Source organism: Paenibacillus sp. FSL K6-1566 (genome assembly GCF_038050475.1).
Taxonomy (GTDB): domain Bacteria; phylum Bacillota; class Bacilli; order Paenibacillales; family Paenibacillaceae; genus Paenibacillus_AQ; species Paenibacillus_AQ lactis.
Genome location: NZ_JBBOSR010000001.1, coordinates 1950343 through 2065685, shown reverse-complemented (window position 1 = coordinate 2065685; position 115343 = coordinate 1950343). Strand labels below are relative to the sequence as shown.

The 115343-nt window shown below is 54.5% G+C and carries 90 protein-coding genes, 1 pseudogene and 1 other annotated feature (2 of these 92 only partly in view); of the genes and pseudogenes, 14 read left to right on the top strand and 77 right to left on the bottom strand.

Features of this window, described 5'->3' with window-relative positions:
- From NST08_RS08770 to NST08_RS08750, 5 genes are all read right to left on the bottom strand, one after another.
- Positions 1-139, bottom strand: partial view of an AAA family ATPase gene (locus NST08_RS08770; protein WP_341341694.1) — the 5' portion only. 3314 nt of this gene lie to the left of the window's left edge; only the first 139 of its 3453 coding nucleotides appear in the window; its start codon is at positions 137-139; its stop codon lies off the left edge, out of view.
- Positions 136-1317, bottom strand: a complete 1182-nt coding sequence (locus NST08_RS08765; RefSeq protein ID WP_210095257.1) for an exonuclease SbcCD subunit D — start codon at positions 1315-1317, stop codon at positions 136-138. The genes NST08_RS08770 and NST08_RS08765 overlap by 4 nt, the downstream gene beginning before the upstream one ends.
- A gap of 326 nt (positions 1318-1643) precedes the next feature.
- Positions 1644-5840 carry a helicase-exonuclease AddAB subunit AddA gene (addA, locus tag NST08_RS08760; protein WP_341342621.1) on the bottom strand — a complete coding sequence of 1399 codons (4197 nt, stop codon included), beginning with the start codon at positions 5838-5840 and terminating at the stop codon, positions 1644-1646.
- Positions 5830-9348: a helicase-exonuclease AddAB subunit AddB gene (addB, locus tag NST08_RS08755; RefSeq protein WP_341341693.1), complete on the bottom strand. Its 3519-nt coding sequence runs from the start codon at positions 9346-9348 to the stop codon at positions 5830-5832. The genes addA and addB overlap by 11 nt, the downstream gene beginning before the upstream one ends.
- Positions 9349-9743: 395 nt before the next feature.
- Positions 9744-11117 (bottom strand): methyltransferase domain-containing protein, encoded by a 1374-nt coding sequence (locus tag NST08_RS08750; RefSeq protein WP_144866988.1) that lies wholly within the window; start codon positions 11115-11117, stop codon positions 9744-9746.
- Positions 11118-11236: 119 nt separating this feature from the next.
- Here NST08_RS08750 and NST08_RS08745 point away from each other — a divergent pair, with 119 nt between their 5' ends.
- The gene (locus NST08_RS08745; RefSeq protein ID WP_028404336.1) at positions 11237-12211 is read left to right on the top strand and encodes a Na/Pi cotransporter family protein; all 975 of its coding nucleotides are present in this window, start codon (positions 11237-11239) and stop codon (positions 12209-12211) included.
- Here the strand turns inward: NST08_RS08745 and NST08_RS08740 are convergent.
- The 18 genes from NST08_RS08740 to gpr all read right to left on the bottom strand — a co-directional run bounded on the left by NST08_RS08740 (position 12201) and on the right by gpr (position 31380).
- Positions 12201-12656: an NUDIX hydrolase gene (locus NST08_RS08740; RefSeq protein ID WP_007129397.1), complete on the bottom strand. Its 456-nt coding sequence runs from the start codon at positions 12654-12656 to the stop codon at positions 12201-12203. The two genes, NST08_RS08745 and NST08_RS08740, sit on opposite strands and share 11 nt — an antisense overlap.
- 86 nt (positions 12657-12742) lie before the next feature.
- Positions 12743-14086, bottom strand: coding sequence for a tRNA (N(6)-L-threonylcarbamoyladenosine(37)-C(2))-methylthiotransferase MtaB (gene mtaB / locus NST08_RS08735; protein WP_144866985.1), 1344 nt, complete (start codon positions 14084-14086; stop codon positions 12743-12745).
- A 2-nt stretch (positions 14087-14088) separates the two neighbouring features.
- Positions 14089-14859 (bottom strand): RsmE family RNA methyltransferase, encoded by a 771-nt coding sequence (locus NST08_RS08730; RefSeq protein ID WP_341033995.1) that lies wholly within the window; start codon positions 14857-14859, stop codon positions 14089-14091.
- 83 nt (positions 14860-14942) lie between these two features.
- Positions 14943-15626 carry a site-2 protease family protein gene (locus NST08_RS08725; RefSeq protein ID WP_007129394.1) on the bottom strand — a complete coding sequence of 228 codons (684 nt, stop codon included), beginning with the start codon at positions 15624-15626 and terminating at the stop codon, positions 14943-14945.
- A gap of 2 nt (positions 15627-15628) precedes the next feature.
- Positions 15629-16606: a 50S ribosomal protein L11 methyltransferase gene (gene prmA, locus NST08_RS08720; protein WP_341033997.1), complete on the bottom strand. Its 978-nt coding sequence runs from the start codon at positions 16604-16606 to the stop codon at positions 15629-15631.
- Positions 16607-16868: 262 nt separating this feature from the next.
- On the bottom strand, positions 16869-17054 hold the full coding sequence (locus NST08_RS08715; RefSeq protein WP_007129392.1) for a YfhD family protein: 186 nt from the start codon (positions 17052-17054) through the stop codon (positions 16869-16871).
- A 57-nt stretch (positions 17055-17111) separates the two neighbouring features.
- Entirely contained in the window at positions 17112-17483 is a 372-nt protein-coding gene (locus NST08_RS08710; RefSeq protein WP_007129391.1) for a hypothetical protein, read from the bottom strand.
- A 276-nt stretch (positions 17484-17759) separates the two neighbouring features.
- On the bottom strand, positions 17760-18878 hold the full coding sequence (dnaJ, locus tag NST08_RS08705) for a molecular chaperone DnaJ (RefSeq protein WP_007129390.1): 1119 nt from the start codon (positions 18876-18878) through the stop codon (positions 17760-17762).
- 94 nt (positions 18879-18972) lie between these two features.
- The gene (dnaK, locus tag NST08_RS08700; protein ID WP_341033998.1) at positions 18973-20811 is read right to left on the bottom strand and encodes a molecular chaperone DnaK; all 1839 of its coding nucleotides are present in this window, start codon (positions 20809-20811) and stop codon (positions 18973-18975) included.
- 89 nt (positions 20812-20900) lie between these two features.
- Positions 20901-21476 carry a nucleotide exchange factor GrpE gene (gene grpE / locus NST08_RS08695; protein WP_373872036.1) on the bottom strand — a complete coding sequence of 192 codons (576 nt, stop codon included), beginning with the start codon at positions 21474-21476 and terminating at the stop codon, positions 20901-20903.
- 145 nt (positions 21477-21621) lie between these two features.
- Positions 21622-23157, bottom strand: a complete 1536-nt coding sequence (locus NST08_RS08690) for a TCP-1/cpn60 chaperonin family protein (protein ID WP_341341692.1) — start codon at positions 23155-23157, stop codon at positions 21622-21624.
- Positions 23158-23170: 13 nt separating this feature from the next.
- Positions 23171-24205, bottom strand: coding sequence for a heat-inducible transcriptional repressor HrcA (gene hrcA, locus NST08_RS08685; RefSeq protein ID WP_007129386.1), 1035 nt, complete (start codon positions 24203-24205; stop codon positions 23171-23173).
- 107 nt (positions 24206-24312) lie between these two features.
- Positions 24313-24774, bottom strand: a complete 462-nt coding sequence (locus NST08_RS08680) for an N-acetyltransferase (protein WP_007129385.1) — start codon at positions 24772-24774, stop codon at positions 24313-24315.
- 77 nt (positions 24775-24851) lie between these two features.
- Positions 24852-26015 carry a radical SAM family heme chaperone HemW gene (gene hemW, locus NST08_RS08675; RefSeq protein WP_007129384.1) on the bottom strand — a complete coding sequence of 388 codons (1164 nt, stop codon included), beginning with the start codon at positions 26013-26015 and terminating at the stop codon, positions 24852-24854.
- Between the two features lie 195 nt (positions 26016-26210).
- Positions 26211-28028: a translation elongation factor 4 gene (gene lepA, locus NST08_RS08670; RefSeq protein WP_007129383.1), complete on the bottom strand. Its 1818-nt coding sequence runs from the start codon at positions 28026-28028 to the stop codon at positions 26211-26213.
- A 112-nt stretch (positions 28029-28140) separates the two neighbouring features.
- A complete protein-coding gene (locus NST08_RS08665) occupies positions 28141-28542 on the bottom strand; it encodes a hypothetical protein (protein ID WP_007129382.1) in 402 nt (133 codons plus the stop codon).
- Between the two features lie 21 nt (positions 28543-28563).
- Positions 28564-29961: a stage II sporulation protein P gene (locus tag NST08_RS08660; RefSeq protein ID WP_007129381.1), complete on the bottom strand. Its 1398-nt coding sequence runs from the start codon at positions 29959-29961 to the stop codon at positions 28564-28566.
- Positions 29962-30378: 417 nt separating this feature from the next.
- Positions 30379-31380, bottom strand: a complete 1002-nt coding sequence (gene gpr, locus NST08_RS08655; RefSeq protein ID WP_007129380.1) for a GPR endopeptidase — start codon at positions 31378-31380, stop codon at positions 30379-30381.
- Positions 31381-31542: 162 nt separating this feature from the next.
- On the opposite strand from gpr, the gene rpsT reads away from it, so the two are divergent.
- The gene (gene rpsT / locus NST08_RS08650; RefSeq protein WP_007129379.1) at positions 31543-31815 is read left to right on the top strand and encodes a 30S ribosomal protein S20; all 273 of its coding nucleotides are present in this window, start codon (positions 31543-31545) and stop codon (positions 31813-31815) included.
- A gap of 96 nt (positions 31816-31911) precedes the next feature.
- Here the strand turns inward: rpsT and holA are convergent, their stop codons facing one another.
- The 6 genes from holA to NST08_RS08620 form a co-directional block, all read right to left on the bottom strand.
- Complete coding sequence (gene holA, locus NST08_RS08645) at positions 31912-32931, bottom strand: DNA polymerase III subunit delta (protein WP_007129378.1); 1020 nt, start codon at positions 32929-32931, stop codon at positions 31912-31914.
- 300 nt (positions 32932-33231) lie between these two features.
- Positions 33232-34524, bottom strand: a complete 1293-nt coding sequence (locus tag NST08_RS08640; protein ID WP_007129377.1) for an anti-sigma factor family protein — start codon at positions 34522-34524, stop codon at positions 33232-33234.
- The gene (locus NST08_RS08635) at positions 34521-35069 is read right to left on the bottom strand and encodes an RNA polymerase sigma factor (protein ID WP_007129376.1); all 549 of its coding nucleotides are present in this window, start codon (positions 35067-35069) and stop codon (positions 34521-34523) included. The genes NST08_RS08640 and NST08_RS08635 overlap by 4 nt, the downstream gene beginning before the upstream one ends.
- Positions 35070-35252: 183 nt before the next feature.
- A complete protein-coding gene (locus NST08_RS08630) occupies positions 35253-37982 on the bottom strand; it encodes a ComEC/Rec2 family competence protein (protein ID WP_210095251.1) in 2730 nt (909 codons plus the stop codon).
- 125 nt (positions 37983-38107) lie between these two features.
- On the bottom strand, positions 38108-38626 hold the full coding sequence (locus NST08_RS08625; RefSeq protein ID WP_210095250.1) for a deoxycytidylate deaminase: 519 nt from the start codon (positions 38624-38626) through the stop codon (positions 38108-38110).
- 49 nt (positions 38627-38675) lie between these two features.
- Entirely contained in the window at positions 38676-39311 is a 636-nt protein-coding gene (locus NST08_RS08620; protein WP_341034009.1) for a ComEA family DNA-binding protein, read from the bottom strand.
- A 177-nt stretch (positions 39312-39488) separates the two neighbouring features.
- On the opposite strand from NST08_RS08620, the gene comER reads away from it, so the two are divergent.
- Complete coding sequence (gene comER / locus NST08_RS08615; RefSeq protein ID WP_341034010.1) at positions 39489-40331, top strand: late competence protein ComER; 843 nt, start codon at positions 39489-39491, stop codon at positions 40329-40331.
- Here comER and leuS read toward each other — a convergent pair.
- The 20 genes from leuS to spoVAC form a co-directional block, all read right to left on the bottom strand.
- Complete coding sequence (gene leuS / locus NST08_RS08610; protein ID WP_007129371.1) at positions 40312-42753, bottom strand: leucine--tRNA ligase; 2442 nt, start codon at positions 42751-42753, stop codon at positions 40312-40314. The two genes, comER and leuS, sit on opposite strands and share 20 nt — an antisense overlap.
- A 91-nt stretch (positions 42754-42844) precedes the next feature.
- Positions 42845-43111: a binding site (T-box leader), on the bottom strand.
- A 48-nt stretch (positions 43112-43159) separates the two neighbouring features.
- Positions 43160-44047 carry an AraC family transcriptional regulator gene (locus NST08_RS08605; protein WP_007129370.1) on the bottom strand — a complete coding sequence of 296 codons (888 nt, stop codon included), beginning with the start codon at positions 44045-44047 and terminating at the stop codon, positions 43160-43162.
- Between the two features lie 76 nt (positions 44048-44123).
- A complete protein-coding gene (locus NST08_RS08600) occupies positions 44124-45197 on the bottom strand; it encodes a Gfo/Idh/MocA family protein (protein WP_341034013.1) in 1074 nt (357 codons plus the stop codon).
- A gap of 26 nt (positions 45198-45223) precedes the next feature.
- Positions 45224-46393 carry a Gfo/Idh/MocA family protein gene (locus tag NST08_RS08595; RefSeq protein WP_144866967.1) on the bottom strand — a complete coding sequence of 390 codons (1170 nt, stop codon included), beginning with the start codon at positions 46391-46393 and terminating at the stop codon, positions 45224-45226.
- A 68-nt stretch (positions 46394-46461) separates the two neighbouring features.
- Positions 46462-47328, bottom strand: coding sequence for a sugar phosphate isomerase/epimerase family protein (locus NST08_RS08590; protein ID WP_341341691.1), 867 nt, complete (start codon positions 47326-47328; stop codon positions 46462-46464).
- 457 nt (positions 47329-47785) lie between these two features.
- A complete protein-coding gene (locus NST08_RS08585; RefSeq protein WP_007129366.1) occupies positions 47786-48556 on the bottom strand; it encodes a class I SAM-dependent DNA methyltransferase in 771 nt (256 codons plus the stop codon).
- Between the two features lie 37 nt (positions 48557-48593).
- Positions 48594-49496 (bottom strand): CvfB family protein, encoded by a 903-nt coding sequence (locus NST08_RS08580; RefSeq protein ID WP_007129365.1) that lies wholly within the window; start codon positions 49494-49496, stop codon positions 48594-48596.
- Positions 49493-49840: a ribosome silencing factor gene (rsfS, locus tag NST08_RS08575; protein ID WP_007129364.1), complete on the bottom strand. Its 348-nt coding sequence runs from the start codon at positions 49838-49840 to the stop codon at positions 49493-49495. The genes NST08_RS08580 and rsfS overlap by 4 nt, the downstream gene beginning before the upstream one ends.
- Positions 49837-50415, bottom strand: coding sequence for a bis(5'-nucleosyl)-tetraphosphatase (symmetrical) YqeK (yqeK, locus tag NST08_RS08570; protein WP_007129363.1), 579 nt, complete (start codon positions 50413-50415; stop codon positions 49837-49839). The genes rsfS and yqeK overlap by 4 nt, the downstream gene beginning before the upstream one ends.
- Positions 50399-50989, bottom strand: a complete 591-nt coding sequence (locus NST08_RS08565) for a nicotinate-nucleotide adenylyltransferase (protein WP_007129362.1) — start codon at positions 50987-50989, stop codon at positions 50399-50401. Before NST08_RS08565 ends, yqeK begins: the two co-directional genes overlap by 17 nt.
- 54 nt (positions 50990-51043) lie before the next feature.
- The gene (gene yhbY / locus NST08_RS08560) at positions 51044-51334 is read right to left on the bottom strand and encodes a ribosome assembly RNA-binding protein YhbY (RefSeq protein ID WP_007129361.1); all 291 of its coding nucleotides are present in this window, start codon (positions 51332-51334) and stop codon (positions 51044-51046) included.
- Positions 51335-51441: 107 nt separating this feature from the next.
- A complete protein-coding gene (gene aroE, locus NST08_RS08555; RefSeq protein WP_341341690.1) occupies positions 51442-52296 on the bottom strand; it encodes a shikimate dehydrogenase in 855 nt (284 codons plus the stop codon).
- A 65-nt stretch (positions 52297-52361) separates the two neighbouring features.
- The gene (gene yqeH, locus NST08_RS08550; protein WP_210095245.1) at positions 52362-53486 is read right to left on the bottom strand and encodes a ribosome biogenesis GTPase YqeH; all 1125 of its coding nucleotides are present in this window, start codon (positions 53484-53486) and stop codon (positions 52362-52364) included.
- The gene (locus tag NST08_RS08545) at positions 53483-54013 is read right to left on the bottom strand and encodes a YqeG family HAD IIIA-type phosphatase (RefSeq protein ID WP_007129358.1); all 531 of its coding nucleotides are present in this window, start codon (positions 54011-54013) and stop codon (positions 53483-53485) included. The genes yqeH and NST08_RS08545 overlap by 4 nt, the downstream gene beginning before the upstream one ends.
- A 255-nt stretch (positions 54014-54268) precedes the next feature.
- A complete protein-coding gene (locus NST08_RS08540) occupies positions 54269-56482 on the bottom strand; it encodes a DUF4129 domain-containing transglutaminase family protein (protein ID WP_341341689.1) in 2214 nt (737 codons plus the stop codon).
- Positions 56479-57726 (bottom strand): DUF58 domain-containing protein, encoded by a 1248-nt coding sequence (locus NST08_RS08535; protein ID WP_341341688.1) that lies wholly within the window; start codon positions 57724-57726, stop codon positions 56479-56481. The genes NST08_RS08540 and NST08_RS08535 overlap by 4 nt, the downstream gene beginning before the upstream one ends.
- A gap of 2 nt (positions 57727-57728) precedes the next feature.
- Positions 57729-58685, bottom strand: a complete 957-nt coding sequence (locus NST08_RS08530) for an AAA family ATPase (protein WP_007129355.1) — start codon at positions 58683-58685, stop codon at positions 57729-57731.
- Positions 58686-58864: 179 nt separating this feature from the next.
- Positions 58865-59215: a stage V sporulation protein AE gene (gene spoVAE, locus NST08_RS08525; protein ID WP_007129354.1), complete on the bottom strand. Its 351-nt coding sequence runs from the start codon at positions 59213-59215 to the stop codon at positions 58865-58867.
- The gene (gene spoVAD / locus NST08_RS08520) at positions 59215-60234 is read right to left on the bottom strand and encodes a stage V sporulation protein AD (RefSeq protein ID WP_007129353.1); all 1020 of its coding nucleotides are present in this window, start codon (positions 60232-60234) and stop codon (positions 59215-59217) included. Before spoVAD ends, spoVAE begins: the two co-directional genes overlap by 1 nt.
- Positions 60235-60240: 6 nt before the next feature.
- Positions 60241-60732, bottom strand: coding sequence for a stage V sporulation protein AC (spoVAC, locus tag NST08_RS08515; RefSeq protein ID WP_007129352.1), 492 nt, complete (start codon positions 60730-60732; stop codon positions 60241-60243).
- A 634-nt stretch (positions 60733-61366) separates the two neighbouring features.
- On the opposite strand from spoVAC, the gene NST08_RS08510 reads away from it, so the two are divergent.
- Positions 61367-62440 (top strand): M42 family metallopeptidase, encoded by a 1074-nt coding sequence (locus NST08_RS08510; protein ID WP_028404355.1) that lies wholly within the window; start codon positions 61367-61369, stop codon positions 62438-62440.
- 399 nt (positions 62441-62839) lie between these two features.
- Positions 62840-63214 carry a winged helix-turn-helix transcriptional regulator gene (locus NST08_RS08505; protein ID WP_341341687.1) on the top strand — a complete coding sequence of 125 codons (375 nt, stop codon included), beginning with the start codon at positions 62840-62842 and terminating at the stop codon, positions 63212-63214.
- Between the two features lie 154 nt (positions 63215-63368).
- Here NST08_RS08505 and NST08_RS08500 read toward each other — a convergent pair whose 3' ends face one another.
- Both NST08_RS08500 and NST08_RS08495 read right to left on the bottom strand, forming a co-directional pair.
- Positions 63369-64445, bottom strand: coding sequence for an SDR family oxidoreductase (locus NST08_RS08500; protein WP_341341686.1), 1077 nt, complete (start codon positions 64443-64445; stop codon positions 63369-63371).
- Positions 64446-64598: 153 nt separating this feature from the next.
- Entirely contained in the window at positions 64599-65558 is a 960-nt protein-coding gene (locus NST08_RS08495) for an acetylxylan esterase (protein ID WP_341341685.1), read from the bottom strand.
- A 289-nt stretch (positions 65559-65847) separates the two neighbouring features.
- On the opposite strand from NST08_RS08495, the gene NST08_RS08490 reads away from it, so the two are divergent.
- Entirely contained in the window at positions 65848-66693 is an 846-nt protein-coding gene (locus tag NST08_RS08490; protein WP_341341684.1) for a sugar phosphate isomerase/epimerase family protein, read from the top strand.
- Between the two features lie 177 nt (positions 66694-66870).
- The gene (locus NST08_RS08485; RefSeq protein WP_077564858.1) at positions 66871-67146 is read left to right on the top strand and encodes a hypothetical protein; all 276 of its coding nucleotides are present in this window, start codon (positions 66871-66873) and stop codon (positions 67144-67146) included.
- 70 nt (positions 67147-67216) lie between these two features.
- Here NST08_RS08485 and NST08_RS08480 read toward each other — a convergent pair whose 3' ends face one another.
- From NST08_RS08480 to NST08_RS08445, 8 genes are all read right to left on the bottom strand, one after another.
- A complete protein-coding gene (locus NST08_RS08480) occupies positions 67217-68770 on the bottom strand; it encodes a hydantoinase/oxoprolinase family protein (RefSeq protein ID WP_341034020.1) in 1554 nt (517 codons plus the stop codon).
- Positions 68763-69866, bottom strand: a complete 1104-nt coding sequence (locus tag NST08_RS08475; protein ID WP_028404362.1) for a DUF917 domain-containing protein — start codon at positions 69864-69866, stop codon at positions 68763-68765. The genes NST08_RS08480 and NST08_RS08475 overlap by 8 nt, the downstream gene beginning before the upstream one ends.
- Positions 69866-71131, bottom strand: a complete 1266-nt coding sequence (locus tag NST08_RS08470) for a cytosine permease (protein WP_341034021.1) — start codon at positions 71129-71131, stop codon at positions 69866-69868. Before NST08_RS08470 ends, NST08_RS08475 begins: the two co-directional genes overlap by 1 nt.
- Before the next feature lie 142 nt (positions 71132-71273).
- Positions 71274-72830 carry a PucR family transcriptional regulator gene (locus tag NST08_RS08465; RefSeq protein ID WP_341034023.1) on the bottom strand — a complete coding sequence of 519 codons (1557 nt, stop codon included), beginning with the start codon at positions 72828-72830 and terminating at the stop codon, positions 71274-71276.
- A gap of 214 nt (positions 72831-73044) precedes the next feature.
- A complete protein-coding gene (gene sigK, locus NST08_RS08460) occupies positions 73045-73743 on the bottom strand; it encodes an RNA polymerase sporulation sigma factor SigK (protein WP_007129338.1) in 699 nt (232 codons plus the stop codon).
- A gap of 152 nt (positions 73744-73895) precedes the next feature.
- The gene (locus NST08_RS08455; protein WP_341034024.1) at positions 73896-74936 is read right to left on the bottom strand and encodes a dienelactone hydrolase family protein; all 1041 of its coding nucleotides are present in this window, start codon (positions 74934-74936) and stop codon (positions 73896-73898) included.
- A gap of 308 nt (positions 74937-75244) precedes the next feature.
- Entirely contained in the window at positions 75245-76099 is an 855-nt protein-coding gene (locus NST08_RS08450; RefSeq protein WP_341341683.1) for an anti-sigma factor, read from the bottom strand.
- Entirely contained in the window at positions 76080-76682 is a 603-nt protein-coding gene (locus NST08_RS08445; protein WP_007129335.1) for a sigma-70 family RNA polymerase sigma factor, read from the bottom strand. Before NST08_RS08445 ends, NST08_RS08450 begins: the two co-directional genes overlap by 20 nt.
- A gap of 262 nt (positions 76683-76944) precedes the next feature.
- Here NST08_RS08445 and NST08_RS08440 point away from each other — a divergent pair, with 262 nt between their 5' ends.
- From NST08_RS08440 to NST08_RS08430, 3 genes are read left to right on the top strand one after another with little or no spacing between them, the layout of a single operon-like run.
- On the top strand, positions 76945-78108 hold the full coding sequence (locus NST08_RS08440; protein ID WP_007129334.1) for a COG1470 family protein: 1164 nt from the start codon (positions 76945-76947) through the stop codon (positions 78106-78108).
- 2 nt (positions 78109-78110) lie between these two features.
- On the top strand, positions 78111-79136 hold the full coding sequence (locus NST08_RS08435; protein ID WP_007129333.1) for an ABC transporter ATP-binding protein: 1026 nt from the start codon (positions 78111-78113) through the stop codon (positions 79134-79136).
- Complete coding sequence (locus tag NST08_RS08430) at positions 79102-80208, top strand: ABC transporter permease (RefSeq protein ID WP_007129332.1); 1107 nt, start codon at positions 79102-79104, stop codon at positions 80206-80208. The genes NST08_RS08435 and NST08_RS08430 overlap by 35 nt, the downstream gene beginning before the upstream one ends.
- A 294-nt stretch (positions 80209-80502) precedes the next feature.
- On the opposite strand, the gene NST08_RS08425 is transcribed toward NST08_RS08430, so the two are convergent.
- From NST08_RS08425 to NST08_RS08375, 11 genes are all read right to left on the bottom strand, one after another.
- Complete coding sequence (locus NST08_RS08425; RefSeq protein WP_210095235.1) at positions 80503-81462, bottom strand: ABC transporter substrate-binding protein; 960 nt, start codon at positions 81460-81462, stop codon at positions 80503-80505.
- Positions 81463-81531: 69 nt separating this feature from the next.
- Positions 81532-83151 (bottom strand): helix-turn-helix domain-containing protein, encoded by a 1620-nt coding sequence (locus NST08_RS08420; protein ID WP_210095234.1) that lies wholly within the window; start codon positions 83149-83151, stop codon positions 81532-81534.
- A gap of 386 nt (positions 83152-83537) precedes the next feature.
- The gene (locus NST08_RS08415) at positions 83538-84347 is read right to left on the bottom strand and encodes an alpha/beta hydrolase (RefSeq protein WP_210095233.1); all 810 of its coding nucleotides are present in this window, start codon (positions 84345-84347) and stop codon (positions 83538-83540) included.
- 77 nt (positions 84348-84424) lie between these two features.
- Entirely contained in the window at positions 84425-84760 is a 336-nt protein-coding gene (locus NST08_RS08410; RefSeq protein ID WP_210095232.1) for a cupin domain-containing protein, read from the bottom strand.
- Between the two features lie 369 nt (positions 84761-85129).
- Entirely contained in the window at positions 85130-86398 is a 1269-nt protein-coding gene (locus tag NST08_RS08405) for an MFS transporter (RefSeq protein WP_341341682.1), read from the bottom strand.
- Complete coding sequence (locus NST08_RS08400) at positions 86391-87515, bottom strand: hypothetical protein (RefSeq protein ID WP_007129326.1); 1125 nt, start codon at positions 87513-87515, stop codon at positions 86391-86393. Before NST08_RS08400 ends, NST08_RS08405 begins: the two co-directional genes overlap by 8 nt.
- Positions 87516-87532: 17 nt before the next feature.
- Positions 87533-89092, bottom strand: a complete 1560-nt coding sequence (locus NST08_RS08395) for a family 43 glycosylhydrolase (RefSeq protein ID WP_245256101.1) — start codon at positions 89090-89092, stop codon at positions 87533-87535.
- 16 nt (positions 89093-89108) lie between these two features.
- Positions 89109-89987 carry a carbohydrate ABC transporter permease gene (locus tag NST08_RS08390; protein ID WP_341034035.1) on the bottom strand — a complete coding sequence of 293 codons (879 nt, stop codon included), beginning with the start codon at positions 89985-89987 and terminating at the stop codon, positions 89109-89111.
- A gap of 20 nt (positions 89988-90007) precedes the next feature.
- Positions 90008-90967 carry an ABC transporter permease gene (locus NST08_RS08385; RefSeq protein WP_007129323.1) on the bottom strand — a complete coding sequence of 320 codons (960 nt, stop codon included), beginning with the start codon at positions 90965-90967 and terminating at the stop codon, positions 90008-90010.
- Positions 90968-91052: 85 nt separating this feature from the next.
- Positions 91053-92585, bottom strand: a complete 1533-nt coding sequence (locus tag NST08_RS08380; protein WP_341342620.1) for an extracellular solute-binding protein — start codon at positions 92583-92585, stop codon at positions 91053-91055.
- A gap of 316 nt (positions 92586-92901) precedes the next feature.
- Positions 92902-94413, bottom strand: a complete 1512-nt coding sequence (locus NST08_RS08375; protein ID WP_341342619.1) for an extracellular solute-binding protein — start codon at positions 94411-94413, stop codon at positions 92902-92904.
- Positions 94414-94646: 233 nt separating this feature from the next.
- On the opposite strand from NST08_RS08375, the pseudogene NST08_RS08370 reads away from it, so the two are divergent.
- A pseudogene (locus NST08_RS08370) lies at positions 94647-96960 on the top strand (helix-turn-helix domain-containing protein).
- A gap of 68 nt (positions 96961-97028) precedes the next feature.
- Here the strand turns inward: NST08_RS08370 and NST08_RS08365 are convergent.
- Positions 97029-98075, bottom strand: coding sequence for a pectinesterase family protein (locus tag NST08_RS08365; protein ID WP_341341681.1), 1047 nt, complete (start codon positions 98073-98075; stop codon positions 97029-97031).
- 368 nt (positions 98076-98443) lie between these two features.
- Here NST08_RS08365 and NST08_RS08360 point away from each other — a divergent pair, with 368 nt between their 5' ends.
- A complete protein-coding gene (locus NST08_RS08360; RefSeq protein ID WP_341341680.1) occupies positions 98444-100018 on the top strand; it encodes an FAD-dependent oxidoreductase in 1575 nt (524 codons plus the stop codon).
- Between the two features lie 205 nt (positions 100019-100223).
- Here the strand turns inward: NST08_RS08360 and lepB are convergent, their stop codons facing one another.
- Complete coding sequence (gene lepB, locus NST08_RS08355) at positions 100224-100883, bottom strand: signal peptidase I (protein WP_341341679.1); 660 nt, start codon at positions 100881-100883, stop codon at positions 100224-100226.
- 284 nt (positions 100884-101167) lie between these two features.
- On the opposite strand from lepB, the gene NST08_RS08350 reads away from it, so the two are divergent.
- On the top strand, positions 101168-101947 hold the full coding sequence (locus NST08_RS08350; protein WP_341341678.1) for an aminoglycoside adenylyltransferase domain-containing protein: 780 nt from the start codon (positions 101168-101170) through the stop codon (positions 101945-101947).
- Between the two features lie 550 nt (positions 101948-102497).
- Here the strand turns inward: NST08_RS08350 and NST08_RS08345 are convergent.
- The 4 genes from NST08_RS08345 to NST08_RS08330 form a co-directional block, all read right to left on the bottom strand.
- A complete protein-coding gene (locus NST08_RS08345; protein ID WP_341341677.1) occupies positions 102498-107138 on the bottom strand; it encodes an S-layer homology domain-containing protein in 4641 nt (1546 codons plus the stop codon).
- A 129-nt stretch (positions 107139-107267) separates the two neighbouring features.
- Positions 107268-108806 (bottom strand): extracellular solute-binding protein, encoded by a 1539-nt coding sequence (locus NST08_RS08340; RefSeq protein WP_007129314.1) that lies wholly within the window; start codon positions 108804-108806, stop codon positions 107268-107270.
- Positions 108807-109033: 227 nt separating this feature from the next.
- Positions 109034-109951 carry a carbohydrate ABC transporter permease gene (locus NST08_RS08335; protein ID WP_144873019.1) on the bottom strand — a complete coding sequence of 306 codons (918 nt, stop codon included), beginning with the start codon at positions 109949-109951 and terminating at the stop codon, positions 109034-109036.
- A gap of 17 nt (positions 109952-109968) precedes the next feature.
- A complete protein-coding gene (locus NST08_RS08330; RefSeq protein WP_144873022.1) occupies positions 109969-110955 on the bottom strand; it encodes an ABC transporter permease subunit in 987 nt (328 codons plus the stop codon).
- A gap of 1409 nt (positions 110956-112364) precedes the next feature.
- Here NST08_RS08330 and NST08_RS08325 point away from each other — a divergent pair.
- Positions 112365-112601, top strand: coding sequence for a DUF6953 family protein (locus NST08_RS08325; RefSeq protein ID WP_007129311.1), 237 nt, complete (start codon positions 112365-112367; stop codon positions 112599-112601).
- 1168 nt (positions 112602-113769) lie between these two features.
- Here NST08_RS08325 and NST08_RS08320 read toward each other — a convergent pair.
- A protein-coding gene (locus NST08_RS08320; RefSeq protein ID WP_341341676.1) for a response regulator transcription factor crosses the window boundary here: on the bottom strand, positions 113770-115343 show its 3' portion. It continues 43 nt past the right edge of the window; only the last 1574 of its 1617 coding nucleotides appear in the window; its start codon lies beyond the right edge, outside the window; it ends in the stop codon at positions 113770-113772.

Genomic DNA, 115343 nt, shown 5'->3' with positions numbered 1-115343 from the left:
CATCGAGCAGCGTCGATTTCCCGCTGCCCGTCGGGCCGAATATGCCGAACAGCCCCATTTCGCACAGCGCTTCAAAATTAATCTCCTGCGGGCTGCGGTAGCTCTGCAGACCCGACAGCTTCAACAAAACCGGCTTCATGCGCCGCTCACCTCCGCCGCATCCTGATCTTCCTCTTCGACCAGCTCCAGAAACAGCTGAACCAGTTGATCCTCCGGTTCTGCCCCGCCGGTCTGCCTCTGGTAGAACTTGCGGAACAGATCGGGCAGCGGAATACGCGAGCGCTCGATCTCAAGCTCCAGCGCCTCCATCTCCGGATAGACCGGCCGGATATGTACGATACCGTCCCTGCTTTTGCGCAGACGCTGAATATCCGCAAGCCCCATCGCCTCCGTCAACGTAATTTCCAGATCGATGAAAGCATTGGCGTCCCGGTCCTCATCCAGCCACCGGTACACTTCCTCCAGCCCGCCCTTCGCTTTCCATCTGACTAAAGGCCTGCCGCTCGTAAGGAACACTTCCTCGATGACAGGGCTGCCTCCGGGCGCAACGTCGATCATCGTGACGGACTTCGCCTGCCCGGCTTCCGAGAAGCTGTAGGCCAGCGGTGAGCCGCTGTAGCGGATCACCCCTTCCCCTTTTACAGCCTGGGCCCTGTGAAGATGTCCGAGCGCGGTATAGGACGCTCCCACGGCCAATGCCGACGGATCGACCGTATATGCGCCGCCGACTTGAATCGGACGCTCCGAATCGCATTCCACACCGCCAAGCACATAGATATGGCTCATCGCAAGGTTTACCGTGCCCGGCGTAAACGCATGGGCCAACCGCTTCATGAGCATGCCGACCCGCTCGCTGTATGCGCGGCGCAGCTGATCCTCATCCCCGTCCAAGGCGAGCAGCTCATTGAGCCTCGCTTCCGACGGATAGGGCAGAGCGGCGATTTTGGCGGTTTCCCCTGTTCGTGCAGACACGGTGGTGACAACATCGGAGACGGGCATGCCGATCAGCGTGATCCCCCGGTTCGATACGAGCGGCGTAATCGAAGATACGCGCTCCGGCTGGTCATGATTGCCGGCGATGACGACCATGGGTCGGCCGCCTTCCGTCAATCTCGCCGCCGCATCGTAGAACAGCTGCTCCGCCGCTGCGGGCGGATTGACCGAATCATACACATCGCCGGCCATCAAAATCAGATCGGCCTGTTGATCATCCGCAAGCTGAACCAGCTCCTCCAGAAACCGCTCCTGCTCCGCGAGCCGGCTCCGGCCCTCCAGCGTCTTGCCCAGATGCCAGTCCCCCGTATGCAAAATGCGCATCGCTGCATCTCTCCTCCCCCGATATAAACATTCTTTTTTGGTACCGTCAAAAGGGTTTAAAGCCCTTAAGCAAACCATAAAATCATTGCTTTATAAAATAATAAATAATTCCTTCACCGTGCAAAGCTCGGCTCGATCATACGCAGACCGATACCGCTAGATAAGTCTCGGCGCAGCCCCAGCACCTTCGACATTTTAAAACAAACAATCAGTAATGGCTCAGTATCGCTTTCGTTCGGTCAACCGGTGCATGGACCATGACCATATCCGAAAGGGCTGACGCCGTGTAGACTGAATTTCAGGAAACCGCATAGCCGCCAAAAAGTTTATATCCTAACCGCATGGCCCCCGTCAAAAAAGTACAGCCACTTCTCATGCACAGGCTCGCCCAAAATATCCTCCAGCGCCTTCGCATACAGCTCCAATTGAAAACGGTACTGTTCCGCAAGCGCCTGAAGGCCTCCCCGGTGCTCCAGCACCCGGTCCGTTTTGTAATCAAGCAGCACCAGCCTGCCTTCGCGGCGGAACATGCAGTCGACGACCCCTTGAACCAGCACCGTCTCATCCTGGAGCAGCCGGACATCCGGCCGGCCCGAAGCGCCCTGCGGGGACAGCTCCTCGAGAAAGGCCATCCCCTGATAAGCATCCGCAGCAGGCAGCGCATAGGAAAACGGCATCTCCCGCCATACCTCCTCGGCCGCCAGCAGCTGCTGCCCCACCTCGCTTTCAAACAAGCGGCTGATATCGGATGGTTCCACGGCTGCAGCCTGCTCAGGAGTAATGATCTCCCGCTGAACCAGATCAGCGATCAGAGCTTCGGATTCGTGAAGCCGTCGGCCGGTCGGTTCTTGCGCTTCCACATCCGCAGCTCCGGCCTCTCTTTCTTGGAAATTGCCAAGAGGCAGATGCTGCATCAATGTATGATAGACCGTCCCGCGTTCGGCAGGGGTCAGCTTTTGCGCCTCCATAAATTTCGGGCGGCGAAGGTTCAAAGTAAAGGCGGCCGATGGATAGCCGTTATGGTCTGAATCCGGCGAATACGCTGAAATGCCCGCAAACAGCCCCTCCTGCGCGCCGCGCCTAACCGCCCGCTCCTCAACCAAGTCGAGCGACGGCTCTTCCTGCATCGCCAGCAGCTTTTTCATCTCCGTGACGGACGTCTTCGCCGAGATACCGCTCACGGCTTCATAAGGGTAGACCCAAGACAGCTTTCGATTAACGGCTTCCCGGCTTTCTGCATCTTTGCCGCCTGAATCTGCATCAGCCTCCTCGATCGGCACCGGCTCAAGCCGCTGCACGGCCTTCATCCGTTCAAAACGCTCCTGTCCGCGATCCCCCTCTTCATCGATCACGATGCCCGGCGGCTCCAGCAATGACTCCGGCGTCTCGACGGCGAAGATCCAATCGGATGGATCCTTCGACAGAGCAGCGCCTTCGCTGTTCACCGGCAAACCTGCAAGCTCGCGAAGCTGGCCTGCGGACGGGTGGCGGATGACCGCCGGACCGATCCAATCCAAGTAGCTCCGGCCTCTAGCCAGCAAGTAGTCGGGCAGCAGGAGCTCCGGATGGCTGTCGGCCTGGGCCCATGCCCCTGCCCGTTTCGACAAATCCTTCACCGTGCCGACCAGAATCATTTTCTCCTTCGGACGGGTAAGGGCCACATACAGCACCCGCATCTCTTCGGCCAGCAGCTCCAGCTGGGATCGGCGTCGGATCGCCAGATTCGGCAGGGTCGGATAGGTGACCCGCATGTCTTCGTCCACGAATTTCGGACCAAAGCCCAGCTCCTTGTGCATCAGAAAAGGCGCGTTCAAATCCTGCTGATTGAAATTTTTGGACACCCCGGCAACGAACACGACCGGGAACTCCAGTCCCTTGCTCTTATGGATCGTCATCAGCCGTACCGCATTGCCATGACTCTCTGCCGAGCTCGCTGCCCCCAGATCGCCGCCTCGCTCCCGCAGACGGGAGATAAAGGTCAGAAAGCGGAACAATCCCCTCGAGGAGGTATCCTGCTCATACCGAACCGCCCGGTCATACAATGCCGTTAAATTCCCCTGGCGCTGCTTGCCTCCGGGAAGACCGGAAATCCAGTCCAAATACCCTGTCTCGCTGTATATACGCCAGATGAGGTCGCTTAGCCCGCCCTGACGAGCCTCCTCCCGCCAGCGCTGCAGCCGTCCCATGAACAGGTCCAGCTTAAGGCCGAGCTCCGGAGAAATGTCAGCCGCGGCTTCTGGATCAGCGGATGCATTTAGGGCGCTTACCCCGGTCACGAGCTCATGTCCGGCAGCCGCCTCGGCCAGCCCCTCCAGCTCCTCTCCCAGGCTCCATGCGCCGTCCACCAGCCCCGATGCTGGGGATGCCGCTGCGGACGGTGTTCTGCGGACCGCGCAGGCAGCCTTCAGCGCGTCATAATAAGTTCCTTTGGCGCAGAGGCGGACCTGGGCCAGCTCCTCCTCGGTCAATCCGACCAGCGGCGAGCGCAGCACGGAAGCGAGCGGGATGTCCTGCCTGGGGTTATCGATGACCGCAAGCAGCGAGAGCATGATCTCGACTTCCGTTGCCTGAAAGTATCCTTTATTCTGCTCTCCGACGGCGGGAATGCCCGCCAGACGGAGCTCTTCCATCATTAAAGGCGCCCAGATCATGGCCGAGCGAAGCAGGATGACCATATCACCATACTCCACCGGACGCATCGATTTGAGCGATTTATCATAAATCATGAGCGGCTTGCCGGTTTCCCCGGTCATCTGGCGGATTCTGCCGATGATCGCCCTTGCTTCAAGCTGGGCCGTCTCCATCTCGGCGGCCTCAAGCTCAAGACCTGCGCTTTCGTCGTCATCAGCCGACTCCCCGCTCTCCGGATCGGCGCTGCTTCCGCTTCGGTCAATCAGCAGCAGCTCCGGTTTATAAGGGCTGCCGCCCTCGCCTTCCTGTTCCGGAAACGAGGCGCCGCAAACAAGCTCGGCCCGCGAATCATAGGCGATCTCAGCCACGGACTCGTTCATGATCTGCCTGAACAGCATGTTCACGGCATCCACGACCTCCATGCGGCTGCGGAAGTTGCGGGCCAGATCGATCCGGATTCCCGCGAGGCTTGTTTCCTCGCCGGTATCGCCTGCGCCGTAGCTTTTGTATTTATCCAGGAACAGTCCCGGCTCCGCGAGGCGGAAACGGTAAATGCTCTGCTTGACGTCGCCGACCATAAACCGGTTCCCTGGCGCTTCGCGGGAAATGAGGCGGACGATGTTCTCCTGCACGCTGTTGGTATCCTGGTATTCGTCCAGGAGCACCTCGTCGAATTGCTGCCTGTATTCCATTGCAGCATCCGAAGGCAGCATGCGGCCCGGTTCGGAATCGGGATGCCGCAAGATATGAAGGCAGTAGTGCTCCAGATCATTAAAATCGACCATGCCTTTGGCCGCTTTCGCTTCGCGGTAGCGTTCGCCGAAGAGAATGACCGTCTCGGCAAGCTCCTTCATCAGCGGCGCGGCCGTTTGGAGCTCCCGCAGAAATTCGCGTGCCGGCCGGCCGAATAAGGCGCCCTTTAGCTCATTGACGGTTTTCTTCGCTTGCTCTCTCAGCTCCTTGACCTGCTCCTGGAGCTCGGGAATGATCTCGGCCTTGCGGATCGATTTCAGCTTGCCGAAGGAGGCGTCACGGAAAATTTCATGCAGCGATTCCCACGGAGAGTGTTGAACCGCCTCAAGCAGGGAGCCGACAAGCGCTGCGTCTTCCTCCAAATTGTCGGCGTACGCCGCCGGTCCGCCCGGCTGAAGCGCAATCGCCCGAGCTTGCTCCAGCAGCCCGGCTGCTCCGCTTAACGCGAGCCGGGCATCGGCCAGGATGCTGTGCACCCACGGCGTCCGGCCCAGCTGTTCCGTATCCTTCGCCTCGAAGCTGGCGGCCGTATCCCGCAGCCAGCGCTCCGGCCACGGATGGCTCCGTGAAAAATCGTAAAGCCGCTGAACAAGCCGGTACAGCGCATCATCCGTCCGTTCGCCGCTGAACCAGTCGGCCAGCCGCATGAAGTTGCTTCCGGGCTCACCTTCCGATTCCCCGTACTTTTCTTCGAACAGCTCCTCCAGCAGCTCCTGACGCATCAGATCGGCTTCATGCTCATTCAAAATCCGGAAGCCGGGGTCGAGTGGAATCAGCTGGTAATATCGGCGGATGACCTCCATACAGAAGGAGTGCAGGGTCGTGATGGACGCCCTGCCGAGCAAAGCCAGCTGGCGCCGAATGTGCTCATTCTCGGGATCCAGGTCCAGCTCCCGTTCCAGCGCCTCTCTGATCCGCTGCCGCATTTCAGCCGCGGCGGCTTTGGTGAAGGTCGCGACAAGCAGGCGATCCACGCTGAATCCCGACGACTCGTCCAGGATTTTGCGAATGATCCGTTCGACGAGCACCGCCGTTTTGCCTGAGCCTGCCGCTGCCGCGACCAGAATATCGTCGCCGTAGCGCGCAATGGCTTTCCATTGATCGTCGCTCCACATGCTGCCCTCTGGCTTAGCCATCATGTTTGCCACCGGCTTCCTCTCCTTTCATTTGTCCGAGCAGATCCCATACTTGATCCCGTCCCGGCTTGCCGAGCAGCTGATATTGACTGCCCTCAATCGTATCGTCGAATTGGCACACCGGCCGATAGGCGCAGTATGTGCATGCTGTTTCCTGCTGGATCCGGTACGGCTCGATCGCCACATCTCCCCCGGTAATTCGCGAACCGATGGTCGTCATGTTGCGGCGAACCGCGGCTAACAGCGTCTCCCACTGTTCTGGGGTTGCGACGGCCGCGCTGCTGTAGAAGCTGCCGTCCGCCTTCACGGCAACCGGAAGAATCGCGGAATGGCCCTTTTCCAAATAAGAGTCCATGAGGGATACCGCTTCGCGGTCTGCAAGCAGCAGCCCCTTCATCTTATACCGCTTCAGCAGCTCCTCCGCTGCCGCCTCCGGCGTCATGCCGTTAGCCGACTGCAGCACCGGATCATGGACGTGGAAATACAGCGTGCCTGCCGGCAGCGCCTGTTCCCCGATCCACAGCTCCGCATAGGTCAACAGCACGTCCAGATAAGTCAGCATCTGCAAGGATAGTCCGTAGTACACCTCGTGCAGACGGAGATCCTTCTGGCTCGATTTGTAGTCAATCACCCGAAGCATGACGCCATGCTCGCCCCGGGCCATGTCGACCCGGTCAATCCGTCCTACGACCTCCATTTTCACCCCGTTATCCAGCTCAAAGGTAAGGGGAGGCAGCGGCTTGCCGGGACCGAAATCAAGCTCAAGGCCGACCGGCTCGAACTTGCCGCGGCGCGCCTGCTCGCCCAGAATGACAGAAGCTCGGCCGACAATATTCTTCAGCTTTCGCGAGATGTAGCCGTAGCGTTTGGAGCTCAGCAAAATTTCGCCCTGAAGCATCGGAGCCAGCCGGTCCACGGTCTGTTCCGCTTCGCGCAAACACTCCTCGGCCGTCAGGTCGCCCCAGCTTCGATGCTCCGATTGAAACTTCACCGCCATCTGGCTTAAAGCTGCATGGAACAGCTGGCCGATGTCCGGAGCTTGCAGACGGTAAAGCTGCCGTTCCCGCAGCTTCAATCCGTGGGACGCAAAATGCGAAAACGGGCACGCAACGAAGCGTTCCATCCGGGATACGCTGGTTGCAAGCCTTACGCCGTACAGGCGCCGGCTTGTCTTCTCCGTCAGATTTCGCCCTTCATTGCGATAGGTTAAAGAGGACAGCATTACGCCGAGCCGCGTCTTCCATTCCGGCTGGCCGGCGAACCAATTATAAGCATGCCACCAGAAGTCTGGGAGCTCCTCGCCGTTTCGCCAATCCCGCAGCCGGCCGGTCAAATAAGCGATCGTCTTCCCGGGCCGGGTCACGTATCCCGCCTGCTCCTCAGGGGATTGCCCGGCATGCGGCCGAGATGCGAGCGGCCCCTCGCCGATCTGAAACATCAGCTTCAAATGGCGGATCACCTCGGATGGGAGCAGCGTCTTGCCTTCATCGTCCGCGGCGGGATAGCTGACCCACAGCTGCATGCTGGCCGTAGTCAAAGCATTATAGATCAGGAAGCGTTCGTCCAGAAGCCTCCTCGATATGGTCGGGGCAAGCTCCAATCCGCGCTCCGCCAGGCCGCTGCGCTCCTGTTCCGTCAATATCCCGTCATCCTCAAACTGCGCCGGGAGCACTCCGTCGTTCACCCCGAGCAAAAACGCATATTTCACGCCACCCGTCCGCGTCCGATCCATGCTGCCGATCAGCACCTGATCCAGCGACGGCGGGACGAGGGCCATCTTCAATTCCGTGAGCCCAGTATCCAATATACCGGCGAACAGCTCGGTGCTGAGCTTTTCATCCCCCATCATCTCCACGATCTGATCCAGCAGTCCCAGCACAGCCCCCCATACCTGGCGGTGCTCCCTTGCCTCTTCGGGACGGCCGGCCTCAAGCGCCGCTCTGCTCAGAAGCTCCAGCTTCTCCGGCACATCCGCTTCCTCCAACAGGCGGAAGACGGCCGTACATTGCTCGCGGGCGGTTGCCGCCTTCTTCAGACGCTTCTCAAATGGATGCAGGACTGACGCAACGGCAGCCCTGGCATATTCAATACGCTGCAGCTCTTCCGTACCGCGGGCTTTCGTTTCCCCTTCCTCCAGCGAGAGGCTGGGCGCACCCTTCCATGGGCGGCCATCCGTCCAGCGGGAGCCCTGAATGCCTGAAGCCAGCACGTGATTCTCGAGGCGGTCCATATCTTCCCGGGACAATGAACCGTCCAGCGGGAGCAAAAGATCGGTCTTGACGCAGCGGAAGACGTCCTCGTACCTCCAGCGGCGCAAGCTGACATCCAAAGCCGAGCGGACAAACTCCACCACCGGATGGTGAAGCTCGCTCCGTTTCTGATCAAGGAAATACGGAATGCCATACTCCCGGAACAACGGGCCGATCAGATGCTCATAATCGCCCAGGTTGCGGACGAATACCGCCATATCCCGGTACCGGGCCCCTTCTTCCTGCGCCAGACGGAGCATCTCCCGGATCGCTCCCTCGATCTCGGCGCGGCGATTGGCGGCTGCATAGAGCCGCAAGCCATCCGCTTGCGTGCCCGCCTCTCCCCGCCAGCGCATTCTCCTGTCATAGCCGCGCTCCAGATGGGCCAGCACCGGTCGTTCACTGAAACGGGGAGGGACTTCCGGCGCAAGCATGCGGTGCTCGGTATCCGCGCCCAGCTCGTCCGCGATCCCTTTTAGCTTTATGTACGTGCTCGCCGTAGGATGGAACAGATCCAGCTCATGGGGAATGCCCCCTGTTGGATAAGGCTTGTCCAAGGTAAGCGCAATCGTCACCTGTCTTGCATGGGCCAGCAGCTCGCGGATGACTCGATATTCCTGGGGAGTGAAGCCGTGGAAGCCGTCGATCCAAATATCCGCATGGCGAATATAGCCCGAATCCGCAATGCTTTCGGCCAGCGTCGCAAGCGTGTCCTCCTCGTCCATATAGAGTCTCGATATTTCCAGCTCATAATCCCGAAAGATAAGGGCGATTTCCTTCAGCTTACGCTGAAGCATCGGAGGCCCCCCTGTATGGGAAGTCAGCAGCTCGAGCTGTTCCTCCACGCAAGCGGCGTCGATGCAATACCGCTTCATTTCGGTATACAGCTCGCTGAGCTTGCCGACAAAACCGAGCTGCTCGCCCGAAGGGCCGAATAGCTCCAGCTCCTCCTTGCGGCGGCGAAGGATTTTGTACAGCAGCATCCGCTTGCCTTCCTCGCTGATCGCCACCTTGGCTGCTCCGCCGGTCTCCTGCATGACCCGGTAAGCCAAGCGGCGCAGGCTGAGCACCTGGGCCCTAAATATGCCCTTGATGCCTCCTGTGTTCACCAGCGCATGCTCCGCCTCGAACGATCCCTGTTCGGGAACGATCAATATCATCGGGTTGCCCTGGGGCGATTCCTCCAGTCTCCGGCTCATCTCTTCACGAATGGCCGTGCTTTTTCCGCTGCCCGACCGGCCGATTATAAATTGCATCCTCATCTTCGCCTCAAGCCTCCTTCGCCTTTTCCGACAGTTTACATGCAGGGGAATTCCTATGGTTCTATGAATCTGCCTTCCATCATGAGGATCCGCGCCTGCTATCTATTGAAATTTCGTATACATTTGTTGGAGTTTCCAGTCTTATTGGGAATGATGTAATCCGGTTTTTACAGACTCTTTTCCCCTTACCTTGCATCCTTTCGTTTTCAGTTCATCGCCTCGCAATTTGCGAATCTATCACCAGGATGCTGATTAATAGTATAGCATAAGCGGCGGCGGAAGGAACATACGTTTGGATTGTATTCCCAGTGGAGACGGCAACGACAAAAGAGCCTGTTCCGGCACAGCTCCTCACTGCGCTAAAACAGGCCCTGGTTCCTCTATGTCAAGATCACCTACAGATTCGTCTTGCTCCGCACTTCAAATACCGCAAATTTCAGATAGTGTCCCTCATCGACGCCCAGAATTTGCGGATGATCCTTGCCCGCGGCGCGCCACTCCACCAGCCGCAGCACCTTGCCGGCATCCCTGGCCGCTTCCTGGATCGTCTCCAGGAACAGATCCGGACGCATATGATACGAGCAGCTTGCCGTCACCAGATAACCGCCCTCGTTAACCAGCTTCATGCCGTGCAGGTTAATGTCCTTATAACCCCGGCAGGCTCCCTTGACCGCTGATTTCGTTTTGGCAAAGGCCGGCGGATCGAGAATAACCACATCAAAGGTCCGTCCCCCACCTGCCGTTAGCGGCTTGGACGTGTCCACCTTCTGGTCCGCCTGGGCGCGCTGCTGCCGCTCCTCGACTCCCTTTACCTGATTGCGCAGGTATTGGAAGGCGTCATCCACCACGAATTCCACCCGGTCCTGGAATCCGTTGAGCTCGACGTTTTCCCTCGCGCTCTCAATCGCATGCTCCGAGATATCCAGGCAGGTCACTTTCTTGGCGCCATACTTACAGGCATGAAGGGTGAAACTCCCGGTATGGGAAAAGCACTCCAGCACCGTCGCGCCGTCCCAATACGGGAAGCTGACCGCCTTCCCGCTCTTGTTCACCGGCACGGTCTTGGTCTCTCCGTTCTCCTCGATCGTTTGAAGCGTAATGCCGCTGCGAATGCCCCAGCCGGTCATCAGCGGCTTGATCGAAGCCCGGTTTTCACGCTGGTCGAAGAAATAGCCGGTCTTCTGCCCTTCCCAGGTATCCACCTTGATCTCCAGCCCGTTCTCCGTAACGACGACGTGACGGGGACAGTCTCCATACAGCGGACCCTTGCGCTGCTCCAGCCCCTCAAGCTCGCGGACGGACACATCGCTGCGCTCATAAATTCCTCTCGGCTGCATGACCCGGACAAGCGCGCCGACGATCTCGTCGCGGCGCTTGTCCATGCCCAAGGTTAACAGCTGCACGACCAGCACGTCCGCAAAGCGGTCAACGATCAGCCCAGGGAGAAAGTCGGCTTCGCCATAAACGAGACGGTAGGCATTCTCGCCCTCGATAAACCGTTCCCTGTGTCTTTTGCATTCCTCAAACCGGGCGGCGAAGAAATCCTCGTCCATCCGTTCGATCGGCTGATGCGACACGATCCGCACCGTAATTTGCGATTGCGGGTTATAATAGCCGGCCGCCAAAAACCGCTCCTGATGATTCAGCACCGAAACCAAATCGCCCGGGGCAGGATCGCCCGTGACGGAGGCAATCTCACTCTTGTATACCCAGGGATGTCCCTGCTCCAATCTTTTCTTTCGACTGCGCTCCAAAATAACCGATGGCACTAGTAGTTCACTCCTTATGTGATATCCCTGGCGGCAATTCATTGGCATGCATGTCCGCCCGGGGTCATATACGTATTAACAAAAACCTCGATCCCCAATTCGAAAAAAAGGAGAATCGCATGCTATCCTCACTCTGGTTTCCCATCTGCTACGGCCTCGTTCTGTTCCTGTTCGGCATGAAGGTGATGGAAGCCGCGCTTTCACGCTGGGCCGGGCCGCTGCTGCACAAGTGGCTTCGCATCGCGACCTCTACGCCCGTTAAAGGCATGGCTGCCAGCACAGCCGTCACGGCTCTCCTTCAGAGCAGCACGGCGGTTACGGTGCTTGCGATCGGATTTGCGAATGCCGGATTATTAAGCTACGCCGGAACCCTCGGGATCATACTCGGCACCAATATCGGGACGACGGTGACAACCGAGCTCATCAGCCTTCAAATCGGACGGGCCGCCATGCCGCTGCTCGTGCTGTCGCTCATGCTATGGGTAGGGGCTGTGCTGTTCAGCCAGCGCGTTCCTTCCGGCCATGATAAATTGCAGATGTCGCTTGTCCGGGGCCAATATTTATGCCTTGCCGTGACCGGCTTTGCGCTGGTGCTGCTCGGTATCCAATTCATGCAATCCATCGGGCCTACCCTGCAGGAGCTGGGCCTGTTTCAATGGTTTCTTGACCATGCCTCGCGCAGCGTTTTTTGGGGTATTCTTGCCGGCGCTATTCTGTCTGCGCTCATGCACAGCAGCGCGGCTGTAATCGCAATGGCGATGGGTCTGGCCGTCGGCGGCTCGCTTCCGCCTGAGATCGGCGTTGCCATCGTGCTCGGCGCCAATGTCGGCACCTGCGTCACCGCTTTAATCGCTGCAATGGGCAGCACGCCCGCCGGCCGTTTTGTCGCATGGTCCCATATGGGGCTGAATATCGGCGGGGCGCTTCTGTTCGCGCCGTTCATCGGCTGGCTGACCGCCGTTTCCGGCTGGCTTGCGGTGGACCCTGCCGGACAAATCGCGCATGCCCAGACCTTATTCAACGTCCTCAGCTCGCTTCTTGCACTGCCTTTATGCTACCTGCCGTTCTGGACCAGGCGGCAATCTAAAACGTGATATCCTCCTCCGGTGGAATAGGAACGTTCAGCAGCTTCAGCGCCTTGCGCAGGATAATATCATTATTGTTATACCCGTTGCTGCGCTGTTTCCTCCACGCGGCAAGCGGTTCATACCAATCGACTCCGTTGATTTCCTCGATTTGCGGCTTGAGGCTGCCGCCTTCCGCCTTAACCAGATAATAATGAACCTCTTTATTGACTTGTCCATATACGGGATGATGATATTTATAAGCGATAATGTCCACTGGGGAGGTAATGGAGCCGACAATTCCCGTCTCCTCTCTGATTTCACGGAGAGCGGTCTCTTCGATCGTTTCGCCGGCTTCCATCTTGCCTTTGGGAAGCGAATGTTTCCCGTAGCGATCCAAAATGAGCTGGATTTGCAGCGCTCCCGCATGATAACGGTACACGACGCCGCCTGCAGAAAATTTCGTTCGTGCCATGTCCCTTTCCTCCTTCATGTACAACAAGGATTCCACTTCCCGATAGCTGGAAATGAAATCCTTGTCTGATATAGCGGCTATTGGAATTATTGGGCGGCAGCCTTAAGCTCGCTCTCCATGACGCTGACAAGCTCGCCCTCGCATTCGTTCACGCCGGCCTTCGTCAGCTTCACGCGGCACATTTTCCCTTCGAGGTCAGGCGTTCCATCAAATACAAGCTGCAAGTAGTTGTCGCTGTATCCCTGCATTTTACCGCCATTTGGCGCGCCTTTGTACTCGCGTTCAGGAATCACTTCAAGCACCTGGCCGACGAAACGCTCGGCATAAGCAAGCTGCAGCTGCTCCGAAAGGTCGATCAGATCGTGTACGCGGGCGTTCTTCACCTCTTCGTCCACCTGATCCTCCATCCGCGCTGCCGGCGTGCCCGTTCGCTTGGAATATGGGAACACATGCATTTCCGAGAACTGGATCGCCTTCATCAGGTCGTATCCGTTACGGAACATCTCATCGGTTTCACCAGGGAATCCGACAATGACGTCGGTCGTAATGCCGACATCCGGCATCGCCTGACGGATCAGTCCCATCTTGTTATAGAATTCTTCTGTCGTGTATTTGCGGCGCATGCGCTTCAGCACCGTATCATCGCCCGCCTGAAGCGGAATATGCAGGTGCCGGCACATTTTGCTGGAACGGTTCAGCACATCCAGCATCTTGTCATCAATCTGGCTCGCTTCAATCGAGCTGATCCGGATGCGTTCCAGGCCGTCCACCCGGTCCAGATCCCAGAGCAGGTCGGACAACCGGTAATTCTCCAGATCGTCGCCGTATCCGCCAGTATGAATTCCTGTCAGGACAATCTCCTTGTAGCCTGCATCCACCAGCTGGTGCGCCTGCTTGATAATGCTCTTCGGATCACGGCTGCGGGAAAGCCCGCGGGACCAAGGGATAATGCAGAATGTGCAGAAGTTGTTGCACCCGTCCTGAATCTTCAGAAATGCACGCGTACGCTCGGCAAAATCCGGCACGTCCATTTCTTCAAATACTCTCGTCTTCATAATATTGCGCACGGCATTGATCGGCTGGCGCGTTTTTTCGATATCATGAATGAAATCCATAATTTTGTCACGGTCCTGGTTGCCGATGACAAGATCCACGCCCGGAATATCCAGAATTTCAGCGGGCGAGGTTTGGGCATAACAGCCCGTTACGGCAACAATCGCCTCGGGATTGCGGCGAACCGCACGCCGGATCATTTGCCGGCTCTTCTTATCCCCGGTATTCGTAACATGGCAGGTGTTAATCAAATAAACGTCAGCGGTTTGTTCGAAATCCACCTGCTCGTAGCCTTCGTTTTTGAAGTATTGCCAAATGGCTTCGGTATCGTAAAAATTGACTTTGCAACCCAACGTATAAAACGCTACGGATGGCATATTCAAACTCCCCCCATTTCTCCAGATTCATATAATGCGCAGACAAGCGCAGCCATGCCGGCCGTCTCGCAGCGAAGAATTCTGCGGCCCAATCCGACGGAAACAGCCCCTGCCGCCTCGGCCGCACGGGATTCCTCCTCGGTAAAGCCGCCCTCCGGTCCAACCACCAAAAGCAGGCTAGCCCGGGAAATCGGCTCCTGCAGGGCCCGTTCTACAAAAGACTTTAAGGCATCCCCGATCTGGGAGCCCTCCTCTTTCTCGTAGCAAAAGTATACCGCATCGTAGGCCGTAAACGTTGCAAGCAATTGTTTCCACGAAAGCGGCTGCTCCACGGAAGGAATCCGGTTGCGATGCGCCTGCTCGGCTGCTTCTTTAGCGATCTTGCGCCAACGCGCAAGCCGCTTCCCTTCCTTCTTGGCATCGTATTGAACGATCGTTCTCTCCGATAGGAAGGGGACGAAGGAAGCGGCGCCGATCTCCGTGCACTTTTGGATGACGGTTTCCATTTTGTCGCCTTTGGGAAGACTCTGGGCAATGGTTACGGCCAGACGCGGCTCGTTCTTCATCTCCAGTTCCTCGATAACGGCGGCATGCACACAGGCCCCGTCCATTTCTTCGATCCCGACCAGGGCCTCTCGCGACTCACCGTCGCTGACGATGAACTTGTCGCCAAGCTTGCCCCTCATAACCTTTGTAATATGGCGGGCGTCATCGCCCGTAATTTCCACCCGGTCTCCCGCAAACTGTGCAGGAGTCACAAAATATCGCTGCATCTTCTATCCTCACCTAACTGCAAAATCGCCAAACATCATGATACAACTTTTCACGGCAACTGACCAGAGCATTGTAAGAGGAATTAACCTCCGAACAATGTAATGAATATATTCAGAACGTCGATGGATAAGGCACGAGCCCCGAGATAAAGGGGCGCAATGGTATACTTCTGCAGCATTGGCAGCACGATAATGAGCAGAAATATGAGGATCGACCACTGCTCGAACCGCTGAATCTTGGCGCTGATCCGAGGCGGCAGCACATTCTCGACGATCCGGTATCCGTCAAGCGGAGGCAGCGGAATCAGATTGAACAGGCATAAGAAGAAATTCAGCTGGATGAACACATTGAAAAAAATATGAATCGCCTGATCCGTCCGCGTGATGCCGATCGGATCGATCACGCCGGATATATAAAGCACCGCGTAAATCAGCGCACCGACAATGCCCAGAAGGAGGTTGCTGAGCGGACCGACGGCGGCCACGACGATGCTCATCCGCCGCGGATGGCTGAAGTTCTCCCGGTTGACCGGAACGGGTCTTGCCCAGCCGAATCCGGCAATCAGCAGGAGGACGATGCCCAGAAAATCAAAGTGCACCGCGGGATTCAGCGTTACCCGGCCCAGCAGCTTAGCGGTAGGGTCACCGAATTTATTCGCGAAATAAGCATGAGAAAATTCATGCACGGTAAAGGCGATCATTAACGCAATCAAATAGAACGGGAGTTGCTCCAACGGGAAATACAGCAGCTGATCCAAGAAATCCATAATCAGTTCTTCCTCGCTACGAAAGCAACCCAGTCGTCTTCGCGGTTGATATCCGCGATCTCAAAGCCGGCTTCAACAAGCGCCTTCCCGACGATCTCTTCCTTGTTCTTGAAGATCCCTGAAGCGATATAGATGCCGCCCGGCTTCAAGGCCTTGTAGACATCATCGATAAACAGCAGGATGACCTCAGCCAGAATGTTGGCGACGACCACCTGGACCGGCAGCTCCACACCGAGCTCGTCCTTCGATGAGCTGTCTGTCAGGACAGAGAGCAGATCGCTTTCCTTGATGGTGATCCGGTCCTCCAAGCCATTCAGGCGGACGTTCTCCGTGGCGCTGGATACAGCCACCGGATCCAAATCCAGCGCAAGAATGCGGGAGGCCCCCAAATAAGCAGCCCCGATCGACAAGATCCCGGAGCCGGTGCCGACGTCAATGACCTCTTCGCCGCCTGTAATCACCTTCTCGAGCGTGCGCAGGCACAAGGTTGTCGTCGGATGCGTGCCGGTCCCAAATGCCATGCCCGGGTCCAGCTCGATAATGCGCTCTTCCGGAGATTCGGGAGAATAGGACTCCCATGTCGGTTTAATCGTCAAGCGCTCCGACACCCGGATCGGCTTGAAATACTGCTTCCAGGCGGTAGCCCACTCTTCCTCGTTGACCGTCTTCATCTCATAACGCACATCGCCTGTATCTATTCCGAATTCCTTCAGTTCTTCTACCCGGGGGGCGATAAGCCCTTGGATCTCTTCCAGCATTACGGTCTCGTCAAAATAGCCTTTAATGACGGCGCCCCCTTCCGGAATATCGTTAAAAGGGACGATCTCATCGAACCATTGTCCAAACGAAGTGTCCCGTTTTCTCTTCGTTGCGGCGGATTCCTCAATAGAAACGCCCCCGGCTCCCGCTTCATGCAGGAAGTTGGAAATCATCTCCACGGCTTCCTCCGTGGTATGTATCGTTAATTCACGCCATAGCATATACAGTTGTTCCTCCTCATTCGTACATAACTATCATTGTACTATATTGAGGACGCTCTATACAAAATTTGTGGATAAAATGTTGCCTCGGGAGATAGCGGTCCCTGATCATTCATAAGTCCTTTTGTTGTGATCATGAAAAAAAAGCCCTTCCTGCCGCTCGCTTTGCTAAGCAACGGGAGAGGGCTTTGGCTTTCTTGGCGAATCGGCATCCTCGGCAGCACTTGAAGAAAATATTGTACCCGAGCTGCAAGTTTGCCGATTATTCTTCTTCTAGGATCTTCTTAAGCTGGCGCTCGTCTGCGGCTTCGCTTCGGCGAAGCGCCTCCACATCGTCAAGATCGGCTGCCATCGCCGAAAACTCCACATCCTCATTTTTGGCGGATTGCAGCGCGATCATTTTTTCCGTCTTACTGGCGATTTTGCCCTTCTTCACACGTCTCATCATACGCGCATCTCTCCTTGTCACGTGTTGTTTCTTTCCATAAGCCTTGGATGCTCCGGCTTACACCATCCCGCCGGACTCCTCAATCAGACGCATCGCCTGGTCAAAGATGCCTTCGTCGAGAACGACGGTTAGCAATATATCCCGTCCTTGCGTTCCGTCCTGCCCCCCATCGCTCATCCCGCTGGCGGAAGGATCAGCCGCGCCAAGGATGCCCGCAGACCTGTTCGACAGCGCCGAATTCTGCGTCATCGAGGTCAAGCTCGTAATATCCCCTGTCAAAGGGTGCATCGGGCCATTCAGCTCCCCGCCCGGATAGGCGCTGAAGCGGTCGATCGACATATCGGCAACGCGGAGCGACTGCAGCTTGCGCTGGGCATGCTGAGCTTCCTCCGGGCTTTTGAAATAAGCCAAAATATTTTTTTCAGCCATATGGTTTCACCTGCATTTCGTTTAGATACTATCCGCTGCTTCCGGAACGAACCTTCCCTAGGTTGCTTCGCGCCCGCCCCTTTTATTCCTTTTGAGGACAGCGCATGGTGATGAAGGGAGGAGAGCACAAAAAAACCGCCCTTTTTCGAGCAGGGGCCTCATGCCTCCACTCCAAAAAGGACGGTTTCTTATTACTTGCTCCGCTGCTAGCGTTTCGATACGGTAGTACCGAAGCGAAGAGGATAGTAGCCCTCTAAGCCGGCTCCCTAATGATCATTAGTCGCCGCGAAAGGCTTTTTTTACACGGTCAAAAAAGGATTGCTCCTGCTCATGGGTCTCTTCGCCTTCAAGCGACGCGAATTGACGCAGCAGCTCCTTCTGCTCCTCGCTCAGTTTGCTTGGGGTAACAACGACCACCTTGACGTGCTGGTCGCCCTGTCCCATGCCGCGCAGGCGAGGGACCCCTTTGCCTTTCAGGCGGAAGAAGGTTCCGGTTTGCGTTCCTGCCGGAATCTTCAGCCGCACTTTCTCCGTCAAGGTCGGGATCTCGATCTCATCGCCAAGGGCTGCTTGGGCAAACGTCAGCGGCACTTCGCAATAGATGTCGTCGCCCTCGCGCTCGAAGAAATCATGCGGCTTCACGCGAATGACGATGTACAAGTCGCCCGCCGGGCCGCCGCGCAGACCGCCTTCGCCCTCGCCGGTCATCCGAAGCTGGGCGCCGTCATCCACACCCGCCGGAATGCGGACATGAATTTTGCGCTGCTTCTTGACCTTGCCGCTTCCGGCGCAGGTGCCGCAGCGATCCTTGATGATTTTCCCGGTTCCGTTACAGTTCGAGCAGGCGCGCCGGTTGACCATGCGGCCGAACGGCGTATTCTGCACGACCTCCTGCTGCCCCGTTCCGTGGCAGACGGAGCAGGTATGCGGCTTAGTCCCCGGCTTCGCTCCTGAACCGTGACAGGTATCGCATGTCTCTGTTCTAGGAATCGTAATATCCGTTTCCTTGCCGAATACCGCTTCCTTGAACTCCACCGTCATCGTGTACTGCAAATCGTTCCCCCGCTGAGGCGCATTCGGATCACGGCGTCCATTGCCGCCGAAGAACATATCGAATATATCTCCAAAACCGCCGAAGTCACCGGAGAAACCGCCTCCGCCCATTCCCTGGTTCGGATCAATATGACCATATTGGTCGTATCTCGCACGCTTTTGACTATCGCTCAATACATCGTAAGCCTCTTTCACTTCCTTGAATTTGGCTTCCGCGTCAGCCGCTTTGTTGACATCGGGATGATATTGGCGCGCGAGCTTCCGGTACGCCTTCTTGATCTCATCCTCCGATGCCTGCTTGCCGACACCTAGTACCTCATAATAATCACGCTTATCAGCCACGGTTTCACCCCCATCTCTTCTTGATTCCTAGGGCAAAAGGAAAGTCAAAGTGCGAAGATGCGCAGCTTTGACCTTCCCATGCAATCTATTCAGATTAACCTTTGTTTTTGTCTTCGTCAACAACCTCGTAGTCAGCGTCTACGACGTTATCCTTGTTCGCAGTGCCGGCATCTCCGCCTTCAGCGCCTTGCTGCGCTTGTGCGGCTTGCTCATACAGCTTCACGGACAGCTGCTGCACCACTTGGGTCAGCTCCTCGGTAGCGGCTTTGATCTCCTCCAGATTGTCGGATTCCAGCGCCTTCTTCACCTTGTCTTTCGCTTCGTTCGCCTTCTCCACTTCCGAAGCGTCGACTTTGTCGCCGAGGTCCTTAATGGTCTTCTCGGTTGTGTATACGAGCTGGTCGGCATTGTTGCGAGCCTCAACAAGCTCTTTGCGCTTCCGATCTTCCTCTGCGTGAAGCTCGGCATCCTTCATCATTTTTTCGACTTCCTCATCGCTCAGGCCGCTGGAAGAAGTGATGGTGATTTTCTGGCTCTTGCCAGTTCCCTTGTCGGTTGCCGAAACGTTAACGATACCGTTCGCATCGATATCGAACGTAACTTCGATTTGCGGCACGCCGCGAGGTGCCGGAGGGATATCTCCCAGCATGAAGCGTCCAAGCGTCTTGTTGCCAGCCGCCATTTCGCGCTCGCCCTGTAGGACGTGAATTTCAACGCTAGGCTGGTTGTCGGCATACGTGGAGAAAATTTGGGATTTGCTTGTCGGGATCGTCGTGTTGCGTTCGATCATTTTCGTAAATACGCCGCCAGCCGTTTCGATACCGAGGGACAGCGGAGTTACGTCAAGCAGAACGACGTCTTTCACGTCGCCGGTCAATACGCCTGCTTGGACAGCAGCGCCGAGCGCTACGACCTCGTCCGGGTTAACGCCTTTGTGCGGCTCTTTGCCGGTCAGTCTCTTGATGGCTTCCTGTACGGCCGGAATCCGTGTGGAGCCGCCGACAAGAACGACCTTGTCGATATCGTTCGCCGTCAGGCCGGCATCGCTCAGTGCTTGGCGAGTCGGTCCAAGCGTACGCTCTACGAGATCCGCGGACAATTCCTCGAATTTAGCGCGGGTCAGGTTGATTTCAAGGTGCTGAGGCACGCCTTCAGCAACCGTGATGAACGGCAGGGAGATCGTTGTTGTCAGTACGCCGGACAGTTCCTTTTTCGCTTTTTCCGCAGCGTCCTTCAGACGTTGAACCGCCGCTTTGTCTTTGCTCAGATCGATGCCCTGCTCTTTCTTGAATTCAGCCACCAGATAGTCGATGATGACTTGGTCAAAGTCATCGCCGCCCAGCTGGTTGTCACCGCTGGTTGCCTTTACTTCGAAGAAGCCGTCGCCGAGTTCCAGGATGGAAACGTCGAACGTACCGCCCCCGAGGTCATACACGAGGATCGTTTGATCTTCCGCTTTTTCCATGCCGTACGCCAAAGCTGCAGCTGTCGGCTCGTTAACGATACGAAGCACTTCAAGACCGGCAATCTTGCCTGCGTCCTTGGTGGCTTGACGCTGGCTGTCATTAAAGTATGCAGGAACCGTGATAACCGCTTGGGTTACGGGTTGGCCCAGGTAAGCTTCCGCGTCGGATTTCAGCTTTTGCAGAATGATCGCGGAAATTTCCTGCGGCGTATACTCTTTGCCGTCAATCGTTTCTTTATGGTTGGTACCCATATGACGCTTGATCGAAATGATCGTGCGGTCCGGGTTCGTGATCGCTTGGCGCTTAGCCGTGTCGCCGACAATGCGCTCCCCGTCCTTTTTAAAGCCTACAACCGAAGGGGTCGTACGTCCGCCTTCCGGGTTAGGAATAACGACAGCCTCCCCGCCCTCCATAACAGCGACGCAGGAGTTTGTGGTTCCAAGGTCAATACCAATAACTTTACTCATGAAAAAAATCCTCCCTTATTTATTCACACGAAATCCGTATGAGATTCACAAGCTTGCTATATATGATAAACGGCCAAGCGAGTGGCCGCTTACATGCTCACTTTAACCATAGCAGGTCTAAGCACTTTATCTTTCAGCATGTAGCCCTTCTGCACTTCCTCGACAACGATGCCTTCCTCATGCTCATCGCTCTCCACCTGCATGATGGCCTGATGATACTCGGGATTGAACGGCTCGCCTACGCTGTTCATCGCCTTCAAGCCTTCATTTTCGAGAACGGATTCCAGCTGACGGAAAATCATGCTGATTCCCTTGGAGAACGATTCGAACTCCGGACTGCCCTCGGCAGCCTGAAAGGCGCGCTCGAAGTTGTCGATAACAGGCAGCAGCTCGACAATGAGCTTCGACGAAGCATACTTCGCCAGCTCCTCCTTCTCCTTCTGCGTACGTCTGCGGAAGTTATCAAAATCGGCTTGTGCACGCAGCGCACGCTGCTGATGCTCGGCAACTTCAGCCTGAAGCTTCGCAATCTCGGCCGCATGGGCATCGCTCTCGCCTTCCTCTGGCTGATCCGCAGGAGCGCCCTCCTGCTCGGCGCCGGCAACGGCCTCCTCGTTAACAACCTCTTCCTCCGTGCTCGGGGTTTCCTCCATATTGTGTTCCATCTCTTCAGTTACTGTATCTTGAACGGCATCCTTCTGCTCTTTATTCAAGACGCGTCCACCTCCTTCATATTGTAAGCCTGCTGTTGTATGCCCGCTGGCTGTGTTCCCATCGTATCTGGTCATCCGGTCCCTGATTCTAAGATGCCTATTCGTTGATTTCTTTCATTTTGATCACATGATGAATCCGGAGGACGGCCGCCGCCACTTCTCCCGCAGCCCACAGGCCGTGAAGCTTCACCGGCGCGGGATCCAGCACCCCCAGCTCCTCATAGTCGACGACGGTGCCGGTGTCACAGTCAAGCCCCATGGAATCGGAGCCCGAACGGATTTGCGCGGCACGCACCTCCTCCATCTTCTCCAGCGGGTTGTAGCCCGCATTCAGCAGGATCTGCGACATCGGCTTGCGCAGCGCCGCAGACACGGCTTCGAATCCGAACGTTTCCATCCCCTTCTGCGCCTCGCGGATCCGCTCGAGCGCATAAGAAACGGCAAGCTCGCTCGTTCCGCCGCCCGGAAGCACGCCGCCGGTAATGGCGGCCTGCAGGGCGGAAGCCGCATCACCTGCTATTCTGGCGGACTCGCCGACCACTTCGGAGGTGCTCGCGCCTACGATCACCGTCACGATCCGTTCCCTGCGGCCGCTGGCCAGCCTGATTTTGCCGATCGTTTCATCATAAGAGACGCGCGGGCTGTCACCGAGAAGAGCAGCAAGCTGCTCCGAATCTTTATGTAACGCCTTTCGGCGTATAGGTGTCGCCCCCGTCATGTCACAGACTCGCTTCAAATCCGCGCGGGATACGCGCGGTACGACCATGATTCCGTGATCGAGGCAGAACTGCTCCGCATCAGGATGAATGCCTTTCTCCAGCAGGATCAACTTCACCGACAATGCGGACAAGCGCTCCAGATCGGCAGCGAACCGATTCCGCAGATCCATATACTGCGCGAAGCCCGCTTCGGTTGTCAGCACTTCTTCATCCAGCTCGTCAGGCTCAAGCGCATCCAGCAGCACGAGCACCTTCGCATCGCTGTACTGAAGGTAGTCGCGGGTAAAGATCGGCTTCTGCCGAAGCAAGACACCTTCGAACACCTCATTGTCGGCATTCTCCAGCGCAATTATACTGTCCGCAAGCGAATAAGAAGGATCATGAAGGCGCTGCATGCCGGCCTTGCGGGCCGCTTCCATAACGAGCGCAACGATATCCTTTCGCTCACGCCCGGCTACATAGACCGTGCGTTCCAGAAGCGGGTCGTCCAACCCTTCAATGACACGGACGCGGCCGGACAGCAGTTCAAGCGCCCGATCGATCCCCTGGCGCATTCCTTCCACAACCTTGGAAGCCGGCACGCCGCGGATAATGCGCGAGACGCCTTCCTGAACCAGTGCCCCTGCAAGAATGGTAGCCGTCGTGGTGCCGTCCCCGATCTTCTCCTGCTGCGCGCGGGCCACCTGGATCAACAGGCGGGCCGCCGGGTGGCTTACGTCCATTTTGTCCAATATCGTCACGCCGTCGTTCGTAATGACCACTTCGCCGCGCGGGCCGACAAGCATTACATCGAGCCCCTTGGGCCCGAGCGTCCCTTCCACAGCGGATGTGACGGCCCGGACGGCATTGCTGTTGTTCAGCAGCGTTGAATAGCGTTCATCGCCGTCCACATGGCTGTGTTGTCCTTGGCTCATAAGGCTCGCTCCTTTATTTATACCAGTGTGACAGCAGCTTCGTCAGGTCATGGGACAACACGTTCAAGATGCCGATCACCCTTGCGTATTCCATTCGCGTTGGCCCCAGTATGCCGATGGAGCCGACGGCCTTGCCATCTATAGAATAAGTAGCCGTAATCAGGCTACAGTTGGATATCGCTTCATGCGTATTCTCCGTGCCGATTCGTACTTGCACACCGTGCTCTCCCGGTGCCGGTGCCATCAGCTTCATCAGTGCCGGCGTCTGCTCGAGAAGCTCGAAGATGTCCCGAACCTTGTCGACATCCTTGAATTCCGGCTGATTCAGCATATTGGTCGTACCGCTGAGATACACGTCGCGGTGGTCGGGCTCGTTCTCGAGCGCAATGTCCAGCACCTTCATAAGCTCTTCGTAATGCGCGATGTGGCGCTGCATCTCTGCCCCGAGCTCCGTGTAGAGCCGGGTCTTGAGCTTATACAAAGGAACGTTGACCAGCTTCTCGTTAAGGAGATTTACCACCTGCTCCAATTCCGAAACGGAAACCCCTTGCGGAATCGACACGATCTTATTCTCCACTTGGCCCGTGCTGGTCACGATGATGGCAACCGCCTGGCCTTCATTTAGAGGCAGAAGCTGGAAGTGGCGTAAGGACGTATGAAAAACTTCCGGTCCCAGCAGGATGGAAGTGTAATTGGTCATCTGCGACAAAATACCTGCAGCATGCTGAATCATCTGCTCCATGACGTTCAGTTTTTCCGCAAAAAACGATTTCATCATATGCAGTTCCTCAGGATTCAAGGAAAACGACGAGGTGAGATGATCGACATAATAACGGTATCCCTTATGAGACGGAATTCGCCCTGCCGACGTATGGGGCTGCTCAAGAAACCCGAGCTCCTCCAAATCAGCCATTTCATTGCGAATGGTTGCCGGGCTGTAGCCAACATCCCCGCGTTTAGAAATGCTTCTTGAACCAACCGGCTCCGCCGAACGGATGTAGTCATCCACAATAGCGTTCAAAATCAAGCGCTGACGATCAGTTAACATGTCGCTCCCCTCCTTATAGACTGCCTATCTTACAATCGTTAGCACTCATCGCCATCGAGTGCTAACCGATATAACAAAAATACCAAACCGACCTGAGGATTGTCAAGTCAGTTCAGTACTTTAAGCACAGCTATTTCGTCACAGGCGTGCTGCTTTTTGCAATGGATGCAATCGGTCCACACCTTCTCGGGAAAAATCTCCTTCTCGACGACGGCAAAGCCGTTTTTCATGAAAAAGGATACTTCGTACGTCAAGGCCATTACTTTCGGGATTTCCCGGCGCTTGGCTTCCTCCAGCAGCGAATCCACCAGCATGGAGCCGATGCCCTGCCCCTTGTAGCCTTCCGAGATCCCCAGCGAACGGATTTCTACGAGATCGTTCCCAAGCTGGCACAGTGAACCGCAGCCGATGACTTTCCCTTCCGCTTCAGCCACGACGAATTCCCCAATCTGCTTCTCGAGCACCGCTCTGGATCTTGGAAGCATAATTCCTTTCTCGGCGTAGCCTTGAATCATCTGATACAGCGGCTCAACATCCTCTAATCTGGCCTTTCTGCATACCGCCGGCATAATCCTCGTCTCCCCTTTGCACGCTCCGTCATATGTCTTGGATAAATATACAACAGAGCGCATAAAAGTTCAATAGATTAATTTGCCGACAGGGTGCCGATAAATTCGGCGAACACTTCATTGCCGAACAGGATGCCTTTAGAGCTCAGCCTGTACCCATCCTCCGTCGTTTCAAGCAAGCCCGCGCTCACCATTTTGCTCAGGGGACGCTTGAATACCTCGTCCAACGAAGCATCGAACTGCTGTTCGAATCGGGTCCGGGAAATACCGTCCAGGACGCGGAGTCCGACCATCAAGAAATCCTCCATCGCTTCCTCTCTTGATACCTCGAAGCTTTCCAGCCGCGGCAGCCCGGTTCTTGCCGCTTCATTATAAGGGTTCACTCCCTTAATATTTACGTGGCGCTGACGGTTGATATAACCGTGAGCTCCGGCGCCAAGCCCGTAGTAATCCTCATTGCGCCAGTACGTCATATTGTGGCGGCTCTCGTAACCAGGCTTCGCAAAGTTACTGATCTCATACTGCTTATAGCCTGCCGCCTTCATGCGCTCCATTAATAGAAGATACATGTTCAGCTCATCCTCTTCATCTGGAAGCGGGAGCTGATTTTTCTGGTACATGGTATGGAACAACGTATTCTCCTCCACCTTCAGGCTGTAGATGGAGTAATGGGGAAGCCTGAGCTCCAGCGCCTTATCCACGCTTTCCGCCAGCATCTCCAAGGTTTGATTCGGCAGGCCGAACATCAGGTCGATGGACATGTTGTCAAAACCTGCGGCTCTCGCGTTATCCAGGCTGCGGTACACATCATCCGTATCATGGATGCGACCGATTCCGGACAACAGGCTGTTCTGGAAGGCCTGAACGCCGAAGCTGATCCGGTTCACTCCGCCTTCGCGCATAACCTTAAGCTTCTCCAGATCCGTTGTCCCGGGATTCGCCTCCATCGAGAACTCGATATCGTCCGACCACACCGGAAAATGCCGCTTGACGCTATGCAGAAAGTACTCCATTTCATCCGGCTTTAGAACCGTCGGTGTTCCCCCGCCGACAAAGATGCTCTTGATTGCTCCCGGAGGATGGGCTTTGACCGTCAATTCCATTTCGTGATCCAGTGCCCGCAGATAGTCCATAACCGGCTGATCCTTCAAAACGTAGGAATTAAAATCGCAGTAAAAGCATTTATTCGTGCAGAACGGAATATGGATATACACCGCTTCCGTTCGTTGATTATTCGTCATTTCGTATTCGCCCCTTCTTTGCTTGCCCGACTGGAGACTTCTTCTACTATATCCCCTGGCACCTGTTCAATGAAAGAAAAGGAAAGCCATAAAACCGGCTTTCCCATCATTTGACTCCCAAAACAGGCATTATGAGGTTGAATGGCAGGCTGCAGCTTGGTCGTTCATGGCCTGCCGCCTCGCTTGTTCAAATCATTACTTGTCGTCGATTTTCAGCACCGCCATGAAGGCTTCCTGTGGCACCTCGACGTTGCCGACCTGCTTCATCCGCTTCTTCCCTTCCTTCTGCTTCTCCAGAAGCTTCCGTTTACGGGAAATATCGCCGCCGTAGCATTTCGCCAGGACGTTCTTGCGCATCGCCTTGACGGTTTCGCGGGCAACAACCTTCGTTCCGACCGATGCCTGGATTGGCACCTCGAACATCTGGCGCGGAATGAGCTCGCGCAGCTTCTCGCAGATCGCACGGCCCCGGTGGTAAGCGCGGTCCTTATGCACGATAAAGGACAAGGCGTCAACCTGCTCGCCGTTCAGCAGAATATCCATCTTAACAAGATTGGATCTGCGGTATCCGGAGATTTCGTAGTCAAACGAAGCATAGCCCTTCGTACTGGACTTCAGTTGATCGAAGAAATCATACACGATCTCGGACAGCGGAATTTCATACGTAATTGTGACGCGCGTCGTATCCAGATACTCCATGTTGATGAATTCCCCGCGTTTCGCCTGGCACAGCTCCATAATCGCTCCGACATAATCATTCGGGACGATAATGCCCGCCTTGACATACGGCTCTTCCACATAATCGATCTTGCCGATCTCCGGATAGTGGGACGGGTTATCGATCTGCATCTGATCGCCGTTGGTCAGCGTCACGCGGTAGATAACGCTCGGCGCCGTCGTAATCAGCGGAATGTTGAATTCCCGCTCGATCCGCTCCTGGATGACATCCATATGAAGCAGGCCTAAAAATCCGCATCGGAAGCCGAAGCCGAGCGCGCTCGAGGTTTCAGGCTCGAAGCTCAAGGACGCATCGTTAAGCTGCAGCTTCTCCAGCGCTTCGCGCAAATCGTTGTAATCCGACGTTTCGATCGGATACAGGCCGCAGAATACCATCGGGTTGATCTTCCGGTAGCCCGGAAGAGGCTCGGCCGTCGGACGCTTTGCATCGGTTACCGTATCGCCGACGCGGGTGTCTCCCACGCTCTTGATGCCGGCCACGATGAAGCCTACGTCGCCGACGTTGAGCTCGTCCACGATGCTCATGCGCGGCTTGAACGCGCCGACCTCGATGACCTCGAAGGTCTTGCCTGTCGCCATCATTTTGATCATCGAACCGGCCTTGATGCTGCCGTCGATGACGCGGACATACACGATGACGCCCCGATAAGGGTCGTAATGCGAGTCAAAGATCAACGCCTTCAGCGGCTCCTCGGGACTGCCCGTAGGTGCAGGAACCTTCTGCACGACCTGCTCCAAAATCTCTTTGATTCCGATGCCGGCCTTGGCGGAAGCATGCACCGCTTCGCTCGCGTCCAGACCGATCACGTCCTCGATCTCCTGCTTGACCCGGTCCGGGTCGGCGCTAGGCAGATCGATTTTGTTGATAACCGGCAAAATTTCAAGATCGTTATCCAGCGCCAAATATACGTTGGCCAGTGTCTGCGCTTCAATTCCTTGAGCAGCGTCGACGACGAGCAGCGCGCCTTCGCAGGCAGCCAGGCTTCGGGAGACCTCATACGTGAAGTCGACGTGTCCTGGAGTATCAATCAGGTTCAAGATGTACTCCTCGCCGTCGTCGGCCTTATAAGTAAGGCGTACAGCCTGCAGCTTGATGGTGATGCCGCGCTCTCTCTCCAGATCCATCTGATCAAGGACCTGCTCCTGCATTTCGCGCGAGGTCAGCGCGCCCGTAAACTCCAGAATGCGGTCCGCAAGCGTCGATTTACCATGGTCTATATGTGCAATAATACAAAAGTTACGAATTTTTTGTTGTCTTACTTGTACGTCCGTCATGCTAACCCCCAACAACCACCAGATGTTTGAATCAATTTATTATACCAGTTGAGGGGATGCACAGCAATGGCTAAGGCGCGGCTGCCCGAGATTCGGCTGCCGAAATGGCGCATCATTCCACGATGGATCCGAACATCGATACGACCCAGCGGATGCTCTGGTCCGACAGCTCTTGGAGCAGACCTGCCGTTTTGTCCGCCAGCACATCGGCCGGCGGGCTTGAGCGTTCAGGAAGGAGGATGTCCCGCGGCAGCGGTTCGAACTCGGGCCGGATCTCCGTCTCCTCGTTCGGGCCGGAAGCCGGAGGCGACTTCCGTACGCCGCCCCAGCCGCTGCCTTCAGCCGCCGTTCCTGCTTCGGACTGCCCGGCAGCAGGCTCCTGCTGCACTTGCTGCACCGTTTGAACGCCGCCAGCCGGGGGCGATGCTTTTTCCCCGCCGAGCTGCATGCCGATCAATATGCCGATGCCTGTCCATATGAGCAGAGCCACGAATCGTTTCCCCGTTCTTGACATCAGAGTCCCCTCCTCCAGTATTTACCCGGCTTTCCGTTCGTCGTTCCGGGAAGCTTCCGTACCGTCCTTCCGGCCTGCCGAGGCCGACAGCTTATCGGCCTTGGCGTCCTTCTTCACGCTGGCTTTCTTCGCTTCCTGCTCTTGCCAGTACACTTCGGCAATAATATCGGCCAGCACCTCGGCCGTTCGCTGCAGCTCTTCCTTCGTATTGTCGATTCCGCCGATCTCGATCAGGATGCTGTTTGGCGACAGGGACTGATTATATTCCCCGTTCCCCTGGTCGGCCGATTTGCCCCACACGCCGCGTGAAATGCCCGGGTACGACGCTTCCAGCTTCGCATTGATTTTGCTGGCGAACGCCTCGTTTTTTCTCCAGTTCTCGTTGGCATGTCCAATAATGAAGTACACCTTGGCGTAATTGACCCCGTTTACGGTAGCGGTCGTTTTGCTGTAGCGCTGGGAATCCCGGTGGATATCGATCAGATAGGTCAAATCATCGTGACGGCCCATCGCTTCGAGCACCGTCTGCCTGGAATATTTATAGGAATAATTATAGTTATAGCCTTCTACGGTCGATTGATAGTCGCTTTTGTCGTGCAGGGTCCCGATCCCGTTGGCCTCGAGGCGTTTTGCCATGAAGCTGCCGACCAGCATGACATTTTTGCTCGGCGACACGGCGCCGGGATTGTCCGAAGGATGGGTGAGGAGCGGATTGTAGGCTTCCTGCGGATGGGAATGATAGATCAGCACCGCCTTCTTGCCGTCGGTCGTTTGTCCGTTCTTGGATGTGCCTCCGGGCTCGTTCTTGCTGTCCGTTCCTTGGCCCTCGCCTTCGCCCGGTCCGTCTTCGCCGTTCTGCTGCTCCTGCCCGTTATCCTCGCCCGCCTCTGGCGGCTGCTCGCCGTTATCCGGATTCTCGCCCGGATTTCCTACGGGGTTCTCTCCCGGGTCCGCCGCCCCCTCGGCGGTGTCCGGCCGATAATCCGCGGGCGCTTCCCCGTCTTCATTGCCGGAGCCGCTATGCAGCTGAACCGGCTGATTGGCTCTCATCCCCGGCAGCTCTCCGGCGAGCAGACTCTTCGGATCTCTCGGATTCACGCTCGTCAACAGCTGAAACACGAAGGTCGACATCTTCTCCCCGGAGAAGCTGGAATCTTCCTTGGAAGCGGCCATATGCGGCATCTCCATCCCGATCATATCAATAAAAAAGTGACTTGATAGGGAAGCGGCCAGCCCCTTCATCGAAGACACAGGCGAGCTGTTCAGCCGCTGCTCGGCCATCCCCCCAAGCCCCAGCAAAATAAAAAAGATGAGAGAGCCCAGCATCAGAACGATCAGCGTTTTGCCCATGCTCAAACCTTCCATCACATTTCGTCTCAGTCTGGCAATATTCCAGATGCGAAACTTACGGTTGTTCATATCGGAGTCCTCCTCGGCTTCAGCGGGGAAGCGGCACACTCGAAGCTCATGTCCCCGCTCTCTGTGATCTCTTATACTCCCAATCTATGAACCGGATGGAATCGATAGAACTAGAAAAGTTGAATCATTGAAAAGATGGTAGGGCAAGTATGTAAAATGTTCCTATAATCGCTGTTGGTTTCAGACTTCATGATTTATAGAACCTGGCACAGTAGAAATCCGAAGCCAAAGGCGGCCTCAAGCGTATGCTTTCGATGCAGCTTTTTCCTTCAGAAAGCTTTCGATTTTTTCGAATCTTTCACTTCCTTGCCAGCATCGTATACTTAATTCAACTTATACAAATAAAAGAATAGGGGAGAAATATAAAAGCTCCGATAGATTCGGAGCTTAGGAGCTTTATTCGGTATAACCCGCTTGCTAGTGGGTGTACGCGCCCGTATTGCCGGGATCCACCGCCTCGTGCAGCGCTGCGTTCAAACCTGACGCTACGATATTAGCGATGTCTTCGATAAATTCATCGATCTCTTTCGGGGTGACAATCAAATCATGCCCCAAAGGCTCGAGCACTTCCTTAACGAGGGCAAGCCGCTCGCCTTCGGACAAATTTTGCAGCATCCCCATGATCTTGCCCGTCTCCGGCGCCTTCTCGCCGAAATGGGATTTCATGAGCTCAATGGCATTGTTGACGATCGTCGACGCATAGCAAACGGTTGGCACTCCAATCGCAATGCAGGGCACCCCGAGCACTTCCTTGGTCAAGCCTTTCCGTTTATTGCCGATGCCCGAGCCGGGATGAATGCCGATATCCGCAATTTGGATCGTCGTATTCACCCGCTCCAGCGATCGGGATGCCAGCGCATCGATCGCGATGATGAAATCCGGACGGGTTCGCTCCACGATCCCTTGAACCGTCTCGCTGGATTCTATTCCCGTAAGGCCGAGGACGCCCGGCGCTATGGCGCTCACTTGGCGGTAGCCGGGGGCTACACGGTCCGGCATCAGTTCAAAGTATTGGCGCGTAACCATGACATTTTCCACCACCAGCGGCCCCAGGGAATCCGGAGTCACATTCCAGTTGCCGAGCCCGACGATGAGCGCGCTCGCTTTCGGACCTATGCCGATCCGCTCCATGAACGCTTCGAACTCACGCGCGAATACGACGGATACCTGTTCCTGAAGCCCGGTATCCCCCTTCCGAAGATCGGGAACCTCGAGCGTGACGTAGTGCCCCTTCACTCTTCCGATTTGCTGGGAGGCCGCGTCGTTCTCCACATCGAGCCTTGTAATTTTAATACCGTCCTCCTGAACGACATCCTCCATCAAGCCCGGAATGGGCGGGCTGCCGGCCCCTCCGGCAAGCTCCCTTGATTCCACGGCAAGGTCGGTTCGGACGGAATATTTCTGAAGATCCAGATCCATCTAAATTCACACTCCTCCTCATATTGCTACTAGTGTGTGAGAGGAGGGAAGAGATTATGCAGAAGTCTTGTTTAGTATTGCTTTTTGTCTACCTCCATGCTAAAATATTTTAAGTTGTGAACCATTTCGCTCTATTGAAATGCCTTACAGGAGGTGAATGTAATGCCAAACATCAAATCCGCGATTAAACGTGTTAAGACTAACGACAAACGCCATGCGCTTAACATTTCTCAAAAATCCGCGCTTCGCACAGCAGTTAAAAATGCTGACGTCGCGTTGAACGGTACAGAAATCGAGGCTGCTAAAGCTGCTTTCCAAGCCGCTTCCAAGAAGCTCGATAAAGCTGTTACAAAGGGCCTGATCCATAAGAATGCAGCTGCCCGCAAGAAATCCCGTCTGGCGAAAAGACTGAACGCTCTTACGTCCCAAGCGTAATCGTTTGTTGAATAAGACATTGGAAAAAGCCCTGACCTTCGGTTTATACCGGGTCAGGGCTTTTTGAATTGTTGCCTGGTCGCCACAGCTATGTGATCAAGCGCCCAGTCTCAGCAAAAACAGCTCGATCCCCAGCACCTTGTCCACCGCTCCGGTCTTCATCTGATAATCCAGATTCGCCAGATGGTTCAAAATGCCTTCAAGCCGGGCCGATTCGAATTTACGCGCCTGCTCTCCCGCGATTTTCACCGCATAGGGATGCAGCCCAAGCTGGGAAGCGATCTGCTGCTGCGAATAGCTCTGCGCCGACAACGTCTTCACCTGCAAAATAATCCGGAACTGCCTGGTGATCAGGGCCGCGATTTTGATCGGCTCCTCCCGCTGCTTCAGCAGCTCATAGTAGATGCCGAGCGCCTTATCCAGCCTCAGGTTGGCAATATCCTCCACCAAGGCAAATACATTCTGCTCCGTACTGCGGGCTACCAGCATATCGACCGTGGAGGTATCGATCGTTCCCCCATCGCCTGCATACAGGCACAGCTTCTCGATCTCGCCGGCCAATGTCTGAAGGCTCGTCCCGGCATTGCGGACGATGGCCTCAGCCGCTCCCTCGCGCAGGGAGCATCCCCTATTACGCACCTGCTTGTCCACCCAGCGAAGCAGATCCTCGCCGCCGAGCGGAGCAAAGGAAAGCGAGACTCCTGCTTTTTTAACCGCTTTGACCACCTTTTTGCGTTCATCGAGCTTCTCCGCTCCCACCATAAACACAATGACGCTGTAATCGGCTGGATTGTTCAAATATTCAAGCAAGGCCTCCGGTTTGTGCTCTACCTTCCCATTGTCCTTGGCCGCAGTAAAAAACGATGTATCTCGTACGAAAACAAGCTTTTTCTGAACCATAAAAGGAACGGTCTCGGCTTCTTCGACCACGGCCTGAATCGGAGTCTCCCCCAAATCCATATGGACGATGGCAAAGTCGCGATCTTCCTTGGGAATCAGCTGGGTCTCCAGAAATTCGGCAAACTCCCTCATCTGAAACTTTTCGCTGCCGTACAGCAAATATACGGAAGACACATCCCCCTGCTTGACCGCCTTGGCCGCCGCTTTGGCATCCATCGGCGTCCCCCCCTTTCTCTCTGTACACTATACCAAAAAAGACGACCCGAAAGCGATAGCGAATGAAGAGCCGCTGCAAAAACAAAGAGACCTCGGCTATGACAGCGGCAAGGTCCCTTCGTCCCAACACATCTATATAAACGCCGGACAGGATGCTCTAGAAACATCCCGCCGCCGGTCATACGACGGTGGTTGGTATAATGCTCTCTCTAATTTATCTTATTCATATCTCCTGGTAATTGTGCGAGCAATACGCTCTTTTCTATAAGTTCACATCGGAAAATATGCGGGTGCCCCGGCTTATGGCTTAGCCGGCGGTTCCTTGGAAGACGGCTGCCCGGACTGCGGCGGGGCCGTTTCTTCCACGGTGTAAACCGATTCGATCAGTTCAGCGTTGACTTTGACTTTGTACTTGAAGGTCAAGCTGTCTGGGGACCATTGTCCGGACACCAAGCTTCCACCCAGTGGAAGCCTTCCGATCTCTTCCATCGACTGCTGCTGTTCAGCTTCGCTGTTTGCAGCCGGAACCCGATAGATCACAAGCTGATCTCCCTCCGAGGAAGCCATGTATCGCGCATTCGGCGATGTCCATTGTTCCGGAGCTCTCATGATGCCCATCATCTGATCCGCCGGCTCTGTCGATTCCAGCGCTGCCGCGCTGCCGCCCTCATCCGCTGCCGGATCCTGGGCCGGCGGCTGCGTATCCGCATTCGGAGTGGCAGGTTCCTGCGGCGGAGACACGGCGTCCGAGCTGCCGCCGTTGGCTGGCTCGCTTTGATCGGATGGCGGTTCTGCCGATCCGGGATTATACGAATTGGCGTTGGCCGAATGGGTTGAGGTTTTATCATTCGATTCGACCGGGGCTCTCATGCCAGCCGCCGGATTCGATTCGCTCGCGTTCGGGTCACCGGAGTCCTTCGGCTGTCCGTTTCCTTCACCCGACGCGTTTGGCGGATCCGATTGTTCCTTGGCCGTCTCATCGCTTCCGGTTTCCTTCGAAGGCTCGTCTTCGGAAGGAGTGGCCTCGTTCATCGGAGCGTAGCCTTCGGCCGAGCCCGAACCGGCATCCTTGTTCATGATTCTCGGCTCCTCGGATGGATGCTCCGCTTCAGGTGCGGCATCCGGCAGCCCTGCACTTGTCGTGCTTGCTTCCTCGTTATAAGGAAGCTCGGCATCCGACAGCATTTTCGGCTGATAGTTGAATATCGCCACTCCCAAGATAACGGCCGCGGCGGCAGCGCCGATTGCGGTTCTGCCTGCGATGGTGCCCCACCAGCTGCCGGCTCGCTTCGTCCGGCCAAGCTCCGGCGTCATCTCGGAAGACTTCTCATTTTTCGCTGCCTGCTCATCCATGAGGCTGCCGCGTTCAAGGTCGATGGCAACCAGTTTGGGCATAATCGCATCCACCAAACTGACAGGCGGAGACACGGCCGGCAGATCCTCAAGCTCACGATTCAATGCTTTCAATATTTGAAAGGTTTCCGCACACTCCTTGCAAACAGCCACATGCTGAAACATCTCAGCCGTCTCCTCCGGAGTCAGATCCCGGTCCAAATACCGGTGCATGCGTTCCACCACCTCTTGGCAATTCATCCTGATACACCACCTTTCTGATGCTCATGCAGCATGTTCTGCAGCTGCTGCCTGGCCCTGAACAAATACGATTTGACCGTGTTCAGCGGCAAATTCAGGCAGTCTGCGATTTCGTTGTAGGATAAGTCCTGCAAATACCTAAGGACGATGACCGTACGGTGATGATCCGGCAGCTGATTGATGGCCTGCTGAATATCCTGGGCAATGTAGCCCGACATGACTTCTCTTTCGACATCCTGGCTGTCCTGAAACACCAGATCATGCTCGTCAATGGACACCGTCGGCTTGTTCCTGCGGAATTTATCGATGCAAATGTTGGTTACGATCCGCTGAACCCAGGTCTTGAACTGCGCTTTCTCTTCATAGGAATTGATCTTGGTGTACACGCGGATCAATGCCTCCTGAGCAGCATCCATCGCATCCTGTTCATTGTTCAGAATATAATAGGCCGTTCGGTAAACATGTTGCTCGATTTCTCGCAATAGGGTGATTAGAGCGTCGCGATCGCCCGATTGAGCGGCTCTGATGAGTCCCTGCTCCACCACAGTGGATCCCCCTCTCCCTGCATACATACAGACGGAAATGATGACAAAAATGTTGCAGTATGTAACCTATGAATTTTTAAGAAACTTCATCTAACTATACCAAATATATAGAGCAACGTCATCCGCCTGTTATTTCATACCACATCGATCATACTACGATTCAGGCTATTCAGGACAGACCCTCTAAGGATTTAGTCTGGATCGCACTTTTATGGCTCCGTCCTTTACGATCATTTGAATTTCGCCATGCCGATTGGTCTGGTATATCACCGATCGGTACTGCTCCAATCGGGCGACCACATCCGGGTGGGGATGCCCGTACCTATTGTTAACGCCGGCGGAGATGACTGCAGCCCTCGGCTGCCAGGCGTCCATCCACCGGACTGACGTGGAGGTTTTGCTCCCGTGGTGGGCAACCTTCATCACATCGATCGGTTCATTTAATAACGGCAGGCCGCCTCCATCCGTACGCTCTTCCATATGAAGCAATATTTTTTGCTCTGCCGCTTCGTCCGTATCGCCGGTGAATAAAAACCGGCATCCGTTCATGTGAAGCACGAATACGAGCGAGGCATGATTTTGCTCCTTGACCAGGGATAATGCCTGGCCGCTCTCGCCGGACGGTGACGTGACCGGGGACAAAAACCGGATTTCCGTGTCCTTGCCAAGCTTCCATTCCATAAGATCCGCTCCGGCGCGATATACGGGAATATTCTTCCGAAGGGCGATCGCCATGCTTTGGCGAAAGGCGTCCGAATCGGTCAAGCTGCCATTAAAGACGATGGAATCCACAGGAATTTCACGGAGCACGGCTTGGAGTCCGCCGATATGATCCTGGTCTCCATGGGACATGATTACAGCGTCCAGCCGGTGCACGCCCCTTTTTTTCAACAAGGGAACGACGACCTTCTCCCCGACTTCGTATGGAGACTTTCGCTCCTTCCATGCATCCGAAGGCTTTCGGAAGCTGAGTGTCCCGCCGCCGTCAATAAGGATATGCTTGCCTTCCGGCGTTGTGACCAGGATCGAATCGCCCTGTCCCACATCCAAAAACTGCACCAAGCCCGCCCCGTGCAGGGACGAGGGGCGATAGCCATCGAACAGAAGCAGGCACAGCGCAAACGCTAATACCGCAGCAGCTGTCCTTCCCCCGAATCGAACGATATAATCGCTCATCCGCCAATAACCTCTCCACCGAAGCGCGCCGGACAACCGGTCCAGCAGGGGAAATATCCCCGCCGCCTCAACATGATTCAGGCGGTCTCTTATCAAGGCTTCCTTCCGTGCGCCATCCAGGGGCACCGTATCATCGGTTGGCTGTTCCCTGAACTGGCGGATCGCCTCGGCTCTCTTGCTTAATATATGCAGCAGGCCGTACAAGAGCGCAAAATATACAATGATCCACAGCAAGTCCGGCGAAGGCCAGATCGTCATCAATGCCGAGCCGTTCATCCAGCCGACCAGCCGGAACGTCAAATCGTTCAACCATTCGGTCAGACCGGCGATCCAGCCTGCTCCCCGCATCCAGACCCAGCTTAACAGCAGAGACGTCATCCCCAAAGGGAGCACGATCAAGCTGATAACTGGCACCAACAACAAGTTCGCGGCGACGGATACGAGCGAGAATTGATTGAAGTAATAGATGGTCAGCGGAAAGGATACCCACTGGGCAACGAGGGTAACGCCGGCCGTCCCCGCCAGCCAGCGGGGCATAAAGGACAACAGCGGCATTATCTTTGGCACAAAGATCATGAGCCCGGCCGTGACGATAAAGGATAACTGAAAGCTGACGTCGACCAGAAAATATGGATTGTACATCAGCATCGCCAAGGCGGCAGCGCTTAATATATGCAAGCCGTCCTTAAGGAGCCCCCGCCTTGCCGCATACAGTCCGATCATTCCCATAATGCCCGCCCGGACAATCGATGGACTGGCCCCTGTCAAGAGGACGTACGCAGGCAGTAGGCACATCACCACCGTAAGCGAGGCTTCGCGCGTCAGCCGGAGCGTAGAGCAAATAAACAGCAGGCATCCTACAATAACGGCTACATGCATGCCGGAGATCGCGAGGATATGCGTCAGACCGAGCCTTGAAAATTCCGAGAATGTATCAGGATCCAAATCATCCCGATTGCCGATGACAAGTCCCTTCATATACCCTGCATGAACACCGCCGTACAATTGTTCCAGCCGATCCCCGAGCGCTCCGCGCAAGGAATCATTCCATCGCAGGATATGGGAGGCGCGCCATCCGTCCGGTGCCGAAGCCTTTACCTGGTCAGCCCCTTTTACCTTCACGATCCAATGAATCTTCTGCGTGCGCAAATAGCGGCGATAATCGAAGCCGTCAAAATTACGCGCGATCCCCGGCTGCTGCAGCTCGCCTGACACATGAACGGAATCTCCGCGCTTCCAGCCTGCCGCGATATTCTGTTCCGCCTGCTCCAGCAGCCGGACCTGAACCATGACGGTGTCTGCCGTCTCCATCGAATTGCCCGGCAGCTTAGCTGGATCCCGATTCACTGCATCCGGCGGCAGTATTCCTTCGATCTCCGCATGGCGCAGCGATACCGTAAAATCCGCGCGATCCCCGTCAATCGCCACCTCCGAAGAGATAACACCGACTCCTGAAATCGGAATCGACTCGGCTTCCCCGCGTTCTAGGGCCGGGACATGCAAATCGGACACGTTCATCGCGTCATGCCACTCCCAGTAAGCAGCGGAACAACACAAGGAGAATATCATGCATATCGTATAGATTTTTCCGACCCGCTCCCATTGACAAACCACAAGCAGCAGAAGCAGAATACCGGCCGCAGCCAGCGCCATCCTCCATCCGGAGGTCAGGCAGGCGATACTGCTTCCGATCACCCATAGCACCGTAAAGACTAGCAGCGGCCTACGCCTCATCATTCCGACCTTCCTTTCCCGAATGCATCATCCCGTTAATTACAATAGAAAAAGAACCCCTGCCTGCAATCCACTGCAAACAAAGGTTCTTCCCCGCATCGCGATTATTCGTTTGTTCAAGAACGTCTCTATTCCTTCACCGCCATCATCGTCTCCCGCGGCGGCTCATACCCCGATAGCTGCCGGAACAGGATCCCCTTCTGCTTCATCATGTTCGATACTTTCTCCGTATCCTTCGGATACGGGCGGTGGAATACCACCTCGACGATTCCGCTGTTGGCCAGCATGTTGGCACAGGTCCAGCAAGGCTCGTCGGTTACGTATACCGTGCTTCCTTCCCTGTCGATCCGGTCGGTAAACAGCAGCAAATTTTGTTCTGCATGAATGGTTCGAATGCACCGCTGCTTCTTCACTACCGTTTCCTTCCCGTCCTGAACAACAAGCTCATAGTCCTCGGCGATCATGCAGCCCGCCTCCGAGCAATCCGGAACCCCCATCGGAGCTCCGTTATAAGCGGTTCCGAGAAGCTTCTTGCCCTGCACGAGCACGGCCCCGACATGGCGCCGCGAGCATTGGGATCGGGTGGATACCATATAAGCAATATCCATGAAGTATGTGTCCCAATCTTTCCGTCGATCCGTATTCATCCGTCATTCACCTGTTCCTTATCAATGTCTCCTTTATTGTAGCACACAGCTAAAGTTCAACGTAAGGCTTCATCTTCTCCAGCATTTTGGGACCGATGCCCTTCACGTTCATTAAATCGGCCACGCTGCGAAACGCCCCGTGCTGGTTCCGGTAATCGATAATGGCCTTTGCTTTAGCCTGCCCGATGCCGGGCAGCTCCATCAGCCCGGCGGCATCCGCCGTATTCACGTTAATGAGGCCGGACCTCGCGCCGGCCGCAGGCAGCGAAGATGAGCTTTCTGTAGGAGTTGCCGCCTCGGTGCCCAAGCCTGCCGGAGGCGCACCGGAGGAAGCTGCAGCGGGGGGCGTCGCCGCGTCCGCATCTGCTTGCGCAGGAGCTTCTCCTTCGGAATGAGCTTCATTCTTGCTGGACTGGGCGGCGACAGGCGCACCCTCCGTTGCCGCCTTCGTCTCAAGGGCTTGCCCGCCGGACCCTGCTTCACCTCGGCTCGCCTCAGTACGGGTTCCAGCACCTCCGGCCGGCGGGGCTTCCCCTTCCGGATGATTCGCGGCAATCGCCTGCTCAAGCTGATCATTTAGAGGCTGCCAGCCCTGAATTCCTTTCTCCGGGCCGCCGGCAAATAGGATCAGTACGCAGCCCAAGGCCGCGGCCGATACACTCCATCCCACTGGAATACGCCTCATCTCTTAAATCCTCCTTTTCATGATAAACATGATTTGCTCATCCAGACTTTGAAGATTTTTCGATCTCAAACCGCAAATTCGTATCCGAACCCGTCATGAATCGCCATCCTTGCCGCATACATTAAACGTAGTAACGGTACATTTCTGCCGTAAAGCGCGAAAGGAGGGGACGTACACATGAAGGTTGGTTTTATCGGTACGGGCAGTATGGGCAGTCTATTGATCGATGCCTTCATTCGATCGGGCGCACTCCTGCCCGAGCAAATTCGGGTCAGCAACCGTACCCCCGAGAAAGCCCAGCAGCTGTCCAAGAGACATCCCGGTCTTACCGTGTGCAGCTGCAATAAGGAAACGGCTTCGGAAAGCGATCTGTTCTTCATCTGTGTCAAGCCGCTCGAATTCAAATCCGTCAGCAGTGAAATCAGGGACCGGCTTTCGGAGCATCAAATTGCGGTATCGATTACAAGCCCTGTCCAGCTGATTCACCTGGAATCGGCGCTGCCGTGCAAGGTGGCAAAAATCATACCCAGCATTACCAATATCACCGGAGGCGGAGCTTCGTTATGTATGTATGGTTCCCGAATAAAAGAAGAAGACAGGCAGCTTATAGAAAGCCTCCTGTCTTATATCAGCAGGCCCGTTGAGATTCTGGAATCGCACACGCGAATCACTTCCGATTTCTCCAGCTGCGGGCCTGCTTTTTTAAGTTTATTCTTGGAAAAATGGATTGACGCTGCCGTCGAAATGACCGGGATCGACCGCGGCACGCTCAATGCCCTGGCCGGCGAAATGCTGGTCGGCACAGGGAAGCTGCTAACGGAGGAGGGCTTCTCCCCCGAACAGCTTCAGGAAAGGGTCGCGGTACCCGGCGGCATCACCGCTCAGGCGCTCATTTTACTGAACTCGCACCTGAACGGCTTGTTCTACCAATTGATCGAAACCACACACGACAAGTATGAGGAGGATCTGGCAAAACTGGACGCCGCATTCGGCTTCTCGGTTAACCGGCCACGATATTGACCAGTTTTCCCGGAACGGCAATGACTTTGCGAATGCTCTTGCCTTCCAGCGCCTGCTTGACATTTGGAAGGGAGAGGCTATGCTGCTGCATGGCTTCTTGATCGAAGTCTTTAGCAATTTTGGTGCGGTCCACGATTTTTCCGTTCACCTGGACGACGATTTCCACCTCGGCTTCTACGGTCCAAGCCTCATCGTATTCCGGCCAAGGAACATACGTGATGCTCTCGGTGTGTCCCAGACGGCTCCACAGCTCTTCAGCCAGATGAGGCGCGAGCGGGGACAGCATTTGAACGAAATTCTCCATCGCCTTCCGCGGGAGCTCATCCGCCTTGTAGCCCTCGTTGATGAAGATCATCAACTGGCTGATTGCGGTGTTGAAGCGCATATGCTCGATATCCTCGGTAACCTTCTTAATCGTTTTGTGCAGGATACGTTTCCATTCGTCGGAACCTTCCCCGTCCACGATTTTTGGATTCAGCTGGCCGTCATCGCCGATGAACAGACGCCATACGCGGGAGAGGAAACGATGCGTGCCTTCAACACCGTTCGTGTTCCATGGCTTGGTCGCTTCCAGCGGCCCCATGAACATCTCGTATACCCGAAGCGTATCGGCTCCGTATTCGTTCACGATATCATCAGGGTTGATGACATTGCCGCGGGATTTGCTCATTTTCTCATTATTGTTGCCGAGAATCATGCCTTGGTTCACGAGCTTCTGGAACGGCTCCTTCGTATCGACGACTCCGAGATCATAGAGCACCTTATGCCAGAATCTTGCGTACAGCAGGTGTAGCACCGCATGCTCGACGCCGCCGATATACAGGTCTACCGGGAGCCATTCCTTCTGCTTCTCCTTCGAGCACAGCTCATCCGGGTTATGCGGATCGATGTAACGGAGATAGTACCAGCAGCTGCCTGCCCATTGCGGCATCGTGTTGGTCTCGCGGCGGGCTTTCATGCCCGTCTCGGGATCAACCGTCTCCACCCATTCCGTCACATTCGCCAGCGGAGATTCGCCGGTGCCGGACGGTCTGATCTGATCCACGTCCGGCAGCAGCAGCGGCAGCTGGTCTTCCGGAACGGTCTTCATCGTTCCGTCCTCCAGGTGGAGAATCGGGATCGGCTCGCCCCAGTAGCGCTGACGGCTGAACAGCCAGTCGCGCAGCCGGTACGTGACCTTCTTCTTACCCTTGCCTTCTTTCTCAAGCCACTCGTTCATGGCCTGAATAGCAGCCTCATTGTCCATTCCGTTGAGGAAGCCGGAATTGACGTGCTCGCCGCTTCCGGTGTAAGCTTCTTCCTCCACGTTGCCGCCCTTCACCACTTCAATGATCGGAAGCCCGAATTGCTTCGCAAACTCCCAGTCGCGGGTATCGTGGCCCGGAACGGCCATGATCGCGCCGGTTCCGTAGCCGGCGAGGACGTAATCGGCGATCCAGATCGGCAGCTTGGCGCCGCTGGCAGGGTTGATGGCATAAGCCCCGGTAAATACCCCGGTCTTGTCTTTTGCCAGATCCGTACGCTCCAGGTCGCTCTTGCGGGCTGCCTGATCCTGATAAGCCTTCACCGCTTCCCGCTGCTCTGGGGTCGTAATTTTGTCCACCAGCTCATGCTCCGGTGCCAGCACGCAGTAGCTTGCGCCGAAGAGGGTGTCCGGACGGGTCGTGAACACTTCCAGCTTGGCGTCATGCCCATCGATATCAAACCGCACCTCGGCGCCGACCGATTTGCCGATCCAGTTGCGCTGCATGTCCTTCAGGCTTTCGCTCCAATCCAGCTCATCCAGATCCTCAAGCAGCCGGTCCGCATACTCGGTAATTTTCAGAATCCACTGCCGCATCGGCTTGCGGACGACCGGGTGGCCGCCGCGCTCGCTCTTGCCGTCAATGACTTCCTCGTTCGCAAGAACCGTACCCAGCGCTTCGCACCAGTTCACCGGCACCTCGGCTACATAAGCAAGGCCCCGTTTGTACAGCTGGATGAAGATCCATTGCGTCCATTTATAATAGTCCGGATCCGTCGTACTGATCTCCCGGTCCCAATCGTAAGAAAATCCGAGCGACTTGATCTGGCGGCGGAAGTTATTGATGTTCTGGATGGTGAATTCGCGTGGATGCTTGCCTGTATCCATCGCATATTGCTCTGCCGGAAGGCCAAACGCGTCCCAGCCCATCGGATGAAGCACGTTGTACCCGCGCATCCGCTTATAGCGAGAAATGATGTCGGTGGCCGTGTAGCCCTCCGGGTGCCCGACGTGAAGACCCGCTCCGGAAGGATACGGGAACATGTCGAGTGCATAAAATTTCGGTTTGGACGAGTTGTCCTCGGTTTTAAAGGTTTTGTTCTCTTCCCAATACTTCTGCCATTTCGGTTCAATGACCTGCGGCTTATAGCCGTGGCCGGCTGATTGTTGATCCGTCATACTACATAGCTCCTCCTTCACTGTCGAACGGACAAGGCAGTTAATGCCGCTGTCCTGAAAACAAAAAAACCTCATCATCCATAGCGCTGACGCTAGGGACGAGAGGTTTGATTCCCGTGGTACCACCCTAGTTAGTGCAAGGCATGCTTTGCCTTTCACTCCCTTTGCATCCTTATCGCGGATGAGACGGCGACGTTTCATCGACCGACGGATAAATAAGCATTCTTAAGATCCGAAAGCCGGGTTCGCGCCGCTGCTCAGAGGCGAGTTCATCCCTTGCGTCAACCGGCTTCCACCAAATGCACCGGCTCTCTGCATGATCGCATGCGGAACTACTAGTCCCCATCATTGCATTACTATGATTTCCATTTTAATGTGGCTATTATACCCAAAAAACCGCGCCAAGTCAACGGAGTTCGCCCTGGGACTTGCGGTAATGCTCCGGCGCCGTTCCGACCATCGTCTTGAACATCCGGCTGAAATGGGCCAAATGCTTGAAGCCGGCCGCCCGGCTGACATCCGTAATGCTCATATGGGGGTGCAGTCTCAGCAGGATTTTGGCCTGGTTAATTCTTCGGTGGTACACATATTTGAATACGGTCGTTCCGGTGACCTCCTTGAACAAAGAGGACAAGTAATGCTTCGTAAGATGCATGTCCCTGGCAATTCGGTCCAGCGTCAAATCCTCCATGTAATGCTCTTCCACAAACGAGACGACGTGCTGTACATGACGCTCCTTATCGGAGATCGAATCCTGCTGCTGCACTTCGCTTTGACACCAGCCCGCAATGACGTACAGCATTTCCTGAAGCCGAAGCTTCAATCGCTCCTGCTTGAAAGCAGCTTCCGCCCCCCGCAGCCGGTTCATATCCTCCAGCAGCCGCTCAAACTCTTCCCTCCTCTGCCCAGTCAGCGTCATCCGGTGATTGCGCAGCGTTTCGAAGGGATCCAGCAGGACCGATCTTGCCGATTCGGGCAGCTCCCTGCACACCCAGGCGGGATCGAAATGGATAATGCTCCGGACATAGCGCGAACCCGGCTCCACATTCGGGCAATGCAGCGTCAACCCGTTCATCAGGAGCAGGTCCCCGGGCTTCAGCGCAAAAACGGAGTCTCCGATCAGATACGTGCAGCGTCCTTCATGAAAATAATAAATTTCGTAAAAAGCGTGGGAGTGGAAAGTCCCGCCGGATAAAGGCCGGTCATTATAGCAGCCGAGTTCAATCGGTTCCCTCAGCAGCATCCGGTCAAAGCCCGGCATCCAGGATGGTGGAGTCGTCAACCGCGAAGACATGTGGGAATCCCCCTTATCGAGGTTATGAATCAATTCCCCGGGAATTTTGGCGGGGTCTCCCTTTATTATAATGGATTTATCCGATCCGCACGGCTAAGTTTTGGGCCTTGACGCACAGCTCTCCCGCTTTGAAGGCATGCTCCTGGGTCATGGCGCGCTCCGTCCGCTCCAGGCAATCGAGAATCAGCTCACCGAAGAACGGATAGCCGACCTTCCCCTTCAGCTCCATATGGAACTCCCCGTCCTTGTTCACCAAGTACAGATGATCGCCATGCGGGTGTCTGGCAATGTCGATATACTTGCGAAGCTCAATATATCCGTCCGTTCCCAGGATGAAGGTTCTGCCGTCGCCCCATGTCCCGAGTCCCTCCGGCGTCAGCCAGTCGACCCTGAAATAATTCGTCGCCCCGTTGTCGCCAAGCAGCGTGGCATCCCCGAAATCCTCGAGCTCCGGATACATCGGATTCGCATAATTGCCGACCTTGCTGCTCAGCACCTGGGCATCCCTGCAGCCTGCATAAAATAAAAACTGCTCGATCTGGTGGGAGCCGATATCGCATAAAATGCCCCCGTACTGCTCATGGCGGAAAAACCAATCGGGACGCGATGCCGCATTCAACCGATGCGGGCCTGTGCCGAGCACCTGAACCACCCTGCCGATCGCTCCATCCTGAATCAAGCGGCCGGCATGAACCGCGCTCTCCACATGAAGTCGTTCGCTGTAGTAAACCATGTATTTTCTGCCGGTTTCCGCCGCTTTCGCCCTGGCGGCCTCTACCTGCTCCAGCGTCGTAAACGGCGTTTTGTCGGTAAAATAATCCTTGCCATGCGACATCACCTTGAGCCCGAGCCCGCAGCGTTCCGAAGGGATCGCCGCAGCCGCGACCAGCTTTACCTCCGGAGCCTCCAATATTTGCGCTTCGGAGGAAGCCGGCCGTACGCCGGGGTATGCCTCGCAGAATGCTTTTACCTTCCCAGGGTCCGGGTCGTACACCCATTTCAGCGTGGCCCCCGCTTCGATAAGACCGTTGCACATGCCGTAAATATGTCCATGCTCCAATGACATGGCCGCGATCGTGAATTCCCCGGGCTTGCAGACCGGCTGGGCTTTGCCTACCGGCGCATATCGCATTCCATCACTCCGGTTCATATTGCTGCCTCCCCTATTTCTTGTATTTAGTAGGTTCCGAATGTTTTGCTCATATCGACGGGGCCGATCTCCCGCACCGTCTTCTCTCCGGTCGAGGCGGCGATCCGCTCCTGCAGAAGGTTATAGTACAGATCCTCATCCAGCGGCAGATCCACCCAGTTGTCCGTCCACGTGGACAGATGCATTGCATTCGACAAGGTAAGTCCATGGATTCCCTCTTCGCCCGGAGCGATTAACGGGGTGCCGTGCAGAATGGCATCCGTAAAATTTTGAATAATGCCGTTATGCTGCGGATTGTCTCCCACAATCGGAACGTCGCACTTCCAGCATTCCGGTTCGCCGAAGCCGCCGGTATACTGACGGTTGAATTCCGGCTCCGGCACCCGAAGTCTCCAAAAAGTAAGATTGCCGTTTTCGATGACGATTTTCCCGCGGTCTCCCGTCACTTCAAACCGGTTCGTGCCCGGCGCTTCGCCGGTGGTCGTGATGAATACGGCGGTTGCGCCGTTTTCGTATTCCGCGTAAGCGGTCACGTCGTCCTCGACCTCGATGTTGCGATACTTGCCGAACGCGCAGAATGCCCGAATTCTCTTCGGCATCATGCCTGTCGTCCATTGCCATAAATCGAGCTGGTGCGGAGATTGATTGATCAACACCCCGCCGCCTTCGCCGGACCAGGTCGCACGCCAGCCTCCCGAATCGTAATAGCTCTGGGAACGGTACCAGTTCGTCACGATCCAGTTCATGCGCCGGATTTCGCCGAGCTCTCCATCCGCAATCAGCTCCCGCAGCTTCTTATAAAGCGGATTGCAGCGCTGATTGTACATGATGGAGAACACTTTGCCGCTTGCAGCCGCTGCGTTATTCATCTCGCGGACCTGCTTGGTATAGACGCCGGCCGGTTTCTCGATCAGCACATGCAGCCCCCGGTTCAGCGCTTGAATCGCTTCCTGCGGATGCCCGTAATGCGGAGTTGCAATAATGACCGCGTCCACCTCTCCTGAAGCCATCATCGCATCCACGTCGCTAAAGATCCGCACATCCGAAGGCAGCGTCTCTTTGGCCATCTCCTGCTTGGCCGGATTAAAATCGCATACGGCGCTAAGACGTGCTCCCGCGATCCGTCCAGCCGCGAGCGACTTGGCATGCGAGAAGCCCATTCCGAGACCGATTACACCTATACGAACTTGTTCCATACTGCAATCCTCCCTCATACATTTCATATCTTCCGTTACGCATCTATAAAAATAAAGCGAATTATTCGTTACGCGAATTGTTTATCTTCGCTCCACTGCTTCATCTGCTCGGCAAAGCGAAGCAGCATCTCGGTCGAACCGTACGTGCCGCTAAAATCCTCGATGCCGAAATAGCCGTCATAACCAACCGACTTCAAATCCTGGATAACCTGACGCCACGGAACGGCGCCTTGAGCAAGCGGCGTCCATTCCCCGGTCCACGTTGCCTCGCTCCCGTCCTCCGACGGATGCTTGCGATAACCGCCATTTTTCACATGAACATGGGCCAAGTAAGGACCGAGCAGCTCCAGTCCCATGCGATAATTTTCGTAGCCTTCATGAACCATATTTCCCGGATCGTACAATACGCCGACATGCTGAGGAGAGCAATGGGATACGAGCCGGTATGTAAGCCCGGCGCTCGGCGCAATGGTGTTATGGTGCGTCTCGACCAATGCCTTCACATCATAAGCGGCTGCCAAATCCTCCACCTCCAGCAGGTATTTTACAGCTTGCTCGTACAGCTCATTGTAGTTGACGCTGCGATTGTAAGCCGGAATGCCGGCGCGGATGAAAGAGGCTCCTACCAGCTTGGCTGCCCTCATCACTTTCTCCGTTTCCTCCAGATCGCCGCAGGTTAGATACGGAACGACCGCAATGCTCTGTCTGCCGTGCAGCTCCGCCGCCTGCTTGAATCGCAGCCAATCCTGCTCCGTCCCGCCGGGATCCATGGAGCATTGATTATGCCTCCAAAAGGAAGGCTGCTCCTCCTCGGCGCCGGGCGGGATTTCCTTAAAACGCCATTCAATCCCTTCGATACCGGCATCGGCTGCGGCCTTGGCCAGCTGTTCAGGCTGCAAGTCGGGGGTTGCAACCGTAAATACAGACATTTTCATGGTACGCTCATCCTCTCATGTCCCCTATCATCACCGGGGGAATTTAACTATCATTAGACTCTCGAAATCCCGCCTTCCAGAGGTTACAATCTTAGATACATCTATGTAGACAGCGCTGTCATTATTGCAATGGCCGGATATGACCCATCGTAGCATAGTCCGATCTGCAAACCTATAGCTCCGTCTGTGTACCTTAACCACAATCAAATAATTAGCCTAAAAAGCGTTTCAGATTATAATAGGTGCGCCGACCGCCTGTCAGTGGTCCCTGCAGCAATTCGACTTGTCGTCCGAGCGTCGCTGATCATCGTGCAGCAGCCATCATTACACCGCGTGCTGGGAGAGGCAAGTCGGATGCCTTTGCAAACGCAAAAAAGTCCTTCATGCATAAAGAGACTGCCCCAAAGTCAAATGACCTTGAGGCAGTCTCAACATGATATAAGGTTTTCCCGTAATCTTATTTTATGGCTACAAAGAACAGACGGGCAGCGTCGTCGCCGGCTTCAACCCATTCGAAATCGGCGTAGCATTTGACATCACGGAAGCCTGCTTTGATAAGCTCTACCTTCATCCATTCCGGATCATATCCTCGCTGGATATGCGTTTCTTCAAAGCGGCGGTAGACGGCAGGGTCCTGATGATCCCGTGCAAAAATGGTCAAATGATGCTCGATTTCACATCGGGGCTCATCCAGATCGCAGGTCCATATGTAGGAGACCTCCCGCTCATCCAACACGAATGGCTGCTCCGCATCATACCGGATCAACGTGTTCGGATGGTGCACGTCAAACAAAAACGTTCCGCCTTCCTTGAGCCCTTGGTACGTGCGGACAAAGGCGGAACGAATATCCTTCTCCTCCAGCAAATAGTTGAAGCAATCGCAAAACGAGATCACGGAATCAACGGGCTCCGGCAACTCCCAGGAACGCATGTCCTGCTGAACCCAGCGGACGCTCCCTTCGCGGAACAGCCGGCTGCCCTGCGGCGATCCTTCCAGCTTCCGCCTGGCAACAGACAGCATATCGGCCGACAAATCAATGCCCGTCACCTCAAAACCGGAGTTGACCAGCGGTATCGTAATGCTTCCGGTTCCGCAGCCGAGCTCCGCGATGCTTCTCGGCATGCCATGCTTGTCCCAAGCCGTTCTCGCAAAGCGGATCCAGTCGGGGTATGGCATATCTTCCATAAGCTGATCATATACGTAAGCAAACTTTCGGTAAGACAACATGCTGACACCACTTTCCCAGAAGCTTCTTCTTCGGTCGCTATTCAGCCGAACCGGAATTCTCCTCTTTTTTCACCAAATACGTCCAGCTTTCCTTCTGTGTGACAAGGCCATCCTTCATCAATTTCCCGAGCGCACGCTTAAATGCAGATTTGCTGATGCCAAAGCGCTGCTTGATAATGTCGGGCGGTGTTTCATCGGAATAGGGCATTGCGCCGCCCGGCCGTTCCTTCAGGAACGCCAGCAGCCGGTCTGCATCATCGTTTCGTCCGATTTCTTTGCGCGGAACCATCGACAGATTCACCCGGCCGTCCTCGCGAATATGGCTCACCCGTACGCGCACCTCTTCACCCAGGCGAAGAAGCCGCGTCCGCTCCGAGGAGTGGATCATGCCGATCGCTCCAAAGCCGACCACGCCTCCGTCGACGATCACGAAGGTTCCCATCTGCAGCGGCTTGTATACCAGCGCCGTAAACCATTCGCCCATCCACGATTTCGGCGCGTGGAAGGCGAGCGGAGCGAGCTCCTGCTCACCCGCCAGCTTGGCGCGCAGCCTGCCTTGCTTATCATGCTCCATCGTTACGAATACATGATCACCCACCTGAGGATGCAGCTCTTTCATTTCGGGCAGCTCCCGGATCGGTAGCAGCAGCTGCCTTCCGAGTCCCATTTCCAGAAAACAGCCGAGCCGAGGATGAACGTCCGCCACCTCCAGCTTTGCCGTTTCACCAAGGGTAAGCAGCGGCTTTTTCATCGTTGCTGCCAAACGGTCTTCGGTATCGAAGAAGATGAATACCTCGACGGTATCCCCAGGAGCAATGCTCCCGGTCACTTCCGAATAGTGCAGCAGGACATCCCGGTCGCCGCCATCAAGAAAGTAGCCGTAAGGCGAAACCTCCCTGGAAACCGTAAGCTGGACGATCGTGCCCGCGATCAAGCTCATACGTTCTCCACCACTTTGGCATCCGACCACAAGCGCTCAATGTTGTAATACTCGCGCTCGTCCCGGTGGAAGATATGGACGACAACATCCCCGATGTCCATCAGCACCCAGCGGGCAGCATCCATGCCTTCCAGTCCCCGAAGAGCTACGCCTTTATCATGGATCCGTTTGCGGATTTCCGTTGCAATTGCCTGAACCTGCGTATCCGAATTCCCGTGGCAAATAACAAAATAATCCGCCACAAGCGAGATGCCTCTCAGGTCCAGAACGACCAAATCGTTCGCTTTCTTATCCTCTGCGGCCTCTACAGCTATATTTAACAATTCTTCCGGTTTTATCGTCATGAATTCGCCTCCAATTGCTTAATGAGATCGTTGCGGGCTAGCACCGTCAACGGAAAAATAATCTGTCTGCGTGACAGCAGATGTCCAATCGTCGAATCAAACCCGGCTGCGAGCGCCTCTTCAAGGCTATGGTTGGCCAGTTCCCGAATATTATTCACACCGGGGAAATCCCTCCCCGGCTCCATATAATCGGCCAGGCACACCACCTTGTCCAGCAGGCTCATCCCGACACGGCCCGACGTGTGATAGCGGATAGCATCCAGCACCTCGGTGTCCGTTACCCCATAATCCCGCTCTGCGACGATCGCGCCCACTTCGGCATGCCACAGCTGCTTGTCATATTGGAGCAGCTCCGAGGACTCTCCCTGCTCCTCGAGCACCTCCCGAAGCTTCTCAACCGGCCAGTATTTGGCTACATCATGTAAAATCGCGGCCAAATCCGCTTTCTGGGGATCGGCCCCGAACCGGTTCGCCAAAATAACGGCCGTCTCCATAACGCCCTTCGTATGCTCCCAGCGCTTGGCCGGCATTTGGGAGGAGACGGCTTCGATCAAATCTTCACGGCTGTACACCATATATACCGCTCCTAACAATATAATCGTACACGCGATCCGGCACCATGTAGCGGATGGATCCGCCGGCGGCCGCCCGCTCCCGGATCATCGTGGATGAAATCTCGATCAACGGCATTTCCGCGATCCTTACCACCCGTCTAAGAAAATCCGGCAGCGACTCTACGTTCAGCTTCGTCCCCGGACGGTTGACCCCGATGAACGTCAGCATTCCCGCTAGCTCCTCGATCCGGTTCCACTTCGGGAGATACTCCACCATATCCGCTCCGATGATAAACGAAAAATCGTGCTCGGGATACATCTCGCGAAGGGCCTTGATCGTATCGACCGTATAGGAAATGCCGCCGCGCTTGATTTCAAGGTCCAGCGTGCGGAAGGACGGGTGGCCGGCAACCGCCTCGGCTGTCATCTCCAGCCGCATCATCCCGGTTACGCCCGCATCCTCCTTATGCGGAGGAATATGGCTCGGCATGAACCACACTTCCTCCAGGCCATAAGCGACGCGCGCCGCCTCAGCCGCCAGCATATGTCCGATATGAACAGGGTCGAAGGTTCCCCCCATGATCCCCACTTTCATTCGGCTCACCTCCCCTAGTCAGAGGACTATGATACTCTGAACACCGATCTTGCTTTAAGGCAGTTCGATCGTCTTATGATCCTTCGATTCCTTATAGAGAACAATCGTCTTTCCGATGACTTGGACCAATTCGGCCCCGGCACCTTCGGCCAGCTCCTCGGCGATGTCGCGAGGATCCTCCAGGCAATTGTTGAGCACCGAGATTTTCAGCAGCTCCCGCTTCTCAATCGCTTCTTCGATGTGGCGGATCAAATGCTCATTGCTGCCGCCTTTGCCTACCTGGAACAGCGGGTCCAAATGATGGGCAAGCGAACGTAAGTGTCGTTTTTGCTTTCCTGTTAACATGCTTGGTCATTACCCCTTAATCATCATCTATACAAGCCTATCGCTTGTTTAAAAACTATATTGTAGCTTTAGCTTACCCATTAATCAATAAACAAAAGAATGAATCCTTATAGCAAGCTTGCGAGTACCGCTTCCTTCATCGCCTCCACCGGCGCCTTGAGGCCGGTCCAATATTCCAGGGCATAAGCCCCCTGATTAATGAACATGCCCAGTCCCCCGTGCACGGTGCAATTCCTCTGCTCGCTCTGCAGCAGCAGCTCGGTCTTCAGCGGATTATAGATCAGGTCGCTGACGACCGCCCCCTCAGGAATCCATTCCGGATGAACCGGCATTTCTGAAATTCGGGGGTGCATGCCGACTGAGGTCGTATTAATGACCACCTCCGCTCGCGAAAGCACTTCCTTCGCATGCTCTTCGCCGCAGCCGTGAAGCTCGGCCATCGTTCCCCATTCCTGCGCAAGCGCCTTGGCCTTGTCTTCGGTCCGGTTAATGATGGAGATCGATTCCGGCTGTTCGCCGATCAAGGCATAAATGATGCCTCGGGCAGCGCCGCCGGCGCCGAGCACCGCGATGCGCTTGCCCTTAAGATCCGGGCAAGCCTCCTCCTTCAGGGAGCGCACATACCCGATTCCGTCTGTATTGTAACCCGTCAGCCTGCCGTTATCGTTCACGATCGTGTTTACGGCACCGATCCGGGCCGCGCCCTCGTCGATGGCATCCAAATACCGCATGACTTCCACCTTATGGGGAATCGTTACGTTCACTCCGCGAAATCCGAGCGTCTTGACCGACTCGATCGCATCCCCCAATCTTTCAGGCCGAATATGGAGAGGAATGTACGCCCCTTGGAGGTTTAATGCGGCAAGCGCCGCATTATGCATGGCCGGCGATTTGGAATGGCCGATGGGATCCCCCATGACGCCGAGCTTCAAATAATCGGTGCCGGCTTGAGTTTCCTTCATTGTATTTCCCCCGTCTCTCCCGTGAGTAAACCGTCTTCAGTCATGAAGACGCGTTGACGACGCAATTAAATCAGCGAAGGACGAGCCAGCACCTTGACTCCCTTCGGCGCATGAACGGCCACCAGCGCTCCCTGGTCGCCATTGACCTTGATCCAGCCAAGGCCGGAAATGAACACATCGGTCCGGGAGCCTTTCGGGATCCGGATTTCATGCCTTGTCCATTCCGGCAGCTCGGCCAGCCTCTCGCGGGTCGGCGGAGAGAGCAGCTCGCCCGCATGCTCTTCGAACAACGTGTCCGCCCGTTCAAGCTTCGTCCGGTGAATGTTGAGCCTTCCGCTGATAAAACACGTGAACGATTGATGGACTCCCTGCACGAAATCAAAGCGGGCAAAGCCGCCGAAGAACAGGGTTTGGCCTTCATTCAGCTGGTAAACGGCCGGCTTCAGCGGATTTTCCGGCATGACCTCGCGCAGATCCTCCCGGCTCACGATTTCACTGTAACGCCAAGGGTACACGATGCCCGGAGTATCGATAATATCTCGTCCGTCATCCAGCGGAATATGGACCATATCCAGCGTGGTCCCCGGGTAGCGGGAGGTTGTCAGCTCCTGCTCCAAGTCGCTGTAGTCGCGTATTAAGCGGTTGATCAGACTGGACTTTCCGACATTGGTGGCACCGACGACATATACGTCCCGGTCTCCTCTGTGATAGGCAACCGTTTCAAGCAGCCGTTCAAAGCCCTGATTTTTCTTTGCGCTGCACAGAACGATGTCCTCCGTCTTTAACCCATGTTCCTTACATTGCTTCTGGACCCAATTCAGAACCTTATTCCAGTTGGTCACCTTCGGTAAAAGATCGGTTTTATTGACAGCCAGTATAACCGGATTATTTCCGACAAAACGCTGCAGTCCCGAAATCAGGCTCCCTTCGAAATCAAAAAGGTCCACAATATGAATGACAAGGGCATTCTTTCCGCCGATCTGCCCCAGCAAACGTAAAAATTCGTCCTGATCGACGGCAACCGAGGACGCTTCATTATAATTTTTGATTCGGAAGCAGCGCTGGCAGATGACCGGATCGCGCTCCCATGCCTTCTCCGGCAAATACCCCGGCTGATCCTGGGCCTCGCTTTGAAGCCGGATTCCGCAGCCGCTGCATTTCTTGATGTCTTCGCCTGTTGGCAAGGTCATGATTTCGGTTCCTCCTCAAGCCATAGTCCTTTTTTGCGCAGCCGGGTTAACGCGATCCGCTCCACCCGGCGGTTCACCATACGCGTAAACCAGCCCTCGTCGTTAATGGCGATGGGCATCACCAGAACCGTATATAGACCGAGCCGGTTTCCGCCGTATACGTCGGTCAGCATTTGATCGCCGACGACAATCGTTTTGTCCGCGGTCAGCTCCATCATCTTCATCGCCTTGCGGAACGGGGCATTGCTCGGCTTCCGGGCTTCATGCACATATTGGATATCGAGCGGTGTTGCGAATTTCGACACCCGTTCGAGCTGGTTGTTTGAAACGATGATCAGCTGGAAGCCGATCTCCTTCACTTTCTTAAACCAGTCCACGAGCTCCGGCGTGGCGAGCGGCGCTTTCGCACCGACGAGCGTATTGTCGAGATCCGTAATGATTCCGCGATATCCTTGCTCGTACAGCTCTTCCAGATCAATATCGAAAACCGTATTGACACGGAGCTTCGGAATTAGCATTTCAAACAATTTCGTCACCTCAATTTCATACGAAAAACTATACCATAATCCGGTTCCGTAGTAAAAATAATCACGAACAAAAGCACTTGAATCGCTGATGCCGAAATGTTCAGCAAAAGACCACCGTCATCCCACTAAAAAGGACTCGGGCGGCCTATGCATTTACCGTTGCCGGTTAAGATCAGAATAAGACCGTCTTCCGGGATCAAGCCCGTTGAAGGCAGGCATCCCTCTTCACATGGATAAGAACTGCCGAGCTCCTCTTTAAGCCAGACGAACCTTCCGAATCATTTTCTTGAGGACTTCCGCATCGGCTTGGACAAGACGCCACTGCTCCTCCGATACCTCTGCCGGACTATAGCGGGCTGTTTCGAACTGCTGCAGCAGCGGCTTCAGCTGCGGCTCCAGCAATGGATTGGCCTCGCTCCAGCGGCGAACCGACTCGCGCAGCGTCTCGCTGTCCTGACGGACCAATCCTTTCCGCTGCACCGACCGCAGCCATCGCTCGGTCTCCGCAATGACCTTGTCCGCAGCGGACAGCGGCTTCCCTGCACGGAGCCGCGCCCCGGCAAAGCGCAGATTAATGCGCATTCTCCACAGAATGTAAAAGATCCACAGCGCAATCACAACAGCTGCCGCAATGCCGATGCCTTTCCACCATCCGGAAGATTGATCATCCGATGCAGCGGCAGGTGGCGTCTCCGCCTCTTCCTGTTCCTCTTCTTCAACCTCTTCTTGAACCACTGGCTCAGCTTCAGGCTGACCTGTAAGGAGCGGCATACTAAAGCCAGGTGTCGCCTCAATCGGAATCCAGCCGTACTCGCCGAAGTAGACCTCGACCCATGAGTGCGCGTCGGCATTCGTTACCGTATAGGTCCCGCTGCTGACCGGACTCTGCCCGTCCATCGGGATGTATTCGCTGACTGAGCTGCTTCCGGGCGCATAGCCTTTTACCCAGCGTGCAGGGATATCCAGCGATCGGGTCATCATCACCATTGCGGTGGAGAAGTAATCGCAATAGCCCTCCCGGACTTCAAACAGGAAGCTGTCCACAAAATCCTCGCTTTGCTTGCGCGACAGATCAGGCGTATTGGTATATGAGTAGTTGCTCTGTAAGTATTGTTGCAGCAAAATGACCTTATCATACGGCGTTTCTGCCGATTCCGTGATTTGCTTGGCCAAATCGGTTACGCGGTCGGGAAAGTTTCTTGGGATCTGGAGATAGGCATCATCCACGGAACCGTTGTACAGTTGACTGTAGGTTTTGCCCCTAAGCTCTTCAAGTGGAATGACGGGAACCTCCGATACCAGCGTATAGCTTTTCGGGTAATCGCCGTTTCGTCCCCCCTGCAGATGCAGCTCAGCCCCTTCAGATACCCAGCTTAGACGCTCCGGATCGATAACCTCATCCAGCATTTGAACCTCATGGATCTTATAAGCTCCGAATAGGACCGGATACTCGGTATCGTTCAGCATCGTGACCGTTTGCTTCACGGTCTTGGTCGGCATGGAGCTTGCCTCCTCATCGGGAAGGCTCTCCCCGATCCCTACATCGGCCCCCGAGCGTCTTCCGCTCCGGTCGGCCCAGCCTGTTCCGGAGTAAACGGCCCTTGTCTCCCCGCGCCAATAACTGCGCTCCTCCGAGCTAACCGACATCACCGGGGAGTAATCAAAGTTGAAGCCGCTGCCCAGATCGTTATCGCCTCTTCCGTATCCGGACGAGCTCTCTACCGGAGTTTCGATCAAGGTACCGGTACCGCTCGTGCTGACGCCGGACAATGGCACTCCGCTCCATTCCCTCCATGCCGTATAAGGGTCGGTCAGCGTCGGATTGATGTGCGGCATATTGACACCGGCAACGATAATGAGCGAGAAGATGACGAGAATGTTGGCAATGATTTTAAACGGAGATCTGGATAAGTTAACCCATCCTTGCGGGAACCGTCTCCGAAAGCGGTTGAAGTGGTTCGTCACGAGCCAGCCCATGCCTGCTCCGGCTACCCATGCCGTCTCATCCCATAGAGTGACCTTCGTGAACGAATCCAGAACCGCAAGGCCGATCACGTTCAGTCCGACAACAAACAGAATGCGCCGTTTGGTCTTCGCCCAGAGAAATATAAAGACGAAAATTGCCCACGCTGCAACAGCGAACCATAAATACGGGAATAAATACATCAATTCATCGGATAATACCGTATCCGGTCCGAATGAAGGCACCGGCATGCCGCCGGCTTCCAGCAGCTTAAACACGCTGTATAGAATCAATAGGAATTGCAATACAAGCCTAAACACCATCTTAAGCGGTATCAGCGCTTCAATCACCGCCGTAATGGTGATGGCGGCGATTACGATCGCCGTCGTCTCCGACAGCCAGATGGATTCCGTGAAGGATACCCATTGCATGCCGATGATCCAAATCCACAGCACCGTCAGCGTATTAAAAAATGTCGTTGACAGCTTATCAAGCCACAGCTTCAAGCGACTCCACCTCCCAACGCAGCAGGCAGCTCCTCAAGCGATGAGACGGAGTAACATGAAATCCCCCGCGACCTCAGGATCGAGATCGATTCATCGCGAAGCGGCTTGCCGCCGGGATTCATGATTTGCAGAAAGCATGGATTCATGCCTCTGGCTTCCACCCAGCGTAGGACTTCGGACGCCTCCCTGCCGCTCATCGGACTGATGAGCAGGAGCACGGCTCCCTGCGGGAAATGGCGGTAGGAGCGTTCTAGCTCTGCAATCAGGCTGCCCTTGCGGTTGTAATCCACATCGACCAAATGCTGAATCATGCGCATACGTTCCCCTGCCTGCTCCGTCGGAGGAAACAGCTTGCCTTCCTCTGTGGCCGTAAACAAGCCCGTTCCCGCATGCTCCTTCGCACCATATTCAATCAGCGAAGCGGCAGCAGATACGGCAACCTCGAATTGCTGAGCGCTCACATAAGCATTCTGGGCGCCATCCAGGACGATCAGCGTCTTGGGAAAGGATTCATGCTCGAACTCCTTGGATTTCCACGAACCGGTCTTCGCCGTCGCGTTCCAGTGAATCCGCGAAATCCGATCGCCATAAACATAATCGCGCACTCCATTAATTTGAGTCGTCTCCCGCCTTGAGGCAGATACTGTTGTATGCGTACCGCCGAGCCGGGATCTATGGATATTCCGGTTCCATTTCGGAATATAAACCGTCCTTGGGAGGACCCTAAATTCCGTGTTCACTTCGATCCGTCCCCGATGCTCCATGATGCCGAAGATATCCTCGCTGATACATTCCGTCCCGGCGAACGCATACCGCCCCCGCTCGAGAGGCGGAGTCTGGAATACGAGCACCCCGGCACCGCGCATGTTCGGGATAATGCTGTCTTCGAATGACCATGAATCGCCGTTATGTCTTTGCAGCACTTCCTTGACGACCAAATACGGCATCGGCAATAACCCGGGGACGTTCACATCGAGCCGAACGCGCACCTGCTCCCCGGCATGAAGCTGATCGCGGCGATCCCGGTCACCGAGAATGTTGCGCTTCGCCTTTACGCGCCTCACCCCGCCAAAGCCCGCTCCGATGACATATACGGATAAGAGGCTGACCATGGAAAAGAGCATGAGAGAGGTTTTCCCTCCTTGAAACAACACGTACAAAAGACATAAGCACCAAACCGTCAATACCGCTGCCAGTCTGGACGGCTGCATGCCATTTAGAAATACGGAAACGGCGCGCCGCATGCTTATCTCCCCATTTGAACAGGCACTTTAACCTGTCGCAAAATAAAGTCCAGCACCGATTCGGGCGTTGCATTATCGAGCCGTGCTTCCGGACGCAGCATAATCCGGTGTGAGAGGACGTAAGGGGCAAGCGTCTTCACATCATCAGGCAGCACGTAGTCACGCTGCTGAAGGAAGGCAAAGGCTTTGGCCGCATTCATGAAGGACAGCGTTGCCCGCGGGCTTGCGCCCAGCATGACGGAAGGGTGCTCCCGCGTTGAGCGGGTGATGTTCAACAAGTAATCGGCAACCGGTTCGCCGATAAATATGTCGCGAATCTCGCGCTGAATTGCGGAGACGGTATCCATATGCGTCACAGGCTTCAGCCTATCCGACAGCTGTCCGTCCTTCGAGGCATACATGAGCTGCTTCTCGGTTGCCGCATCGGGATATCCCAGGCTTAGCTTCAGCATGAAACGGTCAAGCTGCGCCTCCGGAAGCATATAGGTTCCCTCGAAATCAATCGGGTTCTGGGTGGCGCACAGCATGAACGGATGCGGAAGCTCATGCGTCTCCCCGTCCACGGTCACGCTGCGCTCTTCCATGACTTCAAGCAGAGCGGACTGCGTCTTCGTCGTGGCCCGGTTAATCTCATCTGCGAGCAAAATATTGGTCATGACAGGTCCCGGCCGGAAATAAAACATTTCATCTCGGGGGTGAAATACGGATACCCCTGTTATATCACTCGGAAGAATGTCCGGATTGCATTGAATACGCCGGTAATCTCCCTGCATGGATTTAGCCAGTGCTTTGATCAATTGCGTTTTTCCCGTTCCCGGTACGTCCTCGATCAGAACATGTCCACCAGCGAGCAGCGCCGTAAGGAGCAATTGGATCTCGAATTCTTTGCCTAGCAGGCACGACTCCAGATTGGATCGCACCGAGGAAATGATTTTCATGGATTCTTGGCTTACGGGCATGTATGACTAACCTCCTGTAAGGGAATAAATACTTAATTTAGTACTATTGTACATGATCGAGGTCGCAGAGTACATTCGCAGCCATATTTTGTTCCTTAACCAACGCCAGACTTGCTTTAAACAGCAAAAAACCCTGGTTGTTTAACCAGGGCAGCATAGATGTCTGAACAGCTATAACATTAGCCTTTTGGCCTCACCAAAAGCGCAGCAAGAAAAGAGAATATGATCGCCGAGGATATCCCTGCACTCGTTACTTCGAATATCCCCGTCACGACCCCGATCCAGCCGTCCCGCTCCAGCTCTGTCAAAGCTCCGTGAACCAGAGAGTTGCCGAAGCTGGTGATCGGAACCGAGGCTCCGGCCCCGGCAAATTTGACAAGCGGTTCATACAGGCCGAACCCGTCGGCAATTGCGCCGGCCACGACGAGGGTGCTCATCGTATGCGCAGGGGTCAGCTTTATAACGTCCATCATGATTTGTCCGATAACGCAGATCAAACCGCCAATGATAAAAGCCCATAAAAACTGCATCAGTTGCTTCCTCCCGTCTCTATAGCTACTGCATGAGCAATGCACGGGATGCTCTCGCCTTGTTGGTATGACAGCGGCGACAACAGGGCACCCGTAGCAACGACCAGCACCTTGTTCAGTTCTCCTTTACGCATCCGGTTCAAGATATGGCCGTAAGTCACAACGGCTGAGCAGCCGCAGCCGCTGCCGCCGGCATTCACGTACTTCTGTTTTTCCAGATCGTAAATCATCAGACCGCAATCGGCAAAAACCGTGCCGTCCATGATGACATCGTTCTGCTTCAGAAGATCCTTGGCAATCGGCAGGCCGACGGATGCCAGGTCGCCGGTCACGATCAAATCATAATCTTTGGCTTGTCTGCCGGTATCTTTAAAATGCTTCGTAATCGTATCGGCCGCAGCGGGGGCCATGGCGGCTCCCATATTGAAGGGATCCTTGATGCCCAGGTCGACGACCTTCCCGATCGTGGCGTATGTGACGCGCGGTCCGTCCCCCTCGCTGGAGACGACGGAGCAGCCTGCTCCCGTTATGGTGTACTGGGCGTACGGAGGCTTTTGCGAGCCGTATTCCGTCGGATAACGGAACTGCTTCTCCACCGTACAGTTATGGCTCGCCGTGCCTGCCATCACATATTTCGCGGAGCCCGAATCCACGATCATCGAAGCGACCGCAAGGCTCTCCATGGAGGTGGAGCAGGCGCCGAAAACGCCGAGATACGGAACGCCAAGCTGCCTTGCTGCGAAGGAGCTGCTGATAATTTGGTTCATTAGGTCTCCGCCTACAAAGAACTGAAGCTGATCCTCCTTAATCCCGGCCTTCTCCGCAGCTTTCCGTGAAGCGTCCTCCAGCAGCTTACGTTCCGCCTTCTCCCATGTTTTCTCATTGATCTCGATGTTGTCGTATATATAATCGAAGTCTTCCGCCAGCGGCCCCTCTCCCTCTTCAGGTCCGACAATCGTACCGGTGCCGATAATGACCGGTTTGTTCTCGAACTGCCACGTTTGACCGATGATCTTCATCTCGCGTTACCTCCCCCCGATGCCGAGCACGGCGTATATGATGCCGATAATAAACGCCGCAACGGTACCGAACACGATCACGGAGCCGGCAAGCTTAAACATGCTAGCTCCCACTCCAAGGACCAGTCCCTCTGCCCGGTGCTCCAAAGCGGCCGAACACATGGAGTTGGCAAAACCCGTAACCGGCACCGCGCTTCCCGCACCGGCCCATTGGGCAATTTTGTCGTATACGCCAAAGCTGGTCAAAATGACGGAAATGATAATAAGAACGGCCACCGTCGGGTTGCTCGCTTCCTTCGTGCTCATATCGAACACGGTCATGAAAAAGCGCTGAATGCATTGACCGATCAAACAGATGAGGCCTCCGACCAAAAAGGCGCGTATACAGTTTTTAAATACGGCGCGGGGAGGCTCATGCTTCTTCGCAATCGCCTGATATTCGGCCGAGCTCATGGTACTGATATCAGACTTGGGCTTTTGGTTGTTGGAACCGGACATTTGGTTACACCTCCGCTGAATATTTAAGTATGGATTCTTCAACCAGCCTCGGAAAGCCATTATGGATATCACTCGATAATCATTATGCTTTGAACGAACTTCCTTTATGTTTGGAAAATCATCCTTAATGCAAAAGCCGCGCGGTGTCATGCTGTTTTGAACGATTCCGTCATCAGGGCGCAAACGGCCGCCACGGTGGTACGGCTCTCATGGGCAAGCATAAATGCAAAAAGACAGCCTTCCGTAACCGGAAAGCTGCCGATCGTAGTTGCTTGATTGAATTTAGCATAAATGTACCGTAACCATTTCGCCATTAAATCAAAAAGTAATTCAGCAATATGACGAGCAGTATGAAAAGAATGATAATGAGCAGAAACTCGCCGAATTCAGCTTGCCGGCAGTACGATCCCACCCCGTATTCGCCCATATTTCTTCGCCCTTCCCCTGTCCATGACTCATTGACATGTTTTATTCCAGCGTATTCTTCGGGAATCATTTGGTGCTTGGACGATCTATTTTTCCTGAGCAAGCCGCGATTGTTTCATAGCTTGTAATGTAGACTTTTGCGGTATATAGGGGCATACTAAATAGGATGAACTCATACATACCTTTTTTCCAAAGGAGCGAATAGCCTATGAATGAATCTACACGCGAATTGTTTCGGACGCTTACTGAATTTCCGGCTGCGCCGGGCTTTGAAAGAGAGCTGCGCGCTTGGGTAAAAAATGCACTCTCCCCATATACCGAAGAATTTGTACAGGATCGGCTCGGCAGCCTGTTTGCTGTACTGCGCGGGAACGACGAAGGTCCGAGAGTCATGGTCGCCGGGCATATGGATGAGGTCGGCTTCATGGTAACCGGCATTACGGAAGCGGGCATGGTGCGCTTTCAGCCGCTGGGCGGCTGGTGGAGCCAGGCCGTTCTGGCTCAGCGCCTGCAGATTATTACCGACAACGGGCCGATTATCGGGGTCGTCGGCTCCATCCCGACCCACCTGCTGGACGAAGCACAGCGCAGCAAGCCGGTCGATATCAAATCCATGTATATCGACATCGGCGCGGACAACAAAGCGGAGGCGGAATCGTTCGGCATCCGTCCGGGGCAGCAGATCGTGCCGATCTGCGAATTTACTCCGCTGGCCAATCCGAAAAAAATCATGGCTAAGGCATGGGATAACCGATACGGCGTCGGCCTGGCCATCGAGCTCGTTCAAGCTCTTCACGGAGAGAAGCTTCCGAATACGGTTTATGCCGGAGCCACCGTTCAAGAAGAGCTCGGACTTCGCGGGGCGCGGACTGCAGCCAACTTGATCCAGCCCGACATTTTCTTCGGCCTTGATGCAAGCGCGGCAAACGATATGATGGGCGACAAGAGCCAATTCGGCCAGCTCGGACAAGGGGCCTTGCTCCGCATCTTCGATCCGACGATGCTGACGCATCGGGGCATGGTGGAATACGTGCAGGATACGGCAGAGACGAATAAGATCAAATATCAGTACTTCGTATCGCCGGGCGGAACGGATGCCGGGCAAGTTCACTTAAGCGGCATCGGGGTTCCATCTACGATCATCGGCATTTGCTCCCGGTATATCCATACCTCGTCGTCCATCATCCACACGGATGACTACGAAGCAGCCAAGGAGCTTCTGATCAAGCTGGTTAAAGGGCTTGACCGGACGACGCTCCAGACGATTCTGGACCGGGCTTAACGGTAGGCGGCATCCTATATAAAAGGGAGATCAAGCCAGTCTCCATAGACGGGACTGACCCACAGCTTGAGACAAATTTAAAACACCTTCAAGAGAATGAGCCGTGTCGAAAGATATGGAGACAACCTTGGAGGTGTTTTTGCGTTGGCAACAAAAGTCAGCTAATCGGTAGAAGTGAAGAAGAAAGCCATGTCTCATAAATGGGGGTCCGTCCCGTGTCCGGCAGCTGTTTTTTCCGTCCGATTACCGGATGCGGGAAAAGTTCATACGTATCGGCATTTCCAGAGCAAGGTCGGATCAGATGGATGAAGGAGTTCATGTTATAGTGGAGGAAGTAAAGCGGGAGGTCGGAAATCGCTGGTAAATATCATATCGTGGTACGAAGGAGCGAGGCTTATCATGGAGCATAAGGAAAAAGTGTACAACACCGCGGTAGAAGCGACGCTGGAGGTCATCGGCGGAAAGTGGAAACCGGTCATTCTCTTTCATCTTACTTTCGGGAAAAGACGTAATAGCGAGTTGTTAAGCCTGATTCCCCAAATTACCCAGAAAATGCTGACACAGCATCTGCGTGAGCTGGAAGAGGAGGGCGTTATCGTACGCAAAATTTATAATCAGGTTCCGCCCAAGGTGGAGTATGAACTTAGCGAGTATGGCTGGAGCTTAAAGGAAATTCTTCATCTGATGTGCCGATGGGGAGATGCTCATATCGAGCGAAAATACGGCGAGTCCGCAACCGTTCTGGAAAAGCCACTGCTTGAGGAATCGCATTAACAAGCAGAGCAGAGCCGGCTAACAGTATAGCCGGCTCTCTTGTGCTTGTGCTTTCCGGCAACAGATATACCGGTCATGTTTTGGTTTTAACGGGATGAACGAAAGAAGCGCTCCCGGCTGCCTTGTTGCGAAAGCTTCAGTCACTGCCCGGTATTTATGGAATGACTTTGCGCCGCCGGAGCTCGTCAAAGATATTCAGGAACATGGCTTCCGTATCGACATACTCATGAAAACCGAAGCGACGCGCCTTCGAGCCGTCCGCAAAGAAATCATAGTCCCAGGAGAACACGAAATCGCCGAACTTCCAGGATGAGACCTCTTGGTAAGAATGCTTCGCAAGTCCATGCTGCTCAACCATACGATTCCAAACCGGCTCTTTATCTGCCATGACCGTTTCCAGATTCATCTGCAGAGGCGGTGCGGTTTCCATCTCGAAATACTGCGCAATCTTCGGCCATAACTCGTTCCAGCGGAACAGGTCCCCGTTCGCAATATTGAAGGCTTGATTGGCGCAGCGTTCATCGGTTGCCGCCCAAACGGTCGCCTTGGCAAGCAGACCGGCATCGGTCATCTCCAGCAGGCTGTGATAGGCTCCCGGCTTACCTGGAAAACGCAGGGGAATGCCAAGCTCTTTCGAAATCGAGGCATAAACGGCAATGACCATGGCCAGATTCATCGGGTTTCCAAGAGCGAAACCGCTGACAACGGAGGGACGCAGCGCTGACCAGGTCCAAGCCTTGCCTTTCTGCCGTTCCTCGAGGAAGTTCTGCTGATCGATATTGAATTCCGGCGGCATATGGTACGCATCCGTCTCCCGGGCCGGCGTCTTGAATGGACCGAGATGAGCTCCGTACACCTTGTAGCCCTGCATCAGGCTTACATGCTGCAGGTTAGCGGCAACGGGCTCGATCGCTTCCACGACATGGACGAGCATGGCCAAATTCGGCGCGACGAGTTCGGCCCACGTTGGCCGATCCTGGTATGCCGCATAGAAAATATGCGTCACTTCGGTCAAGCCGCTTAATTTGGCGGCCGTATCCTCCCGGTCCAGCAGGTCGGCCGATACATAACGAACGCGGTTCGTGGACTCCCCGCCTCGGCGCGATACGCCGATGATATCCCAGTCGGGAAGCGTCGCAAGGTACTCGATGAGGTTGCGGCCAATCACCCCGTTGGCCCCTACAACCAAAGCCGTTTTTAGCGAATGATGTGAACGTTGATCCTTATTCATATAAGCGCATCTCCTAACGTCATGTTTTGATTAATGTCATTTTGCACGTTAGGGTTTGGCTTGAGAAGTACGCACTTTGAAGTGATGTAATTACTTTTTGGTAACGTTTGAGCAGTACCAGCCCTTTTTGTTCAGGAAATTTGTTGAACTACTTTAATGAACCAAGACCCGTTCCAGAAAGAGCACCGCTTCCCTCTTCTGATACTCATTCACCTCATGTCCTGAGAAAGGATAATCCCGTATTTCCTTGGGTGCCTGTATCCGGTTATAAGCTGCGTATATTGTCTCCGGCATGCATACCGTATCCTTCCAGCCGACAGAAACCATGACCGGCGCTTTGATTCTTGGTGCAAGATTCAGGATGTCGAAATGAGCCAGATGATACAGAATAGGATCCAGCAGTTCCGGATAACGCTTGATATACTGGGCGATTTCCGTCAATGAGCTGGCCGAGTGCAGCACGCCGTAATCCATTCTGCACAGATTCGGAATGTCTGCCACGATTGCAGCCACCTTCGGATGCAATGCCCCGGCAAGGAGCGCAAGGCCGCCTCCCTGGCTTCCCCCGACGACTGCGATTTTGGCAGGATCTACCCCAGGCTGTGCCAAGGCAGCATCGACGGCTCTTACGGTATCGATGGCCATCGCCATATAGTAGGATCGATGAATGTCGGTAATGCCCTGGGACACCCAGCCTTTCACGACGCCTCCATCCAAGGGCAGCAGATTTCCCGTCTCTCCGCTCTGGCCCCGGACATCAGCTGCCAGAACGGAATAGCCGAGCATCAGCCAATGGGCATATCGTTCCGGCAGCCCTCGGTCTCCGGAATATCCAGGAAAGGTAATGACGCAAGGCCGTTTGGACGATTCATTGGAATCCGCAGGCGTTATGTACCAGGCATGGATCGGTGTCTCGTCAAAGCCGCGGTACGTCACCTTGGACACCTTCATATGGGGATACGGTGTTTCTTCCGGCTCACTTTCGACTTGAAGCGGCGAGCCTGCGTATACATGGAGATAATGATCCCAGAATCGATTCAGCTCGTCCTCGTTCATCGTCGGTTCCGGACGGCAGTTGTTCAGTTCCCTCTTGCGAATCTGTATGGTATTCATTGGTTTGGTTGTTCGTCTCCTTTACCGTCGCTTGTTTCACGATTCATCGTTTACTGTACGATCATCCCGATTGATTTGTGCCCCAACGAAATAAGCAAAAAAATAGCACCCTCGGGAGTCTCTATAACAAGAATATTTCGGCGTCTTGGTTTGCATTCCCTCTCTACCCGATATAATATCCTATGTCTTTAACTCAACTTTAAATCTCGTAATAAAAAGGTTTCATAGATTTAAAGGCGAAAACATAACTATAATAGAGATGAACTTTAAGAGATTGGAGACGATAGAAATGCTTCAAGGATTAACAGCTGCAGGAATCGGAAAACTTGAAAGCGATTTACAGCTTATCGAACTTGCTTCCCGCTACGGTTTTGACTGCGTGGATTTAGATGCGAAGAGCTTGGTGGACCGTTTGGGAAAAGAAGAAGCGGCAGCGCTGCTGCAATCGAGCAACATTCAAATTGGCGCCATCGGATTGCCTGTGGAGTGGAGAGGAACGGATGAGCAGTTCCTGGAAGGGCTGGAGAAGCTTCCGTCCGCAGCGGCCGCGGCTGCTGCCTTGGGCTGCACTCGCTGCTGTACATACATTCTTCCTTCCACGGATGCGCCGGCTGCGCATTTCATGGCTGTGGCTACCAAGCGCCTTCGCAGCTGCGCGAACATTCTGGGCGCTTACGGCATTCGGCTGGGGCTGGAATTCGTCGGGCCGCATCATCTGCGCACGCAGTGGAAGCATCCGTTCATCTGGACCGTTCAGGAAACGCTGGATTGGATCGATGCCATCGGCGAACCGAATGTCGGGCTTCTGTATGATGCTTACCACTGGTACACCAATGAAATGAGCGTGTCGGACATCCGCCAGCTGCGTGCGGACCAGATTGTTCATGTTCATATTAATGACGCCAAGGATATTCCGGTGCAGGACGTCCTCGATAATGATCGGCAGTATCCAGGTGAGGGAGTCATCGATTTGGCAGGCTTCCTTCGCGCGCTGAACGATATCGGGTATGCAGGGCCAGTCAGCCAAGAGATATTGACCGCTGCCCAGCCGACGGCTTCGCCTGAAGAGCTTGTCATCAGATCACGCGCTGCGTTTGATCGGGTGTTTCAGGCTGCAGGGTTGATACAGCAATAAAGCACCGGATGCCCGAGCGTCACTATATAAGTGAACAATGAATGGATGTTAGGGCAAGTACGTAAAATGATCCTACAATCGCTGTTGGTTTCAGATTGGCCGCGGTTTTTCCGCATGATTTCCGGGATCACAGGGGACACTGAGGGTATATCAGGTACCCGACAGGAGGGCTTCACGATGAACCGGTTTAAGAAGGAAGAACGGGATGAGTATACGGATTTGTCAACCGTAGAGTCCCAGCGCAACGATCTGACTGCGGAAGAGTTTCCCGAAGGTCCTTTCGGCTCAAGCCTAATGACGGAATCGCTGGGCAAGAGCAGCCCATGGAGAGCCGATCAGCGGCCCCCGAACCGCTTCGACTATGAAAATCGGGAGCTTCATCAGGAGCTGAAACGCGACTATCCGTCCGAGGATCAAATCATCCAGACCGAATTCGATCAGGAAGAATCCTGATCAGCTTCTAAAAAGCCAAACAGCCGGACCCCTTGACGCAACTCTCAAGGGGTCCGGCTGTTTCACGTTCCTATTTCATTTTCCCTACGACTTTCACTCTTAATCTTGTCGCATTCTCCGGATGATAAGCCAGCGGGGTTTCTTCCACTTCAACCAATTCGATCGTAACCGCATCCGCTCCGGCCAATACCGCCTGCTTGACCGCTTTTGCCTCCGCATCCTTCAGACAAGCCTCGCGCGGTTCCCGTGCATAAATATAAATCTGTTCATATTGCCCGCTGATTTGAGCAATGGACGCCCCGATGGCGTTGGCTACACTTCCGTTCTCCACTTTCATCATGCTGGCTACTCCCCGAATCGAATCCGGGATAATAATGCTGCCTCCACCGACAAGAACGAGCTGAACGTCCTCCGAGGAGGTTTTCATTTTATCGATCGCTTGCTCGACGATTGCAGAAATTTCGGCCTGCACCGCTTTCGCAAACGCCTCCTCTATATGGGACACTAATCGCTTGTCGCCTACATCGGCCAGTCCCAGCCGGACGGCGATATCGGTGGTTGTCAGCGTGCTGCCGCCAAAGACAAGCGCTTCTTCGCCGATCCTGTACCCGACACTGTCGGGTCCGACCGAGATCTTGCCGCTTTCGTCCACGCGGACAATACTGCCTCCGCCCAGTCCAACGGAGATAATGTCCGGCATTCGGAAATTGGTACGGATATCGCCGACTTCCACGGCAACCGACGACTCTCTCGGGAATCCATCCTGCAGAACGCCGATATCCGAAGTCGTACCCCCAACGTCCAGCACCATCGTATCTTTGATCTTCGCCAAATAAGAAGCTCCGCGAATGCTGTTCGTCGGGCCGCAGGCGATTGTGAGGATCGGGAACTGTTTGGCGTAATCAATAGACATTAATGTGCCGTCATTTTGACATAAATACACAGCCGCATCCGTAATTCCTTCCTCCTCCAGGGCGTTTACGAACCCTTGGGTGGTCGTCTCGATCACCTTGCACAGCGCCGCATTTAAGATGGTCGCATTCTCACGTTCAATGAGTCCGACGGAGCCGATCAGGGAAGAGCAGGAAACCGGATAATCTTCTCCATATACCTCGTGAATAAGATCGCGGACGCTTAGCTCCTGGTCATTCTTGATGGAGGAAAATACGCCGATGACCGCGATGGACTCGACTTTTCCCCGCCATGCTGCCAATAGCTCGCGAATTTCATTCTCATCGACTTCGCCGAGCACTTGACCATCGTATTCATATCCCCCATGAACTAGAGCGTAGTTTCCCGACAGCTTCTCAACCATATCGTCCGGCCAAGCCGTATACGGAGGAACGGAAGCCGTTGCAGGATAGCCTAGGCGAATGACGCCGACCGTGGCCAGCTTTTTACGTTCCACAATCGCGTTGGTGCATTGCGTCGTGCCAAGCATGGCATGCGTAATTTGGGTTTTATCGATGCTCGATTCCTGCAGCAATTTCCTAAGCGATGCTTCGATCCCTGTCTGGATGTCCAGACTGGTTGGTGATTTTACGGAGTGAACCAACTGATGAAGCTCGTCCAAAATAATGGCGTCCGTATTCGTTCCGCCCACATCGATTCCGATTCTATACATGATCAGCCACCGCCTTTTTCACCAGTTCTTCAATCGGAACATAATCGTAATCATATCCAAAGTACCTTGGTCCGGCCGTTTGGATTCCTTTATCCGTTCTCCATTTTTCATGCGCCGGAAGTCCGATTACCCGCACGCGCTTGCCATACTTCAGACTCTCGGTCGTGACGGGCGTTAACGTTTCATAATCCACCAGACAGAGCAAGTCCGGGGTCATGCCGACAACCTGTCCGTCCCTTTCGGCAACGAGATTCTCATTTTGAAAATGAACCTTCATATTGCCGCCTTTATGGGCTTCGATGCCTTCCAGATTCATTTTGCCGAGATTAAAGCCTCCCTTGGTTTCCCGGATCACATCGACGATTTTTCCTTGGAACAGCTCGAAGCCGGACACCAACGTTAAAAGCTCATGCAGCTTTTCTTTCGCATCTCTATGGTTCGAGGAAATAATCTGCCCGATTTGCTCAGATAACGTAACCACATGATGGACCCCGCTTCTCTTCATTTGAGCCCCGGTCGTCGGGTACAGGCTCACCAAAGCGCTGGCCCCCATTTCGACCGTAGCTGCCCGGGCCAAGCGTTCTGTCCATTTGTTATCGATCGTTTCAAAAATGCCGATATTTCCTTTCTCGTCCGTAATCGCCATGGGCGTTGCCGAGATTCCATCCAGGTTAAATGTCACCATCTGCAGCTCGGGAAAGGCTCTGCCCATTCCGTCGCAATCGATCAGCGGCAGACCGAGCTGCGCCGCAACGACGATCGGGATCATGGAATTGACGCCGCCCGCTTCCATGGGATACGTGCCTGCGATTTTGTCCTCTCCCAAATACCGGGCCAGCTTCTGAAAGACCTTCACAAACTCGCTTCCGTTCGGAAATTTCTCGGATGATACGGAAGGGGCTCCCATCATGGCTGCCGGAATAAAAAAGTCTTCATCGCCGATTTCATCGACCGAATACAATTTGACGGGCCCGTTCTTCTCAACAGCCGAAATCGCCATCAATTTTCCGATATACGGGTCTCCGCCACCGCCTGTTCCCAGGAAAGCAGCGCCAATCGCAATATTTTCAATCGAGGCTTTATCTAAATATCTCATCAGTGTTCCTCCAATATGACAGACTTTGTAACGGTAAAGCGATATCCTACCACATAAATGACAAATGAAATGACAATGCCGATCAACGGCTGATTAGATACCTGCGGTAAACTGGGGAAGAACGACACCACGACGGGTAGGCAGGCAATGACCGAACCGATCAGCCACGATAAAACGCCCAGTCGATTAACGCCCTCCGTTTCCTTCCAGCGGCTTTTATCCCCTTTGTTCATCACCCAATAAGCGGCAATCATGACGCCCGCTACGGGAGGCACCATGGCCGACAACACGGACATGACCGGCGTAAAGTAATCCAGAATGCCCACGACGGCAAGCACCGTCCCGATCAGTCCGGCGGCGCCTACCGCCCATTTTTCTTTTTCCTTGGAAACGTTAAAGACATTGATCAACGCGAACCCGCCCGAGATCGCATTCACCATATTGGTCTTCCAAGCCGCCAGGATCAGCACGATGCCGCCGATCAACGGAGTGGCGATGTTCAAAAAGACGGCCGTAACATCATTCGTTTGGTAAGCCAGCGTCAAGACGGCCCCTACGCTAATCATCAGAACGCCTGCCGGGATAATCCCGAAGAGGGCGGCTTTCCACACATCGGAACGCTTCGCGGAAAATTGCGAATAATCCCCGGCAATAACCGCTCCGAGCGCAAAGGAGCCCATCGTTACCGCCAGCCCGTCCATGAAGCTCATGTCCTGCTCAGGTCTGTAGTTCGAAATAAGCTGCAGCGTCTCTCCATTCAGCGCCTTGACCAAACCATACACGCAGAGCACGACCAGCAATGGTACCGCAATATAACTGAGCACGCGCAGTACTTTGATTCCGTACATTGCAGAAACGACCATCACCAAACCGCTGATCAGCGAGGCTATTGGGACCGGAATCGCAATATCAAACTCGGCCAACAAATTTGCCAGCGCCGCGCCGCACACATTGGCCTGAATCCCAAACCAACCGAGGCAGGCAATCGTCAAAATAATCGAAAGAATCGTGCGGGATCCCTTGCTGCCAAACACCTGGCTCGCAACCTGAACGGTCGACTTGCCCAGCTCCGTGCTTTGAATTCCCTGTAAAATCATGATGGCTACGATAATGGCGTACCCGACCAAAGTAACCACTAAGGTTTGGGATAAGCTCATACCGGTGATGAGCGTATTCCCTACCAGGAGACCCGGTATGCTGATCATCGCGCCGGCCCAAACGATCCCCAGCGTGAACCAAGACTGCGTTTTTTCTGTATTGCTCATCCTATCCCGCTCCCTCCACTTGATCGAGTGACCAAAAACTATTTTTCTTATTGTAAAAGAAGAGGGACAACGCGTCTTTTTCCGAAATAAAAATAAAAATCCGAATTTTTGTCATTTTCGACAAACCCTCGGATTCTTGGACTTAGTTATGGATTAACCGGTAGATCATGCAGGCCAGATACACATCGTAAAATTCGGAATTCATCGTGATATCGTAGCCCAGCAGCTCGCTGATTTTCTTGATGCGGTACTTTACGGTGTTTTTGTGGACAAAGAGGAGCTTGGCACAGACATCAAAATTCCCCTTCGCATCCAGAAGAAATATCGTTAATGTTCTAACCGATTCAGGGTCATCCAGAATAGGAGCGATCACCGCCATCCATTCCTCAATGACTTCTTCTCCTTGCACGCTCAAGTCGATCGCCCGCTTCATGGAGCGAATTTCTGCAGCCGTAAACATTTTCCGTTCTTGATATATAAGATGCACTTTCTTCCCGACTTGGTTCACGAGCTGATACATCCTGCGTACATCCGTCGTATTCCTCATTCTCGGCGCGTACACCATTTCCGATATGGATGGCAGGAAGCTTGTCGTATCGATATATTCTTCAGCCACCTCAATCTCATTGTATTTATAGGAGCAGTTGCCCAGAAGGACGATGATGCAATGATCGATCGTTTGAATGACCGCCGTTTTATAGGATTTGGAGAGATGCTCCGACAGTTCCTCCCTGATGCGTTTTTCCTCCGATAAATCCTGAATGTAGACGAGCCACATCATTTGGATCGACGCGACATCGATATGCAGCAGATGGGCAAGTCTCCGCATCTTTTCGCTTTCATCATTGATAATCGCCTTGACCAAGGCATATTCGCTGACCTCGTTATGCTTGTCTCCCCATAAATTGATAGCCACCTGCACGACCTCGCTGATTTTATCGATGGTCTTCCCCGGCAGCTTCGAATTTTCCTTGATTAAAAAAAGATTCAGCGCCTCCCCGTTCTTTTGGCGGAGAACCTTATGATCAACAAAACAGGAGATGTCGGAGCTGATCGCTCCGGCACTGCCGTTCGCCATTTGAGGCGCGTGCTCCTGAATGATTTTCACCACATCCAACGTAGAGTTGCGCGGCCACATGACTTGATTCACGATCTCAAGCTTCGTATTGGTCAGTACAATGTTGGCTTTCAGCCGGTCGGCTAACAATTTCAGCATTATCTCCACGCTGCGCGAATGCTCCGGAAGGTACGACACCTTCTCCAGCGATTCATTGACAAAATTATCATTGATCGTCTGATTGTCCAGCACGATCGCTTCCATCACTTCATAAATCACTTCATTGTAACGCAAGGAGGAATCGTTCTCGGGCATGCAGATGATAATAAAATTTTGGGACTCGGCTAATTGCAGCACTTCCTCCGGCACCTTCGGAATGACAATTCCGACATAATATAAAATCAGTCCCACTTCACCGAGATTAATCAAGTATTGAATCGCTTCGCACTGCTTGTCCACACTGTCCTTGATGGAGTATAACGAGCTGATCACAATTTCCTCCGCATACCACTCCTCTTGGACGGAACGGACGATTTTAGAAGAAAAATCAGCGTTGGAAACCTCCAATACGGATAATGAGGAGACCGTACGATGAAGGCTGTTCAGTCCGGTCAGCACCTTGGCGCCCCGGAATGAAGGCAATTGCAGTATATCTTTAACGGTTACCCCATATGTTTCACCACTTCTTCTTGTTTTTGTTCCAATGATCAAAGTTATAATCCCGTCATTAAGGGATGCTTATACTTGGCTGCGTGTCTTACATTTTAAAGTGATTTCTGCTGGATTGCTACCAGGAAAAAAAGCGCCGCATGAAACTTAAAGTCAAAAAAAGACCGGGCATGGCCCGATCCTCAAATCACTTTTTCTTATAAAACTCATGATACAGCTTCATTAGCGCCCGCTTCTCAATCCGGGACACATAGCTCCGGGAAATCCCGAGCTCCTTGGCGATTTCGCGCTGGGTACGCTCCTCTCCCCCCGCTTCGAGCCCAAACCGTCCGATCACGACTTCCTTCTCCCGGTCATCCAAAATATCAAGATTGCGGTAAATCTTGCTCTTCTCAATCTTCAGCTGCACCGCATCAACGATATCATCCGCTTCGCTTCCGAGAATATCTATCAATGTGATTTCATTTCCCTCTTTGTCAGTTCCTATCGGGTCATGCAATGATACGTCTTTTCGCGTCTTCTTCAAGGAACGAAGATGCATCAGAATTTCATTTTCTATGCAACGGGCAGCAAATGTCGCCAGCTTCGTGCCTTTATTCGGCCGGAAGCTTTCAATCGCCTTGATGAGTCCAATCGTCCCGATGGAAATCAAGTCTTCCAAATCCTCGCCGGTGTTGTCGAATTTTTTGACGATATGCGCGACCAGCCGGAGGTTATGCTCAATCAGTTTGTTGCGCGATTGAGGGTCGCCTTCGGCCATTCGCTGCAGATGCTTTGCTTCCTCATCCTCTGTTAGGGGCTGGGGAAACGCATTGTTTTTCACGTACGAAACGAGCAGGGTCAACTCTTTAATGAACAAAGCAATTGCGGTAAACAATCCAGGCACTGTAGGACACCTCCTGCGAAAAATACAATGCAACCGGCCCTATACGCGCTCGGTTCTCGGTCTTCTCATTGTATGTAGGCTGAGGCCCAGAAGTGCCTGTACGTTTGGAAATGCGTCCAATAAAATCGATCAAAATGCGGAGGCTTCCCCGCTCATCCAGCCGCTCCCGGCTTGCTCAGCTGATCGAACAGCCAATCGTACGAGTACCTGCCGCTGATTTGGTGCCTTCCCGGGAACAGATCGGCCATCAGTCGATCCTCCGCCCCTTCGCGCCGGTAGATGTCCCGGAGCTGATCAGCAGCGGCACGAAAGCCCTGCTCGGGAAATATCCGATCCTCGCTGCCCGATTCCACAAACAAGGGTCTCGGCGAGATCAGCCCCAGCCACTCCGGAAGCTCGGCATGGGCCAGCATGCCGGGGATGTAATTGCATACGCAGTGCTGCACCGCCAAGATGCTGTCCTTAAACGTATTCGGATACCCGGCAATGACGGCAGCCCGAATCCGCGGGTCCAGCACCGCGGTCAAAAACGAGATCATCCCCCCGCCGGAGAAACCCATGATGCCGATTCGGTCGCTGCGTACCTCTGCCCGGCCAGCGGCATAATCGACCGTCTTTAACGTTTCCGTCACGCGCAGACCTGCCAGCGTCTTGCCATGCATCATCAGCAGGGTGGATAAGCGAAGGCAGGAGTGGTTCACGTCCGGGTTAGCTGCCACATCCGCCTGAAGCCGCCGCTCTCCGAAGCCGGCAACGTCCGGGGCGATGACAATCATCCCCCGCTTCGCCAATTGAATGGCAAAATGCCCGTGGGCTCCAGGCGGCTCCATGTCCGGAGAGCCGTCCGGCTTCAATCCGACAATTTCCCTGCTTCCGTATCCGTGGCCGTGAAGCGCTACGACAGCAGGCAGCGGGTCGCGGCTGTAGCTGTCCGGAACGAGCACGTACGCTGCAAACGACAATCCGGGTATCGCCGACAGCTGAACCCGTTCCCGAATATAACCGTCACAGACCGTTCGTTCAAGCAGTACGGGCTCCTGACCCTTGCTTGCATCAAAATCGCCGAGCAGCTCACGCAGCTTATGCTTCAAGTACTGCTTTCTCTCCTCTGCCGTACGGGACGCCTTCGCCGTCTCTATACGCTTCATGCTGCTGTCGTACAGCTTCTCCAAATATTCGTCCGCATGCCACATCCGCTATTACACCGCCCTTTTAGTAAATTTCAGATTGGATCACATGACTCGTATATGATCCGTGTTTCGATTGCTCTATTTTCTGTAGACAGACGCTAGACATCCGGCATAAGCATGGTCGCTCCCCATACCGGCTTCCCTGGCCAGACGGAATCCTTAAGGGAACCGGTGTGTAACGGTCATTGGTCTTGCTCTCACCAAGACAGCGGATCTTGCCGTTGCGGCACCGGGCGATACGGTTGATTGCTAACGGCAATCCGCTGTTTCGCCGGTCGGCCGTCTCCCGCAGCTGCGGATTTGCGCTCGCGTTATTCCTGCTCGAAATCGACAAGCACAGCCTCGGGGCCGGTCGGGCGCAAGCTTCCTCCTTTAGGTTCCATGCTGACGACGATCCGCTTGGCTTTTTTAGCGCCAAAGCCGTAATAATAGCTTCGGCCCTGCGTCCCTTGAACGAGCATAAAGCCTGCGCTCGACAGCTGATCCTCATCCTGCAGCCATACCTGGTAATCCTTCTCCTTCAAAGAGTACAATCCGTTAACGACAATCAGCATTTCCCCGGATCCCCGCTTTAACCAGACCGATCCGCTGCCATAGAAAGGCTCCACCGGCTGGATGGCATACCGTTCGGTATCGGCGCTCTGCATATGCGCGATCCGCTGATTCACCGCATGATCAAAGGTTTCTTCCTTGCCCGCGGCCCCCTTCGAGGCAAACAGCCCGACGAACAGGGCGAGGAGGGCCGCCCCTGCGATCGCCTGCAGCGCATAACGGCGATTGGCGGCTGCACGTTTGCGCAGGGATCGCGCATAAGCCGCGCGCATAAGTCTCTTTCGCAGCCGCTGGGAAGGCTCGGGCTTGGGCTCGGTCCGATCGGATGCCTTCCCGGTGCTGAATGCAGGCTCCGCATCGAAACCGCCGGGGATCTCCCTCTCGCTGACTTCCTGAACCGAACAGTTGCCGAAGCCGCCGGCTTCGCCTAAAATCACCTGCCACTCGGCGGCCGTCCGGGCGCAGGCTTCGCAATGCCGCAAATGGCGTTCCACTGCAGAGCGGTCCGCTTCAGACAGCCGATTCATCGCGTAATCGGCCAGCTTCTCCTCCGAGTACAACGGACAGCTTACGACAGCATCATCTTCGTGATGACTATGCTTTGTATGCATCATGCTTCGGCTCTCCCCCTTCCTTCGGATCGGCGGCGTCAAGGCGCCGCCTCACGTTGTGAATTCCGTAGCGGATCAGCGATTTGATCGTCCCGACAGGGCGCTTCATCATTTCTGCCATTTCTCTGTGGGACAGCTGTTCGACGTAGCTGCCATATACGGCCATGCGCTGGAGCGGCGGAATGGCCCGCAGCGCCTCCTTCACTTGATCCAGCTCCACGCGGCGCAGAGCGGCCATCTCGACGGATTCCCGTTCGCTGAACAGAATTGGCTCCGGCAGCTCCTCCTCATTCCAATCACACACCGTCATGCGCTGCTTGCGGCGGAGCCGGTCCATCGCCCGGCTGCGCGTTCGTACGGCAAGCCATGCCTCCACGCTCCCCCGGTCGGGATCGTACTGATCCGCCTTATGCAGCACTTCCATAAAGATATCCTGACATAAATCCTCCGCATCGGCCGGATCCTTGGTCATCGTCAGCGCAAGCCGATATACCATCTGGGCGTAGTTGTCATAGAACCGCCCGAATGCCGCAGCCGATCCGTCCGCAATCTCTGCAAGCCATTCCGCAGGATGCTCGCCCACCATCTTCTCCCCCTAACATGACTTTATCGTCTTCGCCCGAACCAGGCGATTGTCCATGAAGGAACCCGAAGCTGACCATAAACGCGCTATGACAGCTATTTTCGATTCATTATTGTAGCAAAGCGGATTTCGGTTTTGAACGGAGCATTCGCTTTTTAAGCTTCCTTTAATGAATTTTTTATGTGTTTTTAAGCTTCCGCGTAAATCCAATCCCCGCCTTTACTTCGTACTAAGGATGAATGAAATCACTAGGAGGGGTTTTGTCATGAGAATCGCTGGAAAGTCAATAAAATCGTTGAGCTTGCTGCTCCTCATTATGCTGGGCGCAAGCTTGCTGACGGGAGGCAGGCCGGTGTTTGCAGCCGGGGAAGTTACGCTGTATACACCCTATACCTCCATATCCGCTCCGCCGGGAGAGACGATAAATTATCCGGTTGAGGTCAAGAACAATACCGGCGGCGTTGTTACGGCGCCGCTTCAATTAAACAACCTTCCCGACGGCTGGACAGCCAAGCTGAGCGGGGGTGGATGGCAGCTGAAGGAGGTATCGGTCAAGCCGGGAGAAGCTGAATCCGTAACGCTTGAGGTGACCGTTCCGCTCAAGGTGAACAAGGGCTCCTACAGCTTCCAGTTATCGGCCGGCTCCATGGGCAGCCTTCCGCTCACCGTCGATATTACAGAGCAGGGAACGTATCAGACGGAGCTGACCACCGACCAGGCGAATTTGGAAGGCCATGCCGATTCCACCTTCACCTACACAGTGAATCTGCAGAACCGTACGGCCAGTAAACAAAATTACGCGCTGCAAGCCGATGCCCAGGCAGGCTGGGACGTTAAATTCACCTCAGGGGGGAACCAGGTGTCTTCCGTAGAGATCGAACCGGGCGCGAACCAATCGATCACGGTTGATGTCAAACCGCCGGCTGAGGTTACGGAAGGAACCTTCAAGATTCCGATCCGGGCCTCCAACCAATCCACCTCGTCCGAGTTGACGCTGGAAGCCGTCATTACCGGTTCCTATGGGCTTGAGCTGACGACGCCGACCGGCCTCCTGAGCACGAGCGTGAGCGCCGGTGGCAGCAAGACGGTCGAGCTGCAGGTAAAGAATACGGGAACCGCCGATCTGTCGGACATCAATTTGAGCTCCGAAGCACCGGTGGATTGGGAGGTGACCTTCAATCCGAAGACGATCGAGAACCTGCCGGCCGGCCAGTCCACGACCGTGGAGGCGAAGCTGACCGCAAGCGATAAAGCGATCGCCGGCGATTATGTAACCAACATGAAGGCTTCCGCGGCTGAGGCCAGCTCGGATGCCCAATTCCGCGTTTCGGTGAAAGGCTCCATGCTGTGGGGCTGGATCGGCGTCCTGATCATCTTGGCCATTATTGGCGGCATCTACTATCTGATTCGCAAATACGGGAGGAGATAACCGTGACGGAAACGGTCATAGACATTCACGAGCTGACGAAGAGCTACGGCAAGGCGAAAGCCGTCGACCGCCTCTCCCTGCGAATATCGCGCGGCGAAATCTTCGGCCTGCTCGGTCCGAACGGGGCAGGGAAGTCGACCACGATCTTGATGCTGCTCGGACTGAGCGAGCCCGATTCCGGAACGATTAACGTGCTCGGCATGAATCCGACCCGAGAGCCGATTCCGGTTAAGCAGCGGGTCGGCTACCTCCCTGATGACGTCGGTTTCTATGAGGACCGCACGGGACTGGAGAACTTGATGCTTACCGCCAGGCTGAACGGCATCCCGGAGGATGCCGCGCGCGAGAGGGCAAAGCTGCTGCTGGAGCAGGTCGGGCTGGATAACGCCGCCCATAAGAAGACTGGCGCTTATTCCCGAGGCATGCGCCAGCGCCTGGGGCTTGCCGATGTGCTCGTCAAGTCCCCGGAAATCATCATTCTTGACGAGCCGACCTTGGGCATCGACCCGACCGGGATGGAGGAGCTGCTCAGCCTGATTCGCAAGCTAAGCCGTGAGCAGAATCTGACGGTGCTCCTGTCCTCGCATCAGCTCCATCAGGTTCAGCAGATTTGCGACAGAGTCGGCCTGTTCGTCCGGGGACGGCTGCTCGCCGAAGGCGATGTCCCCAGCCTGTCGAGGACGCTGTTCGCCGACGATCCGCTGCTGATTACAGCGGACATCGAAGGTCTATCGCCTGCCCTGGAGGAGAGCATCCGCGGGATTGATGGCGTGCATCGCCTGGAAATCGAGACTGTAGGACAAGGGGCTGCGGGTCAACAGGGCGCCCTGTCCGCGGATGGCCGCTGCAGGCTGCAGATCCGGTGCGATTCTGACTGCAGTCCCGACATTGCGGGCGCCATAGTCGGTTCCGGTGCGCGCCTGTTTGCTTTGCACCGCCAGGAATACGGTCTTGATGAAATTTACCATCGTTATTTTGCAGGAGGTGAGCCTCATGGCAAAGGAGACGACGCCAAACGCAGCGGCTAAACTGAACGGCTACGCCAGCAAAGCGAAGGCATGGCTTCATAGCCGCCGAGACATGCTGAGAAAGCCGGTGCGCGCCTCCGGCGAAGGCGCGGCGCACGGCGGACGCAGATCCCGCTCCATACCCGGTGCCTTCGGCGTCCTTGTACGCAAGGAGGTATCCGACCATATCCGAAGCTGGCGCTTTATTCTGCTTCTGGGCATTATTGCTCTTACCTGCGTAGCCTCTCTATATACGGCGTTGAACAGCATCCGGGATGCCCTCGGTTCGGAGGACGGCGTGCAGGAATTCGTCCTGCTGAAGCTGTTTACCATCTCCGACGGAACCCTGCCGACGTTCATCGGCTTTGTCGGGTTTCTTGGGCCGCTGCTCGGAATCGGCATGGGCTTTGATGCGGTAAACAGCGAGCGGAACAAAGGCACGCTCAGCCGGATCATGGCTCAGCCGATTCACCGTGACGACCTGCTGAACGCTAAATTCGTCGCATCCCTGATCGTCATCAGCATCATGTTCCTGACCCTCGGGTTCCTGACCATGGCGCTGGGAACCCTGATCATCGGCATTCCGCCGACCTTCGAGGAATTTCTGCGAATCATCAGCTTTTTGCTTGTGACGATCTTCTATGTCGGCTTCTGGCTGAACCTGTCCATTATGTTCTCGGTCCGCTTCCGCCAGCCGGCGACATCGGCGCTGTCCTGTATTGCGGTATGGCTGTTCTTCAGCTTTTTCTACGATATGATCCTGCAGCTGATCGCAAAGGGAATCGCGCCGAGCGCCCCTACGACCACGGTTCAGGACGTGCTCAACTACCAAAATCTGATGATGTGGCTGAACCGCATCTCGCCTTACACCCTATTCAATGAAGCGACCACCACGCTGCTTGTCCCGTCGGTCCGAAATCTCGGACCGCTGACGAACGAGCAGGTGATCGGAGCCATCGCGAGCCCCTTGCCATTCGGGCAAAGCTTGCTGCTCGTATGGCCGCAAATTACGGGGCTCACGGCGCTTACCTTGATCTGCTTCGCCCTGTCCTACGTCCTCTTCCTCCGTCAAGAGATTCGAGGACGCTCATAATCGGAAGGCCGGCTAGTCCAAGCCGACCGAGCATGGAGGCCGTAGCCGCAGGCAGCAGGCAAATGGCCGCCGTCTCCTTATGATCAAATAGGAGGAGACGGCACCCCCATCCTCACTGCCTATCATGGGGATCCGCATACGTCGGTTGCATAAGGTTAACTAACCTCCAACTAAAGAGAAAGCAAGCTTTTCAGCCCTTTCGCTTCCAAGCAGGAAGTCGGAAGGGCGTTCTTCATGTTTCGGGACATTTCCGATAGTCCCATGAATATCCAATTGACACTTTGCCGCTATGCATTACTTCCCATTGCCAAGCAGCAGATTCGTCTGAATCTCCAATTGCTTCTCCAGCGAGATGAGATCGCCTGCCGAGAACTGATTGATATCCAATGTAAAAATGCGATTGTTTTTGTAAGCCGGAAGTGACTTCCAAATGGCACTCTCCATAATCTCCTTGGCACGTTCTCCTCCTCCGTCCGCATCGTAAACCGTCACGAACATATAATCCGCGGCCATTTCCGGCAGTGCTTCCAGGGAAATGTCCCGGCCGGCTCCTCCGTTGACGATATGCTCTTTCACGGCTTCCGGCGGCTGATAGCCAAGCCCCGAATAGAGGTTGCGGGTACCTCGCCCAAAGCTCTCACCTACGACCCAAAAATTTTTCGCCCAAATCTCATAGACGCCAACCGTTTCTCCTTCCTTCACAACGCCGGTAAGCTTCGCCCTAGCCTCTTCAAGCTTCTCCTCATAACGCCGAATGGCTTCCTCCGCTTCCTCCGATTTCCCGAGGATTTCTCCGAATTCACGCAGCTCGGCATATATATCTTTAGCTCCCCAGGGAATTACAATCGTTGGTGCGATTTTAGCGAACTCCTCATAGTTTTTATCGGAAGGTCTAATGATGAGATCGGGATCAAGGGATACGATTTTCTCAAGTGCCGCTTTATCGTCACCGATATCCTCGATTCCGTCGGTCAGATCCTGCAAAAAATACTGATTCAGGCTGGCCGTACCTGCGCCTACAGGCTTAACTCCCAAGGTTAGCAGATGGCCGAGATATTGCGTCGCGACAATTCGCTTCGGATCCTTCGGAATCTCGATCTCGCCCATGACCGTTTCATATTTACGTGTTTCCGCTGCTTGAGGGTCGCCATTGGCTTCGACAATTTCGCTTTGCTGCTGCGTGCTTCCGCAGGCTCCCAGCACAATGACCATACTTCCGACCAGAGACAACATCAATCCTTTAAGCAACCGCATCTTTAAACCCTCCACCTTATTGATAATGATTATCATTATTATCATGATAAAGGCAAGGATTGCACGAGTCTATTGCGTTCCGTAAGCGGTTCTATGGACATTTGTTAGAAGTTCCGTGAGTATTGTCAATTGCTGCTCCAAAGCAAGCGGATCATTATATTTAAACAGCTCCAAATCGAGAAAGAACACCCTCCCGTTTCGAACGGCAGGCAATCTTCTCCATTCTTTGCTGTTCATGACTCGTTCCGCATAGCCTGTACCGCCTCCACTCTCCCAGATGGTTACGAACATATAATCGGCGGCATACGCTGCCAGCATGTCCGGCGTTAGCTCCAAGCCGACCCCCTCACCTAATACATGTTCTGCGAGCGGCCCCGGTGGCCGAAACGAAAACGTCCGGTATAAATTGCGCAGTCCTCTGCCGTACGCCATATTAACCGCCCATATCCGATCCGCCCAAAACTCAAACACGGCTGCCGTAACATGTGAACCGATCATTTTGGCTACCTGAGCAGCAGCTAGTTCTTCCTTCTCTCTAAATCCATCAATCCAGCTCTTCGCTTCGCGTTCGCGATTGAGTGCTCTGCCTAATCGAAGCAGTTCGTCCAAGGTATCTTCCCGCCCCCAAGGAAGTAAAATAGTTGGAGCCAGCTGTGATAAGGGCTCGCTGTTCGGTCCGGATGTGACGATCAGATCGGGCTGCAACGATGATATCCTCTGGAGCGATCGAGCATCTCCGACGTCAGCTACATCCCCCAGCCTTCCGGCATAGGGGCGGGCACGCAGCAGATTGGTCGAAGTTCCTGCGGGCGTAAGTCCAAGCGCCAGCAAATGGCCCACATATTGCAGGGCCACGATACGTTTCGGACGCTGAATATAATCGCGAGGAGAGTAACCGAAATATTGCTTGAATTTCCGGCTTAAATATAAGCCGTCCTGATAGCCGATTTCCCTCGCGATTCGATCGAGATTACGATCTTCGCCGTTAAGTAATTCCTCCCTGGCTTTCTCCAGGCGGAGCCGTGTCAGGTACTCCGTGAAACCGGATCCTGTTGCTCTTTTGAACGATACGGAGAAGTGTTCCGGCGTTAGTCCTACCCTCTTTGCCATGTCGTTACGCGTAATCATCTCGGCGAAATGTTTCTCCACATAATCCACCGCAAGTTTCATGCGCTCCAGCCAATCCTGCTCGCGCTCCTCATCGTCGGTTGACTGCAGCAGTGTGCCCATCAGTTGTTTAAATACCGCATCTTTGCGAAGGTTGGCAGCTAGTCTCCCGCTGAGTCCGGGACTTTGCTTGAATTGGTATAGTTCTTGAGCAAGGACAAGAGCCTCGTGAGTAGCGGCGACGGGAAGCTTACCGGTGTCCATCAGTGCAGAGATTCGCTTACTGTATATGATACGGCTTGTTGTCTGCTCCTTGGACTCCCATACATCGTATTGCAATTCATAAAGCTCGAGCGGAACCGACGAGTTTGGCGTCCGGCGTATGTCGGCAATCGTCCCCGGCGGACAATAACAGATCGCCTTCGCTTTCAATCGATGCCTGACTCCATTCAAATACAAATCACCGGAACCTTTACTTACCAATAGCATGGTATGTGCTTCCATGAATCCGCCGGCAGCTTCTTCGGTATGACCAAGCTTAATATAGCGTACTCCAAACAGCGAATATTGCGTTTCTTCCATGCTGAGGGCCCCCCTTCTGACGGTAACAATGTTTTATCCTATTATAGTCGGGGTGATAACCATTCTCAATTACAGTCCGGCATCTGAGTTATGAATTGCTCTTCCTTATTGAAGAATCGAGTAAGAGGGTTGGCTCCCCCCCGTCCTCTCACACCATATGTACATACGGGGCCGCACCACCTCGCGATGGACACCCTTGCCCTTGGCTAACGGTAATGGCGGGCGCTCGCCAGCCCCCGCTCGGGACATTCCCCCAAAAGATGACGCCCATGCTGGGCATACATTCAAAAGCTCACCCGAGCCAAGCAATCGGGTGAGCTTTTTGTTGGATAAAAGTCCGGCCTCTGGCTAAGAAGACAAGCCTAGCAAATAAGCCTTTAGCCGCCTTACCTTCCCGTAACAGCCGCTTGCGCCATGAATCCGATGCTGCGCAGCCAACCCTCGCACAGCTCCGTCCAGCGCGAAGCATCCGGCTCCTCCTCGGCTAATCCGAGGCCATGGCGACCGTGAGGGAAAACGTGCAGCTCAAACGGAATTTGATGCTTGCTTAGGGCCCCGGCATACAACAGGCTGTTCTCCACCGGGACCGCACCGTCATCCGACGTATGCCACAGAAATGCAGGGGGTGTTCCCGGCTTCACTGCGTGCTGCATGGACAGGGTTCGTCTCATCGCTTCGGACGGATGCTCGCCCAGCAGGTTATGTACGGAGCCCTCATGGCTAAACTCGTTAAACGAAATAACCGGGTAGCACAGGATGGACGCATTTGGACGGCTGCTCTGCCGCTCAACGGGATCCAGGGCCTCCGGATCTCCGGAATCGTGGTCATTGCTCGCCCAAGCCGCCAGATGCCCTCCGGCAGAAAACCCCAAAATTCCAATCCGTTCCGGGTCGATGCTCCACTCCTGGGCATGGTGCCTCACCAGCCGGATCGCCCGCTGTGCATCGAGCAGCGGATATGGATGCCGGTATGGAGCAACCCGGTATTGAACGACAAAAGCGGATAAGCCGATCGAATTCAGCCACAAAGCGACAGGCTCCCCTTCATGATCGGCCCGTCCCTGATAGCCTCCGCCCGGCAGGACAATCACGGCTCCTCCAGGATTATTCCTTTCCAGCAAGTATGGCTTCATATAAGGTTCAAACCGTTCCTCTGCCGACTCGTAACCCGGTGTTTCCTCTTCCCACAGCTTCATGATGGATGTCCCCTTTCAGCCTTCCATGTTTGTTATGCAAATCGTTTAACTGCATGCATGCAATGCTTGGACCGACTTCACACCCGAGGAGCTGTTGATTTCCCGAGAAGATCGGTTCGCAGCGGGGTGAACGTGTCTAGCAGCGCCGACGGCTCCAGCGCGATAACGCCATGCTCGACGCCGCCTGGAATAACGATGGTCTCTCCCTGACTGATGATGAAAGACTCCCCGCCGATGCGAAATTCCATCCGTCCTTCCAGACAATAGCTCATCTGCTCATGCGGATGGCTGTGCAGGGCTCCTTCGGCTCCCTTCTCAAAATGAACCTCCATCATCATCAGCTCCTTCCCGGGCTGAAACACTTTCCGTTTCACGCCGGGCTCGGCCTGCTCCCAGCTGCCGATGACTGCCATGGATCATTCCTCCTTTCGGGTCGTGATGGATACAATTTCAATGCGCTGAGGAGATGAGCAGCCTTGTCACCATAAACAACACTAGACTGCACAACATTTATCCGCCATCACGTCTTCCTGTTGTCGAACGCTCGCCGTTTCGGACCGCTCATTTCACTGCATGCAGCATCGTACCTACTTCGGCGGGGAAAGCCTGAATTCCTATGAAGAAAACCAATTTTTACGGATCGGATCCCATCTCGAACGTCCGCTCCTAAGGCCTCTCCTCTTGCCAGTCTCCTGCCCTTATATCCCCTCACTGCCCCGCAGCCGCTGCACCCCCAATCCCCCTCTGAAAACCGAACACTTCAACATCCATCGCCTTGCCCGTCACAGATCTCGATTGCGCTGGCCGGATAGGGTGATCCGCATCGCTGGAAATACCGGCGACGCAAGCCAGCCGATGAGAAGCTGCAGCAGCGCGATAGCCATCAGCATCCAGGCAATCGGGCTGTCCGTCAGGGAACCGGGAATCAGCATGTATATGGCGACTCCGGTTCCGCGTCCGGCGTTGGTGAATATTTCACGCAGCACCACCGACTCCACCTTAAAATGCTCCTTCAGCGGGAGCTCTCCGCTTAGCTTGTAATAATGCGAGGTATAGGCGTTGTTTTGCAGCGGCTTTACGAGCGAGAACACCGCCATGAATAAGATGACCGTCCACAGCTGCACGCCCAAGAACAAGGGGATGACGCCTGCGATGAACCCGATCGCAGCTGCGGCCAGGTATAAATCGTTCCACTCGGCCCTGCCCCATCTGGCGAGCACCAGACCGGACAGCATCGTCACCCCCAGAAAAGCCACGTTCAAATAGTTGACGAAGGATTCTCTAGGAACGGCTTGAAACAGCAGAATCGCCGGAATATAGCCAAGAATGCCCTGCGGAAGGCCGAACAGAAACCAGCCCGCCAGTGACCGGCCGAAATCCGGATATTTGCGCATCATCCTGAAGGCGTATTTGAGGTAATAGGCTTTATGATGGGTCGCTTGCTTCTTCATTCTAAGGCTGTTTACCGATGCATAGACAAACATAGCGAATGCAAGCAAATACACGTAGGTGTACCCCTGCATTCCCCCGGACCATTCCACCAGCGCGCCGGCTGCGGCAGGACCAGCGAGCATGGACAGGTTGGTAATGGTCAGGTTGACCCCGAGGTAGCGGTGGCGGTTGTCATGATCGGTTACATCATTGATCAGCGTAAAATGGCCCAGCCAGTAAAACGCAGTCGATATGCCTTTCAGAAGGGCAAACCCGACATAATAATCCGCCATCCGTTCGACGGCGATCAGAATACCAAGATAGAACAAGGCCGTCAAGCCGATTCCGAGCCGGTATGCCAGCAGCCGATCTTTCAGCTTGGCCAGCTTGCCAATAAATACGGAAGCTACCGGGGCGGCAGCGAGCGTAATCAGATTAAACATGCCGTTTACCCATAGATCATTCGTGAGCCGCCACAAATACAGGTTGACGAGAATCGCGGCAAGGGCATTGCCGAATTGATAAATGCCGTGATTGAATAGAGTAACGCCCGCTTCGCTCGAAAGACGTCTTCTTTCGCTGTCTCGCCGAGCGCTCCCCTGCTGCAGAGTCCTATTCATCCGCGGCAATTTGACGGAGTCGGGGACTGAATTTCGCGGCCTGAAGCCCTGAGGCAGGAAGCCCGCTTAGCTCCCGGAGCGTGTAGCGGATCAGGATGGCCTGGGTTCCCGCATTCATGTCTCCTTCGACCTCCCCCCGGCCGAGGGGGACCGGAGGCGGCATGTCCGGATAGCTCTCCCCCGGCTTGACCTGGGCGACGTTCGGCGCCGGCGGCGAGCGATGCAGCTCTCGAGAGAAGCCGCCGTCCGCACGCTTGAGCCTCGCCATATTCCACAGCGTAATTTCCGCGATTTCGACCATTTCATCCTCAGCAATATCCATGTTCATCGATGACAGAAGACTGATCGGATTCCGGATATAGCACATATCCTCCGCCCTCTCGGTTCTCAGGATTTGCAGAAGCGAGCGGTAAATTTCGGGGACGCGCGGCAGCGGGATCCCAAACCGGTTATAAAACGTCAGCAGCTTAAACGTACCGGATATGCGGACATAGGGGGCGCCTTCGCCCCATAAGCCTGTGTCCGGATCCTGAATTTCGGCAAAATAGGATAACGCCACTTGGAGATACGTCTCCCTCTTCTCCATAGGCATTTGCAGCAGGTATGGCGCCGAGTTGCACAGCCTGTCGCATCCGCGCCAGCTGTTCACCAGACTGATTGAGCGCAGCCAATCGTGATATGCCGCAGGGCTGCGGCAATAATCCGGTGCCGCCTCTTCGGAGCCCCCGGCTCCCGGCAGCGGATATAACGGGGCTGCCCCGAGCTTCCGGAGGGAACCGGCGCTGTAGCCGAGTGCACGTCCCACCATAACCTCATCTCGTCTCATATCCGGATTCGCATCATAGAAATAGCCCGTAACGGGATCCTGCTTCGACTGAAAGAAGCGGATCATGCGCCCCTTCACTTCCTCTGTCAGACCCGCTGCAAGGCCGCAGCGCTCGATAATGCCCAGCGCTTGAGCCGTCGATTCGATATCCGGGGTGAGCCGGGGCGAGTTCCGGGAGCTCCGAGCATAATAGAAGCCGCCCGACTCGGGATCATATTGTCCCTCAAGCCATTCGAAGAAGCCTTCGAAGAGCCCGTCCCCGCTCTCTAAAATGTCCTGTAACCGCTGCATGCCGCCACCTCCTCCCCTCATTGTCCGGCTGTCCATGCTTCTGCTTCATACGAAAAGTTTCGAAAGATTGCCTTGCCGGCCCCGGCGACATCCAGCCCGATGCGCAGGCTTTGGAAGCCGCCGAGCGTATTATGATGCATGCCCGACACTTCTACCGTCTTGTCGTATCGGAACCATTCCGCACCATCAGAGCTAAAGTAGAAAGACACGATATGCTCGTCATTGACGATGCGCAGAAATGCACGTCCTCCTCCGGTCGGGATGACCGCATAGCTCTTGAACGACCGGAAATGCCGAACCCCCTTGGCGCTGATCCCGATGCCCAGATAGGCCGATTCGTTGTAATGTAGCAGCAGCCGGCCCTCGGCATCCCCTTCCACGGCAATTTCCACCTGAGCCGTATACCGCTCATGTCCCGGCATGAAGAAGAGCGGCGACCGTTCCGCTCCCTCAGCCGTTCCTTCTGCCGTCAGGCCATTAGGTCCGGTGTGAAATCTGGACGATGGCGCGCAGCCCTCGCACTGCCAGTGCAGTGCGAGCTCCGCCTCGTTCAGCGAATCGAGAAGCACCTCTTGCGGCGGCGAGTTGACGCCTTTGCCCCTGCCAGCCGCCCAAAACCAGCCGTCAGCGGACCATTCGACGCGCTCCAGCAGGGTCTGGCGGCCCAGCGTATGGTAGCCGTTCCTGTACGCATGATAGACCATCCACCATTCACCGTCCGGCGTATCAATCAAAGAGGCGTGCCCCTTGGACCACCACGGCTCTTCCTTCGACCACGTGCGGATAATTGGATTATAAGGGGAATGCTCCCATGGTCCCCATGGCGTTCTCGATCTCGACGAAACGGCCATATGGCTGGTCGGCGGTCCTGCCGTTCCGCCAACCGCCACCGTCAAGTAATAATAGCCGTTATGGCGGGTCACCTTCGGCCCTTCCAGGCTGTACGCCTCCACCACCCAATCCTGCGGATACCTCCAGCCGTCATACACTTGCTTGACCTCGCCGATGACCGACAGCCCGTCGTCCGACAATGCCGCGAACGCTCCGCCGGACATGTGCAAATACCTTTTGCCGTCCGGTGCCACCGTATGTCCGGGATCGATCCCGCGAATCCCGAGGCTTACCGGCTCGCTCCAAGGCCCGGCCGGGTTAGAGGCGGTAACGACCCAATTGGTTCCGCCTGCAGGATAATAGATATAGAATCTATCATTATGCATCACGAAATCCGGCGCCCATACATCCCCCGCATACCGGGTGAGGGCCGCACCGGCGCGGCGCCAATTCCGCAGATCCCGCGAGTGCCAGATGATGAGCCCCGGCGTCAGCTTATATGATGAATGGGTCATGTAGTAATCATCGCCGACCCGGATGATCGACGGGTCGGCATAGTTGCCCGCGATGATCGGAGCATAAAGCCCGGCATCCGAGTCCTGAAGCACGGCATCCTCGTGAACGGGATCTTGAGGTACAGAGTCCTGGAGCACGGCACCCTGACCGGATGCATCGCCCGGCTCCGAACCAGTCGGCCTGTTAAGGCCATACGTCTCACCGCGTGATTCTGCTTCTGCATGCGTCATGCTTCTACACCTCTTCTTATCCCTTGATGGAACCAAGCAGCGCCCCTTTGGCAAAATGCTTCTGCAGGAACGGATATACGCATAAAATCGGCAGCGTTGCCACAACGATGACCGCCATCTTCACCGTTTGCTCCGGCGGACGAACGATGTCCTCCATGCCGGAGGTGTCCGCGGCCAAGCCGCTGGCCAGGATGACGATTTGCCGCAGGATGACCTGCACCGGCCATTTGGCCGCATCGTTTAAATACAAAATCGCCTGCATATACGTATTCCAATACGTAACGGCATAAAACAACGAGATGGTTGCAATGGCCGGCATCGATAATGGAATGACGATCCGGACCAGAATCCCCCAATCGCCCGCCCCGTCAATCTTCGCGGATTCCTCCAGCCCCTCCGGCAAATTTTGAAAGAAATTCCGCATAATGATCAGGTTAAAGGCATTGATGGCGGACGGGACGATCAGCGCGGCATACGAATCGATCAACCCCATCTCCTTAACGACAAGAAACGTCGGAATCATGCCGCCGCTGAACAGCATCGTGAACAGCACCATGAACATGATGAAGTTGCGGCCGTCCAGATCCTTGCGGGATAAACCGTAAGCCATGAGGCAGGTCAGCAGCATGCTGAACAGCGTGCCGAAGAATGTGACGCCCACGGATACGCCAAGCGATTTGAAGACCGTATTGGTTGAAAAAATATATTTGTAGGCATCAAGCGACCATACGGTTGGAAAAAGGACGAACTGCTTCTGCGCCAGCTCCGTCACCGTCGTGAACGAACCGGCGATGACGTGAAGGAAAGGCAAAATCGTAACCAGCCCGATGATCAGCAGCAGCGTATAGTTGACGAAATCGAAGATACGGCTCGAGATCGTTTTATCTTGGACCATAGCGATCAACCTTTCTCGTATTAGTAGATTCCTTCTTCTCCGGCCTTTTTGGCCAGCCAATTCGCCAGCATGACCAGGATCAGGCCGATCAGCGATTTAAAAAATCCGACCGCCGTGCTGAAGCTGAATTGTCCCTGCTTAAGACCGGCCGTATACACATACGTATCGAATATCTCCGCCACATCCCGATTCATCGAGTTCAGGAGGAGATAGATATGTTCGAACCCAAGCTCCAGTACGTCCCCGATTTTCAGGATCAGCAGGACGACGATCACGCTGCGGATCGAAGGGAGCGTAATATGCCACATTTGCCGGAAACGGCTGGCACCGTCTATCCGGGAAGCCTCGTACAATCCGGGATCGATCGCGGCCATGGCAGCCAGATAGATGATCGTCCCCCATCCGGCCTCCCGCCATATCACCTGGACGATATACATCGGCCTGAACCAATCGCTGCTCATCAAGAAGTTAATTTTGTCGAAGCCGGCCATGACCAGCAGCTCGTTAATGATCCCGCGGTCCATGGACAGCATAACGAACGATATGGATACGATAATGACCCAGGACATGAAATGGGGAATGTAGACCAAGGTTTGGATAAACCGTTTAAACACCTCGCGCCGCACTTCATTCAGCATGAGGGCAAGAATGATCGGCACCGGGAAATAGAACAGCAGGTTCATAAAAAACAGCAGTAACGTATTGCGCAAAATCGTAAAGAACATCGGCTCGGTAAACAGCCGCTCGAAATGCTTGAGCCCGACCCACGGGCTGTCCATCACGCCGAGATAGGCCTGATAATCCTGAAATGCGATAATCAATCCCGACATCGGAATATACTTGAAGATCAAAAAGTATAAAAATCCGGGAACAATCATGAGATAGATCGCCCGGTTCTTCCATATCCTTCTCATTCGTCCGGAATCCGGCTTCGTCTTGGCGCCTTTGCCCATTCCGGCCTGCACGGCGGTTTCGCTCATGACTTCGACTTCCTTTCTGTCCCCGGTTTAACGGGAGACTGCATCATCTGCAGTCTCCCTGCTTCCGGGATGGTGGCATGTTTCGTTATTTGGATGCTTCATACGATGCGTTATATTCGTCGATAATTTGCTGTCCGCCGCTCTTTAGCCAATTATCGATAACGGCCTGGAAGCCCGCTTCATCAATATCACCCAGCATGAATTGGTAAGTTCCGTCTTTAATCATCTCCTGCAGCTGCACGCCCTTCTCATTAAACGTTTTGGAATCCAGCGCAGCTGACGGATCCTCGATCAAGTAATCGTTATTCTCAACGATCAATTCCTCCGATTTCGCCTTGACCGGGAGGATGTGCTTCGCTTCCAGGAAGCCTTCAACCGTTAACGGTCCTCCAACCTGCATCGCCTGGTAAGGCTTGACTTCACGGTCGGTCAGCTTCGTGTCCTCCGAAGGAATGACCTTGCCGTCTTCGATCTTATGATGCTCGCCCTCTATGCCCCAATAGATGAGATTTCCGAGCTCCGTGCTCATCAGCTGATCCATGAATGCAAGCACGTCTTTCAGCTCCTCTTCGGATTTAATCGCGGTTTTCGGGAAGAGGATAACGGAGCCGTATCCCGGAACGGACCAGATGCCGAAGCCGTTAGGACCGCCCTCGATCTTGTTCTGCACGTCCAGCTCGGCATTCGGATTAACCTCCACCACTTTCGGATGCAGGCTGGATACATCGCCCATCGCACCGATGTATACCCCGGCCTTGCCGGTAATCAGCAGATTCTGCTGGTCCGTCTTGCTCGTCACCGGGAAGTCCTGATTGATCAATCCTTCCTGATGAAGCTTCTTGAAAAATTTCATCGTTTCCATATACTCCGGAAACATGAATTCAGGTGCGAGCTTGCCGTCCTTCTCTCCCCAGTTGTTCGGCGTGCCGAACCAGGAGCTGATCGTTTTGAAGGCGCCGTAGATGAGGTCGTTCCGATCCGTCAGCGGAATCGTATCGTCCTTGCCGTTGCCGTCCGGATCATTCTCTTTGAACTGCTTCAGCATATTGTAAAATTCGTCGATCGTCGTTGGTGTCCCGAGCCCGAGCTTATCAGCCCAGTCCTTGCGGTAGATAATGCCCTGCCGGGAGAGCGGAACCTCGCGGTACAGCGCGTATATTTTGCCGTCCACGGCCGTATTCTTCAAGACATCCGGTTTCAGCCTGCTGAGATTCGGGTATTGGTCCAACAGTGGTCCGATTTCCCAGAATTGGCCGTTCCGGATTGCATCCCGCATATTGACGAGGGAAGCCGCATTCTTTAGATAGGTAACCTGAGGCAGCGTTCCTGTCGCCAGAGAAGCATTTACTTTTTCGTCATACGTTCCGTCCGGCACCCACTGGATCTCCAGGTTCGTGTTCGTTTTTTCCTCAATGATTTTTTCAATCTTGTCCGAAGGAACTTCCGGCGTGTGGAGGTTTGCCATGATGGAGATGGATACCGGACCCTTCGCTTGTTCGCCGCCTGCAGGCGCTTCGCCGTTCTGACTGCCCGTTGCTGTTGAGCCGCCGCCGCAGCCTGCCAATACCGATAAAGCGGTTACAATTGCCAGTATGGTACTGGCTTGTTTCTTTTTCATCATTCTGACCTCCATTTTTAAAATTTCAATTGGGGCTGGCATGAACAGCTTAACGGAGGGATGGCGGGTACGCATATAATCCCGGGATTGGGTGTGCGGCTCTCACGGCTGGGACGGTGCTTCAGAATCGTCATCAAATCTAATGATTATGCTGTCAACGCCTGCATCGATTGAGACGGAGCGAATGCCCGAAGAGCAAGGCTATGCAAGGGGCTCACAGGTAAGCAGTGATTACTTCCGCATTTGCACATCATGTCTGGACGCTCCTACTAGAAAAACGCAAAAAAAAACGCCAGGGAATCTACTCTCCCTAGCGCTAATTCTCCTGATTATATCGCGGAATCGAGTTATACAGCGAAGTCGAGCTCCGGTACGATTCGTTAAACTCCTTGATGATCTGCGCCCCTCCCTCTTCCAGCCAGCGCTCGACCTGCGCTTCATACCCCGCCTCATCAATCATCCCAAGAATGAATTGATAGGTCGCATCACGCATGTTCTCTTCCAGCCTAACCCCGATCTCATTATATCGGGCGGATTCGAGCGGAACGGTCGGATCGTTGATTAGGAAGTTCTCATTGTCGAGAATGAGGCGCTCCGCCTTGTCTTTAGCCTCGTTCCTGGTTACCGGTTGAAGCATGCCGTCGATGGTGCTTGGTCCCCCGATCATGAGCGCTTGATACGGCTTTACGTCCTTTTCCCTTAGATTGTACGAATCCACGGCCATGGCTTTACCGTCCTTAACCGTATAATGCTCGCCTTCGATTCCCCAATACATGTAATTGGCCAGCTCGGCGCTCATTAATTCATTGTAGAAGGCCAGCACTTCCTTCATTTCCGTCTCGGTCGGAATCGCGGACTTGGGAAACAGGACAACCGTGCCGTATCCCTGCGTAGCCCAAACACCATACCCGTTCGGCCCCCGCACCCGGTTATGGACATCCAGCACCGCGTCCGGGTCATTGGCCTTCAGCTTCGCTTCCAGAGACAGCACGTCGCTCATCGCCCCTACATACACGCCCGCCTTACCGGTAATGAAGAGCTCCTGCTGGTCCTTCTTGCTCGTTATCGGAAAATCGCGATTGATCAGCCCCTCTTTATGCAGCTTACGGAAAAACTTCATCGTCTCCATATATTTCGGGAAACGGAATTCAGGCTGCAGGGAATCCTGATACCAGCCCCAATTGTTCGGCGTTCCAAAATAAGAGCTGATGGTCTTGAATGCACCGTAAATCAGGTCATTGCGGTCCGTGAGCCCGATCGTATCATCGAGCCCGTTGCCGTCCGGGTCGTCAAATGTAAACCTTTTCAACATCTCGTACAGCTCTTCCAGTGAATCCGGCGCGGAGAGCCCCAGTCGGTCCGCCCAGTCCTTCCGATAAATGATCCCCTGCCTTGACAGTGCGCGTTCTTGATAGAGGCTGTATAATTTGCCGTCAATCGATGTGTTCTTGAGCACCTCCGGCTTCAATGCGCTCAAATTCGGATAGCTGTCCAGATAAGGCCCAATCTCCCAAAACAAACCGCTGCGGATCTCATCCTTAAAATAGGACAAAGAGGCCGCATTCTTCAAATACAGCACCTTCGGCAATGTCCCTGTCGCAATCGAGGCATACACTTTTTCATCATAGCTGCCGTCCGGTACCCATTGAATGCTCAGCTGCGTCCCCGTCTTCTCCTCGATGATCTTCTCGATCGTATCCGATGGAACTTCAGCCGTATGCAGATTGGCCATAATCGAAATATGGGGCTGCTGGTTCTCCGAAGCATTGGTCGACCCGCTTGTCCAAACCCTTGATATGCCGACGCAGGCAGCCATCAGTGCCAGCATGATCAGGGGAAGCAAAACATAACGCTTGGTACGGATACTCACAGCACGACAACCTCCGTTTCCCGACTTCCTTATAGACAGATTACCGAATCCGATTCTTTTATGCAGTCGTATTCAGACGTGAAGCTTCCAATATCAAATGCAAGGATTATTCCCTAGGAAATGATTATTGAACGCAATCCATAGAACCCATACAATGATTATACACTTTGTTAAACAGGAGAGTGTACCTATTGCATCCAAAAAATAGTCTTTATTCTAAAATGGTCCTGTTCGGCTGCATCATCAGTATCATTCCGCTCCTGGCCCTTGGGTTCTTCTCGTTTATGAAATCGTCCGGATCGGTACAGAATCATGTCAATACGAGCAATATCCAGCTCATGAATCAGACGAACAGCAATCTGGAACAGGTGCTGAGGACCGTGGACTATACCCTGAATTACGTCATCAACTCCAATATTTTGCAGGGTGCCCTTTACCGTCCCCTGTCCTATTACGACTTTCAGCTGTATAACAAGCTAAAGGAAGAGCTCAGCCTCCTCCAATCCCCGGAGACGAGAGTCACCGATGTCATCCTGGCTAATACGACCACGAACTGGCTGATCAATAACCGGGGAATGTACGAATTTAATGAATACGCTTCCAAAGATACGCTGCTGTCTCTCATGGATATGCAGGGCAGCTCCAACTGGGTCATGCTGGACACCGAATCGCTCGGCTCAAGCGATACCCTCAGCTATGCCTGCCCGTACACGATTGCTCTCGTCAAAAAAATGCCCATGTCTACCTCGTCCGCCCGGGGAATCGCCCTAGCCACAATCCCGAGTTGCAGTCTTGCCGCTATGATGGACAGCCCCTCTCCTTCCAGAGAGGTCATGGTGCTTGATCACAACTACCGAATCGTCGTGCATCCCGATCAGGGAAAGGTCGGCCAATCCTTGACCGAGACCGGATATAACAAGGATGAGCTTGATCGCTTCGACAGCAAAAGCGGGCAATTCGAGACCCGAATTGATAACAAGCCGATCTCCGTTACCTATGTGAAATCGGATTTCAACGGCTGGCTGTACGCTTCTTTTACCGAAATGTCGGCGGTGACCAAGGAATCCCGCTCCATCGGCTGGTTCACGCTGTATATTTGCCTGCTGATGATCGGGCTCAGCATTCTGCTGGTGTGGCTCGGTACCCGCAGAGTATACTCGCCGATCCGCCGCATCCTGCAGGGCATCGCCGAGCGCCTCCCGGATCTCCAGGCTAATAAAAAGAACGAGCTGCAAATTATCGATGAGCATATCCGGGATATTCAATTCGAACACCCAGCTTCGGAACGAGCTGCGCCAGAACAGCCGGCAGGTGCGAACCTTCTTTCTGCACAAGCTGTTTCTCGGCAGAATCAGCCCGCCTGAAGCAGAGGAGCAGATCGCGCTGTTCGGCTTCCAGGAGCAGGTGGCGCAGTGGGAGCATCTCGCGGTCTTCACGCTCCAGATCGATACGCTCGACGATACCCGGTACGAGCGCAAGGATTCGGATTTGCTTCTGTTTGCCATCAATAACATGATGGAAGAGATGATTCCATCGATGTTTCGGTTTCCGCCTGTCATTATTGACCAGACCCAGGTGACGCTGATCGGGCGGGGCGGAATCCCGCTGGAGGAATTCAACGATTATATCTACAAGCTGTCGGAGGAGATTCAGAGGACGACCCGCAGCTTCCTCGATCTGGAGGTCAGCATCGGCATCAGCCTTCCGTATAAGACGTTGACGAAGACGTCCCGCGCTTACCAGGAAGGAATGGAAGCCTTAAAGCACCGGATCAAGCTCGGTACCGGCGTCATCATCCCTTATTTCAGCGTGAATTCAGGCAAGCATACCCGGGTCTATTTCTATCCGATGCAGGTGGAGAACGAGCTGATCGACGCGATCAAGCTGGCGGAGGAAGAGCGTGCGCTTGAGCTCCTCAAGCAGTGGCTCGCCGAGGTATTTCAGAAGGACCGCACGCCGCACGAGTACCAAATCTCATTGATCCGCCTGCTGAATGACCTGATGATCGTGATGCAGGAGAACGGCATCGTGCTGGAGCAGCCCGACTTTGGTAACAGCTCCCTGGTTGAGGAGCTGCTGTCGCTGTATACCGGTCCGGAAATCGAAGGCTGGTTCAAGACCCGCGTCATTCGCCCGATGGTGAAGGTGTTCCGGGACCGTCAAGATTCCCAGTATCAAAATCTGTCCGAGCAGATCATCGAGATCATCCGCAATGAATTCGACCGCAACATTACGCTGGAGGAATGCGCCTCCCGCTTGCATTACAACAATTTTTACTTAAGCAGCGTGTTCAAGAAAGAAACGAATATGTCGTTTAGCGAATATCTGTCGCAGTACCGGTTCAAGATGTCCAAGAAATGGCTGGTGGAGACCGACATGCCGATCAAGGACATCGCTGAAAAGCTCAGCTACAACAATTCGCAGAACTTTATCCGCTCCTTCCGCAAGCTGGAAGGGATGACCCCTGGTCAATACCGGGCCAAATATAAGGGAAGTGAGGGATGAACGGAACAGCCTTCGGGCTGGCTTCATCCCTGCTTCTTTATTCCAGCTTCTTCCCTTCGATCCCGGTCTTACGAGCCTGAAAACGGACTCCAAGGAACCTCCCCTTCGAAGATGCAGCCAAGCGAATATTGATCGGCTTGTTCATCCGTCAGCGTGCCGGACCAGGATACCCGGTGCTGCCGATCTGCTCCGGGACCGGCGCAACGGTATTCCACATAGGTCACGGTTGCTTCGCTCTCCGGCTTGTCCCAGTTGTCCCAGCCTTCGGCTCGAATATGCGCTCCCATCCAGCAATCGATCCATGCCACCTTTGCGTGGTTACGCCATGGCCGGCCTAAATACACGGAGCCCTCGGGCGCATCGCCCGTCAGCCTGCAGCGGACAAACACATAGCCGTACGGGCTGCTTTCCGGCGTGGACGCGGCCGTAATCCAGCCGTTAATCTCCCGATGCCGCTCTACATGAGGAAGGTTTTCCGCGGTCAGACGGTTTCGGGAGAAGATTTCGCAGTCCGTAAAAACGGCTGTCGCCGAACCGAAGATAAAATCGACGTCCCCCTCGATATAACAGCTGTCGTACCACTGGCGTCCGGCTATCTTATGCAGGCCGTCCCGGGGTCCTCCAAAGCTGCCCCGCTTCAGCGGTTTATCCGGCAGCGGACCGGTGAACAGCGTATCCTGATGCCCGATAAAGCGGCAATTTCGGAAGCAGATGCGGTCGCCGTCCACATAGGCGGCCAGCGCCTGTCCGACAAGCTCCCCCCGGCCGGCATCATTTCTTATCGTCAGGTTCTCGACCGTCAAATCGTCCGCACCAAACAAAGCGGTGTAAGAGTTAAAAGTATGGTACGGACTGCCGTCGGGGAACGTTTTTCTGGCGTAGTCGTCATATGCAATGATGGTTCCTTCGGCACTTTCCCCAACGAGATGAAGAAAGGGCTTCTCAATATGGAGCTTCTCGTTATATACGCCATCGCGGATATGGATGACGGTTCGTTGCTCAGCCGTTCCGCCCGGCGCATGGTCCACCGCTTCCTGAATGCTGCGATAATCCCCGCTTCCATCGAGCGCTACCGTAATCAGGCGCTGCTTCTCTTGTTCCGGCAATATCCTCATGCTCTTGCCCTCCCCTGACATATTCACTCACCGTATCCCTCCGTCGCAAACCGTTATTCCCTTCCCTGTATGGTTTCTCGGGGGAAAATCTCGATATCGTTATCATCGATATTCTAATTATTTCGATATCCATATCATAGTAGAGATTCGTGCATTCCGCATACAATCCCTGGATAAGCCCATGTCCTGACACTCAAATGAACCCCTGTGCCGCGGAGCCCAAATCTAATGATTATTCCTAAAAACACATCAGATTACCAAAAAAGGTCACCTCCGTCCGGTACTTTTCAGCCGCCTGTGCTTCTACAATGAAAATAGTATTCTTTAAAAGCTGGACGATGTCCATCCAACCAAAGGAGATCTATGCCATGAACCGAGAAATGCAGGCCGATATCGTTATTCTCGGGGGCGGAACAGGCGGTACAGCCGCCGCCCTCGCCGCTGCCAAATCCGGAAAAACCGTCATCATGACCGAGGAAACCACTTGGATCGGCGGGCAGCTGACTAGCCAGGCCGTCCCCCCGGACGAACATCCGTGGATCGAGTCATTCGGATGCACCCGAAGCTATAGACAGTTTCGTGAGGGTGTCCGGCAGTACTACCGGGATCATTTCCCTATGACCCCCAAGGCAAGGGCAACGGTGAATCTCAATCCGGGCAGCGGCATCGTCAGCCGGCTGTGCCACGAGCCCCGGACCGCCCTGGCCGTGCTGCACCAAATGCTGGCGCCTTACGTTCACAGCGGCAAAATAAAGATTCTGTACAAATCGGTAGTCGAACAGGCGGAGGTTGACGGCGACCAGGTGAAGAGCGTAACGGTCAAGCTGCTTGAGACCGGAGATCGCATCATCCTTCAAGCCCCTTATTTCATCGATGCAACAGAGCTCGGGGACCTGCTTCCGCTAGCCGGAATCGAGTATGTGACCGGAGCCGAATCCGTGGAGCAAACCGGCGAGCCCCATGCGGTGAGCGGAGAACCGCTGCCGCAGGATATGCAAGGCTTCACCTATTGCTTTGCCGTGGATTACTTGGAGGGTGAAGACCACACGATCGATAAACCGCAAATGTATGATTTCTGGCGCCAGTACAAGCCGGATTTCTGGCCGGACCGCCTGCTCAGCCTGACGGCAGTAAAGCCCTCCACGAACGAGCCGTTCGATTATGAAATATTTCCTGGCCACGGCAAGTTCCCGCTGTATCAATACCGTCAGATCCTGGATCCGAGGCACTTTGCGGAAGGAACCTTCGACACCTCGGTATCGCTTGTCAACTGGCCGCAGAATGACTACTGGCTTGGTTCCATTATCGATGTTCCCGAAGAAGAGGCTGCGCGCCATCTGAACGAAGCAAAGCAGCTGAGTCTGTCCCTTCTGTACTGGCTTCAGACGGAGGCACCGCGTCCGGACGGAGGTCAAGGCTATCCCGGGCTGCGTCTACGTCCGGATGTTGTCGGAACGGAGGATGGCATGGCGATGTATCCGTATATCCGGGAATCCAGACGCATTCAGGCTGAATTTACCGTCCTGGAGCAGCATGTGGCCACCGATTCCAGGCCAAGCGGAACGGCGGAAGAGTTCTATGATTCCATTGGCATCGGCTGCTACCGGATTGACCTTCATCCAAGCACGGGCAATCGCCCGTATATCGACATCTCGTCCTTACCGTTTCAAATTCCGCTCGGCAGCCTGATCCCGAAACGGGTAACCAATGTGCTAGCCGCCAGCAAGAACATCGGCGTCACCCACATCACGAACGGGTGCTACCGCCTTCATCCTGTGGAATGGAACATCGGCGAAGCTGCCGGCTACTGCGTCAGCTATTGCCTGGATCACGGCATCCTCCCTACGAACGTACGCAACAACGAGGAAACGCTGGCCGACTTCCAGCAAAGGCTCACGAGTGAAGGAATCGAGCTGAAATGGCCGGCGCTGCGCCCGGTATAAGGTATTCTGTAGTGAAAATACAGGAATCCAAGCTGCACAGATTTGAATAGACAGTTGCCGGTTATGAACCGGCGACTGGTTGTTTAGTCCTTTGAATGCGAATTGAGTTGATGTGGAGTTTTCAGCGTAAACAAAAACGGCAAACTAAGATACGACGTAGAGTCTTAGTCTGCCGCTTTTTTCATGGATTAACGTTTCTCTTTGCTTACGGGCTGCCGACTACCCCCGCCACTTTCCCCTCAATTTTGTCTGTGGGTAATGGCCCGAACAATCTGCTATCATTACTGCGGGACCAATCATCTCCTACAAGATAAACATGGTCTTCGGGGATCTCGATTTCCTCCATGCTCATTTGTTGAAAATATTCCACATTGTTTTCAATGTTTTTTCGTATATGAGTTTCTATGTTATCGCGCTCTAAAGCTTTTTTCAAACTTTCGAGATCATCCCCCAGTCGATGTGCCCTTCCGTAAAAAGCATCCAGCAATTTGTCGTTAATATAGATCTGTCCTTTTTCAATCTTTACTTTTTCGCCGGGCAGCCCGATAACTCTGGAAATGCTGTACTCACCAAGATTCTTTTTAGTCTCAGGATTCCTGAAGTATACGATATCACCACGGCTAATCGAGTGATCATTGTAATACTTCAAATCAATCACAACCTGTCCTTCTAAATCATGATTCCCACGATCCATGTTGTCATAGTTATGATTATAGATGATCTGCCCGGAATCCAACTCATGATTGGTTAATGTAATAATCGTTGGTTTGGTTATGGAATCCGTGATGATTTTACTTGTTTCATCTGGACTGCAGCCTGCAAATATTAGTACAAATACAAAAAGGACAATGACGACTCTCATCATCTTCCCCCCTTCGACTTCTTACCCTTTATAACGAAATCTCAAGGGTAATTGTTCCCGACATATTCAGGATTGGTTGAACTTTTCCACCCGTTAGCTTAATGACCACCATAATGGTTTGTAAAATTTCCGAATAGCGTTTGCCGGATCGGAGGCGGCCGGAGGAGCTTGCTTGCCGGGCCCCGAGTTATTCAAGGCGCACAGAATTCTTATAAGCTTTCATTCCATTGACGGGGGGATATCCCACAAAATAATATACAACTATATACCCGAAGGTGGGATCACGTATGGATATGACAGTCGTATTGGAGCAAGCCGTCGAATTATTTGTCCATGAGCTGGGCGACAATCTGGCCGGGGTTTATTTGCATGGATCCTTGGCCATGGGCTGCTTCAACCCGGCAAAAAGCGATGTGGACCTGCTGCTCGTGGTGCATCAAACATGTTCAAAGGAGCAATGGAAGCGGCTGGCCAAACGAATCATCGCTTTTCAAGACAATCTTCTGAGCGGGCGGGGGCTTGAGCTGAGCGCCGTGCTTGCATCGAGCATCCGGAACTTCGTCTATCCGCCGCCATTTGAATTTCATTACTCGGACTTTCACCGCGAGCAATATATCGCCGACGAGAATTACTTCTGCGGCGGATTCGGCGACCCCGATCTGGCAGCTCATTACACGGTGATATACCATCGGGGACGCACCTTGTACGGCACGCCGGTTCGCGAGATGTTCAGGCCGATCGACCGGACATACGTTGTACAAGCGCTCCTCCATGATGTTCGCGAAGCCGTACAGGAAATTAACAAATCTCCGCTGTACTATACGCTCAATCTGTGCCGGGTGCTGTACTACCTCCAAGAGGGCGTCGTCTCGTCCAAACAGGAAGGCGGTGAATGGGGCTTGCACACGCTTCCCCCGGAGTACCGCCCCATCCTGGAGCATGCGCTCCGCGAATACGCTGGTGCAAACGACGCTTCTGTGATCGAAAGTGCCGGGCTTGTCCGCTTCGCCGAGTACATGCTCGGCGAAATTACCCTCGCCGTCGAAGGCGGATCTCCACAGGGTTAGAGCGCTGAGACTGCAGGTACACCACTGTGACGGCCTGTGACGCTATCGATAGAGAGGGAGAATTTTAACGGTTTGTTCCAGAGATCGCGTTACGGGTACCATGCAGTGAATGTAACTCCGCAGGGTAACACGAAGCAACCACACGATGTACTTGGGATGTTGTGTGTTGGCACACCATTGTGCGTTTGGCTCTTTGTGCGTTGGCACATTGCGCGTTGCCTCGTTGCGCGTTGACACTTGCGAGTTGGCACATTGTGTGTTGACACGTTCTGCGTTGGCACACTCGTTGTGCGTTGGCACGAAAAATACACCCCCAGGTTATCAAAACCTGGGGGTGTATTTTCTTTACCGGATGCATTCGCTTCGATCTCATGAATTGCCGCATCTAAGCCAACGCCTCCGTATTAAATCAGCACTGGGGTTGCCGCAGACTGCCACTTGGACTATTGCACTGTCCTACTGTTCCAGCTTGCCTTTCGTACCCATTACTATGGAGAAGCTGGCGAAGGCAACCTTTTTTTCGTTCACCTTCGCAGACTCCTGAAGAAAATTAGCGGTTCATATAACCTGCCATTTCCAGCATTCTGGCCAAGACGGCAGCGCCCTCTGCACGGGTAGACTGGGCATCCGGTGCAAAGCGTTCGGACCCGCGACCTTTCATAATGCCCGAATGCACGATGGCCGACACCGCCTCCTCGGACCAGCCCGCAATGCTGTCCCGGTCCTTGAAGCCCTCCAGCACCGAGCCCGGATCAACGGCCTCCAGTTCGGTTCCGGCAAGCTTCATTGCCCGGACGAGCAGCACGCTCATCTGCTCCCTCGTAATTCGGTCATTCGGTCTGAACTCGCCGCTGCTGAAGCCTTCAATCAATCCATGCTCTACGGCCGTCGCTACAGCTGAAGCATACCAAGCGTCCGCCCCGACGTCCCGGAAGCTGGCGTCGCCCGCCTGCTCCTTCAGCCCGAGCGCCCGCACGAGCATTGCCGTAAATTGGGCCCGCGTTACCTGCTCATTCGGACCGAACCGGTTCTCGCTTAGCCCTTCAATGACGTGCTTGGAGGCAAGCAGCGATACGTCCTCATTGGACCAATGATCCTTCACATCCGCAAACGTCTTTTCATATGCGGCCGCCGTATAAATGCCGCCTTCCCGGAATCTGAACTCTGCTTGAGCCGCCCGGATGATCGCCGGTACGAAATACAATTTACCGGCAGCCGCATCCCATCTCAGCACCGATGTAGAAGATGCGTTGACACTTCCCGGCAGCGGCTTGGTGAATTTGGCCGGTGCACCCTTCCAAGCGGTGATCGGCTTCAGCGTATCCCCCTGTTTCCAGGCAAAGGATAGCTCAAGGGATGCACCAAGCTTGGAAGCTCCCTGCCGCAAGGCTTTGCTGATCGCGTCTTCTTCCGCTTTCGCGGCGCTGCCGACCCGAATCTGAAGCGTATCGGCATTCCCCTGCTGCAGCATCTCTCGCAGCACCTGAATTGGAAGCTCCAGCTTGCCGAAGGCCGATTCCACTGTGATAGAGCCGCCTTGCAGCTCTGCTGCAGCTGTGCTTATGCCTTTAGCCGGCAAGTTTAGCACGATGGAATCCGCCGCTTCGTCGAATGCATATCCAAGCACACGAGACGGTGCTGGCTGCTTGCGCAGCTGTTCGATATCCGCCAGCATCCGCTTCTCATTCGCATCGGCTGTCACCACGGTCCGTCCATCCGCGCCCGTCTCTTTCTTAATGTTTAGGCGAGGCTCTTCCGGCTTAGGCGGGATCGGAGGCTCACCACCGGATCCGCCTCCCGGATTTCCAGGGTTGCCAGGGTTCGAGCCCCCGTCTCCTGTTGACGTCCGAATCACCTCGAATGTTTTGCTATTGGTTTTATAGTTGTCAACGTACACGTCGACCGTAACCGAGTTGACGCCGGTTGCCAGCGGAACTGCAGCCGTAAATTTTCCGTTCGTGGCCACCGACGCTTCGCCGCCGTTTACGTTTACGGTAGCCTTGCCGGGTCCAAGAACTTCAACCTGCCCCTCGAGCTGAAGCTGGCTGTCCCGCGTCTCTTTCCCCTCATCATCCATCAGTTCGCTTAATACCGCGGAACGCACCTGATCGCCCGTATTGTAGGCGTTCGCCACGAGCTGACGCAGCGTTCTCGTGCCGGACGGGTCCAGCGTGGAAATGACGAAGCCGCCCTGAGGGATGACGCTGTTATTCTCCTCCGGTGATCCCCAGCTCCATTTGATGGCCTGATTGCGGTTTACGACTTTCGTAACCTGACCGGTGTTATCGACAACGACCTCGACGCCAAAGCGGTTGGTGCCCGTGGAGTAGCCGAAGGCCTCCGTCATGACGTTGATGTTCCCTTCGATGCGGTTGACATTATAATAATTGCCTTCCAGGAACGTATCCGGGCTATTCGGCAAGCTCATCCCGAGCTGGTAGTCCTTCACCCATTCCCGGTCCTGAAGCGCTGCCTTGGCGATCGGCCAGTTGACCTGGGAGGCGTCGAACAGCATCAGGCCGTTCGTATTTTTCAATCCGGCTTGGAACACTTCCCGCTGCACCGCCGGGGCCTGCACGTTGTTCATTGCGATCCCTGCATACAGCGGAATCTCCCCGTTCGTCACGATGTTACCGAGCGTAATGTACTTCTGAATCTCCTGACTAGTCGTTTGATAAGCCCCGATCATGAGAAAATCCAAATACTCAATGTATCCCGTCTCATAATAATCCGGCGTATACACCGATTCGTCCGGCATGCCGAGCGCTGGATGGTACCTGAAGTTTTTGCTGCCCCAGTTCACGCCGTTTAAGTAATAGGTCTCATACCAGGAGCCGACGTAAGAGGACACCTGGATCGTCTTGCCCTTGGTAGCCTCATAGGAATCCGCCAGCTCTTTTACCTCCCGGAAAAAGCTTTGAATCGTCCCGGAGCGGAATTCCCACCATTCTTGAATCAGCGGACCATATACCCGCACATTGTTCTCATAGTAAAAAATATCGTTCGGCCAATTGGTCAACTGCTTGTTTTGGGCCTGGAGAAACTGCTCGAATTTCACGCGAGTTTCCTCGCTGAAATCCGCCCCCTCGTTATCGTAACGGCTGCGGTCATGAACGATGCCGTCCACGTCATAGTTTTTGATGATTTCCTCAAACGTCTTCAGCTGATAATCGCGAACCTCGTCATTGGCCGGATTGACAAAAGCGACGAGCCCCTGCTTGTTGCTTTCCCGAAGACGCTTGATCTCCCCGTTGTTCTCCGCGAAGTAGACGCGCTCCTCCCAGTCCAGATGATCGTTGAGCACGGCATATTCGTTATGGGCGATCGAGCCCTCAGCAAATACGTTAATCGCCGCATGGATCTTCAAGCCCAGCGCTTGGCCGTGATCGATGAATTCCTGCAGCAGATCGAGATCCGGGCTTGCTCCGGCCTTCTCCGGCGCCTTGATCTCGCTGACGTAAGGCCTTCCCGTCAGGTCGTTCTTTTTGTACGATACAAAGCCCTCCACGCCCTTCACGTCCAAAGCGATGGAAGTAACGCCCGTATCCTTGGCTCTCTCCAGGAATTCACGGACTTGCTCGCTGCTTTGGAATTTCCGCACATTCGATGCCTGGTCAACCCAGAGAATGACTTCTTTCTCAGACGAAAAGCCCGGTCTTGCGAACACCGCAACCTCCTGCTTATCCTGCTCGATCCCGTTCTTCTGCACCATAACCTCGATATAATTGATGCCGGCGGTGAGCGAATAGTTGTAAGTAAACGTGCCGTCCGCACCAAAAGGAACCTCGGTCCCGTTCACGAGCAGCTTGATCGCGTTGATGTCGTCTATGTTTTCGATCTTGCCCGATATGACCGTACTGCCCTCCGTCACGGTATACATCTGTGCGTTATCGAGCTTAAGCCGGGCAATGGCGCCGTTGCCGCTCATCAGATCCCGCACCTGAACGACCTCGCCGTTCTTGCGCAGCTTGATAACGTCTCCGGCTTTGAAATTTTCGGCCAAATAACGCTTGATGTTGTTGCCGGTGTAGCTGTTGTCCTGTGCCATCAGCACGTAGCCGCCTTCGGGAATTTCAAGCTCCGTCGGCCCCGTCCACACCGGCGGCTTGCCGTTTATGGAAGGGTTGATGACCTGCAGCACCCGGTTGTTGGCATCCACCTGAACCGCGACATTCGTCTGCGGAACCGTGATGGACGTGCCGAAATCTCTCGTAAACAAAGCTACGATGTTCGGGATGCCGGTAACATCTTTATCGATATAGTCCAGTTTCTTGCGCGGACCCTCAATGTCGATCGTGATATCTTTCGGGGCCGCTTCGACCTCGATATAATCTTGATTTTCGACTGGCTCGTAAACCACGTTTATCGTCGTGGAAGCCATTTCATTCCCATTGATGATCAGCTTTACGGTGATCGGGTTGGCCCCAGGCTCCAGATACACGTTCATCCGGAACATCCCTTCCGCCGACAGCTCGGCTTCCTCGCCGTCCACGGTTACGACGGCATCCTGATCTGCCGCCAGGTTAGCCACAAAGCCCGCAACCTCCACGACAGGGATATCGACGAGCTTACCGTCCTCCGTAATCAGATGCAGCTCCGGAGGCAAAGGATCTGGATCCGGTCCTGGCTGATCCGGAAGGAAATCTCCGGCATTGACCTCAGTTTCCCCGCGCATGAGCTTCACCTGCTCGCCTTTCCGGAAATGCTGGAACAGCGTTTTTTGGTACGTGGACGTATCCCAGTCTGCCGTCTTCCCCGTCAAGACCACATATCCGCCTTCGGGTACCGGCAGACGCATATCCGGGTCCCATCCAGTGGGAGGATCGTTATCCGGACCTACGACCTGCTGTACCGTTCCGTTTGCATCCACAGCGACGGCGACATGCAGCGACGGCACCCAGATTTCCTTGTCATATACCGCGTTGGTGACCCCGGAGCCGCTGGTATACAGCGCCAAATAATCGCTTTTACCTTCCAATGAAGCACCGGTGACATTAATATCGGTCAACTCCAATTCGGTTCCGGATCCATCTCCGGCCACAAACGTGACGGGCTCAGGATTCGCCCCGCTCCCTCCCTGATCGGTCGGTACGGTGTCGGCGTATAACGGCATCGCCGCAGGAGCCAGCAAGGAGAAGATCAGCGAAAGGCCGAGCAGCAAAGACAGCCTCCTCCGAAACATACGATTCATTAACAGTTACCACCTTTCATCGCATATTAGGATTTCCAGCTAGTTCAAGCACCACTTTTTTAGCAACACCTCCTTTCTAAAAGTTGTGAAAAAGCAGCCGCGCATGCAACTGCTTTTTCACTCCATCATTTACTTCGTCGATTGAAACCATTCATTGGCTGCGGCCACCATATCGGCTCCGCCTTCCGCTCTCCACTGCGCGAGGAATTGATCGTAGGCATCAATCGGCTTCGCTCCCGAAATGAATTGCAGCACATTGTCATCCAGCAGCGTCGTCAGCTTCAGCAGGTTTTTCGATACCGCCTCGATCGGCGGCGCCGTCGACATCGGATCCACAACGATCAAGCCCTCGGCGTTTTTCTGGAAGGTTTCGAAATGCGCTTGAAGGATCGGATCTTTGCGGACGCGCGCCTGCCAATAGATTGGGTATTTCTCTTCGTCCACCCCGGTCAGGAAGGCGCTGGCATTGTTCAGCTCGTCATTGAATTTAGGCAGGATCGGGAAATATTTGTCGTCCTTCACTTCATGGTGCACGCCTTCCTCGCCGATCGCGATGCCCTTGAACGTCTCCGGCTCCAGCTTGGCATTCAGGAAATCCATCGCAGCTTCTTTATTCTTCGACGATTTCAGAATCGCGATATACCAGGTTGTATTGGCTTTCGCGCCGACAACCGCTTTACCGTCCTTCCCTTTCAAGTAAGGGATGATGGTCGTTTTCGCCTCTGGGAAGTTTTTCTCCAGCGCGGCAATCGTCGTTCCGGCATTCCACCAGGCAAGCTTATACATCGCCGCATTGCCACCGGAAAACTTCTCGATCGATTTCTGAGCTGTATTAATCGGCGTTTCAGTATCCAGCAGACCTTCTTTATACAATTTGTTCATGTAGGTAATGTATTCCTTCATTTCAGGAAGCTCGGCACGGTGCATCAGCTTGCCGTCCACTTCCTTCCAATCGGTCAATATCCCGAAGGTCGTGGCGATATCGCCGTAGATCGAGTCTTTGCTCATCGTGAGCGGAATAACATTTTTCTTCTCTTTAATCGTCTTTAGTACCGTATAGAGCTCATCGGTGTTGGTCGGAACGGACAGTCCCAGCTCATCCAGCCAATCCTGACGCACGACGAGCTCCTCTCCAATGCTTACCCCTGAGCCTGTTTCAGGAATACCAAAGATCTTCCCATCGATGGTTGCGCTTCCAAAAGACTCTGGTTTGATCGATTGCTTAATATAATTGCCGTGGGACTCCAGCAGCTCGTCAATCGGCTCCAATGCTCCGGCAGATGCCAGGTTATAGAACTGGGCAGCGTTCAGCTTCACCAGATCGTAATTGTCTTTGCTCGATACGAGCAGGTTCAGCTTCTCATCCGCGTTCTCGGCCGGAAGCAGCTCATACTCCACCTTGTAGCCGGTTCGCTCCTCGATATATTTCGCTACATACTCGGTCTTCGGGTCAAACAGTCCGTACTGCATGATCATGCGCAGTCCCGGCTTATCGCCCCCTTGAGTTCCTTTATCGCCGCCGTTCTCCGCAGGAGTCGTGGCCGGCGGATCGGACGGTGTCGCCGACGGCGTGTTCGTCCCCGTACCGCCTCCCCCACCGCAGGCGGACAATGCTAGCGTAAAGCCGAGAATCGCGGTAAGCACAGCGGATTTTTTCTTCTTAATCATGGATAACCCTCCTTGTAATTGAGTACTCAACAGGTCCAGCACCAGAGCAAGTTGAAGCATCACCACCTTTACGGTCCTAGGAATCGGCCTCTTCCTGAAGGCGTTCTTTTCCTGACATGGCTTGTCGTCCGAGCGTCGACGCCGATCATCGTGCAGCAATCATCCATTCCCCGGAGTAACTCTTTTTTGATGACATTCTTTTCTGAAATCACCCTTTTACCCTGAAATCACCCTTTTACCGAACCGACCAGCACACCCTTCACGAAGTACTTTTGCAGGAAAGGATATACGAGCAAAATCGGAATCGTCGCGAGCAGAATCGAAGAGGCTTGAATGGACTGCGGGGTCGTATTTATCGCCGCATCCACGTTATCCTTCAGAAAATCCCCGCTGGAGGATACCAGCAGTTCCTTCAAATACAGCTGCATCGGCTTCAGTCCCGGATCGGTGATATAAATCATCGCCGCGAAGTAATCGTTCCAGAAGGCGACCGCGAAGAACAATCCAATCGTTGCCATAACCGGCAGGGACAGCGGCAGGATGACGGAGACCAATATCCGGATATTGCCCGCGCCGTCCAGTTTGGCCGATTCCTCCAGCGAGTCCGGCAGCCCTTCGAAATAGTTTTTGATAATCAACATGTTGTACACATTCACCATCGCTGGCAGGAACAAGACCGGGAACGTATTGACCAGGTTCAAGTTCTGCATCAAGAGGTACGTCGGAATGAGACCGCCGCTGAACAGCATCGTGAAGACGAACATCAAGAGCAGCCATTTCCGTCCGCGCAGCCGGTATTTGGATAGCGGGTAAGCCGTAATCGTCGTCAGCAGCAGGCTGCAGGCCGTTCCGACGATGGTCAGCAGGATCGAATTTTTCAGCGAGTTCAGGAACATCGAATCCTGCAGCACATATTTATACGTTTCAAACTGAACGCCGACCGGCAGCAAGCCCACCTTGCCTGAAATGACGGCCCCTTCGCTGCTCAGCGATTTGGCGATCAGGTTCACGAACGGCAGCAGTGTCGTCAATCCCATCACGATGAAAAAGACGTAGTTGAAGACGTTGAAGCATTTTTCCGACAGAGACATCTTAATGACGCCCCGGGTGGTGTTGGTTCCTTCCAGTGCTTGTTTATGATCCATTTCATGCCACCCTTTCTTTACCAAATCCCGCGCTGCAAGTATTTTCGGCTCATCGTGTTCCCGACGATCACGAGCGTGAAGGAGATCACCGCTTCAAACAGCCCGACCGCTGTGGAGAAGCTGTAATCCTGGTTGCCTAGACCCATCCGGTAAACGTAGGTTCCGATGACATCGGATACCTGATACACGACCGGGTTGTACATGACGAGAATCTGCTCGGTTCCGGCCTCCAGCACGTTGCCAAGGCGGAGGATGAACATCAGGATAATGATCGGCGCGATGCCGGGCAGCGTGATATGCCACAGCTGCTTCCATCTTCCGGCTCCATCGATTTTGGCCGCTTCGTACAGCATCGGATCAATCATGGTGAAGGCAGCCAGATAGACGATCGTGCTCCAGCCCGTTTCCTTCCAGCCCGCCGACGTAATGAGCACGCTCCGAAATACACTGTTGTCCAAGAAAAAGGCGATCGGCTCCATGCCCATGCTGACCAGCAATTTATTTACGATCCCGCCATTCGTCGAGAGCAAATCGATGAACAATCCGCCAACGATAACCCAGGACAAAAAGTGCGGAAGGTAGATCACGGTCTGCACCGTGCGCTTAAACATCATATTCCTCAGCTCATTCAGCATCAGGGCGATGATGATGGGGAGGGGGAACAGGATGACGATTTTCAGGAAGCTGATAATGACCGTATTTTTGAATACCTGGGCAAAATCCGGCGACGTAAACAGCTTCTCGAAGTGCTTCCATCCCACCCACGGGCTGTCGGCAAATCCTGTGAATATGTTGAAATCTTTAAATGCGATCGTAATGCCGTACATCGGCGTGTACTTGAACAGCAGCAGGAACAAAATGCCCGGCACAAGCAGCAAATAAAGATCCCACTCTTTCCAAATATCCGTCCCCAGCTTGCCCCAGTACCCTCTTCTCTGTTTGGACTGGATGCGCGGCGCTGCGGAACCGTCCGGCGTCTTCGTTGGTTCGATTGCGGGTTTCATGTCATCGTCTCCCCCTTTCTGTGTCTTTCAATCTCCTTGGTTATTTCACATTGTAATTCCGGGCGGAGGGACTGAGTAGGCGAGGATCATTACTATTTATGGTAATCTGATGTTGTGTTCAGCAGGGGGGAATGTAATGATCGTGTGAGGTCATTGGATGTGACGAGAGAAAGGCATCACTTTCATGCGGATGATGCTTACTGAGGGGAATCAACACTTCGCATGCGGATGCTGCTTACTGAGGGGAATCAACACTTCGCATGCGGATGCTGCTTCCGATCGCTGTTGTGCCTGGATTTCTTGAACTCATATTTCTAATGGGAGAAATCCAGGCACAAAGGCGAACACTTCGTTTCTACAGCACCATTCCGCCTGCTCCGTTGAAGCTCTCTCCTTGTGGGGATGCCTATGGTTGAACCGCTGGTGCATTCCTCTCCCCCCTGCTGGTTGGGGGAGGGGGAGAGCCGCTCAGGTGTTCACACCCTGAGCAGCTTCTTAGGTGGGGATTCGGGTAGTGCTTCATCACTACGCATGTGGATGGTCCTTCGGATAGTGAGAGTAAATCAGCACTTCGCTTGCGGATGGCCCTTCGGATAGTGAGAGTAAATCAACACTTCGCATGCGGATGGCCCTTCGGATAGTGAGAGTAAATCAACACTTCGCATGCGGATGCTGCTTCCGATCGCTGTTGTGCCTGGATTTCTTGAACTCATATTTCTAGTGGGAGAAATCCAGGCACAAAGGCGAACACTTCGTTTCTACAGCACCATTCCGCCTGCTCCGTTGAAGCTTTCTCCTGGTACGGATGTCTGTCGTTGATTCGCTGGTGGAATCCCCTCCCCCCTGCTGGTTGGGGGGAGGGGGAGAGCCGCTCAGGTTTTACGCCTTGAGCGGCTCTTGGTTGGGAAGCTCATTGTAATCCGCATGCGGATAATCCTTCTAAACATTGGAAGTGAATCAGCACTACGCTTGCGGATGATCCTTCCGATCGCTGTTGTGCCTGGATTTCTTGAACTCATATTTCTAATGGGAGAAATCCAGGCACAAAGGCGAACACTTCGTTTCTACAGCACCATTCCGCCTGCTCCGTTGAAGCTTTGTCCTTGTGGGGATGCCTGCCGTTGATTTGCTGCTGGATTCCCCTCCCCCTGCTGGTTGGGGGGAGGGGGAGAGCCGCTCAGGTTTTACGCCTTGAGCGGCTCTTGGTTGGAGTGGTTAAGCCCTCATAGCAATCGGAGGGGAGCGCTTAACCATTACGGTTAACAATTTGTACAACATTTTCTTCAGTGTTTTTCACAAAAGGATGCTCCCTAATCTTACCTATTCGAACTACTGCGAATGAAAGAGAAAAACTATCATTGGGTGTGATTTATTTGGTATGATATGTAACTGAACGGAGGTGATTTCACTTGGAAACAACAGCACAGGAAGTCGCCGAGTGGATGGTAAAAGAAATTCGATTCACCGGAACGTTGCGTCAGGAGGACGCGATCGCGTACGTAAAGGAGCATTTCGGGGAACAGTTCGTTTTTGTTAATGAAAACGGAAACCCGTCCTTATCGAAAGACGTGAAAAAAGCGTTCCGCAAGCTGCACGGCGGTCGGATCGCTTGGGATCGGGACGGCTTTTTATGGGCTTGGACGTAACATATTGTGTAATGAACCGGTGAAGGATTCCCTCTGCCGGTTTTTTATTTTACCTGCCAACACAATGCACACGTAAAAACCGCTCAAGTAAATCACGCCCTGAGCAGTTTAATTGTTCAGCAGCAGGCCCTGCTGCGCTACGCCTCCCCCCCTTCCCCTATCACCAAAGTGGGGAGGAAGGCCTCCTCGATTGCAACAGCCCATCGGAGCGGACGAATCGATTCCGGAAAAGCGGCAGCGGGCGCCTTTGGGGCTGAATTTCTCCCGCACTCACTAATAATTCCTGGAAATTCAGCCACAACAGCGATTGGAGGAACGATACGTACGCGGAGCAACTAACAAGTTCAGCAGCAGGCCCTGCTGCGCTACGCCTTCTCCCCTCCCCCACCACCAAGGTGGGGAGGAGGGCCACCTCGATTGCAACAGCCCATCGGAGCGGATGAATCGATTCCGGAAAAGCGGCAGCGGGCGCCTTTGGGGCTGAATTTCTCCCGCGCTCACTAATAATTCCTGGAAATTCAGCCACAACAGCGATTGGAGGAACGATACGTACGCGGAGCAACTAACAAGTTCAGCAGCAGGCCCTGCTGCGCTACGCCTTCTCCCCTCCCCCACCACCAAGGTGGGGAGGAGGGCCACCTCGATTGCACCAGTCCAGCGGAGCGGACGAATCGATTCCGGAAAAGCGGCAGCGGGCGCCTTTGGGGCTGAATTTCTCCCGCGCTCACTAATAGTTCCAGGAAATTCAGCCACAACAGCGATTGGAGGAACGATACGTACGCGGAGCAACTAACAAGTTCAGCAGCAGGCCCTGCTGCGCTACGCCTTCCCCCCTTCCCCCACCACCAAGGTGGGGAGGGACGCTGCCTTCATTGCATTAACCCAGCGGAGCGGACGAATCGATTCCGGAAAAGCGGCAGCGGTCGCCTTTGGGGCTGAATTTCTCCCGCGCTCACTAATAGTTCCAGGAAATTCAGCCACAACAGCGATTGGAGGAACGATACGTACGCGGAGCGGACCTTTTTCATCTATGCAACATCCAGCGATTAAGCAGCCATACGTACGCGGAGCGGACCTTATTCATCTATGCAGACACCCGGCGATTAAGCTGCGATACGCACGCGGAGCAGACGCTTTAAGCATTAAAGCAATCCTCCCCGCCTTGCGCCTACCCCTTGAATTCCCCCGGATTAACCCCCCAATACTTACGAAACACCTTGGTAAAATAACTGACATCCCGGTACCCGACCAGGCGCGCGCAGTCGTACACCTTCGCCCCTTCCTGCAGCAGGGATTTGGCCCGCTCCATTTTGCGCTCGAGGACATAGGTCGAGAAGGCCACGCCCATCTCCTGCTTGAACAGGCGGCTCAAATACGAAGAGTTGACATACAGCCGGTCGGCCACCATATGCAGGGTGATATCCTGATCCATCTCGGCCTCCACCAGGTTCAAGATGTCCTTTACGACCTGGTGGCTGGTCGATTTTCGCTGCTCGCTCATGAACGCGGTGATATGCTTGACGGTTCGCTCCAGGAGCGACCAGGTTTGCATTTTGGTACTGAGCAGCTTGACGTTTTGGAAGAAGACGATATCGTCGCCCACCACCTTTTTGACCGTCCAGCCCTGCTTTTGGATGAGCCGGGTAAAGAAGCTGTTCATATAGAGGACTGCTTCATGGAAGTCGTCGGAGGATTCCGGCTTTGTAAATAGGTCGTCCCACAATTCCTTCAGGGCCTCCATCGCCTTCTCCACATCCGCCGTGTCCAGCGCGATTTCAAGCGACTTCTCCAGGTTCGGCTGTACGATGACCCCCTGCCCCTGACCGTCGTCCGGCCGCGGCTCCCGGTACGGGATGGCCAGGTCATGGCCGTACACCACCCGCTCCTGCAGCGCCCGGCAGGCCTGCGCATACAGCAGCCCCATATCATCAAGCTCGCCGGTGGCGGCGCTAATGCCGGCGCTTGCGGTCAGCTTAAGCACCTCCTTCGTCGAGGACAGAAGCCGCGATACCTCAGAGTTGATGCGCAGCATGGCGTCCTTCACGTCCTGCTGCGCGTCCACGACGAACACGAGCAGCAGCATATTGCTCGAATCGGTGGTGATCCAGCAGGAAGGATCCGTAAGCAGCTCCTTGGCCAGGCACAGCATCGTGAACTGCAGCAGCTCCATATCGCCCGGCTTAAAGCGGGTCTCTTCTTCGGAAAGGGGATCGAGATCGACGACGGCAACGGCAATCCGGTCCTGCTCCCGCAGCGGAATGTAGAGCTCCCGGCTCCGTTTCAGGACATCCTCCTTCGTGTATTTCCCGCCGACCCACTGAATGAAGAACAGGTTTTGCAGATGCGGGAGGTTATCCTTCCATTTTTGCTCGAGGGCCGCCTTGCGCTGCCACTGCTCCAGGTCGCTGCGAAGGGAGCGTCTTGCCTCCAGCACCGCCTCCAAGATCTCCTCCTCGCCGGCAGGCTTCAGCAAATATTTGGACACCCCGTACTCCAGCGCAAGCTGAGCAAATTCAAAGTTATCGTGTCCGCTCAAAATAATCAGCTTGGTCAAGCTGCCAATCTCCCGCCGCTCCTTCAGCTCCCGGAGCAGCGTCAGCCCATCCATCTCGGGCATTTGCACATCGATCAGCATGATATCCGGCTTCTTCCTGCCGATCAGCTCAAGCGCCTCCAGCCCGTTCGCGGCCAATCCAACGACTTCAATGTCATGCTTCTCCCAAGGGATATTATGCGCCAGCG

Excerpts from the sequence above, each read along its gene's own strand:
- NST08_RS08765 (WP_210095257.1), bottom strand. The coding sequence starts at position 1,317 with ATGCGCATTTTGCATACGGGGGACTGGCATCTGGGCAAGACGCTGGAG.
- addA (WP_341342621.1), bottom strand. The coding sequence starts at position 5,840 with ATGATGGCTAAGCCAGAGGGCAGCATGTGGAGCGACGATCAATGGAAA.
- addB (WP_341341693.1), bottom strand. The coding sequence starts at position 9,348 with ATGAGGATGCAATTTATAATCGGCCGGTCGGGCAGCGGAAAAAGCACG.
- NST08_RS08745 (WP_028404336.1), top strand. The coding sequence starts at position 11,237 with ATGCTATCCTCACTCTGGTTTCCCATCTGCTACGGCCTCGTTCTGTTC.
- NST08_RS08740 (WP_007129397.1), bottom strand. The coding sequence starts at position 12,656 with ATGGCACGAACGAAATTTTCTGCAGGCGGCGTCGTGTACCGTTATCAT.
- mtaB (WP_144866985.1), bottom strand. The coding sequence starts at position 14,086 with ATGCCATCCGTAGCGTTTTATACGTTGGGTTGCAAAGTCAATTTTTAC.
- NST08_RS08730 (WP_341033995.1), bottom strand. The coding sequence starts at position 14,859 with ATGCAGCGATATTTTGTGACTCCTGCACAGTTTGCGGGAGACCGGGTG.
- NST08_RS08725 (WP_007129394.1), bottom strand. The coding sequence starts at position 15,626 with ATGGATTTCTTGGATCAGCTGCTGTATTTCCCGTTGGAGCAACTCCCG.
- prmA (WP_341033997.1), bottom strand. The coding sequence starts at position 16,606 with ATGCTATGGCGTGAATTAACGATACATACCACGGAGGAAGCCGTGGAG.
- NST08_RS08715 (WP_007129392.1), bottom strand. The coding sequence starts at position 17,054 with ATGATGAGACGTGTGAAGAAGGGCAAAATCGCCAGTAAGACGGAAAAA.
- NST08_RS08710 (WP_007129391.1), bottom strand. The coding sequence starts at position 17,483 with ATGGCTGAAAAAAATATTTTGGCTTATTTCAAAAGCCCGGAGGAAGCT.
- dnaK (WP_341033998.1), bottom strand. The coding sequence starts at position 20,811 with ATGAGTAAAGTTATTGGTATTGACCTTGGAACCACAAACTCCTGCGTC.
- grpE (WP_373872036.1), bottom strand. The coding sequence starts at position 21,476 with ATGGAACACAATATGGAGGAAACCCCGAGCACGGAGGAAGAGGTTGTT.
- NST08_RS08690 (WP_341341692.1), bottom strand. The coding sequence starts at position 23,157 with ATGAGCCAAGGACAACACAGCCATGTGGACGGCGATGAACGCTATTCA.
- hrcA (WP_007129386.1), bottom strand. The coding sequence starts at position 24,205 with ATGTTAACTGATCGTCAGCGCTTGATTTTGAACGCTATTGTGGATGAC.
- NST08_RS08680 (WP_007129385.1), bottom strand. The coding sequence starts at position 24,774 with ATGCCGGCGGTATGCAGAAAGGCCAGATTAGAGGATGTTGAGCCGCTG.
- hemW (WP_007129384.1), bottom strand. The coding sequence starts at position 26,015 with ATGACGAATAATCAACGAACGGAAGCGGTGTATATCCATATTCCGTTC.
- lepA (WP_007129383.1), bottom strand. The coding sequence starts at position 28,028 with ATGACGGACGTACAAGTAAGACAACAAAAAATTCGTAACTTTTGTATT.
- NST08_RS08665 (WP_007129382.1), bottom strand. The coding sequence starts at position 28,542 with ATGTCAAGAACGGGGAAACGATTCGTGGCTCTGCTCATATGGACAGGC.
- NST08_RS08660 (WP_007129381.1), bottom strand. The coding sequence starts at position 29,961 with ATGAACAACCGTAAGTTTCGCATCTGGAATATTGCCAGACTGAGACGA.
- gpr (WP_007129380.1), bottom strand. The coding sequence starts at position 31,380 with ATGGATCTGGATCTTCAGAAATATTCCGTCCGAACCGACCTTGCCGTG.
- rpsT (WP_007129379.1), top strand. The coding sequence starts at position 31,543 with ATGCCAAACATCAAATCCGCGATTAAACGTGTTAAGACTAACGACAAA.
- holA (WP_007129378.1), bottom strand. The coding sequence starts at position 32,931 with ATGGATGCCAAAGCGGCGGCCAAGGCGGTCAAGCAGGGGGATGTGTCT.
- NST08_RS08640 (WP_007129377.1), bottom strand. The coding sequence starts at position 34,524 with ATGAATTGCCAAGAGGTGGTGGAACGCATGCACCGGTATTTGGACCGG.
- NST08_RS08630 (WP_210095251.1), bottom strand. The coding sequence starts at position 37,982 with ATGATGAGGCGTAGGCCGCTGCTAGTCTTTACGGTGCTATGGGTGATC.
- NST08_RS08625 (WP_210095250.1), bottom strand. The coding sequence starts at position 38,626 with ATGAATACGGATCGACGGAAAGATTGGGACACATACTTCATGGATATT.
- NST08_RS08620 (WP_341034009.1), bottom strand. The coding sequence starts at position 39,311 with ATGAGGCGTATTCCAGTGGGATGGAGTGTATCGGCCGCGGCCTTGGGC.
- comER (WP_341034010.1), top strand. The coding sequence starts at position 39,489 with ATGAAGGTTGGTTTTATCGGTACGGGCAGTATGGGCAGTCTATTGATC.
- leuS (WP_007129371.1), bottom strand. The coding sequence starts at position 42,753 with ATGACGGATCAACAATCAGCCGGCCACGGCTATAAGCCGCAGGTCATT.
- NST08_RS08605 (WP_007129370.1), bottom strand. The coding sequence starts at position 44,047 with ATGTCTTCGCGGTTGACGACTCCACCATCCTGGATGCCGGGCTTTGAC.
- NST08_RS08600 (WP_341034013.1), bottom strand. The coding sequence starts at position 45,197 with ATGAACCGGAGTGATGGAATGCGATATGCGCCGGTAGGCAAAGCCCAG.
- NST08_RS08595 (WP_144866967.1), bottom strand. The coding sequence starts at position 46,393 with ATGGAACAAGTTCGTATAGGTGTAATCGGTCTCGGAATGGGCTTCTCG.
- NST08_RS08590 (WP_341341691.1), bottom strand. The coding sequence starts at position 47,328 with ATGAAAATGTCTGTATTTACGGTTGCAACCCCCGACTTGCAGCCTGAA.
- NST08_RS08585 (WP_007129366.1), bottom strand. The coding sequence starts at position 48,556 with ATGTTGTCTTACCGAAAGTTTGCTTACGTATATGATCAGCTTATGGAA.
- NST08_RS08580 (WP_007129365.1), bottom strand. The coding sequence starts at position 49,496 with ATGAGCTTGATCGCGGGCACGATCGTCCAGCTTACGGTTTCCAGGGAG.
- rsfS (WP_007129364.1), bottom strand. The coding sequence starts at position 49,840 with ATGACGATAAAACCGGAAGAATTGTTAAATATAGCTGTAGAGGCCGCA.
- yqeK (WP_007129363.1), bottom strand. The coding sequence starts at position 50,415 with ATGGTGTACAGCCGTGAAGATTTGATCGAAGCCGTCTCCTCCCAAATG.
- NST08_RS08565 (WP_007129362.1), bottom strand. The coding sequence starts at position 50,989 with ATGAAAGTGGGGATCATGGGGGGAACCTTCGACCCTGTTCATATCGGA.
- yhbY (WP_007129361.1), bottom strand. The coding sequence starts at position 51,334 with ATGTTAACAGGAAAGCAAAAACGACACTTACGTTCGCTTGCCCATCAT.
- aroE (WP_341341690.1), bottom strand. The coding sequence starts at position 52,296 with ATGAAGGAAACTCAAGCCGGCACCGATTATTTGAAGCTCGGCGTCATG.
- yqeH (WP_210095245.1), bottom strand. The coding sequence starts at position 53,486 with ATGACCTTGCCAACAGGCGAAGACATCAAGAAATGCAGCGGCTGCGGA.
- NST08_RS08535 (WP_341341688.1), bottom strand. The coding sequence starts at position 57,726 with ATGCGGCGCGCCGTTTCCGTATTTCTAAATGGCATGCAGCCGTCCAGA.
- NST08_RS08530 (WP_007129355.1), bottom strand. The coding sequence starts at position 58,685 with ATGCCCGTAAGCCAAGAATCCATGAAAATCATTTCCTCGGTGCGATCC.
- spoVAE (WP_007129354.1), bottom strand. The coding sequence starts at position 59,215 with ATGCAGTTTTTATGGGCTTTTATCATTGGCGGTTTGATCTGCGTTATC.
- spoVAD (WP_007129353.1), bottom strand. The coding sequence starts at position 60,234 with ATGAAGATCATCGGTCAAACGTGGCAGTTCGAGAACAAACCGGTCATT.
- spoVAC (WP_007129352.1), bottom strand. The coding sequence starts at position 60,732 with ATGTCCGGTTCCAACAACCAAAAGCCCAAGTCTGATATCAGTACCATG.
- NST08_RS08510 (WP_028404355.1), top strand. The coding sequence starts at position 61,367 with ATGAATGAATCTACACGCGAATTGTTTCGGACGCTTACTGAATTTCCG.
- NST08_RS08505 (WP_341341687.1), top strand. The coding sequence starts at position 62,840 with ATGGAGCATAAGGAAAAAGTGTACAACACCGCGGTAGAAGCGACGCTG.
- NST08_RS08500 (WP_341341686.1), bottom strand. The coding sequence starts at position 64,445 with ATGAATAAGGATCAACGTTCACATCATTCGCTAAAAACGGCTTTGGTT.
- NST08_RS08495 (WP_341341685.1), bottom strand. The coding sequence starts at position 65,558 with ATGAATACCATACAGATTCGCAAGAGGGAACTGAACAACTGCCGTCCG.
- NST08_RS08490 (WP_341341684.1), top strand. The coding sequence starts at position 65,848 with ATGCTTCAAGGATTAACAGCTGCAGGAATCGGAAAACTTGAAAGCGAT.
- NST08_RS08485 (WP_077564858.1), top strand. The coding sequence starts at position 66,871 with ATGAACCGGTTTAAGAAGGAAGAACGGGATGAGTATACGGATTTGTCA.
- NST08_RS08480 (WP_341034020.1), bottom strand. The coding sequence starts at position 68,770 with ATGTATAGAATCGGAATCGATGTGGGCGGAACGAATACGGACGCCATT.
- NST08_RS08475 (WP_028404362.1), bottom strand. The coding sequence starts at position 69,866 with ATGAGATATTTAGATAAAGCCTCGATTGAAAATATTGCGATTGGCGCT.
- NST08_RS08470 (WP_341034021.1), bottom strand. The coding sequence starts at position 71,131 with ATGAGCAATACAGAAAAAACGCAGTCTTGGTTCACGCTGGGGATCGTT.
- NST08_RS08455 (WP_341034024.1), bottom strand. The coding sequence starts at position 74,936 with ATGTGGCATGCGGACGAATATTTGGAGAAGCTGTACGACAGCAGCATG.
- NST08_RS08450 (WP_341341683.1), bottom strand. The coding sequence starts at position 76,099 with ATGATGCATACAAAGCATAGTCATCACGAAGATGATGCTGTCGTAAGC.
- NST08_RS08445 (WP_007129335.1), bottom strand. The coding sequence starts at position 76,682 with ATGGTGGGCGAGCATCCTGCGGAATGGCTTGCAGAGATTGCGGACGGA.
- NST08_RS08440 (WP_007129334.1), top strand. The coding sequence starts at position 76,945 with ATGAGAATCGCTGGAAAGTCAATAAAATCGTTGAGCTTGCTGCTCCTC.
- NST08_RS08430 (WP_007129332.1), top strand. The coding sequence starts at position 79,102 with ATGGCAAAGGAGACGACGCCAAACGCAGCGGCTAAACTGAACGGCTAC.
- NST08_RS08425 (WP_210095235.1), bottom strand. The coding sequence starts at position 81,462 with ATGCGGTTGCTTAAAGGATTGATGTTGTCTCTGGTCGGAAGTATGGTC.
- NST08_RS08420 (WP_210095234.1), bottom strand. The coding sequence starts at position 83,151 with ATGGAAGAAACGCAATATTCGCTGTTTGGAGTACGCTATATTAAGCTT.
- NST08_RS08415 (WP_210095233.1), bottom strand. The coding sequence starts at position 84,347 with ATGAAGCTGTGGGAAGAGGAAACACCGGGTTACGAGTCGGCAGAGGAA.
- NST08_RS08410 (WP_210095232.1), bottom strand. The coding sequence starts at position 84,760 with ATGGCAGTCATCGGCAGCTGGGAGCAGGCCGAGCCCGGCGTGAAACGG.
- NST08_RS08405 (WP_341341682.1), bottom strand. The coding sequence starts at position 86,398 with ATGAATAGGACTCTGCAGCAGGGGAGCGCTCGGCGAGACAGCGAAAGA.
- NST08_RS08400 (WP_007129326.1), bottom strand. The coding sequence starts at position 87,515 with ATGCAGCGGTTACAGGACATTTTAGAGAGCGGGGACGGGCTCTTCGAA.
- NST08_RS08395 (WP_245256101.1), bottom strand. The coding sequence starts at position 89,092 with ATGACGCATGCAGAAGCAGAATCACGCGGTGAGACGTATGGCCTTAAC.
- NST08_RS08390 (WP_341034035.1), bottom strand. The coding sequence starts at position 89,987 with ATGGTCCAAGATAAAACGATCTCGAGCCGTATCTTCGATTTCGTCAAC.
- NST08_RS08385 (WP_007129323.1), bottom strand. The coding sequence starts at position 90,967 with ATGAGCGAAACCGCCGTGCAGGCCGGAATGGGCAAAGGCGCCAAGACG.
- NST08_RS08380 (WP_341342620.1), bottom strand. The coding sequence starts at position 92,585 with ATGAAAAAGAAACAAGCCAGTACCATACTGGCAATTGTAACCGCTTTA.
- NST08_RS08375 (WP_341342619.1), bottom strand. The coding sequence starts at position 94,413 with ATGCTGGCACTGATGGCTGCCTGCGTCGGCATATCAAGGGTTTGGACA.
- NST08_RS08365 (WP_341341681.1), bottom strand. The coding sequence starts at position 98,075 with ATGAGGATATTGCCGGAACAAGAGAAGCAGCGCCTGATTACGGTAGCG.
- NST08_RS08360 (WP_341341680.1), top strand. The coding sequence starts at position 98,444 with ATGAACCGAGAAATGCAGGCCGATATCGTTATTCTCGGGGGCGGAACA.
- lepB (WP_341341679.1), bottom strand. The coding sequence starts at position 100,883 with ATGATGAGAGTCGTCATTGTCCTTTTTGTATTTGTACTAATATTTGCA.
- NST08_RS08350 (WP_341341678.1), top strand. The coding sequence starts at position 101,168 with ATGGATATGACAGTCGTATTGGAGCAAGCCGTCGAATTATTTGTCCAT.
- NST08_RS08345 (WP_341341677.1), bottom strand. The coding sequence starts at position 107,138 with ATGAATCGTATGTTTCGGAGGAGGCTGTCTTTGCTGCTCGGCCTTTCG.
- NST08_RS08340 (WP_007129314.1), bottom strand. The coding sequence starts at position 108,806 with ATGATTAAGAAGAAAAAATCCGCTGTGCTTACCGCGATTCTCGGCTTT.
- NST08_RS08335 (WP_144873019.1), bottom strand. The coding sequence starts at position 109,951 with ATGGATCATAAACAAGCACTGGAAGGAACCAACACCACCCGGGGCGTC.
- NST08_RS08330 (WP_144873022.1), bottom strand. The coding sequence starts at position 110,955 with ATGAAACCCGCAATCGAACCAACGAAGACGCCGGACGGTTCCGCAGCG.